This window comes from Rhizobium rhizogenes NBRC 13257 (assembly GCF_000696095.1).
Taxonomy (GTDB): Bacteria; Pseudomonadota; Alphaproteobacteria; order Rhizobiales; family Rhizobiaceae; genus Rhizobium; species Rhizobium rhizogenes.
In genome coordinates this window covers 1-115,343 of sequence record NZ_BAYX01000013.1, presented here as the reverse complement: position 1 = coordinate 115,343, position 115,343 = coordinate 1, and the positions used below count along the sequence as shown (strand labels likewise).

At 60.8% G+C, this 115,343-nt stretch carries 100 protein-coding genes (1 of these 100 running past the window's edge); 50 read left to right on the top strand and 50 right to left on the bottom strand.

Going from position 1 to position 115,343, the window contains the following annotated elements; genetic code table 11:
- The 3 genes in view from RRH01S_RS25985 to RRH01S_RS34915 are tightly spaced (at most 40 nt apart) and all read right to left on the bottom strand, a layout consistent with a single transcriptional unit that may run on beyond the window.
- Positions 1-3,050: the 5' portion of an error-prone DNA polymerase gene (locus RRH01S_RS25985; RefSeq protein ID WP_042475240.1), read on the bottom strand. The gene continues 349 nt to the left of window position 1, outside the view; 3,050 of the gene's 3,399 nt are visible here — the first part of the coding sequence; the start codon lies at positions 3,048-3,050; its stop codon lies beyond the left edge, outside the window.
- The gene (locus tag RRH01S_RS25980; RefSeq protein ID WP_042475428.1) at positions 3,047-4,474 is read right to left on the bottom strand and encodes a Y-family DNA polymerase; all 1,428 of its coding nucleotides are present in this window, start codon (positions 4,472-4,474) and stop codon (positions 3,047-3,049) included. The genes RRH01S_RS25985 and RRH01S_RS25980 overlap by 4 nt, the downstream gene beginning before the upstream one ends.
- Before the next feature lie 40 nt (positions 4,475-4,514).
- Positions 4,515-5,465 (bottom strand): ImuA family protein, encoded by a 951-nt coding sequence (locus RRH01S_RS34915; RefSeq protein ID WP_042475236.1) that lies wholly within the window; start codon positions 5,463-5,465, stop codon positions 4,515-4,517.
- A gap of 163 nt (positions 5,466-5,628) precedes the next feature.
- Between RRH01S_RS34915 and RRH01S_RS25970 the strand changes: the two genes are divergently transcribed.
- Positions 5,629-6,066, top strand: coding sequence for a metallopeptidase family protein (locus tag RRH01S_RS25970; RefSeq protein WP_007698770.1), 438 nt, complete (start codon positions 5,629-5,631; stop codon positions 6,064-6,066).
- Between the two features lie 24 nt (positions 6,067-6,090).
- Here the strand turns inward: RRH01S_RS25970 and RRH01S_RS25965 are convergent, their stop codons facing one another.
- Together RRH01S_RS25965 and RRH01S_RS25960 are read right to left on the bottom strand one after the other, a co-directional pair.
- Entirely contained in the window at positions 6,091-6,297 is a 207-nt protein-coding gene (locus RRH01S_RS25965) for a DUF1737 domain-containing protein (protein WP_012652987.1), read from the bottom strand.
- Positions 6,298-6,330: 33 nt separating this feature from the next.
- Positions 6,331-7,245 (bottom strand): HpcH/HpaI aldolase/citrate lyase family protein, encoded by a 915-nt coding sequence (locus RRH01S_RS25960; RefSeq protein WP_037219336.1) that lies wholly within the window; start codon positions 7,243-7,245, stop codon positions 6,331-6,333.
- A gap of 125 nt (positions 7,246-7,370) precedes the next feature.
- Between RRH01S_RS25960 and RRH01S_RS25955 the strand changes: the two genes are divergently transcribed.
- From RRH01S_RS25955 to RRH01S_RS25910, 10 genes are all read left to right on the top strand, one after another.
- Entirely contained in the window at positions 7,371-7,604 is a 234-nt protein-coding gene (locus RRH01S_RS25955; RefSeq protein WP_037219472.1) for a hypothetical protein, read from the top strand.
- 179 nt (positions 7,605-7,783) lie between these two features.
- Positions 7,784-8,392 carry a 3-isopropylmalate dehydratase small subunit gene (leuD, locus tag RRH01S_RS25950; protein WP_007698764.1) on the top strand — a complete coding sequence of 203 codons (609 nt, stop codon included), beginning with the start codon at positions 7,784-7,786 and terminating at the stop codon, positions 8,390-8,392.
- A gap of 191 nt (positions 8,393-8,583) precedes the next feature.
- Positions 8,584-9,402, top strand: coding sequence for a sugar phosphate isomerase/epimerase family protein (locus RRH01S_RS25945; RefSeq protein WP_012652989.1), 819 nt, complete (start codon positions 8,584-8,586; stop codon positions 9,400-9,402).
- A 252-nt stretch (positions 9,403-9,654) separates the two neighbouring features.
- On the top strand, positions 9,655-10,767 hold the full coding sequence (gene leuB / locus RRH01S_RS25940) for a 3-isopropylmalate dehydrogenase (RefSeq protein ID WP_042475232.1): 1,113 nt from the start codon (positions 9,655-9,657) through the stop codon (positions 10,765-10,767).
- Between the two features lie 202 nt (positions 10,768-10,969).
- A complete protein-coding gene (gene lpxE, locus RRH01S_RS25935; RefSeq protein WP_007698755.1) occupies positions 10,970-11,713 on the top strand; it encodes a lipid A 1-phosphatase LpxE in 744 nt (247 codons plus the stop codon).
- Between the two features lie 227 nt (positions 11,714-11,940).
- The gene (locus RRH01S_RS25930) at positions 11,941-12,234 is read left to right on the top strand and encodes a winged helix-turn-helix domain-containing protein (protein ID WP_012652991.1); all 294 of its coding nucleotides are present in this window, start codon (positions 11,941-11,943) and stop codon (positions 12,232-12,234) included.
- Between the two features lie 156 nt (positions 12,235-12,390).
- Positions 12,391-13,140: a glucose 1-dehydrogenase gene (locus RRH01S_RS25925; protein WP_007698743.1), complete on the top strand. Its 750-nt coding sequence runs from the start codon at positions 12,391-12,393 to the stop codon at positions 13,138-13,140.
- Between the two features lie 287 nt (positions 13,141-13,427).
- Entirely contained in the window at positions 13,428-13,937 is a 510-nt protein-coding gene (locus tag RRH01S_RS25920) for a Dps family protein (RefSeq protein ID WP_007698742.1), read from the top strand.
- A 328-nt stretch (positions 13,938-14,265) separates the two neighbouring features.
- A complete protein-coding gene (locus RRH01S_RS25915; RefSeq protein WP_007698740.1) occupies positions 14,266-15,300 on the top strand; it encodes an aspartate-semialdehyde dehydrogenase in 1,035 nt (344 codons plus the stop codon).
- A 293-nt stretch (positions 15,301-15,593) separates the two neighbouring features.
- Positions 15,594-16,415 carry a lytic murein transglycosylase gene (locus RRH01S_RS25910; RefSeq protein WP_042475229.1) on the top strand — a complete coding sequence of 274 codons (822 nt, stop codon included), beginning with the start codon at positions 15,594-15,596 and terminating at the stop codon, positions 16,413-16,415.
- 137 nt (positions 16,416-16,552) lie between these two features.
- On the opposite strand, the gene RRH01S_RS25905 is transcribed toward RRH01S_RS25910, so the two are convergent.
- Both RRH01S_RS25905 and pdxY read right to left on the bottom strand, forming a co-directional pair.
- Positions 16,553-17,194, bottom strand: coding sequence for a carbonic anhydrase (locus tag RRH01S_RS25905; protein WP_042475226.1), 642 nt, complete (start codon positions 17,192-17,194; stop codon positions 16,553-16,555).
- 73 nt (positions 17,195-17,267) lie between these two features.
- A complete protein-coding gene (gene pdxY, locus RRH01S_RS25900; RefSeq protein WP_007698737.1) occupies positions 17,268-18,140 on the bottom strand; it encodes a pyridoxal kinase PdxY in 873 nt (290 codons plus the stop codon).
- Positions 18,141-18,432: 292 nt separating this feature from the next.
- Here pdxY and RRH01S_RS25895 point away from each other — a divergent pair, with 292 nt between their 5' ends.
- A complete protein-coding gene (locus RRH01S_RS25895; RefSeq protein WP_042475223.1) occupies positions 18,433-23,223 on the top strand; it encodes an NAD-glutamate dehydrogenase in 4,791 nt (1,596 codons plus the stop codon).
- 49 nt (positions 23,224-23,272) lie between these two features.
- Entirely contained in the window at positions 23,273-24,661 is a 1,389-nt protein-coding gene (locus RRH01S_RS25890) for an MFS transporter (RefSeq protein ID WP_042475220.1), read from the top strand.
- Positions 24,662-24,728: 67 nt separating this feature from the next.
- Here the strand turns inward: RRH01S_RS25890 and purH are convergent, their stop codons facing one another.
- From purH to htpX, 4 genes are all read right to left on the bottom strand, one after another.
- Positions 24,729-26,345, bottom strand: a complete 1,617-nt coding sequence (gene purH, locus RRH01S_RS25885; RefSeq protein WP_042475217.1) for a bifunctional phosphoribosylaminoimidazolecarboxamide formyltransferase/IMP cyclohydrolase — start codon at positions 26,343-26,345, stop codon at positions 24,729-24,731.
- 95 nt (positions 26,346-26,440) lie between these two features.
- Complete coding sequence (locus RRH01S_RS25880) at positions 26,441-28,087, bottom strand: heparinase II/III family protein (RefSeq protein ID WP_037219348.1); 1,647 nt, start codon at positions 28,085-28,087, stop codon at positions 26,441-26,443.
- 151 nt (positions 28,088-28,238) lie between these two features.
- Entirely contained in the window at positions 28,239-29,654 is a 1,416-nt protein-coding gene (locus RRH01S_RS25875) for an RsmB/NOP family class I SAM-dependent RNA methyltransferase (RefSeq protein WP_374188769.1), read from the bottom strand.
- A complete protein-coding gene (htpX, locus tag RRH01S_RS25870; RefSeq protein WP_042475213.1) occupies positions 29,645-30,631 on the bottom strand; it encodes a zinc metalloprotease HtpX in 987 nt (328 codons plus the stop codon). Before htpX ends, RRH01S_RS25875 begins: the two co-directional genes overlap by 10 nt.
- Before the next feature lie 108 nt (positions 30,632-30,739).
- Between htpX and RRH01S_RS25865 the strand changes: the two genes are divergently transcribed.
- Complete coding sequence (locus RRH01S_RS25865) at positions 30,740-30,958, top strand: DUF1674 domain-containing protein (protein WP_042475211.1); 219 nt, start codon at positions 30,740-30,742, stop codon at positions 30,956-30,958.
- A gap of 96 nt (positions 30,959-31,054) precedes the next feature.
- Here RRH01S_RS25865 and acs read toward each other — a convergent pair whose 3' ends face one another.
- Entirely contained in the window at positions 31,055-33,013 is a 1,959-nt protein-coding gene (gene acs, locus RRH01S_RS25860; RefSeq protein ID WP_042475206.1) for an acetate--CoA ligase, read from the bottom strand.
- 222 nt (positions 33,014-33,235) lie between these two features.
- On the opposite strand from acs, the gene RRH01S_RS25855 reads away from it, so the two are divergent.
- Entirely contained in the window at positions 33,236-33,940 is a 705-nt protein-coding gene (locus RRH01S_RS25855; RefSeq protein ID WP_007698715.1) for a DUF1013 domain-containing protein, read from the top strand.
- A gap of 72 nt (positions 33,941-34,012) precedes the next feature.
- Here the strand turns inward: RRH01S_RS25855 and RRH01S_RS25850 are convergent, their stop codons facing one another.
- Positions 34,013-34,672, bottom strand: coding sequence for a YggS family pyridoxal phosphate-dependent enzyme (locus tag RRH01S_RS25850; RefSeq protein WP_042475203.1), 660 nt, complete (start codon positions 34,670-34,672; stop codon positions 34,013-34,015).
- Positions 34,673-34,872: 200 nt separating this feature from the next.
- Between RRH01S_RS25850 and leuS the strand changes: the two genes are divergently transcribed.
- Genes leuS through holA form a run of 3 tightly spaced genes read left to right on the top strand, consistent with a single transcriptional unit; the run spans position 34,873 to position 39,066 of the window.
- Positions 34,873-37,503 carry a leucine--tRNA ligase gene (gene leuS, locus RRH01S_RS25845; RefSeq protein ID WP_042475201.1) on the top strand — a complete coding sequence of 877 codons (2,631 nt, stop codon included), beginning with the start codon at positions 34,873-34,875 and terminating at the stop codon, positions 37,501-37,503.
- Positions 37,493-38,014 carry an LPS assembly lipoprotein LptE gene (lptE, locus tag RRH01S_RS25840; protein ID WP_007698707.1) on the top strand — a complete coding sequence of 174 codons (522 nt, stop codon included), beginning with the start codon at positions 37,493-37,495 and terminating at the stop codon, positions 38,012-38,014. Before leuS ends, lptE begins: the two co-directional genes overlap by 11 nt.
- Before the next feature lie 14 nt (positions 38,015-38,028).
- A complete protein-coding gene (holA, locus tag RRH01S_RS25835; RefSeq protein WP_007698705.1) occupies positions 38,029-39,066 on the top strand; it encodes a DNA polymerase III subunit delta in 1,038 nt (345 codons plus the stop codon).
- A gap of 122 nt (positions 39,067-39,188) precedes the next feature.
- On the opposite strand, the gene RRH01S_RS25830 is transcribed toward holA, so the two are convergent.
- The 8 genes from RRH01S_RS25830 to hemE form a co-directional block, all read right to left on the bottom strand.
- Complete coding sequence (locus RRH01S_RS25830) at positions 39,189-40,073, bottom strand: ParB/RepB/Spo0J family partition protein (protein ID WP_007698704.1); 885 nt, start codon at positions 40,071-40,073, stop codon at positions 39,189-39,191.
- Positions 40,074-40,103: 30 nt separating this feature from the next.
- Entirely contained in the window at positions 40,104-40,901 is a 798-nt protein-coding gene (locus RRH01S_RS25825) for a ParA family protein (protein ID WP_007698702.1), read from the bottom strand.
- A 20-nt stretch (positions 40,902-40,921) separates the two neighbouring features.
- Positions 40,922-41,539, bottom strand: coding sequence for a 16S rRNA (guanine(527)-N(7))-methyltransferase RsmG (gene rsmG, locus RRH01S_RS25820; protein WP_007698700.1), 618 nt, complete (start codon positions 41,537-41,539; stop codon positions 40,922-40,924).
- A gap of 33 nt (positions 41,540-41,572) precedes the next feature.
- Complete coding sequence (gene mnmG / locus RRH01S_RS25815; protein WP_042475198.1) at positions 41,573-43,453, bottom strand: tRNA uridine-5-carboxymethylaminomethyl(34) synthesis enzyme MnmG; 1,881 nt, start codon at positions 43,451-43,453, stop codon at positions 41,573-41,575.
- A gap of 110 nt (positions 43,454-43,563) precedes the next feature.
- Positions 43,564-44,898 (bottom strand): tRNA uridine-5-carboxymethylaminomethyl(34) synthesis GTPase MnmE, encoded by a 1,335-nt coding sequence (gene mnmE / locus RRH01S_RS25810; RefSeq protein ID WP_042475194.1) that lies wholly within the window; start codon positions 44,896-44,898, stop codon positions 43,564-43,566.
- 291 nt (positions 44,899-45,189) lie between these two features.
- Positions 45,190-46,455, bottom strand: coding sequence for a transcription termination factor Rho (gene rho, locus RRH01S_RS25805; protein WP_007698693.1), 1,266 nt, complete (start codon positions 46,453-46,455; stop codon positions 45,190-45,192).
- 197 nt (positions 46,456-46,652) lie between these two features.
- Positions 46,653-47,207, bottom strand: coding sequence for a protoporphyrinogen oxidase HemJ (hemJ, locus tag RRH01S_RS25800; protein WP_042475188.1), 555 nt, complete (start codon positions 47,205-47,207; stop codon positions 46,653-46,655).
- Between the two features lie 4 nt (positions 47,208-47,211).
- The gene (gene hemE, locus RRH01S_RS25795) at positions 47,212-48,252 is read right to left on the bottom strand and encodes a uroporphyrinogen decarboxylase (protein ID WP_178128528.1); all 1,041 of its coding nucleotides are present in this window, start codon (positions 48,250-48,252) and stop codon (positions 47,212-47,214) included.
- Between the two features lie 394 nt (positions 48,253-48,646).
- Between hemE and RRH01S_RS25790 the strand changes: the two genes are divergently transcribed.
- From RRH01S_RS25790 to dnaQ, 5 genes are read left to right on the top strand one after another with little or no spacing between them, the layout of a single operon-like run.
- The gene (locus RRH01S_RS25790) at positions 48,647-49,468 is read left to right on the top strand and encodes a pyruvate, water dikinase regulatory protein (RefSeq protein WP_007698683.1); all 822 of its coding nucleotides are present in this window, start codon (positions 48,647-48,649) and stop codon (positions 49,466-49,468) included.
- A 38-nt stretch (positions 49,469-49,506) separates the two neighbouring features.
- Positions 49,507-50,106, top strand: a complete 600-nt coding sequence (locus RRH01S_RS25785) for a Maf-like protein (protein WP_012650644.1) — start codon at positions 49,507-49,509, stop codon at positions 50,104-50,106.
- The gene (locus tag RRH01S_RS25780) at positions 50,099-50,959 is read left to right on the top strand and encodes a shikimate dehydrogenase (RefSeq protein WP_042475180.1); all 861 of its coding nucleotides are present in this window, start codon (positions 50,099-50,101) and stop codon (positions 50,957-50,959) included. Before RRH01S_RS25785 ends, RRH01S_RS25780 begins: the two co-directional genes overlap by 8 nt.
- The gene (coaE, locus tag RRH01S_RS25775) at positions 50,956-51,573 is read left to right on the top strand and encodes a dephospho-CoA kinase (RefSeq protein ID WP_042475178.1); all 618 of its coding nucleotides are present in this window, start codon (positions 50,956-50,958) and stop codon (positions 51,571-51,573) included. The genes RRH01S_RS25780 and coaE overlap by 4 nt, the downstream gene beginning before the upstream one ends.
- 1 nt (position 51,574) lies before the next feature.
- Positions 51,575-52,285: a DNA polymerase III subunit epsilon gene (dnaQ, locus tag RRH01S_RS25770; protein ID WP_034520653.1), complete on the top strand. Its 711-nt coding sequence runs from the start codon at positions 51,575-51,577 to the stop codon at positions 52,283-52,285.
- Positions 52,286-52,311: 26 nt separating this feature from the next.
- On the opposite strand, the gene RRH01S_RS25765 is transcribed toward dnaQ, so the two are convergent.
- The 3 genes from RRH01S_RS25765 to RRH01S_RS25755 all read right to left on the bottom strand — a co-directional run bounded on the left by RRH01S_RS25765 (position 52,312) and on the right by RRH01S_RS25755 (position 54,201).
- Positions 52,312-52,944, bottom strand: a complete 633-nt coding sequence (locus RRH01S_RS25765) for a LysE family translocator (protein ID WP_042475174.1) — start codon at positions 52,942-52,944, stop codon at positions 52,312-52,314.
- Between the two features lie 145 nt (positions 52,945-53,089).
- Positions 53,090-53,569 (bottom strand): protein-export chaperone SecB, encoded by a 480-nt coding sequence (gene secB, locus RRH01S_RS25760; RefSeq protein ID WP_007698663.1) that lies wholly within the window; start codon positions 53,567-53,569, stop codon positions 53,090-53,092.
- 95 nt (positions 53,570-53,664) lie between these two features.
- Complete coding sequence (locus tag RRH01S_RS25755; protein ID WP_034520646.1) at positions 53,665-54,201, bottom strand: FxsA family protein; 537 nt, start codon at positions 54,199-54,201, stop codon at positions 53,665-53,667.
- A 196-nt stretch (positions 54,202-54,397) separates the two neighbouring features.
- Here RRH01S_RS25755 and RRH01S_RS25750 point away from each other — a divergent pair, with 196 nt between their 5' ends.
- The 5 genes from RRH01S_RS25750 (at position 54,398) to gyrB (ending at position 59,759) form a co-directional block, all read left to right on the top strand.
- Positions 54,398-55,099, top strand: a complete 702-nt coding sequence (locus RRH01S_RS25750) for a Tim44/TimA family putative adaptor protein (protein WP_007698656.1) — start codon at positions 54,398-54,400, stop codon at positions 55,097-55,099.
- Positions 55,096-56,214 (top strand): murein transglycosylase A, encoded by a 1,119-nt coding sequence (gene mltA / locus RRH01S_RS25745; protein ID WP_042475169.1) that lies wholly within the window; start codon positions 55,096-55,098, stop codon positions 56,212-56,214. Before RRH01S_RS25750 ends, mltA begins: the two co-directional genes overlap by 4 nt.
- Positions 56,214-56,813, top strand: a complete 600-nt coding sequence (locus RRH01S_RS25740; RefSeq protein ID WP_034520644.1) for a Smr/MutS family protein — start codon at positions 56,214-56,216, stop codon at positions 56,811-56,813. Before mltA ends, RRH01S_RS25740 begins: the two co-directional genes overlap by 1 nt.
- Positions 56,810-57,175 carry a helix-turn-helix domain-containing protein gene (locus tag RRH01S_RS25735; protein WP_012650650.1) on the top strand — a complete coding sequence of 122 codons (366 nt, stop codon included), beginning with the start codon at positions 56,810-56,812 and terminating at the stop codon, positions 57,173-57,175. The genes RRH01S_RS25740 and RRH01S_RS25735 overlap by 4 nt, the downstream gene beginning before the upstream one ends.
- A gap of 148 nt (positions 57,176-57,323) precedes the next feature.
- Positions 57,324-59,759, top strand: coding sequence for a DNA topoisomerase (ATP-hydrolyzing) subunit B (gene gyrB, locus RRH01S_RS25730; protein ID WP_042475166.1), 2,436 nt, complete (start codon positions 57,324-57,326; stop codon positions 59,757-59,759).
- A gap of 71 nt (positions 59,760-59,830) precedes the next feature.
- On the opposite strand, the gene RRH01S_RS25725 is transcribed toward gyrB, so the two are convergent.
- Both RRH01S_RS25725 and RRH01S_RS25720 read right to left on the bottom strand, forming a co-directional pair.
- The gene (locus RRH01S_RS25725) at positions 59,831-60,430 is read right to left on the bottom strand and encodes a nitroreductase family protein (RefSeq protein WP_007698643.1); all 600 of its coding nucleotides are present in this window, start codon (positions 60,428-60,430) and stop codon (positions 59,831-59,833) included.
- Between the two features lie 81 nt (positions 60,431-60,511).
- The gene (locus RRH01S_RS25720; RefSeq protein ID WP_007698639.1) at positions 60,512-60,811 is read right to left on the bottom strand and encodes a DUF2218 domain-containing protein; all 300 of its coding nucleotides are present in this window, start codon (positions 60,809-60,811) and stop codon (positions 60,512-60,514) included.
- A gap of 205 nt (positions 60,812-61,016) precedes the next feature.
- Between RRH01S_RS25720 and RRH01S_RS25715 the strand changes: the two genes are divergently transcribed.
- The 10 genes from RRH01S_RS25715 (at position 61,017) to RRH01S_RS25670 (ending at position 71,663) form a co-directional block, all read left to right on the top strand.
- On the top strand, positions 61,017-62,435 hold the full coding sequence (locus tag RRH01S_RS25715; protein WP_007698636.1) for a pyridoxal phosphate-dependent decarboxylase family protein: 1,419 nt from the start codon (positions 61,017-61,019) through the stop codon (positions 62,433-62,435).
- 130 nt (positions 62,436-62,565) lie between these two features.
- Positions 62,566-63,408: a fumarylacetoacetate hydrolase family protein gene (locus RRH01S_RS25710; protein ID WP_007698632.1), complete on the top strand. Its 843-nt coding sequence runs from the start codon at positions 62,566-62,568 to the stop codon at positions 63,406-63,408.
- A 287-nt stretch (positions 63,409-63,695) separates the two neighbouring features.
- Positions 63,696-64,973 (top strand): polyhydroxyalkanoate depolymerase, encoded by a 1,278-nt coding sequence (locus RRH01S_RS25705; protein ID WP_037219377.1) that lies wholly within the window; start codon positions 63,696-63,698, stop codon positions 64,971-64,973.
- Positions 64,974-65,131: 158 nt separating this feature from the next.
- Positions 65,132-65,578: a DUF2852 domain-containing protein gene (locus tag RRH01S_RS25700; protein ID WP_007698624.1), complete on the top strand. Its 447-nt coding sequence runs from the start codon at positions 65,132-65,134 to the stop codon at positions 65,576-65,578.
- A 90-nt stretch (positions 65,579-65,668) separates the two neighbouring features.
- Positions 65,669-66,430 (top strand): M48 family metallopeptidase, encoded by a 762-nt coding sequence (locus RRH01S_RS25695; protein ID WP_042475160.1) that lies wholly within the window; start codon positions 65,669-65,671, stop codon positions 66,428-66,430.
- Between the two features lie 90 nt (positions 66,431-66,520).
- Positions 66,521-67,189 carry a phosphoribosylanthranilate isomerase gene (locus RRH01S_RS25690; protein WP_007698619.1) on the top strand — a complete coding sequence of 223 codons (669 nt, stop codon included), beginning with the start codon at positions 66,521-66,523 and terminating at the stop codon, positions 67,187-67,189.
- Positions 67,190-67,191: 2 nt separating this feature from the next.
- The gene (gene trpB / locus RRH01S_RS25685) at positions 67,192-68,406 is read left to right on the top strand and encodes a tryptophan synthase subunit beta (RefSeq protein WP_042475158.1); all 1,215 of its coding nucleotides are present in this window, start codon (positions 67,192-67,194) and stop codon (positions 68,404-68,406) included.
- A gap of 10 nt (positions 68,407-68,416) precedes the next feature.
- Entirely contained in the window at positions 68,417-69,256 is an 840-nt protein-coding gene (trpA, locus tag RRH01S_RS25680) for a tryptophan synthase subunit alpha (protein ID WP_007698614.1), read from the top strand.
- Positions 69,257-69,365: 109 nt separating this feature from the next.
- On the top strand, positions 69,366-70,277 hold the full coding sequence (gene accD, locus RRH01S_RS25675) for an acetyl-CoA carboxylase, carboxyltransferase subunit beta (protein ID WP_007698612.1): 912 nt from the start codon (positions 69,366-69,368) through the stop codon (positions 70,275-70,277).
- A 36-nt stretch (positions 70,278-70,313) separates the two neighbouring features.
- Entirely contained in the window at positions 70,314-71,663 is a 1,350-nt protein-coding gene (locus tag RRH01S_RS25670) for a bifunctional folylpolyglutamate synthase/dihydrofolate synthase (protein ID WP_007698610.1), read from the top strand.
- Between the two features lie 63 nt (positions 71,664-71,726).
- Here the strand turns inward: RRH01S_RS25670 and trxA are convergent, their stop codons facing one another.
- From trxA to RRH01S_RS25610, 12 genes are all read right to left on the bottom strand, one after another.
- Positions 71,727-72,053, bottom strand: a complete 327-nt coding sequence (gene trxA / locus RRH01S_RS25665) for a thioredoxin (protein WP_007698608.1) — start codon at positions 72,051-72,053, stop codon at positions 71,727-71,729.
- A 75-nt stretch (positions 72,054-72,128) separates the two neighbouring features.
- A complete protein-coding gene (gene addA, locus RRH01S_RS25660; RefSeq protein WP_037219379.1) occupies positions 72,129-75,695 on the bottom strand; it encodes a double-strand break repair helicase AddA in 3,567 nt (1,188 codons plus the stop codon).
- Positions 75,688-78,879 carry a double-strand break repair protein AddB gene (gene addB, locus RRH01S_RS25655; RefSeq protein ID WP_042475156.1) on the bottom strand — a complete coding sequence of 1,064 codons (3,192 nt, stop codon included), beginning with the start codon at positions 78,877-78,879 and terminating at the stop codon, positions 75,688-75,690. The genes addA and addB overlap by 8 nt, the downstream gene beginning before the upstream one ends.
- 4 nt (positions 78,880-78,883) lie before the next feature.
- Positions 78,884-79,615 (bottom strand): nucleotidyltransferase family protein, encoded by a 732-nt coding sequence (locus RRH01S_RS25650; protein WP_037219383.1) that lies wholly within the window; start codon positions 79,613-79,615, stop codon positions 78,884-78,886.
- A gap of 77 nt (positions 79,616-79,692) precedes the next feature.
- Positions 79,693-81,204 carry a tRNA (adenosine(37)-N6)-threonylcarbamoyltransferase complex ATPase subunit type 1 TsaE gene (gene tsaE / locus RRH01S_RS25645; RefSeq protein WP_042475153.1) on the bottom strand — a complete coding sequence of 504 codons (1,512 nt, stop codon included), beginning with the start codon at positions 81,202-81,204 and terminating at the stop codon, positions 79,693-79,695.
- Positions 81,201-83,675 carry a PAS domain-containing sensor histidine kinase gene (locus RRH01S_RS25640; RefSeq protein ID WP_012650658.1) on the bottom strand — a complete coding sequence of 825 codons (2,475 nt, stop codon included), beginning with the start codon at positions 83,673-83,675 and terminating at the stop codon, positions 81,201-81,203. Before RRH01S_RS25640 ends, tsaE begins: the two co-directional genes overlap by 4 nt.
- 319 nt (positions 83,676-83,994) lie before the next feature.
- Positions 83,995-85,395 carry an adenosylhomocysteinase gene (gene ahcY / locus RRH01S_RS25635; protein ID WP_007698591.1) on the bottom strand — a complete coding sequence of 467 codons (1,401 nt, stop codon included), beginning with the start codon at positions 85,393-85,395 and terminating at the stop codon, positions 83,995-83,997.
- Positions 85,396-85,582: 187 nt separating this feature from the next.
- Positions 85,583-85,858 carry an HPr family phosphocarrier protein gene (locus tag RRH01S_RS25630; protein WP_007698588.1) on the bottom strand — a complete coding sequence of 92 codons (276 nt, stop codon included), beginning with the start codon at positions 85,856-85,858 and terminating at the stop codon, positions 85,583-85,585.
- 19 nt (positions 85,859-85,877) lie between these two features.
- Positions 85,878-86,279 (bottom strand): PTS sugar transporter subunit IIA, encoded by a 402-nt coding sequence (locus RRH01S_RS25625; protein ID WP_042475150.1) that lies wholly within the window; start codon positions 86,277-86,279, stop codon positions 85,878-85,880.
- Between the two features lie 152 nt (positions 86,280-86,431).
- Positions 86,432-86,884: an HPr kinase/phosphorylase gene (locus RRH01S_RS25620; RefSeq protein ID WP_007698578.1), complete on the bottom strand. Its 453-nt coding sequence runs from the start codon at positions 86,882-86,884 to the stop codon at positions 86,432-86,434.
- Entirely contained in the window at positions 86,881-88,680 is a 1,800-nt protein-coding gene (locus RRH01S_RS25615; RefSeq protein WP_174006179.1) for a sensor histidine kinase, read from the bottom strand. The genes RRH01S_RS25620 and RRH01S_RS25615 overlap by 4 nt, the downstream gene beginning before the upstream one ends.
- A gap of 193 nt (positions 88,681-88,873) precedes the next feature.
- Complete coding sequence (locus RRH01S_RS25610; protein ID WP_190362264.1) at positions 88,874-89,605, bottom strand: response regulator transcription factor; 732 nt, start codon at positions 89,603-89,605, stop codon at positions 88,874-88,876.
- A 349-nt stretch (positions 89,606-89,954) separates the two neighbouring features.
- Here RRH01S_RS25610 and RRH01S_RS25605 point away from each other — a divergent pair, with 349 nt between their 5' ends.
- The 4 genes from RRH01S_RS25605 to RRH01S_RS25585 all read left to right on the top strand — a co-directional run bounded on the left by RRH01S_RS25605 (position 89,955) and on the right by RRH01S_RS25585 (position 94,594).
- Complete coding sequence (locus RRH01S_RS25605; RefSeq protein ID WP_042475145.1) at positions 89,955-91,565, top strand: phosphoenolpyruvate carboxykinase; 1,611 nt, start codon at positions 89,955-89,957, stop codon at positions 91,563-91,565.
- Positions 91,566-91,687: 122 nt separating this feature from the next.
- The gene (gene arfB / locus RRH01S_RS25600) at positions 91,688-92,122 is read left to right on the top strand and encodes an alternative ribosome rescue aminoacyl-tRNA hydrolase ArfB (protein ID WP_034520619.1); all 435 of its coding nucleotides are present in this window, start codon (positions 91,688-91,690) and stop codon (positions 92,120-92,122) included.
- Between the two features lie 610 nt (positions 92,123-92,732).
- Positions 92,733-93,341, top strand: a complete 609-nt coding sequence (locus RRH01S_RS25590) for an alpha-ketoglutarate-dependent dioxygenase AlkB family protein (protein WP_007698567.1) — start codon at positions 92,733-92,735, stop codon at positions 93,339-93,341.
- Between the two features lie 32 nt (positions 93,342-93,373).
- Positions 93,374-94,594: a glycosyltransferase family 87 protein gene (locus tag RRH01S_RS25585; RefSeq protein WP_042475425.1), complete on the top strand. Its 1,221-nt coding sequence runs from the start codon at positions 93,374-93,376 to the stop codon at positions 94,592-94,594.
- Here RRH01S_RS25585 and coaA read toward each other — a convergent pair.
- From coaA to hisB, 7 genes are read right to left on the bottom strand one after another with little or no spacing between them, the layout of a single operon-like run.
- A complete protein-coding gene (gene coaA, locus RRH01S_RS25580) occupies positions 94,581-95,576 on the bottom strand; it encodes a type I pantothenate kinase (RefSeq protein WP_007698560.1) in 996 nt (331 codons plus the stop codon). The two genes, RRH01S_RS25585 and coaA, sit on opposite strands and share 14 nt — an antisense overlap.
- A gap of 6 nt (positions 95,577-95,582) precedes the next feature.
- Positions 95,583-95,897 carry a phosphoribosyl-ATP diphosphatase gene (locus RRH01S_RS25575; protein ID WP_007698556.1) on the bottom strand — a complete coding sequence of 105 codons (315 nt, stop codon included), beginning with the start codon at positions 95,895-95,897 and terminating at the stop codon, positions 95,583-95,585.
- Between the two features lie 15 nt (positions 95,898-95,912).
- Positions 95,913-96,701 carry an imidazole glycerol phosphate synthase subunit HisF gene (gene hisF, locus RRH01S_RS25570; protein ID WP_007698552.1) on the bottom strand — a complete coding sequence of 263 codons (789 nt, stop codon included), beginning with the start codon at positions 96,699-96,701 and terminating at the stop codon, positions 95,913-95,915.
- Entirely contained in the window at positions 96,698-97,447 is a 750-nt protein-coding gene (gene hisA, locus RRH01S_RS25565) for a 1-(5-phosphoribosyl)-5-[(5-phosphoribosylamino)methylideneamino]imidazole-4-carboxamide isomerase (RefSeq protein ID WP_007698549.1), read from the bottom strand. Before hisA ends, hisF begins: the two co-directional genes overlap by 4 nt.
- 25 nt (positions 97,448-97,472) lie before the next feature.
- A complete protein-coding gene (hisH, locus tag RRH01S_RS25560) occupies positions 97,473-98,123 on the bottom strand; it encodes an imidazole glycerol phosphate synthase subunit HisH (RefSeq protein ID WP_034520607.1) in 651 nt (216 codons plus the stop codon).
- Between the two features lie 2 nt (positions 98,124-98,125).
- Entirely contained in the window at positions 98,126-98,611 is a 486-nt protein-coding gene (locus RRH01S_RS25555) for a DUF2628 domain-containing protein (protein ID WP_042475137.1), read from the bottom strand.
- Between the two features lie 25 nt (positions 98,612-98,636).
- Positions 98,637-99,245: an imidazoleglycerol-phosphate dehydratase HisB gene (gene hisB / locus RRH01S_RS25550; RefSeq protein ID WP_007698539.1), complete on the bottom strand. Its 609-nt coding sequence runs from the start codon at positions 99,243-99,245 to the stop codon at positions 98,637-98,639.
- A gap of 213 nt (positions 99,246-99,458) precedes the next feature.
- Between hisB and hslV the strand changes: the two genes are divergently transcribed.
- From hslV to RRH01S_RS25520, 6 genes are all read left to right on the top strand, one after another.
- The gene (gene hslV, locus RRH01S_RS25545) at positions 99,459-99,986 is read left to right on the top strand and encodes an ATP-dependent protease subunit HslV (RefSeq protein ID WP_007698536.1); all 528 of its coding nucleotides are present in this window, start codon (positions 99,459-99,461) and stop codon (positions 99,984-99,986) included.
- Positions 99,987-100,030: 44 nt separating this feature from the next.
- Positions 100,031-101,341 carry an ATP-dependent protease ATPase subunit HslU gene (gene hslU, locus RRH01S_RS25540; RefSeq protein ID WP_007698531.1) on the top strand — a complete coding sequence of 437 codons (1,311 nt, stop codon included), beginning with the start codon at positions 100,031-100,033 and terminating at the stop codon, positions 101,339-101,341.
- 169 nt (positions 101,342-101,510) lie between these two features.
- Positions 101,511-102,464, top strand: a complete 954-nt coding sequence (locus RRH01S_RS25535; RefSeq protein ID WP_007698529.1) for a DUF1402 family protein — start codon at positions 101,511-101,513, stop codon at positions 102,462-102,464.
- A 47-nt stretch (positions 102,465-102,511) separates the two neighbouring features.
- On the top strand, positions 102,512-103,906 hold the full coding sequence (locus RRH01S_RS25530; RefSeq protein WP_042475134.1) for a cytochrome P450: 1,395 nt from the start codon (positions 102,512-102,514) through the stop codon (positions 103,904-103,906).
- 87 nt (positions 103,907-103,993) lie between these two features.
- Positions 103,994-105,997: a hydantoinase/oxoprolinase N-terminal domain-containing protein gene (locus RRH01S_RS25525; RefSeq protein ID WP_042475129.1), complete on the top strand. Its 2,004-nt coding sequence runs from the start codon at positions 103,994-103,996 to the stop codon at positions 105,995-105,997.
- Between the two features lie 119 nt (positions 105,998-106,116).
- Positions 106,117-108,285, top strand: coding sequence for a malate synthase G (locus tag RRH01S_RS25520; RefSeq protein ID WP_042475126.1), 2,169 nt, complete (start codon positions 106,117-106,119; stop codon positions 108,283-108,285).
- Positions 108,286-108,367: 82 nt separating this feature from the next.
- Here RRH01S_RS25520 and RRH01S_RS25515 read toward each other — a convergent pair whose 3' ends face one another.
- Complete coding sequence (locus tag RRH01S_RS25515) at positions 108,368-109,042, bottom strand: L,D-transpeptidase (RefSeq protein WP_007698520.1); 675 nt, start codon at positions 109,040-109,042, stop codon at positions 108,368-108,370.
- Between the two features lie 34 nt (positions 109,043-109,076).
- Between RRH01S_RS25515 and RRH01S_RS34525 the strand changes: the two genes are divergently transcribed.
- Entirely contained in the window at positions 109,077-109,226 is a 150-nt protein-coding gene (locus RRH01S_RS34525; protein WP_153510757.1) for a hypothetical protein, read from the top strand.
- Positions 109,223-109,711: an MmcB family DNA repair protein gene (locus tag RRH01S_RS25510; protein ID WP_007698517.1), complete on the top strand. Its 489-nt coding sequence runs from the start codon at positions 109,223-109,225 to the stop codon at positions 109,709-109,711. The genes RRH01S_RS34525 and RRH01S_RS25510 overlap by 4 nt, the downstream gene beginning before the upstream one ends.
- Before the next feature lie 3 nt (positions 109,712-109,714).
- Here the strand turns inward: RRH01S_RS25510 and RRH01S_RS25505 are convergent, their stop codons facing one another.
- The 4 genes from RRH01S_RS25505 to lhpI all read right to left on the bottom strand — a co-directional run bounded on the left by RRH01S_RS25505 (position 109,715) and on the right by lhpI (position 115,142).
- The gene (locus RRH01S_RS25505; RefSeq protein ID WP_012650667.1) at positions 109,715-110,302 is read right to left on the bottom strand and encodes an ActR/PrrA/RegA family redox response regulator transcription factor; all 588 of its coding nucleotides are present in this window, start codon (positions 110,300-110,302) and stop codon (positions 109,715-109,717) included.
- Positions 110,303-110,377: 75 nt separating this feature from the next.
- Complete coding sequence (locus tag RRH01S_RS25500; RefSeq protein WP_007698495.1) at positions 110,378-111,715, bottom strand: ActS/PrrB/RegB family redox-sensitive histidine kinase; 1,338 nt, start codon at positions 111,713-111,715, stop codon at positions 110,378-110,380.
- 2 nt (positions 111,716-111,717) lie between these two features.
- Positions 111,718-114,186 (bottom strand): ATP-dependent helicase HrpB, encoded by a 2,469-nt coding sequence (gene hrpB / locus RRH01S_RS25495; protein ID WP_042475123.1) that lies wholly within the window; start codon positions 114,184-114,186, stop codon positions 111,718-111,720.
- 5 nt (positions 114,187-114,191) lie between these two features.
- Positions 114,192-115,142, bottom strand: coding sequence for a bifunctional Delta(1)-pyrroline-2-carboxylate/Delta(1)-piperideine-2-carboxylate reductase (gene lhpI, locus RRH01S_RS25490; protein WP_007698488.1), 951 nt, complete (start codon positions 115,140-115,142; stop codon positions 114,192-114,194).
- Positions 115,143-115,343 lie beyond the last annotated feature (201 nt).

Below are 115,343 nucleotides of genomic sequence, written 5' to 3'. Positions count from 1 at the left end.
GCATTGGCAACGCCGGTCTCGTCCTCGAGGGTCATGAAGATCACCCCATTCGCCGAGCCCGGCCGCTGGCGCACCAGCACCAGTCCCGCCACCGTCACCATGCGCCCATTGGCGATAGTGGGCAGATCCCGGGTCTGTACGATGCCCATGCGGGCGAAATCCGCGCGTAGGAAAGAAACCGGATGTGCCTTCAGAGACAGCGAGAGATAGCGATAATCCTCGATCACCTGCTCGCCGGGCAGCATCTCCGGCAGCGAAACATCTGCCTCGACCTGCAGGTCGGCGCGATCGGCTAGATCGAAAAGGGGAAGCTTTTCGGCGGCACTTTGCGCATCCAGCGCCCTGACGGCCCACAGCGCCTCGCGGCGCTCAAGCCCGATCGACCGGAAGGCATCGGCATCGGCAAGCCGCTCGATGGCGGACTTGGCAAGGCCGGAGCGCAGCCAGAGATCGCGCACGGAGGCATAGCCAGAGCCGCGACGGGCAACGAGTTCACCCATATCGGTTTCCGATAGCCCTTTGACCTGCCGGAAGCCGAGACGGACGGCTCGGTTCGTTCGGATCACTTCCCGCATCGACGCATGACGGGGCTCGATCGCATTCCTGTCGAAACGCGCCTCCTCCAAAAGCGAATCCCATTCCGACCGGTTGATATCCACCGGCCGCACCTCGACGCCATGTTCTCGCGCATCGCGTACGAGCTGCGCCGGCGCATAGAAGCCCATCGGCTGCGAATTCAACATCGCTGCGCAGAAGACATCGGGATAATAGGTCTTGATCCAGGAAGACGCATAAACGAGGAGGGCGAAGGAAGCCGCGTGGCTTTCCGGAAAGCCATATTCGCCGAAGCCCTTGATCTGCTCGAAGCAATTCTTGGCGAATTCACGGTCATAGTTGCGAGCAACCATGCCTTCGACCATCTTCTTCTCGAAGGTATGGATAGTACCGGTTCGCTTGAACGTCGCCATCGCTCGGCGCAGCTTGTCGGCCTCGGCAGGCGTAAAACCTGCGGCCGTAATGGCGATCTGCATGGCCTGCTCCTGAAACAAGGGGACGCCCAGCGTTCGCTTCAGAACCTCCTTCAGCTCAGGGCTCGGATAGTCGAGATCCTTTCCCGCCCGATCAGCCTCCCGTCGCTTGAGATAGGGATGCACCATATTGCCCTGGATCGGCCCAGGCCGAACGATCGCCACCTCGATGACCAGATCGTAAAATTTGCGGGGCTGGAGACGCGGCAACATGCTCATCTGCGCCCGGCTTTCGATCTGGAAGACGCCGATAGTGTCGGCGCGACAGATCATGTTATAGACGGGTATGCGGTCGGGATATTCGCCACTCCCAAGATCGGCAAGCTGCTTCTTTACATCATAATGTAGCAGAAGGAGATCGAAAGCCTTGGCAAGGCAGGTGAGCATACCCAGCGCCAGAACGTCGATTTTCAAGATATTGAGACTGTCGAGATCGTCTTTGTTCCACTCGATCATATAGCGATCTTTCATCGCCGTATGCATAATCGGCACGACTTCATCCAGCCGGTCCCGGGTGATGACGAAACCGCCGACATGCTGGGTCAGATGGCGCGGAAACCCCATCAGCGTCGAGGCATAGGAGAGCACGCGCTTCGTCGTCTTGTCCTTGAGATCGAGGCCCGCCAGCCGTGCCTCGCGCTCGGACAGCTCTTCCGTCGACCAGCCCCAGACGCCGCTCGCCAAGGCCGACTGCACATCCTCCGACAGGCCGAAGGCCTTCGCCACTTCGCGGCCGGCCGAACGCGCCCGATAGCTGGTGACCGCCGCCGTCAGTCCGGCATGCTCCTTGGAATAATGGTCATAGATGAACTGGATGACCTGATCGCGCTTCTCGTGTTCGAAATCGACGTCGATATCCGGCGGTTCCTCGCGTTCCGTCGAGATAAAGCGCTCGAACAAGAGTGTTGTGATCTCCGGATTGACCTCGGTAATCCCAAGGCAATAGCAGACTGTGGAATTGGCGGCGGACCCACGACCCTGACAGAGAATATTCCGACTACGGGCATATTCCATGATGCGATGCACCGTCAGGAAATAAGGCTCGTATTGCCGCTCGCGGATGAGCGCGAGCTCATAATCGATCTGCTTGGCGACCTTTTCGGGAATCTTATCGGGATAACGCCGTTTCGCGCCTTCCCGCGCCAGCCGCTCCAGCGTTTCCGATACGGTCTCGCCCGGAACGCTTTCGTCGGGATAATTGTGCTTCAGCTCATCCAGCGAAAAAGACAGCCGATTGAAGAATTTCTGCGTATTGGCAATGGCCTTCGGATAGTCCCTGAAAAGACGCGCCATCTCGGCCCCACCCTTCAGATAGCGCTCGGCATTGGCCGCGAGTTTGAAACCGGCTTCAGCGATCGGCACATGTTCGCGGATCGAAACGACGATATCGGCAAGCGGCTTGCGTTCGGTTGCGTGATAAAGCGGCTCGTTGCTCGCGATCAGCCGCACGCCGTTTCGAAGCGCCAGGATAGAAAGGGTCGCAAAAACCAGTCGATCCCGCCCGTCATATGCAGGCGACAAGACCATATGAAGCTTCCTGCCGAAGCGCATCCAAAGCCGCGCAAGACATTCCTCCAGCTTTGCCTGTCCTTCCGGTGTCTCCACGTTCGCCGCATCTGGAACGAGCGCCAGCATCATCTCGTCGCCCCATTCCAGCAGGTTGCTTTCGTTCAGGATGCAAACGCCTTTTTCGCCACGCAGATTGCCGGCACTCAGCAACCGGCAGAGATGCGCCCAACCCTGGCGGTTCTGTGGGAAAGCGAGAATGTCGGGTGTGCCGTCCGAAAAGACGAGGCGGGCGCCGGGCTGAAAGCGATAGCCATGCTGCTTGGCAATGACATGCGCCTTGACCACGCCGGCGACGCTGTTGCGATCGGCAAGGCCAAGGCCGGCAAGGCCGGCGATCTTCGCGCCCAGCACCATCTCTTCCGGATGCGAGGCACCTTCGAGAAAGGAGAAGTTCGACCGTGCTCCGATCTCGAAAAAAGGGGCCGACCCGGAAAAGGACGGATGGCCGCTCACGCGAAAACCCCATGCATATACCAGCCCGGCGCAGCATCCTGCCCATAGAGCCCCTTGCGAAACAGCCAGTAGCGATGACCGTCCTCGTCCTCAATGCGGAAATAATCACGCTCGGGGACGTCTTCCGCTTCCTCGATCCACCATTCCGCCGCCAGCCGCTCCGGCCCTTCGGCCCGCAAGACCCGATGCATCATCCGCCGCCAACGGAACTGCCGGGGTGGGCCATCAGGCACCTCGGCGGCAAAGGCCTCGATCGGCTCCGGCGTGCGAAACAGCCGGAGCGGTCGTTCGCCCCGGAAAAAGCCGTGACCGGCATCTTCGCTGCCCGTCCGCCTGCGAGTAGCGAGGATGTCCATAGCCGGCACCGGCCGGGCGGCTCGCTCGGGAATATGGCTTTGCCGCAACTCGAAACCCTGCAGGCAATCCGGCCCCAGCCGCGCCGCAACCCGGTCGGCGAAGGCGGCAAGCGACGTGCCCTGCCGGTCCTCCTCGACGAAATCGCCCTGCATCGCGTCGAAAGGCGCATGCTGCAGGACGTTCAGGCGGACGATCTCGAAGCCGTATCCGACATCGAGATCGTCATGAATGGCGGTAAAGCGCTCGGTGAACAGGCCGGCGATCCGCCTCGGCTCGCGCAACGGCTGCGACGCGCCGGCAGCAATGCGGAACACCGCGCCGTCGACCCTAAACAGCAAGAGTTCGAACAAGCGGCCGCCGACACCGCGCGCTTCCAGCCCCGGCTTCAGGGTTTCGGCAAGCTCGCGGGCCAATTGCAGGATATCAGCCTCGGCCTGCACCGGCTCAGCAAGCCGCCGCTCGGCTGACAATTGCGCGACCGGCCGGCGCGGCGAGATCGGTTCCTCAGTCAGGCCAATGGCCTGATCGAGCCGCAGAAGCAGCTGCGCGCCAAAACGGCGGGTGAGTGGCGCCCGCGGCGCGACAAGAAGATCGCCCACCTGCTTCAACCCCAGCTTCTGCAATGCGGCGACGGTTTCCTCGCCGAGCCTCAGCGATGCGACCGGCAACGGCGCCAGCGCCTCTTCCATGGCGTCCGGCGGGACGACGCGGCTGTCGTCAAAGCGGGCAACCGCCCAGGACAGGCCCGGCGCCGAGGAGATGGCGCCACGAACGTCGAGACCCAGCCCGGAAATGCGGATCAATATATCCTCGAGCAGTGCCTCTTCGCCGCCGAAAAGATGGGCGCAGCCAGTAATGTCGAGAAAAAGCCCGTCCTTGCCGTCGATCGCCACCAGCGGCGTATAACGATCGCACCAGTCGGCGATCGCCTCCAGCAGCTTGCGGTCTGCCGCCGGATCCTCTTCGATGACGTCGAGAGCGGGACAGATTGCCTTCGCCTCGGCAACACCCAGGCCGAGCTTCAGCCCGATGATCTCCGCCTTTTCGTTGAGCGCGGTGAGCCGCATGGCATTGCTGAGTTTGCCGGCGCAGGCGAGCGGCGGCGCTTCAAGCCGGCCATCTGTACGCCAGGACAGGCCCCAGCGCTTGCGGGCGATCCGGTCGGTCGGCAGATGCGGGAAGGTCAGCGCCAGAATGCGCTGCGTATTCGTCGGGAAAGGCAGGACGCTGAGCGTCGGGGACAGGGGAAAACTGGCGGTCATGGGCATTCCATTCCAGGGTTATGGAAAAAGGCGCCGGGTTACGGCTCTTTTCCAGGGTGAGATGAAAGGCCGGATGACCGATGCTACCGCCAAGCATCGATCCGTCCGGTAGAAGCCGCGCCAAAGCCGGCGCGGGTTCGACGCAGAGGCGGAAGAGGGCGCTGCTTGCCTCCTCCTCGCCCCCCTGCCGCAATAAGAACAAAGGCCGTCCCGCCGCCTTGGCCCGAAGCGCGAGCCGCCGGCTTTCGGTCAGACCGAAACGGGCCGGATTGCCGCGCACTTCCAGGATGACGACCGCAAAGGCAGCACTTGCGAGTGCCGTCTCCGCCAGCCACAACGCCTCTTCCAGCTTGCGCGGCGAGGCCTGCAGGAAAGCGGACGGTTCCAATCCGAAATCCCTGATGCCGATGGGGTAGGGCAGGCCCGCCTCCATCGCCGCGACCGTGTCACCGATCCATAGAACCGGCGCCACAGCCGCGGTCTTGCCGGCGGCTTGCGCCCCAAGCCGCGCGGCAAGAGCAAACGTGAAAGCGCTGGCCGCACCCGCATGACGCAAGGCCAGCGAACGGATTTCCGTCAGTGCATCGAGCGGCACACCGCCCTGCATCGCCTCATCGAGATCGACAACCCCGATGGCAAGCAGCGACTGGGCAGCATCCGCCTGACTGGCATCAGGTTCCATCGCCTGCGTCTCATGCGCAGCCGCTGACAGCGCCGGTATCGGCCTGCCTTCCAGTCGGGCGATGGTTTCACGCAGGGCAAAAAGCGTTTCCCGCGCCACGGCGGTCTCGGCCATGACGTTAGCTCCAGATCAATTATGTTCCTGTTATGTTCTTATGGATTCCAGAGGTCGAGGAAAGAGTCAACATGATTCTATGAGAAAATATTCCTCTGCCACAATCGGCTCTCGAAAAAGCCGAGCAAAGGCTCTATATGACCAGCTACGGAAGGAAGCATTCATGGCCCGCATTGACCAGAGCGAGGATTGGCGGGACCGCCACGCACCCTCAATCAGCACGTTTGAATCACTGGCCACGGAGGCTTATAGCCACCTACCGGACGAATTCCGTTCGCTCACCGGCAATCTCATCATTGTGATCGAGGATTTTCCAGACGACGACGTGTTCGAGGACATGGCGCTGGAAACGCCCTTCGATCTGCTCGGCCTGTTCGAAGGTCGCGGCATATCCGAGCGCTTCACCGCCCAGACCGGAGAAATGCCGAACAAGATCCGCCTCTATCGCCGGCCGATCATCGATTACTGGGCGGAAAACGAGGAAACCCTCGGCGACATCATCACCCATGTCCTGATCCACGAGATCGGCCATCATTTCGGCCTGAGCGACGAGGACATGGAGCGCATCGAGGAAAGCGCGGAAGAAGCGACGGATCGCTAGAAGAGCAGTCCTATTGCTGCACGCCTATTGCTCGGAAAGCTTGATCTCAGGATCATAATCCTTGCCGACAACTTCCTTGACGACCGCCTGGCCGCACTGCATCACGCCGGTCGCGGCGTTGAAGCTATAGGTCGGCGAGCCCGAGAGATCCCAGCCCTTGTTCAGCGCGGCGGTCACCTTGTGGCAGAAGGAAGCGTCATCCGGTCCGGTGAGGAAGCGATAGAGTTTCATCGAAGCGTCTTTCGTAACATCTCGGCCTCACCCTCAACTTGCCGAAGGGCGATGGCGTTTTGCAATCAGGCGAGCTTTATGAACCAGTCTCTCCGCCTGGACAAGATGCAGCCGCTCGACCATGCGGCCGCCGAGATTGACGACATTAAGGCTCGCGGCGGCGGGATCGGAAAAGGCGGCGATGATCGCCTCCGCCTCGGCAATCGCCGTCTCGTCCGGCCCGAAATGCCGATTAGCGGCCTCGATCTGGTTCGGGTGGATCAGCATCTTGCCAGCAAAGCCCATGGCGCGACCTTCGTCGCATTCGGCGTCCAGCGCCTGCATATCCTTGAAATCGTTGAAGACGCTGTCGATGGCATCGAGCCCGTAGGCACTGACGGCCAAAATCACCTGCATCAGCCAGGGCGCGAGATAGGTGCGACCCGCCTGCGGCAGCACGCCGGTCTCCTTGCGCAGGTCGTTAAGGCCGACGACGAAGCAATCGAGCCGGCTTCCCGGGGTACGCCCGGCCTCGGCAATGGCGGCCGCATTCAGAATGCCGCGCGGCGTCTCGATCATCGCCCAGATGCGCAGGCTCTCCGGCGCATCCGCCTCGGCAAGCCTGTCGCTGACGACAGTCACATCCTGCGGTCCGTCGACCTTGGGCAGAAGTACCGCATCGGGTTCGAGTGCCAGCACCAGCTCCAGGTCGTCGGCGCCAAAACCGGATGACAGCGTATTGATGCGGATGATCCGCTCCTTGCCGACAGGCGGCGGGCCGGCAAAAAAGACCTTCAAATTCTCCCGCGCCTCCGCTTTCTTCTCCGGCGCCACGGAATCCTCGAGATCGAAGATGATCGCATCGCAATCGAGGCTGACGATCTTTTCAAGCGCGCGAAGGTTGATCGCGGGTACACTCAGCACCGAACGGCGCAGGCAGACGGAACGGGGAGGGGCAGCTCTACTCATCCTCCAGTTTTGCCGCGCTTTCAATCTCTAGGCAAGATGACAATGGCGCGACAACAAAAAGCCACGCTCCTCTTGCAGATGGGAGAAGAGAGGACCACATTTCCATGAGTAGAGAGGTCTCGACCATGAAAAACATCCGTTCCTTGTTTATCGCGCTTGCCGGCATCACCGTGTTTGCGGCGATGGCGTTGTTTACCGTTTCGCTGACGCTCGCCGTCGGCGGCATCCTCACCGCGCTTATGGTGGGCCGCGCGATTTCGCTGCGGATGAAGCCGGTTCCGGTGCGCGCCAGGGCGAACAACGGTCAGCGCGAGATGCGCGTCTGGAACGACGGTCGCGGCACGATCATCGATCTCTGATATCGGGCAGGGCGGCGTCTTGCCGCGCCCGAGGCGCTTGTGCGCGCAATTCCCAAATTGCAGCACCGCGACGGATGCGCCCACCTGCGGAGCATTTCCAAGATTCCCCTTCATTTTGGGCCGGATTTGCGCTATTGGCAGGATAATTCGTGCATAGACGAAAATTGAAGGCAGGACCTATGGACAAGTTCGTGAAGTTGACCGGTGTCGCAGCACCCCTCCCGGTCGTCAATGTCGACACCGACATGATCATCCCCAAGGATTATCTGAAGACCATCAAGCGCACCGGTCTCGGAACGGGATTGTTCGCCGAAGCCCGTTACAATGAAGACGGATCGCCGAACCAGGATTTCGTGCTCAACAAGCCGGCCTATCAGAACGCCAAGATCCTCGTCGCCGGCGATAATTTCGGCTGCGGTTCCTCGCGCGAACATGCTCCCTGGGCGCTGCTCGACTTCGGTATCCGCTGCGTCATCTCGACCAGCTTCGCCGATATCTTCTACAACAACTGCTTCAAGAACGGCATCCTGCCGATCAAGGTCAGCCAGGAAGATCTCGACAAGCTGATGGACGACGCCTCGCGCGGCTCCAACGCCATCCTGACGATCGACCTGGAAAACCTCGAGATCACTGGCCCGGACGGCGGCTCGCTGAAGTTCGAACTCGACGAATTCAAGCGCCACTGCCTGCTGAACGGCCTCGACGATATCGGCCTGACGCTGGAAAAGGCATCCGCGATCGACAAGTTCGAAAAGTCGAACGCCGCCGCTCATCCCTGGGCTGCCTGATCGATTTCATCATAATATTTGCGTGTCGAAGCCGGGCTGAAAAGCCCGGCTTTTTCTTATGCCGCGGCGTATAAAGGTCATGAGATCCGGTCGGCTGTAATATGCCCGACAAGAAGCGGGTTCATACAGCCTCTGCGGAGCGCCCAGAGGCCGCTCCCGTCCCCGATTTTCTCCCCCTACTGGAGCATTCCATGACCTCCCTTCCCATTGTCGGCGCCGCCATGACGCTCACCGACGTCGAAACCCATCGCGGCTGGCTGCTCGAAAAGCCGCGCGACCTGGAACTGCAGAGTTTCGTTGACGCCGAAATCCTGAATGGCGACTGGGCGCCGCTTGCCGAGCGTGCCAGAAAACTGCTCGACGGCCATCAGGGCCGTCTCGGCATCCACGGCCCGTTCTGGGGCTTCATCATCGCCTCGCAGGATCCCGATATCCGCGCCGTGGTTTCCAAGCGCCTCCTGCAGGCGCTGGACGTCTGCGCCAATATCGGCGCGACGCAGATGGTCATCCATAGCCCCTATACGTCCTGGTCCTACAACAACCTGGACAACAACAAGGGCGAACGCGAAAAGATCATCGAACATACGCACCTGACGCTGAAGGACGCCGTCAAGCGCGCCGAAGACATCGGGCTGACCATGGTCATCGAGAACATCGAGGACAAGGATCCGCATATCCGCGTCGGCCTCGCCGACAGCTTCAATTCGCCGGCTGTTGCCGTGTCGATCGACACCGGCCATGCCCATTATGCCCATGGCTACACCGGCGCGCCGCCAGTCGACTACTACGTCCACGCCGCCGGCAACCGCCTGCAGCACATCCACCTGCAGGACGCCGACGGCTATGCCGACCGCCATTGGAGCCTCGGCGAAGGCAACATCCACTGGCGCGCCGTCTTTGCCGCCCTTGCCAAGCTCGACAGCAATCCGCGCCTGATCATCGAGATCAAGGACAAGTCGAAGATCCCGGCATCGGCCGCTTATCTGGCCTCACTGGGGCTGGCTGAGTAAGAGGCAGTGAGTCGGGGCCACCCTTGTCCTTCGAGGCTCCGCACCTCAGGATGAGGGTGGAGCGACCTTTTCAGCCAAGCACAAAAGATTAGCCCTCACCCTGAGGTGGCCCGCAGGGCCCTCGAAGGGTGAGGGCGGGTGATTGGCCGCAAAAGCCGCAAAACCGTACCGTTTCTCGCCCTTCCTCGCTTGAAAAGCCGCATTTGCAGGTCTAAGAACCCGCAACTTGTTTCTTTTGCGGAGGCTCTTCCCATGACAGTGCGCAATCTCTTCCTTCTGCCGGGTGACGGCATCGGCCCTGAAGCCATGGGCGAAGTCCGCAAGATCATCGCCTATATGAACAAGGCGAAGGGCGCCGGTTTCGTTACCGACGAGGGTCTGGTCGGCGGCAGCGCCTATGACGCGCACGGCGCGGCAATCTCCGATGCCGATATGGCCAAGGCGATGGCCGCCGATGCCGTTCTCTTCGGCGCCGTCGGTGGTCCGAAGTGGGATGATGTGCCTTACGAAGTGCGCCCCGAAGCCGGCCTGCTGCGCCTGCGCAAGGATCTTCAGCTTTTCGCCAACCTGCGCCCGGCCATCTGCTACCCGGCGCTAGCGTCGGCCTCTTCGCTGAAGCCGGAGCTGGTCGAAGGCCTCGATATCCTGATCGTCCGCGAACTCACCGGCGGCGTCTATTTCGGCGAACCGAAGGAAATCATCGACCTCGGCAACGGCCAGAAGCGCGGCATCGACACGCAGGTTTACGATACCTACGAAATCGAACGCATCTCCGGCGTCGCCTTCGAACTGGCGCGTACCCGCAACAACCGCGTCTGCTCGATGGAAAAGCGCAACGTCATGAAGTCCGGCGTGCTCTGGAACCAGGTCGTCACCGCGACACACAAGGAAAAATATGCTGACGTCCAGCTCGAACATATGCTAGCCGACGCCGGCGGCATGCAGCTCGTTCGTCAGCCGAAGCAGTTCGACGTCATCGTCACCGATAACCTCTTCGGCGACATGCTCTCCGACGTCGCCGCCATGCTGACCGGCTCGCTCGGCATGCTGCCGTCGGCCTCGCTCGGCGCCCCCGACGCCAAGACCGGCAAGCGCAAGGCGCTCTACGAGCCGGTGCACGGTTCGGCCCCCGACATCGCCGGCAAGGGCATCGCCAACCCGATTGCCATGATCGCCTCCTTCGCCATGTGCCTGCGCTACTCCTTCGGTCTCGTGACCGAGGCCGACGCGCTGGAAAAGGCGATCGCCAACGTGCTCGACAGCGGCATCCGCACCGGCGACATCATGTCTGCGGGCAGCCGCCAGGTCGGCACCACCGAAATGGGCGACGCTATCCTGGCCGAATTCAAGGCCCTTTCGGCATAAATCGCCGGCTATATTTCACGTGAAACACAAAAGCCCTCGCTCCTGCTTGCAGAGCGAGGGCTTTTTCGTTGATCCCGCCACCGGACACAAATCATGGCTTCGCGGCCTCGCCGACCGTCTCAAATCTGTAAAAAAACTGTAGCAGGAACCTGCTAGGCGTAGTCGTCGACTGGGGTGGAAATGTCGGCGACGGGCGGTGAACATGCAGGCGATCTTGACGTCTCTCGACAGGCGGTGGCGGCGAAGCAGACATGGCTTTGCGCCGTCGCATTGGAAGATCTGCCTGTTCCTGACCGCCAATATCGTCCTGCTTTCAGCCCTGCTCTTCGACTGGCCGGTGGGCGCCAATATCAGGAACATGGCGCCGCCCATTCATTTCTTCGGCAAGATGCTCACGAACTTCGGCGAATCCGGTTGGCTCATCCTGATCAGCGCCTTCCTGTTCTTCGAGGGCTGGGCCGGTAGCCGGCTGTTGCAATCGGCGCGCTGCCGTTGCCAGGCGCTGCGCATCTGCCAGATCGGTGGCTATCTGCTGACGACGATCGCACTTTCGGGCATTCTCGCCAACCTATTGAAACGCGCCATCGGCCGTGCCCGCCCCACGCATTTCCAGGATTGGGGTCCCTTCGGCTTCTCGCCCTTCAATGGCCATGCCGGCTTCGAAAGCTTCCCGTCCGGCCATGCGACCACCATCGGCGCCTTCTTCGTGGCGCTGGCCTTCCTCTTCCCGCGCTATCGCTACCTCTTCATCGCCTGCGCCCTCTGGCTCGCCGCGACGCGCGTGATGATCGGTGCGCATTATCCAAGCGACGTCATCGCCGGCCTGGCACTCGGCGGCTGGTTCTCCTTCATGATGGCGATTGTTTATTCCCGCTACGGCCTGCTCTTCCGCATCGGCGAGGCCGGCTGGCCTGTGCCGAGACTGCCGCTGCTGAAGGGGAAGTAGGGGATCCCATCCGCCCTCATGGTGAGGTGCTTTGATGCCGAAGCATCAGCGAAGGCGGCGAAGCCTCGAACCACGAGGGTCGGCCCCTAGCTCTCGAAAAAATCATTTGCGAATTGAACATCGACCTGTCCACCCACCCCGAATGGTTGCCAACCATCCCTCACATTCATATATCTGGAGCGGTGAAGCTGCGGGAAATTGTTCCCGCTTGCGATGTGGTAAAGACGATGACCGATGCCGGGCAGACACGATTGAGCGAGAGGCAGATGGGGCTGATTGCCCGGGCGCTTGCCGAGCCGCGTCGTGTGCAGATCCTGAAGGAGATCGGCGGTACTGCCGATCCCATGCCTTGCAGCGTGCTGAACCAATGTCATACCGTCAGCGCCGCCACGATGTCTCATCACCTCAAGGAACTCGAGAATGCCGGTCTCATCGAAATCCTGCGGGACGGCAAATTCGCGAGCCTGCTTCTCCGGCGCGACGTGCTCAACGCCTATATGGCCGAGCTTTCCAACATCTGACAATTCTTCGCCTGCCACGCGCGCCCGCTCTTGTATCACTTAGATGATTATCTAAATATCAAAGTGACAGGATGACGGCCGTCGCTTCAGGGCCTCGTTCGCATCAATAGTTCGATAATTATAAAACTATCTAACAATATCTCGACAGGAGATGACATGAGCAAGCTAGAAGGCAAGGTCGCGATCGTGACCGGAGCATCGAAGGGTATCGGCGCGGGTATCGCCAAGGCATTTGGCGAGGCGGGCGCAGCCGTCGTGGTCAATTATGCATCGAGCCGGGAAGGCGCCGACAGGGTCGTGGCCGAGATCAAATCCAAGGGCGGCAAGGCGATCGCGGCACATGGCGACGTTTCAAAATCCGCCGATGTGAAGCGGCTTTTCGCCGAGGCCAAGGAGGCGTTCGGCGGCGTCGACATCCTCGTCAACAATGCCGGCGTCTACAAGTTCGCGACGCTGGAAGAGATCACCGAAGAGGAATTCCATCGTGAATTCAACATCAACGTCCTTGGCACATTGCTGACGACGCAGGAAGCGGTGAAGTATTTCGGCCCAGAAGGCGGCAATGTCATCAATATCGCCTCGAATGCCGTCACCCTGAACCTGCCGACCGCCGCCGTCTATACGGCGACCAAGGCGGCCGTCACCTCGATCACCCAGATCCTCGCCAAGGAACTTGGGCCTCGCAACATCCGCGTCAACACCATCTCGCCCGGCGGCGTCGAGACTGAAGGCGTGCATGCGGCCGGCGTCATCGGCAGTGATTTCGAAAAGCATCTGGTTTCGCAAACGCCGCTCGGCCGCCTCGGCCAGCCGACGGACATCGCCCCGATCGCCGTCTTCCTCGCCTCGAAGGATTCCGCTTGGCTGACGGGCGAAACCCTCTATGCCGGCGGTGGCCTGAAGTAACCGCCCATTCACCAGACCGCTCTCCTCCTCGCGAGGGGAGCGGCATTGTTTCGCATATCGCGACGCCGCTCAGGCCTGCTACATTAGAGAGCGATTGCCAAACCCTCTACGTCTTCATACTATCATTCCGTTCGGGTTTTCCGCAGATCATCGCGGCCGGTTTTGCTACGAAATGCTCGCGGCAGGTCCCGCCTGCCATGCAATTCCACGCAACAGCGAATGTCATCGAACTCCGCTAACATCTCCCTGCGACCGCCATTGCGAACAACGAAACGGAGCACGTCATCATGAGCAGCGCCAATACCAAATCGAAACTGGGTACCCGCACCAATCTCAGCGAAGAAGCGACACGCGATATTTCCGCAGCGTTGAGGGCATTGCTGGCCGATGTTTTTGCGCTTTACCTCAAGACCAAGAATTTCCATTGGCATATGAGCGGCCCGCATTTCCGCGACTACCACCTGCTGCTGGACGAACAGGGTGAGCAGCTCTTCGCCATGACCGATCCACTTGCCGAGCGCGCGCGCAAGATCGGCGGCACGACGCTGCGTTCCATCGGCCAGATCGCCAAGCTGCAGCGTATCCCCGACAATGATGCCGACTATGTCGACGCCCAGGACATGCTCGCCGAGCTGGCGGACAACAATCTCAAGCTTTCAGCCGAAATCCGCGCCACCCACGACGTTTGCGACGAATATGGTGATATCGCCACTGCCAGCCTGCTGGAAAACTGGCTGGACGAAACAGAGCGCCGCACCTGGTTCCTGTTCGAATCCACGCGCAACACCAATCGCTGAAACTTCGCTCCGATTTCCGCGTTCCCACCAGGGTGGGAACGCAAAATCCTTGACTCCTGTGGAAAACCTCTTAGAACCGGCGACGGAAAAGGAAGACCTCCATGGTTCGCTTCGAACAGATCGATAGCTTCGCTCACCTGGCGCAATGTGCCGGGCGGGATGTCTATTTTCCGGTTTCTTCCAAAACCAAGGCCAAAACGACGACGAAAACCGTCTGACGTCTCTGGCCTGCCGCTCTCTCCCCGGCTCGGCTGGGGACAGGAACCGGTCGTTATGACCGTGGTTCCCCCCTCGCCAAAGAGGAGAGAAGAGAAAGAGAGCTTGAGAAATGGGTTTCAAAGTTGCAGTAGCGGGCGCGACCGGAAATGTAGGTCGCGAAATGCTCAATATCCTGGCTGAACGCGGTTTCCCCGCGGACGAAGTCGTGGCGCTGGCATCGGCCCGCTCGCAGGGCACCGAAGTTTCCTTCGGCGACCGGACGCTGAAGGTTTCGAACCTGGAGAACTACGATTTCTCCGACACCGACATCTGCCTGATGTCGGCCGGTGGCGATGTCTCCAAGCGGGTCTCGCCGAAGATCGGCGCCCAGGGCTGCGTCGTCATCGACAACTCGTCGGCCTGGCGCTACGACGCCGACGTGCCGCTGATCGTGCCGGAAGTAAACCCGGACGCCATCACGCAGTTCACCAAGCGCAACATCATCGCCAACCCGAATTGCTCGACCGCGCAGCTCGTCGTGGCCCTGAAGCCGCTGCATGACTTCGCCAAGATCAAGCGCGTCGTCGTCTCCACCTACCAGTCCGTTTCCGGCGCCGGCAAGGATGGCATGGACGAGCTCTTCAACCAGACCCGGGCCGTCTTCGTCGCCGACCCGATCGAGAACAAGAAGTTCACCAAGCGCATCGCCTTCAACGTCATCCCGCACATCGACAGCTTCATGGAAGATGGCTACACCAAGGAAGAGTGGAAGGTGCTGGCCGAGACCAAGAAGATGCTTGACCCGAAAATCAAGGTCACTTGCACCGCCGTACGCGTGCCGGTCTTCATCGGCCATTCGGAATCGGTCAATATCGAGTTCGAAAACGAGATCACCGCCGATCAGGCCCGCGACATCCTGCGCGAAGCGCCGGGTTGCCTTGTCATCGACAAGCATGAAAACGGCGGCTACATCACGCCCTATGAATGCGCCGGTGAAGATGCGACCTACATTTCGCGCATCCGCGAAGATGCAACGGTCGAAAATGGCCTCAACATCTGGGTCGTCTCCGATAATCTGCGCAAGGGTGCGGCATTGAACGCCATCCAGATCGCAGAACTCCTGATCAACCGCGGCCTGATCAAGCCGCGCAAGCAAGCTGCATAAGCGTCTGCAAACCAATTTACGGTTTATAAACCTTGTCCATCTAAGCAGGATTTGAGGAAAAGCCTCGCCATTTCACACCGAAAGGCGGGGCTTTTTCAAAATATTCTTGAGTGATCTTGTTTCACGCGAAGCGAAAAACATTGATCGCTAAAATGTAGTAATGACAGAACCATCCGATACTGGCATGGTCCTGTGGCGACAAGACAGCGCATGAGCCCGGAGAACGGAGAGGCTCGCGCGCCATTCAAAAACGTTCCCGCGTCTTTCGCGCGGTAAGAATTTGGGGATTCTGAATGCGCATCACTAAGTCTGGAATGGCAGCTCTCGTTGCGGTCGGGTTGCTGTTGGGCACACCGTTTGTGGCAAACGCGGCATCCTGCAGCAACACATCAGCCGGTTTTGACAACTGGGTGCGCGAATTCAAGCAGGAAGCGCAGGGCCAGGGTATCAGCCAATCCACACTCGATCGCGCCTTCGCCAACGTCCATTACAATCAGCCGACCATCCGCGCGGACCGCGGCCAGAAGAGCTTCAAGCTCTCCTTCGATGAGTTCATGAAAAAGCGCGGCGGCCAGACGATCATCAGCCGTGGCAAGAGCATGAAGCAGGCCAATGCCGCTCTGTTCTCGCGCATCGAGAAGCGTTACGGCGTTCCCCCGGGCCCGATCATCGCCATCTGGGGCATGGAAACCGGTTTCGGCAGCTTCATGGGCGACCAGAATACGCTTTCGGCCGTATCGACACTTGCCTTTGACTGCCGTCGCTCCGCCTACTTCACCGATCAGCTCTATGCCGCCCTCAAGCTCGTCGGCGAAGGCTATCTGAGCCCGTCCGCTCGTGGTGCCGCCCATGGCGAAATCGGCCAGACGCAGTTCATGCCGAAGAACGTCGTGCTGTATGGCGTCGACGGCGACGGCGACGGCAAGGTCGATCTCGTCGGCTCGCGCGCCGATGCGCTGTCCTCGACCGCGAACTTCCTGAAGGGCCATGGCTGGCAGGCTGGTGCTCCCTATCAGCCCGGCGAACCGAATTTCTCGGCGATCGGCGGCTGGAACGATGCAAGGGTCTATCAGGAAGCAATCGCCTATATCGGCAAGCAGATCGACGGCAAGTAATCAGAGCCAAACAAATCAAAAAGGCGCTTCGACCTGATGGTCCGGAGCGCCTTTTTCGTTAGACCTAGAGCAATTTCAGGAAAACTGTGCCACAGTTTTCCGTCCGGACTTGCGCAAAGCAAAGAGATAGAGCGTTCTCAGGCTTCGGGGCGGATAAAGTCGCGGGTCTTTGCGTCCATCACCCACAGCTCGCCGGTCGAAATATCGAACCAGGCCCCGTGCAGGTTCAACTTTCCTTCTTCTTCCAGCACCTTGATATCCGGAAAGCTGCGCAGATTGTCGAGCGAGTTGCGGATCGAGATGCGCTCCAGCGCCGTCTGCCGCTCGGCCTGTGTCATGATATCATTGCTCTGGATCTGCTCGGCGGCGGGCTTCAGGAGCCCCATCCAGCGACCGATGAAGTCACCTGGCGAGAGCGGCTCGGCATTGGGATCAAGTGCTGCGCGGATGCCGCCGCAGCGGCCATGGCCCATGACGACGATGTCGGAGACCTTCAGCGACTGTACCGCGAATTCAAGTGCTGCCGACGTCGCATGGAAATGCCCGTCCGGCTCATAGGGCGGCACCATATTGGCGACGTTGCGGATGACGAAAAGCTCCCCCGGGCCGGCGTCGAAGATAATCTCCGGCGCTGCGCGGGAGTCGCTACAGGCAATCACCAGGGTCGATGGGCTCTGGCCGCTCTCGGCGAGGCTGCGATAGCGCTCGCGCTCATCGACGTAACGCCCGCTCATGAAGTTGCGATAACCGCTCAGAAGGGAGGTAGGAAAGCTGTCCATGGAGATTGAATTACAGCGCGCCGCCGCCGATGGCAACTATTGCACTGCAAAAAGCTCCTGACAGGCTCGATCGCTACCTCTTGCGCTGCGCGGGATGCATTAGCCGGCGCATCTGCACCATTGCCATCGGTGTCGACAGGCTGGAGGCATCCGCCGCCAGCGTCAGCTCGTCGCTGCCGCGCTTGACCGCCCTTGCCAGGACTTCATAGACGCTCGCCGTGGTCATTTGCAGTGCCCGCTCCTCATCCATGCCGGATAGAAGCCGTGACAGGAACACGGCCGAGAGAAGATCGCCGAGCCCGTTCGGGGCATTGTCGATGCTGCGATGTTCGGCAAGCAGCGCATTTCGGCCGCTGAGATAGAGATTGCCGATACCGCCGGCCATCATCGGCACAGCCGAGGTCACCAGCATGCGCGACGGCCCGAGCGCCAGGGCAGCCTCCATGACGGCATTGTTGTCCTCCAGCGGCGCCCCCGCGAGCCAGGCAAGCTCATAGCGGTTCGGCGTCGCCAGCGACGCCAGCGGGATTAGCTGGTCGCGGATCGCTTCCGCCGTCGCCTCGGGTACGTAGAGACCACCGGCATCGCCGATGACCGGGTCGCAGGCATAAAAGAGATCGGGGTTCTTTTCTCTCAGCGCCCTTACCAGCCGGGCAACGGAGCGCGCCTGTGCGGCATTGCCGAAATAACCAGACAGCACTGCCTTCACCTCCGACAACCAAGGTGCCGCGATGAGATCGTCGATCGCATGGTCAAAGTCGGTTTCATTGAAGGTCAGCCGCGTCGAGCGGCCATGGCCTGGATGCCAGGGAAGGACGATGGTCGGTAGCGCCCAGACGGGATGACCAAGGGTTTCCAGCGCGAAGACGGCGGCACGATTGCCGACGGAGCCTCTGACGACATGACTGGAGATGACGATAACGGCGCCCGCCGAATTGTCCGACATGATGCTTGCTTCCGGTTATGATCTTCCGACTTCGATGGGGTTGTGATGATCCCTTTATCGTCACTCTGTCAACCGCGCTTCACAGAGTCATGAAAACGTCTGTTGCGGAGCTTATGGTGACAATTCCGCGCCCCTATCATGCGCTTTGCAACGGGATCACGACGTTCGGCAAGATTCTTCACGATTTGAGACAGAATCCGTCGAAAAGCGATCAAATCTGCATTCATTTTGCCAGTTTTTTCGATAAATCTTCTGATACTGTGGTCAAAATCTTGAAATTTGGAGGAAATTCATGGCGTCCAGGACCAATCCGAAACGGGAAAAACAGATTGAGGCGGCGCGAAAGATTGCTGCCGCAACCGGCGAGCCACATCTCGATCCGGAGATCCTGTTCGGCCGGGCAAGCAATGACGACATGGAGCGCTACAGCCCGGAAATGCTTGCCCTTGCTGCGGTGCACGCGGCCAAGGAGCTCGCGGCCTGGAGCGGTACCTCCCCCCGCGTTTCGATCGAGCAGGTGACCGATATCGATCCCGATGGCGTGCCCGTCTCGATCCTGTCGATCACCGACCACAACATGCCCTTCCTCTACGAATCGGTGATGGGCGAGGTGACGAGCAGCTACCGTGATCTCCACATGGCCGTGCACCCGATCCTGGTCATTGAAAAAGGCAAGCAGCCGAGCCTTTATTCCGCCGATCATCCGAGCGATCCGGCCCGTCGCGTCAGCCATATCCAGCTGCATCTGGCACCGCTGACCGCAGCGCAGGCATCGGACCTGATCAAGCGCGTCCAGACCGTGCTCGATCAGACGCATCTGACGGTTTCCGATTGGAAGTCGATGCAAACGCGGCTCGACACCGTGATATCGGAGCTTTCCATCTATGAAGCGAACGGCCGCCGCAAGGCGGAGCGCGACGAGGCACTGGCTTTCCTCTCCTGGCTGCGCGACGGCAATTTCACCTTCCTCGGCATGCGCGAGTATGTCTATTCCGGCAAGGGCGCCAAGGCCAAGGTGGAACGCGATCGCGGCACCGGCCTCGGTATCCTCTCCAATCCGGATGTCCTGGTGCTTCGCCAGGGCAAGGACGCCGTCACCACCACACCTGAAATTCTCGCCTTCCTGGATGGTCCGGACTTCCTGATCGTCACCAAGGCCAACGTCAAGTCGATCGTCCACCGCCGCGCCTATATGGATTATGTCGGCGTCAAGCGTTTCGACGCTGACGGCAACGTCACCGGCGAGCTGCGCATCGTGGGTCTCTTCACCTCGACCGCCTATACCAGCGCCGCCGCCGATGTGCCGCTGCTGCGCTCGAAGGTGCAGAAGGTCAAGGATCATTTCGGCTTCGACCCGGCCAGCCATTCCGGCCGCATGTTGGAAAACACGCTGGAATCCTATCCGCGCGACGATCTCTTCCAGATCGACACCACATTGCTCGCAAGCTTTGCCGAACAGATCAACGATCTGACCGACCGGCCGCACGTGCGCGCTCTGCCGCGCATCGACCATTTCGACCGCTTTGTCTCGGTCATCGTCTACGTTCCGCGCGAAGAATATGATTCCGTCGTCCGCGAGAAGATCGGTAATTACCTGAAAACCGTCTATGACGGCCGCGTTTCCGCCTATTACCCGGCCTTCCCGGAAGGCGGCGTGGCGCGCGTGCACTTCATCATCGGCCGCAGTGGCGGCAAGACGCCACATATTCCGCAAGGCAAGCTCGAAGAGGCGATCCGCGCCATCACCGCCCGCTGGGATGAGCGTTTCGTCATGCTGGCCGGCCCGAAAGCACCGCGCATCTCCGTCAGCCAGGCTTTCCAGGAAGCCTTCACGCCGGAAGATGCGGTCGCCGACCTGCCGGATATCACCGCCACCGCCGGTGCCGAACCGATCCGCATCGCCTTCTACACCCGCAAGGATGAAAGCGGCGATATCCTCTCGCTGAAGATTTTCCATGGGCAGGGTAACCTGGCGCTGTCGCGCCGCGTGCCGCTGCTTGAAAATCTCGGCTTCAACGTCATCAGCGAGCGGACTTTCGACATCTATGTCACGGGCAAGGACGGCGAAACCGGCCATGTGGTGCTCCATGACATGGAACTGGAAGCCCGCAGCGGTACGACAATCGATCTCGCACGCCATGGCGCGGCACTCGAGGAAGCCTTCCTCGCCGCCTTCGGTGGCACGATCGACAATGACAGCTTCAACCGGCTGATCGTCTCGGCCGATCTTTCCGCCCGCGAAACGAATGTGCTCCGCGCCTATGCCCGCTATCTCCGCCAGGCCGGTATCGCCTATTCGCAGGACTATATCGCCGCGACACTGGATAAATATCCGCGCATCGCCGCCGCGATCTTCCGACTATTCTACGACACGCTCGATCCCAAGCTCAGCGACAAGAACCGTACGAACAAGCTTTCCGAGCTGCATGCGACCATTGAAACCGAGCTTGCCGACGTTCCAAGCCTCGACGACGACCGCATTCTGCGCCGCTACGTCAACGCCATCGACGCAACGCTACGCACTAACTACTTCCAGAAAAACCCCGACGGCACCCCTAAGGCCATGCTCGCCTTCAAGCTTGATCCGAAGCTGCTGGACGGTCTGCCGGAACCGCGGCCCTTCCGCGAAATCTTCGTCTATGGCGTCGAAGTGGAAGGCGTGCACCTGCGCTTCGGCAAGGTGGCGCGCGGCGGTCTGCGCTGGTCGGACCGCGCCGAGGATTACCGCACCGAAGTGCTCGGCCTCGTCAAGGCGCAGCAGGTGAAGAACGCCGTCATCGTGCCTGTCGGCGCCAAGGGTGGTTTCTATCCGAAGAAGCTGCCGGTTGGCGGCACCCGCGACGAGATCTTCAATGCCGGGCGCGAGGCCTACAAGACCTATATCCGCACGCTATTGTCGATCACCGACAATATCTCCGGCGCCGATATCATCGCACCGACCGACACGGTACGGCTGGATGGCGACGACCCCTATTTCGTCGTTGCCGCAGACAAGGGCACGGCCACTTTCTCCGACACCGCCAATGCGCTGGCGCAGGAAGCCGGCTTCTGGCTGGATGACGCCTTCGCCTCCGGCGGCTCGGCCGGCTATGACCACAAGAAGATGGGCATCACCGCCCGCGGCGCCTGGGAAACCGTCAAGCGGCACTTCCGCGAGATGGATATCGACATCCAGACGACACCGTTTACCGTCGTCGGCGTCGGCGACATGTCCGGCGACGTCTTCGGCAACGGCATGCTGCTGTCGCCGAAAATCCGCCTCATCGCCGCCTTCGACCATCGCGACATCGTCATCGATCCCGATCCGGACATGGCAAAGACGCTGGCCGAACGGCAGCGCCTCTTCGATCTGCCGCGCTCGAGCTGGCAGGATTTCAACAAATCCGTGCTGTCGAAGGGCGCGATGATCATTTCCCGCTCAGCGAAATCGGTGACGCTGACGGCTGACGCCGCCGCCGCGATCGGCATCGACAAGACGGTGGCAACGCCGTTCGAAATCATCACGGCGATCCTGAAGGCTCCCGTCGACCTGCTCTGGTTCGGCGGCATCGGCACCTATGTGAAAGCACCGTCCGAAACGGATTCGGAAGTCGGCGACCGCGCCAACGATCCTATCCGCATCACGGCGGAAGAGGTTCGTGCCAAGGTGATCGGCGAGGGTGCCAATCTAGGCGTCACCCAGAAGGGCCGCATCGCCTATGGTCTCAAGGGCGGACGCTGCAACTCGGACGCCATCGACAACTCGGCCGGCGTCAACACCTCCGACGTCGAGGTCAATATCAAGATCGCACTCGCCTCGGCCATGTTCGACGGCCGCCTGACGCGGGCCAAACGCGACACGCTGTTGGCGTCGATGACTGATGAAGTCGCCGTCCTCGTACTGCGCAACAACTATCTGCAATCCCTCGCGATCTCGCTGACCGAGCGCAAGGGTACCGGCAACGCTCTTGAGCTCAGCCGCTTCATGAGCGTTCTGGAAGCCGCCAAGCAACTCAACCGCAAGGTCGAGACGCTGCCGGACGACCAGACTTTTGCCGAACGCTACGCCAATGGCCGGCCGCTGACGCGCGCCGAAATCGGCGTCCTGCTTTCTTACGCCAAGATCGTCCTCTTCGACGCGCTTGCGGCAAGCGACCTGCCGGACGATCCCTATTTCGCCGCGACGCTCAGCCATTATTTCCCGGCCAAGATGCAGCGCTCGCATGCCACCGACATCACCGGCCACCGGCTGAAGCGCGAAATCGTAGCAACCGTGCTGGCAAACGAGGCGATCAATCGCGGCGGGCCGGGCTTTGCCGTCAGCATGATGGACGCGACGGCGGCATCGGCCGCCGAAGTGGTCAAGGCTAGCGTGCTCGCCCGTGACGGCTTCGATCTCGACCGGCTCTGGAACGAAACCGACGCGCTTGACGGCAAGGTCGCCGGACAGATGCAGAACCGCGTCTACGGCGAGATCACCGAGGTCTACACGGCGCTCACTCGCCTGCTGCTGAAAACCGGCGCGGCGAAGGGCAATATCGAGGAAACCATCACCCGGCTTCAGGCAGCCTTGAAAAAGCTGCGCCCACTCTTCCTCAGCCATATCCCGGCAGATTTCGCCGCCGAGATCGCCGCTCGCCAGACGGAATACCAGACCGCCGGTCTACCGGAAAAACTCGCCGGCGAGATCGCCATGATCTACGCGCTCGTTCTCGTCCCAGAGATCATGCAGATCGCCGAGCGCACCGGCGATACGCTCAACCGCGCCGCCGAAAGCTACTTCACCGTGTCGCAGACCTTCCGTGTCGGACGCCTGCTGCTCGCCGGCAGCCGCATCCTCACCGGCGATCACTATGAGAGCCTGGCCTTGGCTCGCAGCCTCGACCAGATCGCCGGCGCCCGGCGCGATATCGTCATCTCGGCGCTGTCGAACCATCCGAAGGACAAACAGCCGATCCAGGCATGGCATGCGGAGGATCGCATCCGCATCAATCGCATTGCTGAGGAGCTTGCGAGCCTCAGCGAAAGCGGTGATCCGAACCTTGCCCGGATCACGGTTGCCGCCGGCCTTCTGACCGATCTTGCGCATGACCGGGCGAGGTGAGACAGTCCGCCCGACTCAATAGCCGATCGGCGGAATCAAGGACGGGAATTTGGTGGCCACCGAGATAAGCGACAATGCGCCGGCAAAAGTGCCGGCGCGGGGCATCTGGGGATGGATGTTCTTCGACTGGGCGGCGCAACCCTTCTTCACCGTCGTCACCACCTTCATCTTCGGCCCCTATTTCGTGGCACGACTGACCGCCGATCCGGTGGCCGCGCAGGCGACATGGAGCAATATGGCGACGATCTCCTCGGTGATCATCGCCGTGCTGTCGCCAGTGCTCGGCTCGATCGCGGATCAATCCGGCAGACGCAAGCCGTGGATCGCTTTCTTCGCCGTCATCAAGATCGCCAGCCTCTTCTGCCTCTGGGGTGCCGCCCCCGGCTCACCGGTGATCTATCCCGTCATCTTCATGATCCTCGCCTCGATCTCGGCGGAATTTTCAATCGTCTTCAACGATTCGATGATGCCGAGGCTTGTCGGAAAGGACGATGTCGGCCGCGTATCGAACGCCGCCTGGGGACTCGGCTATCTCGGCGGCATGATCGTGCTGATTGCCGTCGTGGCGCTTCTGGCCGGCAGCCCGCAGACCGGCAAAACCATCCTCGGCTTGACGCCGCTTTTCGGCCTCGACGCAACACTCGGCGAGGATGCCCGCATCACCGGGCCGATCGCCGCCGTCTGGTATTTCCTCTTCATCCTGCCGATGTTCTTCTTCACGCCGGATGCCGCGCGCGGCCTACCGCTGGCCACTGCTGTTCGCTCTGGCCTGCGTGAACTGAAAACGACGCTCGGCGAGCTGAAACGTCGGCGGGGCATCAGCCTCTTTTTGATCGCCCGCATGATCTATCAGGACGGCGTCAACGGCCTGCTGATCCTCGGCGGCACCTTCGCAGCGGGCATGTTCGGCTGGGCGACCATCGAGATCGGCATCTACGGCATCATCCTCAATGTCATCGCCATTTTCGGCTGCTTCATCGCTGGCTATGTCGACCGTTGGCTGGGCTCGAAGATAACGGTCGTCATCAGCCTCACCCTGCTGCTCGTCGCCACGTTCGGTATCGTCTCGACCGGGCCGGGCTTTACGCTCTTCGGCCTCGTGCCGCTTTCCACCGTCGATTCCGGCGGCCTGTTCGGGACGGCAGCCGAAAAGGCCTATATCGGCTACGGTCTGCTGATCGGTATCGCCTTCGGCCCGGTGCAGGCCTCCTCGCGCTCTTATCTCGCCCGCAGCGTCAGCATCGCCGAAGCCGGTCGCTATTTCGGTATCTACGCGCTCTCCGGCCGCGCCACCAGCTTCATGGCGACACTGTTCTTCTCGCTGATGACCTATTGGAGCGGCTCGGCCCGCCTCGGCATGGCGACACTGGTCGTCTTCCTCGCCGGCGGTCTCTTACTTCTGCTGCGGACACCCTATCCCGCCGACAAGGCGAGATAGGAAAAGAAAATCCCGGTTGAACTGGCCGACCGGGATATCCGAATTCACAATTTGGTATATCCGCCAATCAATGGCGGAAATGGCGGATGCCGGTGAAGACCATCGCAACATTGTGCTCGTTGGCGGCGTCGATGACTTCCTGGTCGCGCATCGAGCCACCCGGCTGGATGACGGCCGTGGCCCCGGCGGCAATCGCCGACAGCAGGCCGTCGGCAAACGGCAGGAAGGCTTCGGAGGCAACGGCGGAACCGCGGGTCAGCGGCTCGGCAAGCCCCATGGCCTTGGCGGCTTCTTCCGCCTTGATCGCGGCGATGCGAGCCGAATCGACGCGGCTCATCTGACCAGCACCGATGCCGGCCGTCTGGCCATCCTTGGCATAAACGACGGCATTCGACTTGACATGCTTGGCGACGCGAAAGGCGAACTTCATGTCTTCCAGCTCCTGCGCTGTCGGCGCGCGCTTGGTGACGACCTTCAACTCCATGTCTTCGACCAGCGCATTGTCGCGGTTCTGGACGAGCAGGCCGCCGGAGACGGTCTTGGCGGTCAGGCCGGATGCACGCGGATCGGGCAGGGCGCCGACCGAGAGAAGGCGGAGGTTCGGCTTGCGGGCGATGATCGCCTTGGCTTCCTCGGTGACGTCAGGCGCGATGATGACTTCAGTGAAGAGCTTGACGATCTCTTCGGCGGTTGCCGCATCGAGCAGACTGTTCAGCGCGATGATGCCGCCGAAGGCGGAAACGGAATCGCAGGCGAGCGCCCGCTTGTAGGCTTCCACCAGGCTCGGGCCTGTGGCAACGCCGCAGGGATTGGCATGCTTGATGATCGCGCAGGCAGGACCATTCTCCGGCAGGAACTCGGCAACGAGCTCATAGGCCGCATCTGTATCGTTGATATTGTTGTAGGAAAGCTGCTTGCCCTGGATCAGGGTTGCGGTCGAGACGCCGGGACGGTTCTCGCCGGTGACGTAGAAAGCCGCTTTCTGATGCGGGTTTTCGCCATAGCGCATCTCTTCACGCAGCACGCCGCCGATAACGCGGTGGCGTGGGGTGGCGATGTCGAGCGCTTCGGCAAACCAGTTGGAGATCATCGCATCATAGGCAGCGGTGCGGGCAAAAGCCTTGGCGGCCATGCGCTTGCGGAAGTCGTAGGTCGTCTGTCCCGCATCGGCGGAAAGCTGCTCGAGCAGCTCGGAGTAATCGGCCGGATCCGTAAGGGTGGTCACATAGGCATGGTTCTTGGCTGAAGCGCGGATCATTGCCGGGCCGCCAATGTCGATATTCTCCACCGTCGTCGGATAATCGCCGCCGGCCTTGCGCACGTCTTCGAAGGGATAGAGGTTGATGACGGCGAGGTCGATGCCCTCGATGCCGTGTTCCTTCATCGCCGCCTGATGCTCGACATCGTCACGGATGGCAAGCAGGCCGCCATGCACCCTCGGATGCAGCGTCTTGACGCGGCCATCCATGATCTCCGGGAACGCGGTGACTTCGGAGACGTCAGTCACCGCAAGGCCGGCCGCCGCGATTGCCTTATGGGTGCCGCCGGTCGACAACAGCCGCACGCCCTTTTCGCTGAGCGCACGAGCAAGCTCGACGATGCCGGTCTTGTCGAAGACGGACAGAAGCGCGGTTTTCACCTGGACTTTGTCGGGAGCGGGGATTTTCTTGGATACGACGGCCATGGGCTTTCTCCGATATAGCGCGAGGAGAGGAGATGTCCGGCGAAAACGGCGCGGGACGATATGCCCGCCCCGTTAGCATAGCTGACGCTGTTAGCCTATGGCCGATAGGACAAAAACCAGCGGATTTCCGGCTTTTCGCCAATTGGGAAAACAATCTCGAGCTGGTCGGAGGAGCGCATGCCGGAGGCATCGGCGAAAAAGATATCCTCGGCCACCAACACCTCGTTGCCCGGCGAGGAGAAGACCCAGGTCTCGCCATCCGGCGCGATCAGCAGGGCGCTATCCGTCTCGGTCTGCAGCAGGCTGATGGAGGGATGGATATGGAAGCGAGCCGACGCCAGGCTTTCACCCCTTGGCGTATGCTTCTTGCCCTCGGGAACGAAGAAACGGTCGCGGCCGGTAAGGATCGTGCCGGCGGCATTGAGGCTGATCTCGCGCTCATGCACATAGCCGAACGTGGAGAGATAGCCGTCATGCGCGGCTCTCACATAATCACGACCATCCTCGGTCTCAGCGCGCTCGACGATAACCTTCTTCACGCCGCCGACCATGACGGGGCCAAGGGTTTTCGACTTGGAAAATAGACAGGAGGAGGTGTCGTTGAGCGTTACGGTCGAATGCGCCGCTGTCGCGCGGGCGGCCTGTACATAGCGGTCGCCCGCAAATTCCGGCGCGCCGGAATTGACGATGAAGCGGGCCTTGCCCGATGACATTTCGAAGGACAGGCAGCCGGCATGGGCCGTGCGGCTAAGGTCGGCGGAGGCGGGACAGCCGGTATCGACGATGACCACCGCCTGACCCGCGGCCAGCCGGTGGTATTTCGCATGCGGCAGAGCCTTGAACGTCTGGCCGGCGGTTTCATCATAACGCAGCACCGACATCAGCTCATTGGCAAGCGTCGATGTCGCGCCGTTGAACAACGCCAAATCGCCATCCTGATGCCGGAAGAAGCGTAGCGCCGGATACATGCGGTCGATGCCGGGGATCAGCCGCGACGGGACATCGTGGCCGAGATTGACATAGGTCTGGCGCAGCGGCAGCAGATCGAGCAAAAGCTCGAGCGCTATGCGCGGATTGCGCGAGATATGCCCGCCATCGGGCAGAATCTGCCGGTCGATTTCCCGGTTGAGCGCCTGACCGGCGCGCTTCAGCGCCGAAGCGCCGTTCGGCATGGCGACCGAGGACATGGCAAGCGCGATCCGCACCCGGAACCGCGTCGTTCCATCCCGCGTCGTTGCCGCAACCCGGCGGAGATAGCGCACATGCAGGACGAGCATACGCATAAAACGGCGGTAGAAGCCGCTATCCGTGCCCTGCAGGAGAACCGGCGAGTGCGACAACCAGGCGATCAACCGCTCGGCGGCGGTATCGGGCGCCCAGGCGATGCCCTGCAGCCGGCGGCCATGAACCGCCATCCAGTCATTGAGAATGGAGCGCGCCAGGGCAGACGCCTGATCGCTTTTTTCCGCCCGCAAGTGCCGCAGCCAGCGGAAATTGTGCAGCCGCACGGCAAAGACCTGCGACGGAAGCTCCAGGGCGAAAGGCGATCCGCCCTCGGTTTCCAGCACGCGGCCCGCCAACAGGATGCGGCCATTCAAAAGCTCTTCGACAAAGAAAGGATCGATACTGCGCAGATCCGTCGGAGCCACGATCAGCCGTTCCGGCACACGCATCGTGTGGCGGGTGAGACGCAATCGCGCCAACGCCGCGCGGCGAGACATCCGCCGCCATGCTTCCCGCATGTGTAATTTCACTAAATCCTGCCGCAAAACTGCATATTTGCTTCTGCTTACTCTCAACACCCGGTGGTTAAGAAGAGGTTAGGAATATGCCAAATCGGGACGTTGTGCCCGATTTTTCATCAATATGAGAGCAATCGCTCAAGCTCCGCCACTAATGCGTGCGACGGAGCACCACGGCGAAGAAGCCATCGAGGCCGGAGGCAAAACCGCCGGAGAGCGGCAGCATATCGGGCGTGGTACGGAAGGCGCCGAGCGGAGAGATCGCCGCTTCGAGACCCGGCCAGTCCTCAGGCTTGATCGCCACACGCTCCGCCATGTCCGTTTCGGACAAAACGCGCGCGACCAGATCCTCGCCCTCTTCGGGATCGAGCGAGCAATTGGAAAAGACCACGAGCCCGCCGGGCTTGACCAGAGTCAGAGCATGGCGAAGCAGACGCTCCTGCAAAGCGGCAAGCTTGGCGATATCCTCCGGACCCTTGGTCCAGAGCACATCGGGATGGCGGCGTGTCGTGCCGGTGGACGAGCACGGCGCATCGAGAAGGGCTGCATCAAAGAGATCGTCGGGCTGGAACTTCGCCATGTCGGCGACGACGGTTTCCGCCTCGAGGCCGAGCCGCGCCAGATTGCCGGATAGCCGCTTCAGGCGATTGGCGGATTGATCGAGGGCGGTTACCTTGCCGCCGGCAAGAATGAGCTGCGCCGTCTTGCCGCCGGGCGCCGCACAGAGATCGACAACCCGCTGACCGGCAAGCGAGCCGAATAGCTTTGCCGGAATGCTGGCGGCAGCATCCTGCACCCACCATTCGCCATCCGCAAATCCGTCCAGCGACGGGATGGAGCCTTCAAACGCGGCAAGCCGCACGCCGCCGGTCGGCAGGACGACGCCGTTCAGGCGCTTCGCCCATCCCTCGGCGTCGGATTTTACCGTGACGTCGATGGCGGCCGGCTCCAGCTGCGTATCCGAAATCTTCAGCGCCGCTTGCCTGCCATAGGCGGCCTCAAGACGCGTCAGGAACCATTTGGGCATGGCCGGCACATCGGCGCCCTGGCTGAGAATGTCCTGCTTCTCCCGGCCGATGCGCCGGAGAATGGCATTGACCAGCTTGGCAAAACGGCGATTGCGCGGATCCTGATTGGCCTGTTCCACGGCGATATCGACGGCGGAGTGATCCGGCACGTCGAGATAGAGCATCTGCGCCGCACCGACCACCAGCACATGATGCAGGGCGCGCGCACCTTCCGGCAGCGGCGAATCCAGCAGCGAAGCGATCGCCGCCTCGATGCGCGGCAGATGCCGTAAGGCCGAGTTCAAAATAGCGCGCACCAGCGCCCGATCACTATCGCCAAGCGCCTTGTAGGCCGGATTGCCGCCTTCGGCATCCAGCATGCCGTCGAGCGGCGTCTTGCGGTCGATGACGGCCGAAAGGATCTTCGCCGCGGCGGCGCGCGCCGCAAATCCGGGCTTGGAAGAAACCGAATCACGCGGTCGGCCCTGTCCGGAGCGGTTTCCTGCTTGCTTTCCGTCTTTATTGAAATGCTTGTTTTTATTATCAGAACTCAAGACCAAGGTCCCTTCGGCGGTTGCGAACCACCGCGACCCGTATTCGGAACGGAGCGCGATTTGCGCTCCGGATTAGCAGTCATGGCCGGTCCCGTCGAGCCGGAGCGGGTCGGCGTGCCAACGGGAGGGCCTGTGCCGCCGCCATACTGCGCCATCTCATGCAGCGCGGCGATGCGGTTTTCCGTGTCCGGATGCGTGGAAAACAGATTGTCCATGCGCGCGCCGGAGAGCGGATTGATGATGAACATATGAGCCGTCGCCGGATGTCCCTCGGCCTCCTCGTTCGGGATATGCGCGGCACCACGGGCGATCTTGCCGAGCGCCGAGGCAAGCCAGAGCGGATCGCCGCAGATCTCCGCGCCACGGCGGTCGGCCGAATATTCGCGCGTTCGGCTGATCGCCATCTGCACCAGCATGGCGGCCAGAGGTGCTACGATCATCGCCGCAAGCACGCCGATGGCGCCAAGCGGATTGTTGTTATCGCGGCGGCCGCCGAAAAAAAAGGCGAAATTGCCGAGCATGGAGATGGCGCCGGCAAGCGTCGCCGTGATCGTCATGGTCAGCGTGTCGCGGTTCTGCACATGCGCCAGCTCATGCGCCATGACACCCGCCACTTCCTGCGGCGTCAGGGCATGCAGGAGGCCGGTCGAGGCGGCTACGGCGGCATTCTGCGGATTGCGGCCGGTGGCAAAGGCGTTCGGCTGCGGATTATCGTAGAGATAGACCTTCGGCATCGGCAGGCCGGCATTGCGCGCCAGATCGCGAACGATGCCATAGAATTCCGGCGCACTGCGCTCATCCACCTCCTGCGCACCATAGGTGGACAGCACCATGCGGTCGGAATTCCAGTAGGAAAAGAAGTTCATGCCAGCGGCAGCGACAAACGCGATCATCATGCCGGATTGCCCACCGATCAGATAGCCGACGCCCATAAACAGGGCGGTCATGAAGGCGAGCAGCATGGCAGTACGCATGAGATTCATTCGGGTCTCCAGCACGATCGGCAGTCCGAACCTTTCTCTTTGCGGCCGGACGCACTATGATTTGGCTATTCACCCGGCTATTTCAACAGTTCCAGGCCGCAGCAAGCCATGCAGACAGCAGATAACGACAATAAAACCGACATCGAAGCCGGCGAAGCGCCCCGCAAACCGCTCTCGCCAGCCGCCAAGCGCGCACTTGCCGAAGCCGAGGAACGCCGCAAGGCGCAGGCGCAGACCGGCCTCCCCCCCGAAATCGGCGGCCGTGGCGGCGCAGACCCCTCACGCTTCGGCGATTGGGAAATCAACGGACGGACGATCGATTTTTGATTAGTCGCTGTGCGGACCGTTTTGCTCGGCGTAGCGGATGCAGAGCCTATCTCGCCCGGGACGGGCGAGATAAAACCTCCAATATGCGTCCCAAAATCAAGCCGCATCCGCCTTGTTCTGCCTATTGGCAATCAGATCATCAACGACAGCCGGATCGGCCAGCGTCGAGGTATCGCCAAGCGCGCCGAAATCGTCTTCGGCGATCTTACGCAGGATGCGGCGCATGATCTTGCCGGAGCGGGTTTTCGGCAGGCCGGGGGTGAACTGGATCTTGTCGGGCGAAGCGATCGGGCCGATTTCGGCGCGAACATGTTTCACCAGCTCCTGCCGCAACGCGTCCGAGCCCTCCTGTCCGACCATCAGCGTCACGTAGCAATAGATGCCCTGGCCCTTGATCGAATGCGGATAGCCGACAACGGCCGCCTCTGAAACATGCTTGTGCGAGACCAGCGCCGATTCGACCTCGGCCGTGCCGAGACGGTGGCCGGAGACGTTGAGGACGTCGTCGACGCGGCCGGTGATCCAGTAATAGCCATCCTCGTCGCGGCGGCAGCCGTCGCCGGTGAAGTACTTGCCTTTGTAGGTGGAAAAATAGGTCTGGATGAAACGCTCGTGATCGCCATAGACCGTGCGCATCTGGCCGGGCCAGCTGTCGGCGATGACGAGATTGCCGTCGGCAGCACCTTCCAGCACTTTGCCTTCGCTATCGACCAGCTCCGGCTGGACACCGAAGAAGGGCAGGGTGGCGGAACCGGGCTTCAGGTCCGTCGCGCCCGGAAGCGGCGTGATCATGTGGCCGCCGGTTTCCGTCTGCCACCAGGTGTCGACGATCGGGCTGCGGCTGTCGCCGACCACCTTATAGTACCATTCCCAGGCTTCCGGATTGATCGGCTCGCCGACCGTGCCGAGGAGGCGCAGGCTGAAGCGCGACGAACGCTTGACGAAATGATCGCCCGCACCCATCAGCGAGCGGATCGCCGTCGGCGCCGTATAGAAGATATTGACCTTGTGCTTGTCGATGATGTCCCAGAAACGGCCCTGATCGGGATAATTCGGCACGCCCTCAAACATCAGCGAGGTCGCGGCATTCGCCAGCGGACCATAGACGATATAGGAATGGCCGGTGACCCAGCCGACATCGGCGGTGCACCAGTAGATATCGCCGGGGTGATAGTCGAAGGTATATTCATGCGTCATCGCCGCATAGACGAGATAGCCGCCTGTGGTGTGCAGCACACCCTTCGGCTTGCCGGTCGAACCTGACGTATAGAGGATGAAGAGGGGATCTTCCGCCTTCATCTTCGCCGGCGGACAATCCGCCTTCACCTTGGCAGTTTCCTCGTGATACCAGAGGTCGCGACCGGGCGCCCAGCCGGTTTTGCCGCCGGTGCGACGCACGACCAGAACCTTCTCGACGGTGACAAATTGCTTGGCGGCGATATGGATCGCCGTATCGGTGTTTTCCTTGAGCGGAATCGGCTTGCCGCCGCGCAAGCCCTCGTCACAAGTGATGACGAAGGTCGACTGGCAATCGACGATGCGGCCACCCAGCGCTTCCGGTGAGAAACCGCCGAAGACGACGGAATGCACAGCACCAATGCGGGCGCAGGCGAGCATCGCATAGGCGGCTTCCGGGATCATCGGCATATAGATGGTGACGCGGTCGCCCTTCTTGACGCCGTGCTTCTTCAAGACGTTCGCCAGCCGGCAAACATGCTCGTAGAGCTCGTTATAGGTGACCTTCTTGTCGATATAAGGGTTGTCGCCTTCCCAGATAAAGGCGACGCGATCGCCGTGCTTCTTCAGGTGACGGTCGATGCAATTATAGGAAACGTTGGTCAGCCCATCCTCGAACCATTTGATCGAGACCTTGCCGGTAAACGACGTATTTTTGACCTTGGTGTAGGGTTTGAACCAGTCGATGCGCTGGCCATGCTTACCCCAGAACTTGTCGGGATCCTCGACGCTCTGCCTGTACCATTTCTGATATTTCGCCTGGTCGATCAACGCTCGCGCCTTGACCGGTTTCGTCACCGGATGAATCTTTTCCGACATGGTGTCCTCCTCAAATCATGGCGCCCTCAGTCGAGATTATGGGCACTAATTTGCGCAATCAATAGCAGGTCAAGTGGCGGCGGCAATTAGACAAAGATCAAATCAGGTGCAAAGAATTGCAATTCCCCAACGCTGCGGTTATATAGGGCCATATTTCCCGGACAATAAGGTGTTACACCCCGGACCGCGACACCGGCGCGGACTGACAGAAGGACTATATCTATGGCTCAACAATTGCTCATGCCGAAGGCAACGGCCATCTGGCTTGTGGACAATACAGCCTTGTCATTCGACCAGATCGCGCAATTCTGCAAGCTGCATCCGCTCGAAGTTAAGGCCATTGCCGATGGCGAAGCCGCCCAGGGCATCAAGGGCCTCGACCCGATCGCCACCGGCCAGCTGTCGCGTGACGAAATCGCCCGTGCCGAAGGCAATCCGAACCATAAGCTGAAGATTTCCGAGCCGAAGGTCCGCGTGCCGGAATCCAAGCGTCGTGGCCCGCGCTACACGCCGGTTTCCAAGCGCCAGGATCGCCCGAACGCCATTCTCTGGCTGGTACGCAACCATCCGGAACTGAAGGACGCGCAGATTTCCCGTCTGGTCGGCACCACCAAGTCGACCATCGAGCAGATCCGTGACCGCACCCACTGGAACTCGACGAATCTGGCACCGATGGACCCGGTAACGCTCGGCCTCTGCAGCCAGATCGATCTCGATATGGAAGTCGAAAAGGCCGCCAAGGGCCGTCCGCTGCCGACCGCTGCCGAACTTGGCGCAACGTTGCAGCCGGCGCAGGAAACCGAGAAGCTCGGCTTCAGCTATGAGCGCGACGAGCCCAAGGAAAAGGAAATCGACGCCGATGCCGTCTTCGCCAAGCTGAAGTCGCTGAAGTCCACCACGCCTGATGATGATGACGATCAGTACTGAGACGCGATCGATCGCCTGTTTTCAAAGCCCTGGTCTCCCGACCGGGGCTTTATTTTTTGAGGTGTCACGAAACTATCGCGCCCCGAAAATCGCCGAACCGACACGGACACTCGTAGCGCCGAAGGCAACCGCGATCTCATAATCACTCGACATGCCCATCGAGAGCTTGTCTACGCCGGCCTTTCTCGCCAGTTTGGCCAGGAGCGCGAAATGCGGCCCCGGATTCTCGTCCGCTGGCGGAATGCACATCAAGCCCTCAATCGAAAGCCAAAGCTCGTTACGGCAGAGATCGACAAAGGCGACGGTATCGTCGGGTGCAATCCCGGCCTTCTGCGGCTCCAGGCCGGTATTGACCTGCACGTAAAGCCTGATCGCCTTGCCCTGCCGCTTGATTTCATCGGCGAGCGCACGCGCGATCTTTTCCCGGTCGACCGTCTCGATGACGTCGAACAGCGCCACGGCGTCAGCCGCCTTGTTCGATTGCAGCGGCCCGATCAGATGCAGCTCGATGTCGGGCGTCTCGGCTTTCAGATCCGGCCATTTGCCCTGGCTTTCCTGCACGCGGTTTTCGCCGAACACGCGCTGGCCAGCCGAGATCGCCGGGCGGATCGCGTCGGCATCGAAGGTCTTGGAGACGGCAACGAGCTGCACGGCGCCACCGGGCCGGCCGGCCTGACGTTCCGCCACCGCGATATGGGAACGAACCTCGTTCAACCGCTCTTGAAGTTCCATCTTTTCGCCTCGATATATCTGCCTATTCCCGAGACTTTGCAGTAATGAGGCAAGCGGCCTTTGCCAAGGGTGAATGCCGCAGAATCGGGCTTTGCATTGCAAGATAAAGCACTTGCCGTGCCTGCTAAACTTGACGCTTGGTTGGTTTCGTGATGAAGGTCACGGCCAACTCCCCATGATTTTCCGGAATACAAGAACAGATGGCTACCGAACGTTATAACCCGCGCGATGCCGAACCCCGCTGGCAGCAGAAATGGAACGATGAGAACGTCTTTCTCACCGACAACGCCGATCCGCGCGAGAAATATTACGTCCTAGAGATGTTCCCCTATCCATCGGGCCGCATCCATATGGGCCATGTGCGCAACTACGCCATGGGCGATGTCGTCGCCCGCTACAAGCGCGCCCGCGGCTACAATGTCCTGCACCCGATGGGCTGGGACGCCTTCGGCATGCCGGCGGAAAACGCCGCGCGCGACAACAAGGTGCATCCGAAGGAGTGGACCTACCAGAACATCGCCTCGATGAAGGCGCAGCTGAAGGCCATGGGCCTGTCGCTGGACTGGAGCCGCGAATTCGCCACATGCGACGTCGAATATTATCATCGACAGCAGATGCTCTTCATCGACATGATGCAGAAGGGCCTGATCTATCGCAAGAAGTCCAAGGTCAACTGGGATCCGGTCGACAACACCGTGCTTGCCAACGAGCAGGTCATCGACGGCCGCGGCTGGCGCTCCGGTGCATTGGTCGAGCAGCGCGAGTTGACGCAGTGGTTCTTCAAGATCACCGATTTCAGCCAGGAACTGCTGGACGCGCTGGATACGCTCGACCATTGGCCCGAAAAAGTGCGGCTGATGCAGAAGAACTGGATCGGCCGCTCCGAGGGGCTGACGATCCGCTGGGAGATCGTGCCCGAGACCTCGCCAAATGCCGACCGCGAGATTGCCGTCTATACGACGCGCCCGGACACGCTGTTCGGCGCCTCCTTCCTGGCGATTTCGGCGGACCATCCGCTGGCCAGGGAAGCCTCGGCGCTCAATCCTGAGATCGACGCCTTCTGCGAGGAATGCCGCCGCGCAGGCACCTCGCTCGCCGCATTGGAGACCGCCGAGAAGAAGGGCATGGACACGGGTATCCGCGTCCGCCATCCGCTCGACCCGTCCTGGGAACTGCCGGTCTATGTCGCCAACTTCGTACTGATGGACTACGGCACGGGCGCCATCTTCGGCTGCCCTTCCGGCGACCAGCGCGACCTGGATTTCGCCCGCAAATATGACCTGCCGGTCATTCCCGTCGTTATGCCCAGAGACGGCGACGCCGCAAGCTTTGCCATCGGCGATGTCGCCTATGACGGCGACGGCGTGATGATCAATTCGCGCTTCCTCGACGGCATGAGCCCGGAAGAAGCATTTGAGACGGTGGCAACGAAACTGTCGGCGGTAAGCCTCGGCAATGTGCCGCAGGCCGAACGCAAGGTGAATTTCCGCCTGCGCGACTGGGGCATTTCTCGCCAGCGCTATTGGGGCTGCCCGATCCCGGTCATCCATTGCGACGATTGCGGCGTCTTGCCGGTGCCGAAAGAGGATCTGCCGGTCAAGCTGCCGGATGATGTCACCTTCGACCTGCCGGGCAATCCGCTCGACCGCCATCCGACCTGGCGACATGTCGCCTGCCCGCAATGCGGCAAGGATGCGCGCCGCGAAACCGACACCATGGACACCTTCGTCGATTCGAGCTGGTACTACACCCGCTTCACGGCCCCCTGGGCCGACGAGCCGACCGACAAGGCCGCCGCCGATCATTGGCTACCGGTCGATCAGTACATCGGCGGTATCGAGCATGCGATCCTGCATCTGCTCTATTCGCGTTTCTTTACCCGCGCCATGCGCGAGACAGGCCATGTCGACGCCAGGGAGCCCTTCAAGGGCCTGTTTACGCAGGGCATGGTGGTTCACGAGACCTATAGCCGCGGCAATGGCCTGACGCGCGAATGGGTGTCGCCGGCCGATATTCGCATCGAGGAAACCGACGGCCAGCGCCGCGCGACCCTGCTGTCGACTGGCGAGGACATTGCCATCGGCGCCATCGAGAAGATGTCGAAGTCGAAGAAGAACGTCGTCGACCCGGACGATATCATCGCCTCCTACGGCGCCGATACCGCCCGCTTCTTCGTGCTCTCCGATTCGCCACCCGACCGTGACGTAATCTGGTCGGAGGCGGGCGTCGAGGGCGCGCATCGCTTCACGCAGCGTATGTGGCGCCTGGTGTCCGAAGCCGCCGACGAGCTGAAAGCCGTTACTTCCGTTCCGGCTAAGGAAGGCGAGGCGCTGGCAATTTCCCAGATCGCCCACCGCACCCTGAAGGCCGTTCAGGCCGATTACGACAAGCTCGCCTTCAACAAGGCGGTCGCGCGCATCTACGAATTCGTCAACGCGCTGGCCGCACCGTTGGCAAAGGTTGCCGCCGGCGGAACCGATAGCAGCTATCGTTCCGCCGCTCGCGAGGCGGTCGAAATCCTGATCGCGCTGGTCGCGCCGATCACGCCGCATCTGGCGGAAGAATGCTCGACAGCGCTTGGCAACACGCATCTCGTCGCCATGAGCGCCTGGCCTGAATATGACGACGTACTCGTCGTCGAGAACGAGATCGTCTATCCGGTGCAGATCAATGGCAAGAAGCGCGCCGAATTGACAATTGCGCGCGATGCGGATCAGAATACCGTGCAGCAGGCCGTACTCGCCTTGGATGCCGTAGCAAGCGCATTGAATGGTCAGGCGCCAAAGAAGATCATCGTCGTTCCACAGAGGATCGTAAACATTGTCGTCTGATAAGCTCTTCAAACTCGCCCGCCTTGCGGGCGTTGCGTCTGTGATTGCCGTTGCGGGTCTCTTGTCATCCTGCCAGGTGCGGCCGCTTTATGCTCTGAGCACAGGGGTTACGCAGAAGCTTGCCGATGTCTCCTTTTCCGACGCCAATTCGCGCGTCGGCCAGGAAGTCCGCAATCAGCTGATCTTCATCGCCGGTCGCGGCGCAGGCGAGACAAAGACGCCGAAATATACGGTCGATCTGAGCGTCAGCTCCGGCACCGCCGGCGTTCTCTATCTGCCGTCCTCGGCGACATCGGGCGCCGGCCGCACCACCGTCACGGCATCCTTCACGCTGAAGAATGCCAGCGATGGTAAGGTGCTCAAATCTGGAAGCCGCGCGGTTATCTCGCTATTGGACTACCCGACCCAGGAATTCGCCAAGCAGCGCGCCATTCGTGATTCGGAAGACCGCGCCGCCCGTGAAGTTGCCGAGATGGTCGCCGCCGATATCGCCGCCGCACTTAGCCGCTGATCTGAGCGCGCGGTATGTCGGAGATCAAATCCCACGAGTTTGACGGATTCCTTCAAAACGCCGCGCGCAATTATCGTCTTTTCGTCATCTATGGCCCGGATCGCGGCCTTGTCTCCGAAAGAGCAGGGCAGGTGGCCGGCAAGACCGGTGTTGACCTCAAGGACCCTTTTTCACTGATCAAGCTCGATGTCGGCGATCTCCAGAACGATGCCGGCCGATTGCTCGACGAGGTCAACGCCATCGGCCTGTTCGGCGGTGAAAAACTGGTCTGGATTCGCGGCGCGGCCAACGAAAAAGCGCTGATCGATTCGCTGCAGATCATCGCCGACAATCCTCCCGACGCCAGTTTTGTCATCATCGAAGCCGGCGACCTCAAGAAGGGCTCCGGCCTGCGCAAGGTAGCCGAAGCATCCCGCAAGATCGCGACCGTCCCTTGTTACGCCGATGACGGCCGCGCGCTGAACAGTCTGATCGACACCGAGCTTGCGAGCGAAAATCTGCGTATCTCGCCCGCCGCGCGGCAGATGCTGCTCGAGCTGTTGGGCGGCGACCGGATCGCATCGCGCAACGAGGTGCGCAAGCTGGCGCTCTATTGTCGCGGGGAGGGGACGATCGAAGAGGGTCATGTCGCCGACATTATCGGTGACGCCAGCGCCATTTCCGCGGATGACGCCGTCGATGCCATCCTGAAGGGCGATTCGGATGCCTTTCTGCATGCCATGCAGAAGATCGCCGCCTCCAAGACGTCGATGTTTCTGGTGCTACAGGGCTGCCTGAGGCAGTTTCAGCTTTTGGACGTCATGCGTACGGAGATGGACGAGAAACGTGTGCCGCCGGCGCAAGTCATGCAGACACTCGGCCGTCATCTGCATTTCCGCCGCAAGCCGATCATCGAGCAGGCACTCCGGAGCTGGACGGCGCCGGCCATTGCCCGCGAAATGAACCGCCTGCAGTCGGCCATCCTGCAGACCAGACAGCGCGCTAGTCTCGAAGATACGATCGCCACACAGACATTGCTGGCGACCACGCTACAATCGGCCCGCAAGAGCTAGAGCGCCGTCTTCATTTGAAGGTGGGACGATCTCTTTAACATATTGATTTTAAATAATAATATTATCTGCTTTCGAATGACACCATCCGAAAGCAGATGTCCTAGTGTTTCACGGGAAACAGCTCAGCGCCGCTCAAGCAATCGGCAAATTTCTTCCAGCTGTTCCAAGGTCTTATAGGAAATCTTCACCTGACCGCCATTGCCGCGATGGTTGATCGCGACATCAAGCCCGAGCGTATCGGAGAGGGTGCGCTCCAGTGCCAGCGTATCGGAATCCTTATCATCCTTGCGGGCGCTAGCCGGCCGAGGATCATTCTGTGCCTTGATATCGTTCTGCGCCAGCCGCTCGGCGTCGCGAACCGACATCCCCTTGGAGACGATCGTGCGAGCAAGCGTTGCCGGGTCGGAGGTCGACACCAGCGCGCGAGCATGGCCAGCCGAAAGGCTACCGCCGGCGAGCATGTCGCGAACCGGCTCCGGCAGCTTCAGCAGGCGCAGCGAATTGGCGACATGGCTGCGGCTTTTGCCGATGATTTCACCGAGATCGTTCTGCGTATAGCCATGTTCGGCAATCAGCTGCTCATAGCCCAGCGCTTCTTCGAGCGGGTTGAGATCGGCTCGCTGAACGTTTTCGACGATAGCAATTTCCAACGCCGTCTTATCATCAACGTCGCGGACAATGACCGGAATCTCAATCAAACCAGCGAGTTGCGCCGCACGCCAGCGTCTTTCGCCCGCGATAATCTCGTAGCGATCGGCAGAAACCGTACGCACGACGACGGGCTGCACGATGCCGTGCTGGCGGATCGAACTGGCAAGGTCGTGCAGTTCGGTTTCATCGAAATAGCGGCGCGGATTCTTCGGATTGCGGCTGATGAATTCGATCGGCACCATGCGATCCGGATTTACGCCCGGTCTGCCGGCCTCCACGGGCGTCGGCTGATCCATCTCTCCGATAAGAGCCGCCAGACCGCGCCCGAGGCGCCGTTTCGAAAGATCATCATTCATCGCAATACTCACTCCAGAACAAATACACTATCAGGCAGCCGCCTTCCGCTGCCGCTCCCGCTGGATAACTTCCGACGCCAGTTGCAGATAGGCCTGGCTGCCGGCGCATTTCAGATCGTAAAGGATCGCTGGCTTGCCATAAGAAGGCGCCTCGGACACGCGGACGTTGCGTGGAATCAACGTATGGTAGACTTTTTCACCAAGATGGGTCCGCACATCATTGACGACCTGCTGCGCGAGATTGTTGCGGGAATCGAACATCGTCAACACAATCCCCTGAATATCCAGGGATGGATTGACGGTGCGACGCACCTGATCGACCGTTTCCAGCAATTGGCTGAGGCCTTCCAGCGCGAAGAATTCGCACTGCAGCGGCACCAGGACTGAATGCGCTGCCGCCATGGCGTTCATCGTCAGCAAATTGAACGAGGGTGGGCAATCCACCAAAATATAGGAGAAAGCCGTTGCACCAGCGCCGTTCAGAGCCCGGCGCAGCCGGAAAACGCGGTCAGGCTGCTGCGCGATCTCCATTTCGACGCCGAGCAGGTCCATTGTCGAGGGGACGATGTAAAGATTCGGTACAGCCGTCTCCTGAACCGTATCCAGGATCGTATGCGTACCAACAAGAAGATCGTAGGAGGACACTTTTCGGTCGCGACGGTCGATACCGAGGCCGGTGCTGGCATTTCCTTGCGGATCGAGATCGACGATCAGGACGCGCTCGCCAATAGCGGCCAGGGCCGTGGCCAGGTTGATCGCGGTGGTTGTCTTGCCAACACCACCCTTTTGGTTTGCGATAGTAATAATCCGGTTTCGCTCGCCGATCATTTGCCGCATATCCATCATGGTTAAATTCGACGACGAGGGCGCGTTAACTCCAAGATCACGGAATCGCTCTCGACAACACTATTGTGTTTTACCAGATCGAACTCCCAACGACCACGGGCTTTGTGGACCTCGCGTTCGTAATCCCGGCCTTTATGCAGCAGCAGGCGTAGGTTTTCATTGCGCTCGGCCCATGGCGCCACGTAATCCAGCAGCATATCCAGCTCGGCAAGCGCCCGCGCCGAGATCACGTCACAATCGGCAATGATCTTCGGCGCTTCCTCGATACGCACTGCATGAACGGCGCCGCGAGCCTCGCATTCCCGAAGGCAAACCCGCAGAAACGCTGCTTTTTTCTGGTTGCTTTCCACCAGATCGACATGTCCATCCTTCTGCTCAGCCAAGAGAATCGCGGTTATGATCCCTGGAAAGCCGCCGCCGCTTCCGAGGTCTACCCAGCGCGCCGGCTTCGGATGAAGCTGAAAGATCTGAGCGCTATCAGCAATATGCCGGCGCCAGAGATCATCGACGGTAGACGGCGCCACCAGATTGATGGTCTTCGCCCACTTCTGGAAGAGCTCGGCAAAGTGCTGCAGCCGTCCCTGTGTTTCACGTGAAACACGCACACCGTTTAATTCCATGGCAGGACTCTCACACCTTGCAATGCCTTGATACTACGAAACAAGCTTCCGCTCGTCCACCACCGTCAGCTTGCGCAGATGCACAAGCAGCAGCGAGATCGCCGCCGGTGTCATCCCATCTATCCGCGACGCCTGGGCGATATTCTTTGGCTGCGCCTTCGCCAGCTTCTGCTTCAGCTCGTTCGACAGGCCTGACAGAATCGAAAAATCGAAATCCTGGGGGATAAGCCGCTCTTCCTCGCGCCGAACCTGGACGATATCCGAGGTCTGCCGATCCATATAAACCGCATAGGCAGCCTCAATTTCGACCGCTTCAACGACACGCCGATCGATCGCCCGCAGTTTCGGCCATAGACCGGACAGTGAATCGATCGAATGCTCCGGATAGGACAGAAGATCATAAGCCGTCCGGCGCTGACCATCCTTGTTGAGATGCAGCCCAGCCTTCTCCGCCTCACTCGGCGTAACGCTCAACGCCTTCAGCTGAGCGCGCGCCCATTCGAGCTTTTCCATATAATTACCAAACCGGTCAGCACGGGCGCTGCCAACACAGCCGATAGTCAAACCAAGCGGTGTCAGACGGACATCGGCATTATCAGCGCGTAGCGACAGCCGATATTCGGCGCGCGAGGTGAACATGCGATAGGGTTCGGCAACGCCGCGCGAGGTGAGATCGTCGATCATCACGCCGATATAGGATTCGGTTCGGCTAAGCTGGATCGCGTCACCGCCCGCAGCCAATCGCGCCGCGTTGAGGCCGGCGATCAGCCCCTGCGCTCCTGCTTCCTCATAGCCGGTGGTGCCATTGATCTGTCCGGCCAGGAAAAGACCCGGGATCTTCATCACCTCAAGCGACGGCTTCAATTCGCGCGGATCGACGTGGTCATACTCGATGGCATAACCGCATTGCAGGATCCGGACTCGTTCCAGACCCGGAATGGTCCTGATGAACGCATCCTGGACCTCCTCGGGGAGGGAGGTTGAAATACCGTTTGGATAGACCGTCGTATCGTCAAGCCCTTCTGGCTCCAGAAAGATCTGATGGCCGTCACGCTCGCCGAACTTGACGATCTTGTCCTCGATCGACGGACAATAGCGCGGTCCAACACCCTCGATCTGCCCGGAATACATCGCCGAACGCATGAGATTATCGGCGATGATCTTATGCGTCCCCGGCGTCGTTCGCGTCACACCGCATTCGATCTGCGGATTCACGATACGATCGGTCATGAAGGAGAAGGGCACCGGTTCATCGTCGGCGCCCTGGCGCCCAACCGCATTCCAGTCGATTGTCGAACCATCGAGACGCGCGGGCGTTCCTGTCTTCAAGCGCGCAAGCGCAAGCCCATAGCGCTCCAGCGTCCCCGACAGACCAACCGATGGTTCTTCACCGACACGGCCCGCAGGAATTTTCCTGTCGCCGATATGGATCAGGCCGCGCAAAAAAGTACCGGTCGTCAGAACAACGGCGCCGCAGCGGATGGTCCGGCCATCCTTCAGAACCACCGCGGAGACGCGGCCGTCGCTGATGGTCAAATCAAAGGCATCGCCCTCAATAATGTCGAGATTTTCGATCGCGGCGATCTCGGCCTGCATGGCGAGACGATAAAGCTTGCGGTCAGCCTGCGTGCGCGGACCACGAACCGCCGGGCCCTTTTTCCGGTTCAGCATCCGGAACTGAATGCCACCGGCGTCAGCCACGCGGCCCATCAAGCCATCGAGTGCGTCGATCTCCCGAACAAGGTGACCCTTGCCGAGGCCACCGATCGCCGGATTACAGGACATTACGCCGATCGTATCGCGTTTGTGGGTGACCAGCGCCGTCTTCGCACCCAGCCGCGCGGCTGCGGCCGCAGCTTCGCTGCCCGCATGTCCGCCGCCAACGACGATCACATCATATATAGTCTCGAGCATTGCCAGGCCCTCAGTGTTGCCGTCTGTTTGGCACACCAATTTCAGGAGTCAAGAAGGTTTCACGTGAAACGTTTTGAACGACCCATCTCAAAGGCCGTGTTTCACGTGAATCATTTGCCGATACAGAATTCCGAGAAGATCACATCGAGAAGATCCTCGACATCGACCCTTCCGGTGATCCGACCGAGGCTATGTCCAGCTTGGCGAAGATATTCCGCGCGGATATCCAACCCCACAGAGGTGGCGCTGACCGCCTGAGTCAACGCCTCCAGGCTCTCGGCCAGCAAAGTCCGATGTCTCAACCGGCTCGGCAGGGCCAATGACAAAGAAGCAGTACGCTCTTGCAGGTCTTCGACCAATAACTGATGCAATTCCGCCAGACCAGCGCCGGTGCTCGAGGAAATGCAGAGATCATACCCAGTTTCGTCCGCCGGATGAATATCCGCTTTGGTGCCGACACGGAAAACCCGGCCGCCAAAACCCGGAAAGTCGATCTGCGCGCCAGTTCCAATCTCGGCGAGCGAAAGGATGACATCGGCTTCCGCCGCTGTTCTCAGGGCACGCTTGATCCCTTCGCGTTCGATGACTTCCTCGGTTTCCCGCAATCCGGCGGTATCGTAGAGCCGAACCGCATATCCCTCAATATTGAGATCGACATGCAGGACATCGCGCGTCGTGCCGGCGATATCAGTGACGATCGCCACCTCGCGACGCGCCAGCGCATTCATTAGGCTGGATTTGCCGGCGTTGGGTGCGCCGGCGATAACAACTTTCAATCCGTCTCGCACGATCTCGCCGTAGCCGGCGCCAGCGAGATGCGCTGAGAGCTCAGCTCGCAGCTTCGCCATATCGTCCCAGACCATATCGGATACAGAACCTGGGACGTCGTCCTCGTCAGCGAAGTCCAGCTCCGCTTCGATCAGGGCGCGGGCGCGCGTTAGACGATCGGCCCATCCTTCATAAAGCTTGGAAAGACCACCAGCTGCGTGCTCTACCGCCAAACGGCGCTGCATTTCCGTCTCGGCGGCGATGAGATCGGCGAGACCTTCAACCTCGACAAGATCCATTTTGCCGTTTTCCAAGGCCCGGCGCGAGAATTCGCCATGCTCGGCCAGGCGACATCCTTTAAAGCCGGCAAGCTCATCGAGAAGTGCGGCAACAACAGCCTTACCGCCGTGAACCTGGATTTCCACGCAGTCCTCGCCTGTAAAGGAAGCCGGCGCCGGGAAAACCAAAACCAGTCCCCGGTCGATCGTTAAACCGTTACGAGTCCGAATCGTTTTCAAAGCCGCCTGTCGCGGCTTCGGCAAAGTACCGGCCAGCGCTGCTGCTGCGACAAGCGCTTCCGGACCGCTAATCCGCACCACCGCGACACCGGCTGGAAGAGCACCGCTGGAAAGCGCAAAGATCGTATCGCCGATTACATTCATCCAATTGATCCGCATCCGAATCGATTCCCGGCCTTATCAGCAATGGGTCGATTTCAAACTGTCATCCAATCTGATCGGGCTTCCGTCGGGCTAACTCAAAGCCGTTTGATGTTCCACGATATATGGATCACGAAGGCGAAGAATATCCCGTAATCGAAGCATTCGTTGCACGAGCAAAACTACCAACACCAGCTCGATCTCAGTACGTGCTCTGAAGATTATAAACGAAATCGGGCCGCAAGCGCGACCCGATCCGTACTATCTCAGCCTCCGCCACCCATGAGTGACGGTCAATCCGGTTCAGGATTAGGTGTTCATCGAGTCGAAGAAATCCGGATTGTTCTTCGTCTGCTTCAGCTTGTCGATCAGGAATTCGATCGCGTCGGTCGTGCCCATCGGAGCAAGGATACGGCGCAGGACAAAGATCTTCTGCAGATCCTGGCGCGGCACCAGCAGGTCTTCCTTACGCGTGCCGGACTTGAGGATATCCATCGCCGGGAAGATGCGCTTGTCGGCGACCTTGCGGTCGAGGACGATTTCCGAGTTACCGGTGCCCTTGAATTCTTCGAAGATGACTTCGTCCATACGGCTGCCGGTATCGATCAGCGCGGTGGCAATGATCGTCAGCGAACCGCCTTCTTCGATATTACGTGCCGCGCCAAAGAAGCGCTTCGGGCGCTGCAGGGCGTTAGCATCGACACCGCCCGTCAGGACCTTACCAGACGAGGGAACGACCGTGTTGTAGGCGCGACCAAGGCGCGTGATCGAATCGAGCAGGATGACAACGTCGCGGCCGTGTTCAACAAGGCGCTTTGCCTTCTCGATGACCATCTCGGCGACCTGGACGTGACGCACGGCCGGTTCGTCAAAGGTCGAGGAAACGACTTCGCCGCGCACCGAGCGCTGCATATCAGTCACTTCTTCAGGACGTTCGTCGATCAAAAGAACGATCAGATAGCAATCGGGATGGTTTGCCGTGATCGAATGGGCGATGTTCTGCAGCAGGACGGTCTTACCGGTACGCGGCGGCGCCACGATCAATCCGCGCTGACCCTTGCCGAGCGGCGCCACGAGATCGATGACGCGAGACGACAGATCCTTGTTGGTAGGAACGTCAAGCTCCATACGGAAACGCTCGTTCGGATAGAGCGGCGTCAGATTGTCGAAGTGGACCTTGTGACGGATCTTTTCCGGATCGTCGAAGTTGATGGTGTTGACCTTCAACAGCGCGAAATAGCGCTCGCCTTCCTTCGGTCCACGGATCGGGCCTTCGACGGTATCGCCGGTCTTCAGCGAGAAACGGCGGATCTGCGACGGCGAAATATAGATATCGTCCGGACCCGGCAGGTAATTGGCATTGGCGGAACGCAGGAAACCGAAACCGTCCTGCAAAACCTCGACAACGCCTTCCCCAATAATTTCAACATCCTGGCTGGCAAGCTCCTTCAGGATGGCAAACATCAGTTCCTGTTTGCGCATCGTGCTGGCGTTTTCGACCTCGAGCGATTCAGCAAAAGCCAGGAGTTCGGTCGGGGATTTGTTCTTAAGTTCTTGAAGCTTCATTTCAGCCATGAAGGGAATTACTCTATTTTAGAAGGGGAAAGGCAATGTTGGTCGTATTCAGAGCCGCGATGGGGGAGCTCGCGGGCGATAGAACTGATACATGCCACGAAGAAGAGATGGCGGGAAAATAGCGATTCAGTTAGCGCCCCGCAAGGGGGGCCGGCGAAATGAAGAAAATTTAACTTCAATGCCCGATTCCGCCGGCTTCACGCGAAGGGCTTCACCACCGCCAAAATGACGATCACAATCATCAGCAGCGTCGGTCCCTCGTTGATAAGCCGCCAATGCCGGGCCGAATAGCGGTTGTCATCACGGGCAAAGGCCCGCACCGCGCGGCTGAAGAACATGTGAACGCCCGTCAGCACCACCACAAGCCCAATCTTGGCATGCAGCCAGCCGCCATGGAAACCATAGACCGACCAGGCGAGATAGAGCCCGAAGATCCAGGTCAGCATCATCGCCGGGGTCATGATCCCCTTCAAAAGCCGGCGCTCCATCACCTTAAAGGTCTCGGATTGCTGCGAACCGGGCTCGGCATCGGTGTGATAGACGAACAGCCGCGGCAGATAGAGCAGGCCTGCCATCCACGAGATCACCGCGATGATATGCAGCGCCTTGACCCAGAGGTAGAGATCGTCCGGATGCCAAGCGAATAGCCCGATCGCCAGCGCCACGAACAGCAGGATCATGAAATAGGATCGCCGACTGGCACGGGCGCCCGCGGCTGCATCCGTCTGCTTTTCCGTGACTTCCTCGCTCATGGCCTCAGCCCTTCCATCCACGCACACGCTGCACCAGTGCCGTGACATTGGCCGGATCAGCCTGCGGCGTAATACCGTGGCCCAGATTGAAGATCAGCGGGCCGTGGCCCAGCTGCTGCAGGATTTCGTCAATACCGTCCTCCAGCGCCTTGCCGCCGGCAACCACGCGCATCGGATCGAGATTACCCTGCACCGGTCCTTCACGCTGCAACTCCCTCGCAAAGGCGAGCGGCACGGACCAGTCGAGACCGATCGCATCGGCGCCCGTCTTCTGCCGGTAGGTCTTCAGCTGATATCCAGCACCCTTGGCGAAAGCGATGATCCGCGCCTCCGGCCGCTGCGCCTTCACCGAAGCGATGATCCTTGCCACCGGCTTAACGGCAAAAGCCTCAAATTCCTTTTCGCCGAGCACACCTGCCCAGGAATCGAAGATCTGAACCGCATCGGCGCCGGCATCGATCTGGGCCACGAGATAGGCGGCCGAGATATCGGCAAGCAGCATCAGCAGATGTTCGAAGGCCTTGGGATGTCGATAGCCGAAAAGCCGGGCAGGGGCCTGGTCCGGCGTGCCGTGGCCAGCGATCATGTAGGTCGCGACCGTCCAGGGCGCACCGCAGAAACCGAGAAGCGTCGTCTCCTCCGGCAGCTCCGCGCGCAGCCGCCGCAGGGTTTCCATGACCGGAGCGAGATATTCAACCACACCTTCCGCTTTCAATGCGAAAATGCCCGCCTCATCGATCGGATCCATTTGGGGGCCATGCCCCTCGGTGTAGCGGACATTGCGGTTCAGCCCGTCAGGGATCACCAGGATATCCGAAAACATAATAGCTGCATCAAAACCATAACGCCGGATCGGCTGCATCGTCACTTCGACCGCATGCTCTGGGCTGTAACAGAGATCGAGAAAGCTTCCAGCCTTCGCTCTGGTTTCACGGTATTCCGGGAGATAGCGTCCTGCCTGGCGCATAAGCCAGATAGGGGGAGGGGTCAGCGTTTCTCCGCTGAGTACCCTTAAGATCTTCCGGCTCGCACTATTCACAGTCATCATCCCATATAAAAACAAAGATATATCTTAAGTTTCTATTTCTTAGAGTCTGTGACTATCAAGGATTAAAATTCATCCACGCCTGATCCAATTTGTCGCGCATCCATCCGCGATTTCGCTAAAAGTTCGCTGCTGTTCGGGGATATGTGGAAAAGAAAACCGTTAGATCAATCTTTCTAAGTGCTTGGCGTAGATTCCGTTTCGACCCGATCTGGGGATAAACTGGGGAGCCTCGCTGCTAAAAATAGCTTATCCACATTACCCACAAGCCCCGATGAGCGCCTTCCCGAAAAACCGAAATGTGGAAAAGTCGGAGGTTTTCCACTTGCCCCCGACCGGGCGGTTCCCGTACCTCTCTTCTCTCCCATGATATCAACAGGTGATGGAAAGTAGCGTGGAAAACCGGACAAGCTTCTTTCATCTTCATCTGATTTCTGACTCAACCGGCGAGACTCTGATCTCCGCCGGACGTGCTGCATCCGTTCAATTCCATGCCAGCCAGCCGATTGAGCATGTCTACCCACTGATTCGGAATCGCAAGCAGCTGCTGCCGGTCCTCGAAGCGATCGACCACAGCCCCGGCATTGTCCTCTATACGATCGTCGATCGCGAGCTTGCCGATTTCATCGACGAGCGTTGCCGGGAGATGGGCGTACCCTGTGTCAATGTGCTTGAACCGGTGATGAACGTCTTCCAGACTTATCTCGGCACCGCTTCGCGCCGACGTGTTGGCGCCCAGCATGTGATGAATGCCGACTACTTCGCCCGCATCGAAGCCTTGAACTTCACCATGGATCACGATGACGGGCAGATGCAGGATGATTATAATGACGCCGATGTCGTCATCATCGGCATCAGTCGAACATCGAAGACGCCAACCAGCATCTACCTGGCGAACCGGGGCATCAAGACCGCCAATATCCCGATCATCGCTGGCGTTCCCTTGCCAGAAAGCCTGATCCAGGCAACCAGGCCGCTGATCGTCGGGCTGGTGGCAACCACGGACCGAATATCGCAGGTGCGCGAAAACCGCATTCTCGGAGCGACCACTGGCTTCGATCGTGGTGGCTACACCGACCGCGCCACCATCTCCGAAGAGTTGAAATATGCCCGGTCGCTCTGTGCCCGGCATAATTGGCCGATCATCGATGTCACCCGCCGCTCGATCGAGGAGACGGCGGCCGCCATTGTTGCCCTGCGCCCGAAGCTGCGCTAAGCGCTGCATAGCATTCTATTTCCAAGGTTCGTCCGATCATGACAATGCCGCTCATCCTTGCCTCTTCCAGCCCGTTCCGGCGAATGCTGATGGAAAATGCCGGCATGCATTTCCAGGCGATTGCGGCTGATATCGACGAGCGCGCGATCGAAGCGCCGCTGGAGCGGGATGGCGCCGGACCCGACGCCGTGGCGCTGGTGCTGGCCAAGGCCAAGGCGAAAGAGGTGAGCGACCGTTTTCCGGGATCGCTTGTCATCGGCTCGGATCAGACCATGTCGCTCGGCAGCCAAGTCTTCCACAAGCCAAAGACAATGGGAGAGGCGGAGAGCCATCTGCAAAGTCTGTCTGCCAAGACCCATCGCCTGAACAGCGGTATCGCGCTGGCGCTGAACGGCGATATCGTCTGGGAGCATGTGTCCCACGCAGAACTGACGATGCGCGATCTCTCTGCCGACTTCATCCATCGTCATCTGACCCGCGTCGGCGAGAAGGCATTGTCGAGCGTCGGCGCCTATCAGCTCGAGGGCGAAGGGATCCAGCTCTTCTCGAAAATTGACGGTGATTATTTCACCATTCTGGGATTGCCGATGCTGCCGCTCCTGCAAAAACTTCGCGAATTGGGAGCCATCGATGGGTGATTCACGTGAAACACACGGCTTGAATGCCTTCGTCACCGGCTATCCCGTCAAGCATTCGCGCTCCCCATTGATTCATGGCTACTGGCTGCGCACGCTCAATCTTGCGGGCAGCTATCGTGCTGTCGAAGTGACGCCGGATGATTTTCCGGCCTTCATCGCAGCCTTGAAAGATCGATCGAGTGGCTTCGTCGGCGGCAATGTGACGATCCCGCACAAGGAGATCGCCTTCAAGCTGGCGGATCGGCCGGATGAATTGTCCGAAGAACTCGGCGCGTCGAACACGCTCTGGCTTGAGGGCGGGCTGCTGCACGCGACCAACACCGATGGCCGCGGTTTCACGGCCAATCTCGACGAGCGTCATCCGGGCTGGGATCGGACTGACCGGGCGGTGATCCTCGGTGCCGGCGGTGCCAGCCGTGCCGTCATCCAGGCGGTACGCGACCGTGGGGTCAACGAAATCCATGTGGTCAACCGCACCGTCGAGCGGGCACAAGAACTGTCCGATCGTTTTGGCGCGCATGTCCATGCCCATCCCATGGCGGCGCTGGGCGAGGTGATGCGCAGCGCCGGTCTCTTCGTCAACACGACCTCGCTTGGCATGGAAAACGAAGTTGCCCCGACAATCGATTTTTCGCCGCTCGCTGAAAATGCCGTCGTCACCGACATCGTCTATGTGCCGTTGAAAACCCCGTTGCTGGCCCAGGCCGAAGAACAGGGCTTTGCCACTATCGACGGCCTCGGCATGCTGCTGCATCAGGCGGTGCCGGGTTTTGAAACATGGTTCGGCAAGCGCCCCGTGGTCGACGAGGCGCTGCGGGCTCTGATTATCGCCGATATGGATAAGCACCGATGATACGCGTTGGCCTCACCGGTTCGATCGGTATGGGAAAATCGACCTCGGGCAAGCTGTTCGCCGAGGTGGGTATTCCCATCAACGATGCTGACGCCGTGGTGCATGAGCTTTATCGCGGTGAAGCGGTTCCTTTGATCGAGGCCGCTTTTCCGGGGACGACGAAGAACGGAACCGTCGACCGGCAGGAGCTTGGCCGGCAGCTGGGGCTCGATCCCTCCGGTTTCAAGCGCTTGGAGGCCATCGTTCATCCGCTGGTGCGGCAGCGCGAACGGATATTTCTGGATCATCAGCGCACCGCCGGCGCCGATATCGTCGTGCTGGATATTCCGCTGCTGTTTGAGACCGGCGCGGACAAAAGGGTCGACAGGATCGTCGTCGTCAGCTGCGATCCACAGCTTCAAAGAGAAAGAGTGCTTGCCCGGCCGGGCATGACGGAGGAAAGATTCAATATGATTCTCTCTCGCCAGACGCCGGATGCGGAGAAGCGGGCTCGGGCCGATTACATCATCGATACCAGCCACAGCATCGACACGACGCGGGAGCAGATAAGAGACATCATAGCGGACCTCCGGCGCCAATCGGCGGACGGCGGACCCACAGGCGGAGAGCCCTGACATGCGCGAGATCATCTTCGATACGGAAACCACCGGGCTCGACAACAAGGCCGACCGCATCATCGAAATCGGCGGCATCGAACTCTTCAATCACTTTCCGACCGGCAAGACCCTGCATCTCTTCATCAATCCCGGCGATCGCAAGGTTCATCCGGACGCGCTGGCCGTGCACGGCATCACCGATGAGTCCCTAAAGGACAAGCCGCCCTTTGCCGACGTCGCCGACGAGATCCTTGCCTTTTTCGAGGGAGCGAAGTGGATTGCCCACAATGCCACCTTCGACATGGGTTTCGTCAACGCTGAATTTAACCGGCTTGGCCGACCGCCGATCTTGCCCGACATGGTGATCGATACGTTGGCCATGGCGCGGCGCAAGCATCCGATGGGGCCGAACTCGCTCGATGCGCTCTGCCGTCGCTACGGTATCGACAATTCCCACCGTACCCGCCACGGCGCGCTTCTCGACTCCGAACTTCTGGCCGAAGTCTATATCGAGATGATCGGCGGCCGGCAGACGGCGCTTGGCCTCGGCAGCAGCAACGGTTCGTCCGCCCGGTCCCGCCAGAATAATGGCGTGGAAGAGGTCGTCGTCGAAATCCTGGCGCGGCCTCAGCCCTTGCCGGGCAGGGTGAGCGAGACCGAAGAGGCCGCTCACGCCGCCCTGGTCGCCAAGCTTGGCGAAAAAGGCATCTGGTCGAAATACCGCGCGTAGATATCTCAAGCGACCGGGAGGTCTGGCTAGGTTCGTGCTCCCAGTGCAAGCCGGCAGGCCAGCCCCGCGAACACAGTCGCGAGAAGATATTGCGGCAGTTTCGGCAAGCGGGAAAAACCGGCAAGGCGGGCGCGGATATGGCTGCCAACCAGGATCACCGCTCCATTCACCAAGAAACCGATCCCGTTCAAGATCGTCGCGAGCAAAAGCATTTGCCCGATCATCGACCCGCCCTGGGGGCTGACGAACTGGGGGAACAGGGCAAGGACGAACAGCACCATTTTCGGGTTCAGAAGGTTGGTCGCAAGGCCTTCCGCGAAAATCCGCTTGTTCGAAAGCTGCTTCAGCATTGATGTCGGAGAAAAGCTCGACCCTTCCGAGCGGATCGTTTTATACGCCAAATAGAGAAGATAGGCACAGCCCGCCCAACGCACGATCTCATAGGCGATCGGCACAGTCATGAAGAGCTGCGAGAGGCCAAGTGCTGCGGCCAGAGCATGGCAGTATGTGCCAAGCGCAATACCCGCATAGGTGAGGAACCCCGCGGCTCGTCCCTGGCTGACGCTGCGCGACGCGATGAGCAGCATATCGGGGCCTGGCGTGGCGGTGAGAACCACGGCGGCGGCGGCAAAAAGTGCAAGTATGGAGAGATCCGGCATAAGTCTTCCCTTCGGATGGAGCCGGAATTCCCGTCTAGCAAATTTCACCGGAATGGCAAGTCATGCCTGGTATAGTCTCCAAACGAAAAATGCCCGGACATTGATCCGGGCATTTTCAGTTCCATCGATGGAATTGACCGAAAGCTTAGTTCGGAACCGACGACACCTGGGCGCGGGCCTGTTCTTCGGCCATGCGCTGCGTGAACATCTGCGCGAAATCGATCGGATCGATCATCAGCGGTGGGAAACCGCCATTGCGGGTGATGTCGGCAATGATCTGACGGGCGAAGGGGAACAGCAGGCGCGGGCACTCGATGAAGAGCAGCGGCAGCATATGTTCCTGCGGGAAGCCGGTGACGCGGAAGACGCCGCCATAGACCAGCTCGGTATGGAAGAGAACCCGGTCGCCGTCCTTGGCGTCGGCATTCAGCGTCAGCACGACGTCGAAATCGGAATCCGACAGCGGATTGGCGTTGACGTTGACATTGATGTTGATATCGGGAGCGTTTTCCCGGGCCTGCAGCGAGCGCGGAGCACCTGGATTTTCGAAGGAAAGATCCTTGGTGTATTGAGCAAGAATAGTAAGGCTCGGGCTGGCTGCGCCGTTGCTGGTTTCGTTGGCCATGGGGTTTCCTCTGACGTCAATAGGTGTCGCCATCTAGCATTTCGAATAAGGGCTTACAACCCTCGAGGCCTTGGGCGATCCCTAGGTCCTTTGCCCTATTCTTCCAGGCGTTTGCGGTCCGACCAGGGCGAATTGCGATCGGGTTCGCGATGGAAATCGGTCTCGTCGAGATCGACGACCCGTCCTGATCCGGACGGGCGGGGCTGCGGGCCAGGCGCTGTATTCGGGCTGGAGCCTTGCCCAGGTCCACGCCTGAAGGCGCGGGTGCTGCCCAGAACGACGATGCGTTTGCGCAGAACCTTCCAGGCGAGTTCGCGCACGGCTGGAATGAAGAGCAGCAGGCCGATAATGTCGGAAATGAAGCCGGGCAGCATCAGGAAGAAGGCAGCAATGACGATCATTGCGCCATGCACCATTTCGCGGCCGGGATCGCCGCCATTGCGGCTTTCGGCCGAAATGCGCTGCAGAATGCCGATGCCCTGGATTCTGAGAAGCGCCGCACCGAGAACGGCGCTGAGGATGACCAGCGCCAATGTTGCCCATACCCCAAGCATTTTGCCGACGACGATGAATCCTGCGATTTCGGCAAGCGGCATCAGAAAGACGAAGATAGGAACAAGGGATAGGCGCATGTTACGGTGTCCTGAAAGCGGGCGTATCTCTGCTTAGCATGATTTGGCTCGAAAACCGCGTCATACTTTAGGCGATGATGCCAAAGCGTTAGTTCATCGCATATAATAAAGATACCGGTCCGCTATTTGAATGATAGGTGGATGCAGACTATATGGGGATTGAAACTCTTAATTTTAATGGTGGTTCCGACACGAGATGGGTGCAAACGACTTTGTGACGATCTTTTTCCTGGTGGCGGCGGTGCTGATTTTCTTTCAGCTGCGCAGCGTCCTTGGCCGCCGCACGGGGAATGAGAAGCCGCCGCGCGATCTCTATGGTTCGCCCGATCAGGCCACTGGCCCGAATGCGCCGGATGCCGGCAAGGTGGTAACCTTGCCGCGCCGTGATGCGACCGAGGATGAGGACCGCTTCGCCGCCATCGATGCCTTCACGCCGGCCGGCACGCAGCTCAATGATTCGCTGCGCGAATTGAACAAGGCGGATCCGAGCTTCAGCCCGAAGGAATTCGTCAACGGCGCCCGCATGGCCTACGAGATGATCGTCATGGCTTTTGCTGATGGTGACCGCAACGCGTTGAAGGGTCTGTTGTCGCGCGAGGTCTATGAAGGCTTCGATGCCGCCATCACCGATCGCGAGACCAAGGGCGAAAAGGTGAAGTCCACCTTCGTCGGCATCGACAAGGCCGATATCGTCAGCGCCGAGATGAAGGATACGGAAGCCACGGTGACGATGCGTATCGTCAGCCAGATGATTTCGGCGACCTACGATAAGGCCGGCACACTGATCGATGGCGATGCCGAGACGGTAGCCGAAATCAGTGATGTCTGGACCTTTGCCCGCGACAGCCGTTCGCGCGACCCCAACTGGAAACTCGTGGCGACCGAATCCGAACAATGACGACCGCATCGAAGGATTTCAGGCTGGAGCCGGCAACCTTCGCCGATCTGAAGGGCTGGGGGGATGATGATCCCTCCAGCCTTTTTCGTGCCATGCGGGACTGTCGGACCCATGTCAGGGACGTAAAGCCCTATCGCACCGGCGCCGCTGGCTTGACTGCCGATGATCTCCTGACCCTGCTCGACGATGCCGAAGGTTACGAGCCGCGCGACGCGGCTGAGGCCCGCGCCTTCTTCGAGGAGCGCTGTCAGCCCTTTTTCATCCGACGTGGCGATGGCGGCAGGGGGTTCGTCACCGCCTTTTTCGAGCCGGAAATCACCGTTTCCGCGACGCCGGACGAGATCTATCGCTATCCCTTCTATCGCCGGCCGGATGATCTGGTCGATCTCGATGACGCCAACAGGCCATCCGGGCTCGATCCATCCTACATGTTCGGCAAGCTAAAGGATGGGGCGATTTCCGCCTATCCGGACCGGGGCGAGATCGATCGCGGTTATCTGGAGGGCAGGGGTCTGGAGATCGCCTGGGCGAAGTCCAAGGTCGATGTCTTCTTCGTACATGTGCAGGGCGCTGCACGGCTGCGCTATCCCGATGGGCGCATGGGCCGTATCACCTATGCCGCCAAGGCCGGTCACCCTTTCTCGGCCGTTGGCCGTCTGCTCATCGAGCGTGGCCTGCTCGACCGTGCCACAATCTCCATGCAGACGATCCGCGACTGGCTCTACGCCCATCCGCAGGAAGTCGACGAGGTCCTGTGGCATAACCGGTCCTATATATTTTTCCGTGAGGCCGATGTCAGCGATCCCGCGCTCGGGCCGATTGCGGCAGCGAAGGTGCCGCTGGTTGCCGGCCGTTCGCTGGCGGTCGACCGGTTGATCCACACTTTCGGTTTTCCCTTCTTCATCCAGTCGGAAAGCCTGACCCATCTTGATGCCGGCCAGCCCTTCGCGCGGCTGATGCTGGCGCTCGATACCGGTTCGGCGATCGTCGGCCCGGCGCGTGGCGATATCTTCACCGGTTCCGGCTACGATGCCGGGGAACTTGCCGGTACCGTGCGCAATGACGCGGATTTTTATATACTGGTTCCGAAGGCGGCAGCTCAGAGGTTTGGCTGATGGCCCCAGAACGCAGAAACCCAGAAGGCAAAAGTAAAGAACGGAAGCTCAGCACGGATGAGCGTGTCCTCTGGGGCAAGGTGGCGAAAAGCACCCGGCCCATGCCCGGGCGACAGGCCGACATGGAATCTTTCGACGAGGTTCTGGCGGCAGAGGCCAAGGCGGAAGAGACCGCGCGCGCCGAAAAGGCGAGGGTCGCTCCGGCACCCGCCGATCCGCAAATTTCGCCGGCGCCGGCAAAACAGCCTTCCGGCACGCATCATCCGCTGGAGCGCCCGGTCAAGCGCAAGATCGCCAAGGGGCGGCTGGCGCTGGAGGCGCGCATCGACCTTCATGGGCTGATCCAGAGCGAGGCGCATGTGATGCTTCTGGATTTCCTGTTCCGGGCGCATGAGCGTGGTCTTCGCCATGTGCTTGTCATCACCGGCAAGGGCAGCTCCATGGGCAGCGACGGCGCCTTGAAGCGTGCCGTGCCGCTGTGGTTCTCCAAGCCGGAATTCCGCTTCCTGATTTCCTCCTATGAGACCGCGGCGCAGCACCATGGCGGCGACGGCGCCCTCTATATCCGTCTGTCGCGGCCGAAGGGGGACAGGCCGTGACCCCTTTCGGCGAAGCGGTCAGGAAACTCAGGGCGCGCAAGGGCGTCTCCCAGAAGGAAATGGCGGCGGCACTGAATGTGACGCCGGCCTATCTATCCGCCCTGGAGCATGGAAAGCGCGGCACGCCGACCTTCGATCTGCTGCAGCGCATCGCTGGATATTTCAACATTATCTGGGACGAGGCCGAGGAATTGTTCCTTCTGGCGCGCTTCTCCGACCCGCGCGTCGTGGTCGATACCTCGGGTCTGGCACCTGAATATACGGCCTTTGTCAACCGCTTGGCGGACCGGATTCGCAATCTCGACACGACCACCATCAAGGAACTGTCCCTGGTTCTGGAAAATGCCGGAAAAAGGGGCTGAAAACCGCCTTAATCCCCTGTTTTATACCCCATATAGGGGCCTTCCGTTTGGAAGTTACGGGCGAAACATCCTATATTCAGGGAAAGAAAAACTGCTGATTCGTTAACGATCGGCGGTGTTCTCTAAAACACTGGAAAGACTTCAATAAATGACCGACATATCCGTAACCGAAAACGACGGCAATGCCGAGTATGGCGCAGACAGCATCAAGGTCCTGAAAGGTCTTGATGCGGTGCGCAAGCGTCCCGGCATGTACATCGGCGACACGGATGATGGTTCCGGTCTGCATCACATGGTTTACGAAGTCGTCGACAACGCCATCGACGAAGCGCTCGGCGGCTATGCCGATCTCGTCACCGTCACGCTCAATCCGGATGGTTCGGTGACGGTCACCGACAATGGTCGCGGCATCCCGACGGATATCCATACCGGTGAAGGCATCTCGGCGGCTGAAGTCATCATGACCCAGCTGCATGCCGGCGGTAAGTTCGACCAGAATTCCTACAAGGTCTCCGGCGGTCTGCACGGCGTCGGCGTCTCGGTCGTCAACGCGCTGTCCGTCTGGCTGAAGCTGAAGATTCGCCGTCAGGGCAAGATCAATGAAATGAGCTTTACGCACGGCGTCGCCGACGCGCCGTTGAAGGTGACCGGCGATGCCGGCACCGAGACTGGTACCGAAGTCAGCTTCATGCCAAGCTCGGAAACCTTCACCATGACGGAGTTCGATTATAGCACGCTGGAGCATCGCCTGCGCGAGCTCGCGTTCTTGAACTCCGGCGTCCGCATCCTGCTCACGGACAAGCGTCATTCCGACGTCAGGCAGGAAGAAATGCTCTACGACGGCGGTCTTGAGGCTTTCGTCAAGTATCTTGACCGCGCCAAGAAGCCGCTGGTCGACAAACCGGTCTCCATCCGCAGTGAAAAGGACGGCATCACCGTCGAAGTGGCGATGTGGTGGAATGAGAGCTACCACGAAAATGTGCTCTGCTTCACCAACAACATCCCACAGCGCGATGGCGGCACGCATATGGCCGGCTTCCGTGGCGCTCTGACGCGCCAGATCACCTCCTACGGCGAGTCATCGGGCATCACCAAAAGGGAAAAGGTGACGCTGACGGGTGACGATTGCCGCGAAGGTCTGACGGCGGTGCTGTCGGTGAAGGTGCCGGATCCGAAATTCTCGTCGCAGACCAAAGACAAGCTGGTTTCCTCCGAAGTCCGCCCTGTGGTCGAAAGCCTCGTCAACGAGGCGCTCGGCACCTGGCTAGAAGAACATCCGGCCGATGCCAAGGTGCTGGTCGGCAAGGTTGTCGAAGCTGCGGCTGCCCGCGAAGCCGCCCGCAAGGCGCGTGAACTGACGCGGCGCAAGGGTGCCCTCGACATTGCCTCGCTGCCCGGCAAGCTCGCCGATTGCTCCGAGCGCGATCCGGCCAAGTCCGAGGTCTTCCTCGTCGAGGGCGACTCGGCAGGCGGTTCGGCCAAGCAGGGCCGCTCGCGCGAAAACCAGGCGATCCTGCCGCTGCGCGGCAAGATCCTCAATGTCGAGCGTGCCCGTTTCGACAAGATGCTGTCGAGCCAGGAAATCGGCACACTGATCACAGCACTCGGCACCGGCATCGGCAAGGACGAGTTCAACGCCGACAAGCTGCGCTATCACAAGATCATCATCATGACGGACGCCGACGTCGACGGCGCCCATATTCGCACGCTGCTGCTCACCTTCTTCTTCCGCCAGATGCCTGATCTCATCGAGCGCGGCCATCTCTACATCGCCCAGCCGCCGCTCTATAAGGTGACGCGCGGCAAGTCGGTGCAGTACGTGAAGGATGAGAAGGCATTCGAGGAATATCTGATCGGCCAGGGTCTGGACGATGCTAGCCTGAAGCTCGGCACCGGTGAAGTCCGCGCCGGCGAGGATCTGCGCGAACTCATCTTCGATGCCCTGCGCCTGCGCACGCTGCTCGGCAATCTGCATTCGCGCTACAATCGCGCTGTCGTCGAACAGGCGGCAATCGCCGGCGCTCTCAACGCCGAACTCGTCAGCGACCCGGCGCGTGCCGAAGGTCTGGTGAACGATGTTGCGAGAAGGCTCGATATCATTGCCGAGGAAACCGAACGTGGCTGGACCGGTGCCGTGACCAGCGAAGGCGGCCTGCGTTTCGAGCGCATGGTGCGCGGTGTCAAGGAAGTCGTCGTTCTCGACATGGCACTGATCGGTTCCCAGGATGCGCGTCTGATCGATCAGGTCGGCTCGCGCCTCAAGGACGTCTACGACCAGCCGCCGAAGCTCGCGCGCCGGGATGGCGAGACCGAGATTTCCGGCCCGGGCATGCTGTTGGAAACGGTCTTTGCCGCCGGCCGCAAGGGTCTCACCATGCAGCGCTACAAGGGTCTCGGCGAGATGAATGCCGAACAGCTCTGGGAAACGACGCTCGATCCGAACGCACGCTCGCTGCTGCAGGTGAGGGTTCCCGACGCGACCGATGCCGATGGCCTGTTTGCCCGGCTCATGGGCGACGAGGTCGAGCCACGGCGCGAATTCATCCAGGACAATGCGCTGAACGTCGCAAACCTCGATATCTGATTGTCGGATATGCCGACGAACGAAAAAGGCCCGCCTGGTTTTCAGGCGGGCCTTTTTCATTTTGTGATCAATTACTTGGCTATGAAGGTACCGTTGAAGGCAACTTCGGAAAGCGGCTTGCGGTCGTTCGGCGTCTCACGCTCCCTCAGCTTTTCCGGAAGCTGGTTCTTGTCGCCGATCTTGCCGATGGCAACGGCGGCCTCGACGCGGAAGCCTTCGGGAATACCGAGAACCTCATAGGATTTTTCGACATGGAAACCGCCCATGCCGTGAGCTTCATAGCCTGCCAGGTGCGCCTGGATCGCCAGGAAGCCCCAGGCAGTGCCGGCATCGAAGGTGTGGCTGTAGTTGGGCTTCTGTTCGGCCGAGCCAAGCTCGCCGCCATGCGTGCGCGAGACGACGAAAAGCAGGGCGGAGGCGGACTTCGCCCAACCCTGGTTGAATTCGATCAGCAAGCTCAGAAACTTGTCCCAGTTCTCCGAGCCGCGCAGCGCGTAGACGAAGCGCCAGGGCTGTAGGTTCGACGCGGACGGCGCCCAATGGGCAGCCTCCAGAATGGTCAGCAGGTCGGCTTCCGGCATGGTTTCGTTGGAATAGGCGCGCGGCGACCAACGGTCGAGGAAGAGCTTGTCGATCGGATATTGCGATTCGCGGTTGTTGCTTGATGTCATGAGGGATCTTTCATCTAAAGGAGGCCGTCGTGGAGCTGTGGGGGAGGGTCGACGACAAGCCCTGGGGGATACGCGTGAAACCTATACCTTGCTCGTATCCGCCGTCCAGACCACGTCGAGCTCTTCGCGGAAGGCGAAGCGCTTGAGGTGATCGGCCACGACGTTCTGCATGCGGTCGAGGTCTTGCGGATTTTCGACATGCAGGGTCATCAGCAGCGAGGAGGCATCGGCCGCCAATTCAAGCGAGGTCTCGGGGTTAAAGGGCACTTTGCCGGCGGTCTCGTTGAATTCGATGGTGAATTTGTGGCTCCAATGCTTGCAGAGCTGCTGCAGGTAGCGGCTGGCATGATCGGTTTTCACGGATGAAACGGAGGTGGGCATGCGGCACTCCAATAACTGGAATTTGAACGACAGGTTTTCCTACATAGTCGCATCCGGCTCTGCCAAGTAGACAGTCTGCTTCAACATTCCGTTATTTTAAAGAGAGCCGATCTCGGCGGTGGCTAGCGATCGAGCTTTTCTGATACTCGACCATCTCCCAAAACCGGTCTAAGGTCCGCCTCGTTTCGGTGGAACGGAGGCCGTCATGGACTGGGAGGAGTTTCGGCGCTGGTCGGAAAAGGCGGCGGATTGGGGCGCGGATTATCGCGCATCGCTTCGTGAGCGGCCGGTCAGGGCACAGACGGCGCCTGGCGAGATTGCGGCGCATATTGCTGATTCTCCACCTGAATCCGGCGAATCCATGGAGGATATCTTCAAGGATTTTGAGGATATCCTCGTCCCCGGCATGACCCATTGGCAGCATCCGCGCTTCTTCGCCTATTTCCCCGCCAATGCGGCTCCGGTCTCGGTTGTCGCCGAATATCTGGTCAGCGCCATCGCCGCCCAATGTATGCTCTGGCAGACCTCGCCCTCCGCGACCGAACTGGAAACCAAGGTCGTCGACTGGCTGCGACAGGCCCTTGGCCTGCCTGACAGTTTTACCGGCGTCATCCAGGATTCCGCCTCGACGGCGACGCTTGCGGCTGTTCTGGTGATGCGTGAAAAGGCACTTGATTGGCAGGGCAACAGACAAGGTCTCACGGCCAACAAGACGGTGCGGATCTATTCCACCGATCAGGTCCACACCTCGATCGATCGCGCCATCTGGATATCCGGCATCGGTGCGGACAACCTCGTCCGTATCCCCTCCAGCGGTCCGAATAGTGCTATGGATCCGCAGGCGCTGGCGGCGGCGATCGAGCGGGATCGTGCCGCGGGCCTGCTGCCGGCCGGTGTGATCGCCTGTGTCGGCGGCACCAGCATCGGTGCCTGCGACGATATTGCCGCGGTTGTCGAGGTGGCCCACGCTCATGGTCTCTATGTGCATGTCGACGCGGCCTGGGCTGGTTCGGCGATGATCTGCCCGGAATTCCGGACACTGTGGCAAGGCGTCGAGCAGGCCGATTCCATCGTCTTCAATCCGCATAAATGGCTCGGCGCGCAGTTCGATTGCTCGGTGCAGTTCATTCGCGAGCCGGAATCGCTGGTGCGGACGCTGGCGATCCATCCAGAATTCCTGCGCACCCACGGTCATGACGGCATTACCAATTATTCCGAATGGTCGGTGCCGCTTGGGCGCCGTTTTCGTGCGTTGAAACTTTGGTTCCTGCTGCGTTATCATGGGCTTGAAGGCTTGCGGACGATGATCCGCAATCATGTCGCCTGGTCGCAAAATCTGGCTCAGCGCCTGTCGGCGGAGCCGGATTTCGAGATCGTCAGCCAGCCGTTCCTGTCGCTCTTTTCCTTCGATCACAAGGCGCCAGGCGGCGTCGATCAGGAGAGCCATACCCAGCGCCTGATCGCCGCCATCAACAATGACGGCCGCATCTATCTGACGCAGACGCGGGTTGCCGGACGGCTGGTCATCCGTTTTCAGGCTGGTCAGTTCGAGACGACGGCGGACGATATCGATGTGGCCTTCGCGACGATTGTTGAGATTGCACGATCTTTGTCGTCCACATAGGAAAGGCTGTTGTTCCGACGCGGACAAACAGGACGTGTTATGTTCGAAATCGATTGATGACACTGGTGAATAAGTCGTTCATATATGGTGAAATCAATCTCGTCTTTTAAAATGCAGGGAAGGAAGACCTATGAAATTGTTGCGTGTTGGCCCGGCTGGCAAGGAAAAGCCGGCGCTTCTGGATAGCGACGGCAAGATCCGTGATCTCTCCGCGCATGTCGCCGATATCGGCGGTGAGGCGATTTCGCCGGCCGGACTCGCGAAAATTGCGGCGCTCGATCCCAAGAGCCTGCCGGAATTGGCTGAAGGCCGCCTCGGCGCCTGCGTTGCCGGCACCGGCAAGTTCATCTGCATCGGCCTGAATTTCTCCGACCACGCCGCCGAAACCGGCGCCACGGTGCCGCCGGAGCCGATTATCTTCATGAAGGCGACCTCGGCCATCGTCGGCCCGAACGACAATGTGCTGATCCCGCGCGGCTCGCAAAAGACCGACTGGGAAGTCGAACTCGGCGTCGTCATCGGCAAGACCGCCAAATATGTCAGCGAAGCCGACGCGCTGGACTATGTCGCCGGCTATTGCGTCTCGCATGACGTTTCCGAACGCGCCTTCCAGACCGAGCGTTCCGGACAGTGGACCAAGGGCAAGTCCTGCGACACCTTCGGCCCGATCGGCCCCTGGCTGGTCACCAAGGACGAAGTCGCCGACCCGCAGAATCTCGGCATGTGGCTGAAGGTCAACGGCAAGACGATGCAGGACGGCTCGACCAAGACCATGGTCTATGGCGTCGCCTATCTCGTCTCCTACCTCAGCCAGTTCATGTCGCTGCATCCGGGCGACGTCATCTCCACCGGCACGCCTCCCGGCGTCGGCATGGGCATGAAGCCGCCGCAGTTCCTGAAGGCTGGCGATGTCGTAGAACTCGGCATGGAAGGCCTCGGTTCGCAGCGCCAGACGTTCCTGGCCGACGCCTGATAGTCGGTGCGTTAAGGTTTTGAGACCATTCTGGATGTCGGGGAGCAAGTTCCCCGGCATTTTTGCTGGTTGGTGCGATGCAAAATTGATGTTGCCTTGCAGCAAAAGGTGCTATTCTGGCTTGAAGGATGAAGACCACGCGTGGGGAGCGGTCGTTATCTGATTGTGCAGCGTGTCCGGGAGCACGTTGCGGAGGACGCAGTAACGCTTAAAGGCGCATTTAAGCTTTCTGGAAATCGCTGATTTTCGAGGCTTGGCACCAGCTTCTCGAGAGGAGACGCTTTCCGATGTTTTATCAGTTTTATGAACTCAATCATGCCGCTCTTGCGCCTTTCCGCGCCGCCGCCGACATGATGCGCCTGGCCTATGCCAATCCGCTCAATCCACTCTCCCATACGGTGCTTGGCCGCACGATGACGGCAAGTCTCGAGATGTTCGAGCGCACCACGCGGCGCTATGGCAAGCCGGAATTCGGGCTCCCTGAAACCCAGATCGACGGCAAGCCGGTTTCGGTCCATGAAAAGGTCGTCTGGAAGAAGCCCTTCTGCAATCTGATCCATTTCGAGCGCAGCCTGCCTGCTGGCCATGGCAGCGATCCGCGCATCCTGATCGTCGCGCCGATGTCCGGCCACTATGCGACGCTGCTGCGCGGCACCGTCGAAGCGCTGCTGCCGAGCGCCGATATCTACATTACCGACTGGATCGACGCCCGCATGGTGCCGATGACCGAGGGCACCTTCGATCTGGAAGATTACATCGATTACGTCATCGAGATGCTGCACCATCTCGGTCCCGACACCCATGTCGTCGCCGTCTGTCAGCCTTCAGTCCCGGTTCTGGCCGCAGCTGCGGTGATGGAGGCGGCTGGTGATCCGCTGTCGCCTGCGTCGATGACGCTGATGGGCGGACCGATCGACACGCGCATCAATCCGACGGCCGTCAACCAACTCGCCAAGGACAAGCCGCTGGAATGGTTCGCCGACAATGTCGTCATGAACGTGCCCTGGCCGCAGCCGGGCTTCATGCGGCCGGTCTATCCCGGCTTCCTGCAGCTCTCCGGCTTCATGTCGATGAACCTCGATCGGCACATGATCGCCCACAAGGACTTCTTCATGCACCTCGTCAAGAACGACGGCGAGCCGGCGGAGAAGCACCGCGATTTCTATGATGAATATCTGGCGGTCATGGACCTGACGGCGGAATTCTATCTGCAGACCGTCGATGAGGTTTTCATCAAGCATGCGCTGCCGAAGGGTGAGTTGATGCATCGCGGCCAGCGCGTCGATCCCGCAGCCATCCGCAATGTCGCGCTGCTGACGGTCGAGGGCGAGAACGACGATATCTCCGGCGTCGGCCAGACCGGGGCGGCGCAGACCATCTGCACGAATATTCCCGACGACATGCGGATGCATTACCTGCAGCCCGATGTCGGCCACTACGGCGTCTTCAACGGTTCGCGCTTCCGCCGCGAGATCGCACCGCGCATTATCGCCTTTGCCCGCGAGCATGCACGCAGCGGCAAGCCGGTCGTCAAGCGTGTGATCAAGGGCGGCAAAACCGCCTGAGATCGCAAAGAATTAGCTTTTGCTGAATTATTGAGCTTGAATCAAAGGCTTGCTCGATTTCCCCGGCAAATACCATTGAAGGCTCGCGAAGAGGTAACCATCTCGATTCCAGCGGTTCGGCATGTGGTCGGACCGACTTACTGCGAGGATACCTCACGATGAACCAGTCAGCATTGCTTCGTCCGGATTGGACTCCGGCCACCATTGCTCTGATGGTGCTTGGCTTCGTGGTCTTCTGGCCGCTCGGCCTCGCCATGCTTGCCTATATTCTCTTCGGCGAACGCCTGAGGGATTTCAAACGGGATGTGAACGAGAAGGCCGACGGCGTGTTTAGCGGCTTCTCCGGCTGCGGTCGCCACCGTGGTCGTCACCGCGCCCATTTCACCACCGGCAACGTCGCATTCGACGATTGGCGCCGGGCAGAGCTGGAGCGTCTTGAAGAAGAACGCCGCAAGCTCGATGAAATGCGTGCCGACTTCGATACCTATGTCCGCGAGCTTCGCCGCGCCAAGGATCAGGACGAATTCGATCGCTTCATGCGCGACCGCAACAACGTCAAGCGCAATGATGATAACGGTCCGGCTCCGGAATTCCAGACGCCGTAATCGATAATCAACCTCCCCATAAAACCGGCATCATCGGATGCCGGTTTTTCTTTGCCAGAAACCCGAGCGAATCGTATAAAACTGCCTCTCATGTTTCCGCTTCTGTCCAGATCCCGCCGATCCGCTCCCCAGCCGCCTGCGCCGGAAACGCGCACGCTGGAGGTGGCCGGCCGCTTGATGCCGCTGACGATCCGCCAGAATGAGCGGGCGACACGGATCACGCTTCGCATCGAACCCGGCGGACGGGCGCTGAAGATGACCATTCCGCGTGGCCTGGCAGCGCGCGAGGTCAACGCCTTCCTCGACCGCCACCAGGGCTGGCTTTTGACCAAGCTTGCGAAATTCTCCACCGAAAGCAGCTTGAGAAGCGGCGGCGAAATCCTCCTGCGCGGCATCCGCCATCGCATCGAGCACACCGGCACGCTGCGCGGCCTGACCGAGGCGATCGTCATCGATGGCGTGCCGGTCCTGCGCGTCAGCGGCATGCCGGAACATGCCGGCCGGCGCATCGCCACCTTCCTCAAGAAGGAGGCTCGCGCCGATCTGGAAAGGTTGGTAAAGCTGCATGCGGGATCGATCCGCGCGCCCGTCTCCTCGATCAGCATGAAGGATACCCGTAGCCGCTGGGGCTCCTGCTCGTCCGAGGGAAATCTGAGCTTCTCCTGGCGGATCGTCATGGCGCCGCCGCTGGTCATCGACTATCTCGCCGCCCACGAGGTCGCGCACTTGCGCGAAATGAACCACGGCCCGCGCTTCTGGGCGCTGTGCCGCAAGCTTTGCCCGGAGATGGACGAGGCCAAGGCCTGGTTGAAACGCCATGGCAGCCACCTGCATGCAATTGACTTCGATTGAGCCATATTCGGCTTCATCAGAGACGCGTAAAATTCCCAGTTTGTCGCCTTTAGGCTCGACTCTTTCTAATTTTCATGTCACTCCGCTGCCATGAACCCCGATATCAAAATTTGCGGTCTGAAAACGCCGGAAGCTATGGATCGTGCGCTTGAGCGCGGCGCCACGCATGTCGGTTTTATCTTCTTTGAAAAAAGCCCCCGCTATATAGAGCCCGATCTTGCCGGCAAGCTTGCCGAGCGCGCTCGCGGCAAGGCGAAGATCGTCGCGGTAACTGTCAATCCGACCAATGACGATCTCGATGAGATCATCTCGCTGGTGCGTCCGGATATTCTCCAGCTCCATGGCAATGAAAGCCCGGAGCGTGTGCTGACGATAAAAGCGGTCTATAATCTGCCGGTCATGAAGGCCATGTCGGTGCGTGACGCCGACGATCTGAAGCGGGTCGAAGCCTATATCGGTATTGCCGACCGCTTCCTGTTCGACGCCAAGCCGCCGGCTGGTTCGGAGTTGCCGGGCGGAAACGGCGTGTCCTTCGACTGGAGCCTGATGAGCTGGCTCGACGATCGCGTCGACTACATGCTGTCCGGCGGCGTGAACAAGGACAATTTCGCCCAGGCGCTGGCATCCACCAGGGCCACGGGCATCGATCTCTCCTCTGGCGTCGAAAGCGCGCCGGGTGTGAAGGATCCGAAGAAGATCGACGAATTTTTCGACGCTGTTGCAGAAGCATGCCTGCCGGAACCGGCAGCAGGGAGTTAAGAGTGAACCAGACGCCAAAGCTGAATTCCTTCCGCGCCGGTCCCGATGAGGATGGCCGTTTCGGTATTTATGGTGGCCGCTTCGTCGCTGAGACGTTGATGCCGCTGATCCTGGACCTGCAGGAAGAATGGGAAAAGGCGAAGAACGATCCAGCCTTCCAGGCGGAGCTGAAGTCGCTCGGTACCCATTATATCGGCCGCCCGAGCCCGCTTTATTTCGCCGAGCGCCTGACGGCCGAGCTTGGCGGCGCCAAGATCTATTTCAAGCGCGAAGAGCTGAACCATACCGGCTCGCACAAGATCAACAATTGCATCGGCCAGATCCTGCTTGCCAAGCGCATGGGCAAGAGCCGCATCATCGCCGAGACCGGCGCCGGCCAGCATGGTGTTGCCTCGGCGACCGTTGCCGCACGCTTCGGCCTGCCCTGCGTCGTCTACATGGGCGCGACCGATGTCGAGCGTCAGGCTCCGAACGTTTTCCGCATGAAGCTTCTGGGCGCCGAGGTCATTCCGGTGACGGCCGGCAGCGGCACGCTGAAGGACGCCATGAACGAGGCTCTTCGCGATTGGGTCACCAATGTCGACGACACCTATTACCTGATCGGCACGGCCGCCGGCCCGCATCCCTATCCGGAAATGGTCCGCGATTTCCAGGCCGTGATCGGCACGGAGGCCAAGCAGCAGATGCTGGAAGCTGAAGGCCGCCTGCCGGATCTCGTTATCGCTGCTGTCGGCGGCGGTTCGAACGCGATCGGCATCTTTCATCCGTTCCTCGATGACGAAAGCGTCAAGATCGTTGGCGTCGAAGCCGGTGGCAAGGGCCTGCAGGGCGACGAGCATTGCGCCTCGATCACCGCCGGTTCGCCCGGCGTGCTGCACGGCAACCGCACCTACCTGCTGCAGGACGGCGACGGCCAGATCAAGGAAGGACATTCGATTTCGGCTGGCCTCGACTATCCCGGCATTGGCCCGGAACACTCCTGGCTGAACGATATCGGCCGCGCCGAATATGTGCCGATCATGGACCATGAAGCGCTGGAAGCGTTCCAGACGCTGACGCGCCTTGAAGGCATCATTCCGGCGCTGGAGCCGAGCCACGCGCTCGCCGAGGTTATCAAGCGCGCGCCGAAGATGGGCAAGGACGAGATCATCCTGATGAATCTCTCCGGTCGCGGCGACAAGGACATCTTCACCGTGGCCAAGATTTTGGGAATGTGAGTTAGACATCATGACCGCACGTATGGACAAACGCTTCGCCGCTCTGAAGGCTGAAGGCCGCCCGGCGCTCGTCACTTATTTCATGGGCGGCGATCCCGATTACGACACCTCGCTCGGCATCATGAAGGCGCTGCCGGAAGCCGGCGCCGACGTCATCGAGCTCGGCATGCCCTTTTCTGATCCCATGGCGGACGGCCCGGCGATTCAGCTCGCCGGCCAGCGCGCGCTGAAGGCTGGCCAGACGCTGAAGAAGACGCTGCAGCTCGCCGCCGATTTCCGCAAGACGGACGGCGATACGCCGATCGTGCTGATGGGTTACTACAATCCCATCTATATCTATGGCGTCGAGACCTTCCTCGATGACGCGATCGCCGCCGGTATCGACGGCCTGATCGTTGTCGATCTGCCGCCGGAAATGGATGACGAGCTTTGCATCCCGGCGATCCGCAAGGGCATCAACTTCATCCGCCTGGCAACGCCGACCACCGATGAAAAGCGCCTGCCGGCCGTGCTGAAAAATACATCCGGCTTCGTCTATTATGTCTCGATGAACGGCATCACCGGTTCGGCCCTGCCGGATCCGTCGCTGGTCTCCGGTGCCGTCAAGCGCATCAAGCAGCATACCGATCTGCCGGTCTGCGTCGGCTTCGGCGTCAAGACGGCCGAGCATGCGAAGCTTATCGGCGCCTCCGCGGATGGCGTCGTCGTCGGTACGGCGATCGTCAATCAGATCGCCACCAGCCTGACCAAGGACGGCAAGGCCGGCGCCGATACCATCCAGGCCGTTGCGACACTGGTGCGCGGCCTGTCGACGGGAACGCGCTCCGCGCGCCTTGTTGCCGCCGAATAATTTTCCCACAAAGGCTGGCCCCTCAATCCGAAGAGGTTGAAGAAAAGGCCCGTGGGCATTAGTTGACGACTACGATATCGATTAATTCAGTCGATCAGGAGTTTGCGAATTGAACTGGATCACCAACTACGTCCGCCCGCGGATCAATTCCATGCTGGGCCGCCGCGAAGTGCCGGAAAATCTCTGGATCAAGTGCCCGGAGACCGGCGAGATGGTCTTCCACAAGGATCTGGAAGACAATAAGTGGGTTATTCCGGCCTCCGGCTTCCATATGAAGATGCCGGCCAAGGCTCGTCTTGCCGATCTTTTCGACAAGGGCGAATATGAAGCCCTGCAGCAGCCGAAGGTCGCGCAGGACCCGCTGAAGTTCCGCGACTCGAAGAAATACACCGACCGCCTGAAGGACAGCCGCGTCAAGACCGATCAGGAAGACACGATCGTCGCCGGCGTCGGCAAGGTTCGCGGCTTGAAGCTCGTGGCCGTCGTCCATGAGTTCAATTTCATGGGCGGCTCGCTCGGCATTGCCGCAGGTGAAGCGATCGTCAAGGCGTTTGAGCGCGCCATTGCCGAGAAGTGCCCGCTAGTAATGTTCCCGGCTTCGGGCGGCGCCCGCATGCAGGAAGGCATTCTGTCGCTGATGCAGCTGCCGCGCACGACGGTTGCCGTCGACATGCTGAAGGAAGCCGGCCAGCCCTATATCGTCGTCCTGACCAACCCGACAACGGGGGGCGTCACCGCCTCTTACGCCATGCTCGGCGATGTCCATCTGGCGGAGCCGGGCGCGGAAATCTGCTTTGCCGGCAAGCGCGTCATCGAACAGACGATCCGCGAAAAGCTGCCGGAAGGCTTCCAGACCTCGGAATACCTGCTCGAGCACGGCATGGTCGACATGGTCGTCAAGCGCCACGATATCCCCGATACCCTGGCGACGCTTCTGAAGATCCTGACCAAGGCTCCGGCAAATGACGTGTCTGCGAAGAGCCTGAACGGTGCGGCCGCGCCGCTGGTGGCGAACGGCTGACCTGAAACGGATGGCCGAAAGGCGGAGGTGCGGGTGATGGCGATGGATCAATCCGCAGTGAGCGAGGCAGCGCAGGAGATCGACAAGCTGATGGGGCTGCACCCCAAGGGCTACGATCTCTCGCTGGACAGGATCACTCGCCTTCTCGACATCCTCGGCAATCCGCAGAACAAGCTGCCGCCGGTGATCCATGTCGCCGGTACCAATGGCAAGGGCTCGGTGACGGCCTTCTGCCGCGCGCTTCTCGAAGCAGGCGGCTACAGCGTGCATGTCCATACCTCGCCGCATCTCGTCAACTGGCATGAGCGCTACCGCATCGGCGTCAAGGGCGGCCGTGGCGAGCTGGTGGCCGACGCAGTATTTGCCGAAGTGCTGCGGCGCATCGCCGATGCCAATGGCGGCGAGAAGATCACGGTTTTCGAAATCCTGACGGCGGCCACCTTCACTCTGTTTGCCGAGCATCCGGCCGATGCCGCCGTCATTGAAGTCGGCCTCGGCGGCCGTTTCGACGCTACCAATGTCATTTCCGAACCGGCCGTTTCGGTGATCATGCCGATCTCGCTCGATCACCAGCCCTATCTCGGTGACCGAGTCGAGCTGATCGCCGCCGAAAAGGCGGGGATCATGAAGGCCGGTCGGCCCGTTGTGATTGGTCATCAGGACTATGATGCGGCGCTCGACGTGCTGATATCGACGGCCGAGCGGCTGCGCTGCCCAACCGCCGTCTTCGGCCAGGATTTTTCCGCCCACGAGGAATATGGCCGGCTCGTCTATCAGGACGAATTCGGTCTTGGCGACCTGCCGCTGCCGCGCCTGCCGGGCCGGCATCAATATGCCAACGCCGCCGCCGCTATCCGCGCCGTCAAGGCCGCCGGCTTTACCGTCACCGAGGCGATGATGGAAAAGGCGATGATATCGGTCGAATGGCCGGGCCGCCTCCAACGCCTGACGGAGGGCGAGTTGTTGCCGCACGCCCCGGAAGGTGCGGAAATCTGGGTCGATGGAGGTCACAATCCCGGTGCCGGCGAGGTCATTGCCGAAGCCATGGCCAGTTTCGAGGAGCGTCAGCCACGCCCGCTGTTCCTGATCATCGGCATGATCAACACCAAGGATCCCGTCGGCTATTTCAAGGCTTTCACCGGGCTGGCGGAAAAGGTCTATTGCGTGCCGATCCGTGGCAGCGAGGCGATGATCGATCCGGTCATCCTGGCCAATTCGGCCTATGATGCCGGTCTGGTGGCCGAGCCGATGTCGACGGTTCGCCAGGCACTGGACGAAATCAGGGAACTCGCCGTGCCCAATATGCCGGCGCCACGCATCCTGATCGGCGGCTCGCTCTATCTCGTCGGCGATGTCCTTGCCGACAACGGCACGCCGCCGAAGTAACACGTCCAGTCAATAAAAAGCCCGGACGAGCCGGGCTTTTTGATTCATTCAGTCGATACCTGATCAGGCAGCGGCAGCGCCTTTGATCCAGCTTTCCAGAGCCGATTTTGGCGCGGCGCCAACCTTGATGTCGGCGACTTCGCCGGCCTTGAACATGGCAAGCGTCGGGATCGAGCGAACGCCGAACTGGGCAGCCAGTTCCGGGTTCTCATCGATGTTGAGCTTGGCGACCTTTACCTTGCCTTCGAATTGCTCGGAGAGCTCTTCGAGAGACGGGGCGATCATCTTGCACGGGCCACACCATTCGGCCCAGAAATCAACGATGACGGGCTCTGCGGATTGAAGAACTTCGGAGGCGAAGTTAGCGTTATCGACTTTTACGGTAGCCATAGGCTGCTCCTTTACCGGGATTCGCGGTTGGAATGTATGTGAGGGCGCGGTGCCTCATTTTCAATGATCGGTATTTCACTTTGTCTTGAGCTCCGCAAGCGTCAATGCGAGCGCCTCGCCGGACAGCGTGTGGATCGAGGCATTCTCGGTATAAACGAGCACGCAATCGATGCGCTTGCCTGGATAGAGTGGCGAGAGGATCTCACGATAGATGGCAAGCTGCGCTCGGTGGGCAAAAGGAATCTGCTCGGCTGAGCGCGGCGGCACGCGGTTGGTCTTGTAGTCGAGGATGACGACGCGGTCGTCGAGTACGGTCAGCCGGTCGATGCGGCCGGAGACGGCATAGGCCTGGTCATCGAGCGTCAGCGTGCCCATGATCGAGACTTCGGCCTGGGCATGGGCACTGAAAACGCCCTGTAGTTCCGGGTGTGACAGCAGCGCCATGACGGAGCCGATCAGCGCATCACGCTCCGCTTGCGGCCAGAAGCGTGCGGCCCGTTCGGCATAGCGCCGCGCTGCCTCGGCGCGATCCGCCGACGCGATCTCGGGCAATGTCTGCAACATGCGGTGGATGAAGCGGCCCTTTTCCAGCGAGCGGTCCGATTTCGCCTTCTCGGTGAACAGCGGCGAGGTGACCAGCAGATTGTCGGCCTCGTCGTCGATGACGGTGCCGGCGCCGGAAGGGCTGAGCGGCCGGGGCAGGTTTCGCTGCGGTGGCAGCGGCCGGCTGAGCCCGGCAGGCAGCGCTCCGCGATCGACGGTCGTTTCCGCCTGTTCCATGCGCTCGAAACTGCGCTCGACCTGGGAAACGCGCCAGCTCAACCCCTGCCACTCGCCATCCGGCCCCGAGAAGCTGACGGGTGTGCAGCGTTCGCCGTCCTGCCGCAGCGCCGCGGAAATCATGGCGTGCCATGTATCGGCATTCTCACGGATGCCACGATAGCCGCAGATGATCAACCGGTCGGCGGCGCGGGTCATGCCGACATAGAGCAGGCGGCGATATTCCTCTTCCGTCAGCGATTGCAGCCTGGCGGTATCGGTCTGCGTCAACGAATTGGCCAGTGCCGAGACCGGCACCCAGACCGGCAGCGGGATGTCTTGTTTGCCGGTCTCGATCAGCCGCATCTTCGGCAGATGCGTATGGGTAAAGGCCTTGCCGCCGCCGTCGACGAGGAAGACGATTGGCGCCTCCAGGCCCTTGGAGGCGTGCACGGTCATGATCCGCACCTCGTTGCGGCCCTTGTCCTGCTCGCGCTTAACCGTCGGCGCTTCCAGCTCCAGCGTCGAGACGAAGGATTGCAGGCCCGGCAGGCCGGAGGTCTCGTGGTCGAGCGTGAAAGTCAGGAATTCGTCGAGAATATCGCTGACCTCGGTCCCGAGCCGCGCCAGAAACTGCCGTCGGCCACCGAAACTGCCAAGCACGCGGGCATAGAAATCATGCACGGACAGGCTTTTCGAAAAGGCGAGGAACGTTTTCAGCCGGTCGACCGCATATCGGAACCGCTCATTGCCGTCATCGGCGAATTTCTGCAGGTGGCTCCATACGCTTTCATTGCTGTCGCGAAGGGCCGCGACAGCAAAGACGTCGTCTTCGCCGAGATCGAACAGCGGGCTTTTCAAAAGAGCCGACAGCGACAGGTCGTCTTCCGGCAGCAGCAGAAAGCGGCCGAGCGCCAGAAGATCCTGAATGGCGATATGGCTGGTCAGCACCAGCCGGTCGGCGCCGGCAACGGGGATATTGTTGCGCCGTTTCAGCGCCCGGGTCAACGCATTGACGAAGCTGTCGCGCTTGCGCACCAGCACGAGAATGTCGCCAGCCTCGATGAAACGGGCCTTGCCCTTGTCGATGATCGTCTCGCGGCCGATGAGATTGCCGATCGTCTGCGCCATGCGCCGCGCCAAGATTGCCGCCGGCGCACTTTCAGGCGTCGAATCGAACGGTGCCGTCCAATCCTCTTCCTTCGCTGCAGGCTCCGGCGCGATCATCTCCCAGAGATCGACTGCCCCGGGATGGCCGATGCGGCTGGAGCGATGCACCACAGGTTCGTCGACAGCGCTCAGCCCCCGGGCATTTTCCGGTGCGGTGAAGACATGGTCGACGGCGGCGAGCACATCGGCGGTCGAGCGGAAGGAGAGCGGCAGGCGGATCGAGGAAAACTGCTGGCCGCTGGTCGCCACCCGCCGTCGCGTCCGGTCGCTTTCCTCGGAAAAACGTTCGGGTCGCGCACCCTGGAAGGAATAGATCGACTGCTTCTCGTCGCCGACCGCGAAGATGGTCCTCAGCGTCTGCCGCGCGCTTTCGCCAGAGAAGAAATCCTCCGCCAGCGACTGGATGACGCTCCATTGGATCGGGCTGGTATCCTGCGCCTCGTCGACGAGAATATGGTCGATGCCCTGATCCAGTTTGTAGTGGATCCAGGGGCCGACATCCTTCTTGGTCAGAAGATCGGCGGTGCGGGTAATCAGGTCTTCGAAGTCGAGCTGGCTGCGGCGCTTCTTCAGCTCTTCATAGTCGCGGTTCAGCCGGTCGGCCAGAACGAGTGCCGCGCGGGTGGCGCGGTACATCCGCATAAGCTTCAGCCGGTCGCGGCAGGTGACGACATGGGCGCGGGCAGCAGCCACTCCCTCGGCAAGCGCGGGGGCATCAGCCAGCATCGCCTTGACGAAAAACTGGCTGTCGGATTTCGGCTCGCCCTTGCCGGTCAGCATCACCTTTTCGAGGATCTCCGCGCGGGCGACCGGGTGCGTCTCACGCTTGGCGAGACGCAGTGCATAGGCAACCTCTTGCGCCTTCGCGCCGCCCTTCTGGTCGGCAAGCGTGAGATAAAGCTCGAGCGTTGCGCCGGAAAGGCCGGGCAGCGGCCAATATTGCTCTGCGATGCCGGCTTCCGTGTCTCCGGCGGAAAGGCCGAGCCGGGCGAGTAGCGCGGCGTCAATCCCGCCTTTCCGCTCTGCGTCAGTGGTGAAGCGGCGGATGGCGTTACGCTTGGCGACGATATCGCCCAGCAGCGTCTCCAGGCCGGATTCGTCGCCGAGATCCAGCACATAGGAAAAGGCTTCCGCAAGCTCGGCATCCCGCTGCGGCGTTGTCGCCGTCAGCAACGACCGGCGGGCGTCATCGAGTAGGGTTGCGGCGGCGCGGTCATCGAGAACGGAAAAATGCCCTGCGACATTGGCCTCCAGCGGAAATTGATGCAGCAGCGCCTCACAGAAGGCGTGGATCGTCTGGATCTTCAGCCCGCCCGGTGTCTCCAGCGCCTTGGCGAAGAGACGCCGAGCCTCGGCGAGCTTAAACAGATCCGGCTCCGCACCCTCGATCTCGGCAATCCGCGCCTTCAACTCCTCGTCCGACAAGGTTGCCCAGGCGGCCAGTCGGTCGAAGACGCGGTTCGACATTTCGGAGGCAGCGGCCTTGGTATAGGTCAGGCAGAGAATGGCCGAGGGACGTGCGCCAGCGAGCAGCAGGCGAATGACGCGCTGCGTCAGCACATGCGTCTTGCCCGAACCGGCATTGGCCGAGACCCAGGCGGAGCGCTCGGGGTCGGAGGCGATGGATTGCTGCACTGTCGTCCAGCCGATCCAGGCGCCGGCATCGTCGCTCTCGGGCAGGGCGGCCAGTTCGTTAGCGGGAAGGTCACTCATCGCCGCCCCCCTCCTGTTCGGTCTCCGCCGTCGACCATTCCGAGACGCGGGCGAGGTGATCGTAATCGCCGCCATATTCGAATTGTTGCGCCGGGATCAGCCGTGATGAGAAGCCCTTTTCGCCGGATTGCAGCAGGGAGACGAACTTGACGAGCTGGTCCATCGACTCCTGCGCCAGGTCCAGAGCCGATTTTGTTTCCGTCTTCCCGCCACGACTGGAAAGCTCGTTGTTGACCTGATCGACCTTGAAGCGGTCGCCGGGCCTCAGCCGGACATAAAGCAGATTTTCCGGGACGAGCGCGTCGATATCGCGGAAGGCGCCGGCCTTGAGCGCATAGGCTTCCAGGGCCAATTGCGGATCGAGCAGCGTGCGGGCCTGCGCCGGCGAGGGATTGTAGCCGGTCTTGTAGTCGATAATATCGGCGGCCTTGCCACCCTTGAAGTCGATGCGGTCGGCGACGCCGGTGAGCCGGATGCCGATCGGCTCGATCTGAACGCCGGCCGGGACTTCCGTTGCCGTCTTGCGGATCTCCGGCCGCCGCTCCGCTTCCCAGATAAGAAACGCACGCGCCACTTCGCGGAAACGCGGCCGCCAGACGCTGTCGATGTGAACAGGCAATTGCTCTGCGTCGAACAATTCGGTGAGGATGTGATCCATAGCCAGCGATGCATCCGGCGTGCCGGCAATATGGCCTTCGCGGATAAAGCGGTCGATGATCTTGTGATAGAGCGTGCCGCGCTCGGCCGGACCGGGATCGCGGTTGAACGGGTCGATCGGGTCGAGCCGCAGCACGCGCCGGGCATAGATCGCGTAGGGGTCACGGCGCAGACGGCCGACCTCGCTGAAGGAGTAGCTTTTCGGCTGCAGTTCGGCGGGCGGTCTCGGCGCCGGCCTCTGCGCCGGGGCTTGGTTCTCGCCCTGATCGATCATCCCGGCCCAATGGCGATATTGATCGCCGCGCGCCTTCAATTCGCTTGTAAAAGCCTTGCCGCCCAGCGCTATCAGTCGCTGCAGCCAGCGTGACGCCACGGTCGGAGTCGAGCCTTGTCGCAATGCGCGCGAATAGATCAGGTCGCACGTGCCGTTTGCCATTTCGAAATCGTGGGCAAGCTGGCCGATGCGCCGCTCCGGCGGCTCCAGGCCGATCTCGGTCTTCATGGTGCGGGAAATGAAGGGATTGTTGGCGGTCTGTCCCGGCCAGGAGCCTTCGTTCAAGCCGCCGAGGATCAGCGTATCGACGCTTTGCAGGCGTGCTTCCAGCGTGCCGAAGATGAACAGGCGCGGATGGCTCAAGGCGCGTGGCTTGACCGCTTGGCCCGCACAAAGCGCTGCCATGATATCGATCCATTGCGGTCCGTCCGCTTCGAGCTGCCCGTCAGTATCGATGATTTCCTTCAGCAGGCTGGCGAGCGTATCGCCTGCCTCGCCGGACCAGAGTGCAGCCAGACTGCCGCGCTCATCTATGGCGACGGCTTCCAGCGCCCGGCCCGTGCGTTCGGCCCATTCGGAAAGGGTGGGGAGGCCGTCAGACGATTGCTGCGAAAGCGCGGATGCTAGCGGCTCGCATGCTCCGCTGACTTGGCGTGCCAGTTCGCGCGCCCGGTCCACCGCTTCGGGGGCCAGGGATTTGCGCCATTGCGGCGTATGGCGGTTCTTCGCCTGTTCGGCAAGCTGCCGGTCGAGCAGCGGTTCCAGCGCGCCGATGTCGACATCGGCGATGCCGCCCCTCAACGCCAGGATTTCCAGCGCGTCGACGCCGAGCTGCAATGCGTCCTGCGGAAGGCCGAAGCGGGCGAGGGGATGCTTGAGCAGCGAAACGATAGCAACGGGATCGCCGGGCCGAAGCGTGGCTTCGAGCAGCAATTGCAAGAGCGCGCCCTGCGGCGTCGCGGTCAGCGGCGTGCCGGCCGAATCGTCGGCGGTGATGCCGAAGCGTGCCAGCTCCGCCGTCACCCGCCGCGCCAGATTGCGGTCCGGCGTGATCAACGCCGCCTGGCTTTCGCCGCCATCCTGCCCCGGCTTTTCCAGCGCCAGACGCAAGGCGATGGCAATCGCCGTTGCCTCCTCGCGCTCGTTGGCCGCCTCGATCAGGGCAACATCGGCAAAGGCGTTGCTGATCGCGTCGGGCGCAAGTGTTTGCTGCCATGCCCCCCAGCCGCTCGTCGCTTTCGCGGGCGCCAAGGCACGCGACAGGACCTCAGCGCGCATCTGCATGTCTTCGGTCGCCTCGGCAACGGTTTCGACCTCGCTTCGGGGCGTGTGCAGCCGCTTCAACAGCAGCGACAGGCCATATTGCGAGTGGCTGCGCGTCGTCGGATCGACCCTTTCGCCGATGCCGGTTTCCGGCGCAACAAGCTGCCAGTCCTCTTCCGGCATGGACAGATCGAGCCCTGGCAGGACGATGACCCCCTGCGGTAGTGAGGCGACGGCCGCGATCAGCTCCGCCGTTGCCGGCACCGAACCGGTCGAGCCGGCGATGATGATCGGGCCAGCATGCTGCATGATGGCGATCCGCTGCGCCTCGGCGCGCAGAATGGCGTTGCGGTGCCGGGCGGGCGAGGATTTGCCAAGCTCCTCCAGCCGGGCCGGCCAGAAGGCACTGGCGATCTGCAGGAATTCGGCGGTCAGCTGCCACCAGAGTGCATGATCCTCGGTGCTGAGATCGCCAAGGGCTGCCCAGTCGCGATCCTCGGTCTCAATGGAATCGATGACTTCGGCGAGATTGCGGGCAAGCCAGATGGCATCGGCTGGGCTTGCGGGCGCAACCAGCGGCGAGTCCGAATGGATGTCGCGGACGATCTGCGGCAGCTTGTTGCGCCAGGCAAGGATCAGCCGCGCCAGTTCCAGCAGCCGTGCGGTATTGGCAAGCGGCTGTACCAGATCGGCGGTCGCCGGCAGCGCTTCCTCGAAATAACCACTGTCGTCGTCGGTCTCGCCGAGCGGACGGATCACCGGCAGGATGGCGGAACGGCCGCCGAGCAGGTCGACGAATTCCGAGCGTAATACGCGCGCCGCGCGCCGTGTCGGCAGGAAGATCGTGACCTTGGCGAGCGATAGCGGATCGCTCGGATCATGACGGAAATGCTCGGTCAGCCGGCCGTCGCAAAGAGCGCTGGCAAGGGTCTTCAGGAAAGGCAGGCCCGCCGGGATTGTCAGGATGCGTTTCCGGTGGCCGCCCGTCATCGTCTCACGCAAACGCCCGGAAAGTCCGGATCGTTTCCTCCGCCTCGCCGACCGCTTCCGGCGTGCCGACCGTCAGCCAATGTCCGTCGAGCATGGTGCCGTAAAGCCGGCGACGGGCGATTGCCTTGTCGAAATAGATGTTGATGTTGAACGCGTCATCCGGTGCATCGTCGAGGAGGGACGGTTCCATGGCGAAGGCACCGGCATAGACGACGCCGTTATACTCCGCGTCTCGATAGCGCCGGAGCCCACCATCTTCCGCTATGCTGAAATCATTCTTGCCGTTATGGCCGGTGGTTCTTTCTAGCTCGACGCAGAGCATCGCCATGTCCATTTGCGAGGCGTCATAGAATCCGGCTAATCGCTGCAGGTTCGTAGGGTCGCCCGGCTTTTCTCCGACCCAAAAGAGATCAGCATTCATGACGAAGACTGAATCGCGGCTGAGGAGCTTCAGGCCTTTGACGATCCCGCCACCATTGTTCATCAGTGCATCGCGCTCGTCCGAGATCAGGATTTCGAGCTTGCGGTAGTTGCGCAGATGCGCTTCCATCTGGTCGGCATGATGATGCACGTTCACGACCGCCCGCTCAACGCCGGCTTCCGCCAGCGCGTCCAGCGTATAATCGATCATCGGCTTGCCGGCGATCTTTACCAGCGGTTTCGGGATGGTGTCGGTGATCGGGCGCATGCGGGTTCCGAGCCCCGCGGCCAGCACCATGGCTTGTCTGATGGTCATCTCGTCTCGAACTCGTGATTCGGCTGCTGTCTTCCTTTAGCATAACGCCGGAAAACCGTCGCCCGGTCTCGGGCCGTTTATGCCTCGCCTATTCCGGCCTTCGCGCACCAGTCGCGCAAGGGGGCAAGGGTTTCATGCTCGAAAGCGATGGCGAGATAGGCGAGCGTGCGCGGCATGTGCTTCAGGTAACCGGGCTTGCCGTCGCGCTGCAGCAGCCGCACCCAGAGGCCGGCGAGCTTGCAATTGCGCTGCGCCGACATGATAGCCCAGCTCTTCAGGAACCCGGCTTCATCGAAATTGCCCTGGGCACGCCGGAGCGACAGGTAATCGTCCATCAGCCGGTCGTGCAAAGGCCGTTCGATGGTGACGCGCGCATCCTGGACGATTGAGGCGAGGTCATAGGCCGTTGGCCCGATCATCGCGTCCTGGAAATCGATAAGGCCGACGCGCTGGATGCCTTTTTCCTTCGCCCGCCAGATTATGTTCGGCGAGTGGAAGTCGCGCAGCAGCAGGCTCTTTTCAGCGCCGTCCAGTTGATCGATCAGAGCGTCCCAGATTGCCAGATAGTCGGCGCGCGCTTCGTCGCTGGCCGGCGTGCCGCGTTTCCAGGGCAGGTGCCAGTCGATCAGCAACCGTGCTTCCATCTTCATGGCCGTGCGGTCGAAATCGGGGACATGATGGATATGGCCAGGTGTAACGGGAATATCTCGTGGAATGGCCAAGCCGTGCAAATGAGCAAGACAGGCGACACCGGCACGATAGCGCTCGGCAATCGGCCTGCCTTCTTCGTCGAGCACGCCCTCGCTGCCGAGATCCTCGATCAGCAGGATACCTTGGTCGTAGTCGACCGCGAAGATCTCTGGCGCGGCAAAGCCGTTCTTACGCAGCTCATTGGCGATCGCGACGAAAGGATAGGCATCTTCGGCCAGATGCGCGACCTTGGGATAGGGTTTGCCGTCGAGCACCGCCGGTCCCTCCGGCAGGCGCGGCCAGTCCATCAGGATCACTTGGTTGCCGCCGCCCTGCGGATAGATCGATTCATAGGTGCGCAGTGACGCATCGCCCGTCAGAAACCGGCGCTCGGCTCCGGCATAGCCGTTGGCATCGAGAAAAGCGCGGATCGCCAGGACGCGCTGGATGCGAGCCGACTGCTTGGCAGGCGCCACGATCGTTGCCCGGCGTCCTTCGGCTTCATGTTCCAGCTTGAGGTCGATGCGCTCTTTCGGCAGCTCGCTTTCGGCCATCTCAGGCCATTCCACCAGGCAGATGCCGGTCTGCAGCGCCTCGTCGAAGCCGAGTTCGGCGAGTTCGCTGGGGTCGCCCAAACGATAGAGATCGAAATGCGAAACCGGGATGCGCAGCTCGTAGGATTGTACCAGCGTGAAGGTCGGGCTTGGAACGTCGAGATCGGCATCGTCGGCCAGGGCGCGTAACAGGGCGCGGGCAAGCGACGATTTCCCTGCGCCGAGATCGCCCGACAGCGCCACGCAATCGCCGACCTTCAATGCCAGCGCCAGATCCTCGCCGAGCCGTGTGGTCGCCGCGTCGTCTGCCAGGAAAAGGGAGATGCTGGTGTTTGCTGCTGTCATTCTGCTGCGACGGAGTGCGGCGATTCGGCGGAAGGGATCCGGCAGTTGACCGTAGTTCCCTTGCCCGGCTGACTTTCGATCGAGACCTGGCCGTCATGCAGGCTGACGAAGCTTTCGACGATGGAGAGGCCGAGGCCCGCACCGCTGCGTTTGCCGCCCTTGCCGCTCGAGGCGAAGCGGTTGAACACCGTTCGCATGATCTCTTCCGAAATGCCCGGACCCTTGTCGGCAACCGAGAAGACGAAATCCGTGCCGTCGCGGCCACATTTGAGCGCGATGGTCGATCCCTCGGGCGCGAAATTGGCAGCATTGGTCAAAAGCTTGAGCAGGATCTGCTTCAGCCGCTGCTGGTCGGCGACGACGGAGCCGAGATGGGCGGGCACGGTGATTTCCAGCGTCACGCCGCTTTCCTGCAGCCGGTCGGCGATCTGCATCGACACTTCATCGAGAAGGTCGTCGAGTGCAATCTCGGAATAGTTCAGCCGCATGATGCCGGCGTCGACGGTCGCCAGATCGAGAATGTCGTTGACCAGCGTCAGGAGGACCGCGGACGAGGTGGAGATATGGTCGATATATTCCGCCTGCCGGTCGTTCAGCGAGCCAATGCCGGGCGTTTTCAGGAGATCGGTGAAGCCGATGATGTTGGTCAGCGGCGAACGCAGTTCGTAGGACACATGCTGGACGAAATCGTTCTTCAGCTCGTCGGCCTTCAGCAGCGCTTCGTTCTTTTCGGTAAGAGCCCGCTCGGCCCGCACGCTGTCGGTCTTGTTGACGAAGGTCAGCATGGTCTGCGCGTTCGGCAGCGGAATGACGGCATAGTCGAGGACGAGGTTGGAATAGAGCTCGAGCGTACCCTGTGACGACGGACGTTCATCGTCGAAACTGGTGATCTGCTCGGCAAACCGCTTCCAGCCATCCGGCCGATCATAGGAGGGCGCGCAGGCTTCGGCCAGCGTCTGGATATGCGTGCCAGGCTTTGCCTGGATTTCGGTGATGTTCCAGAGGATGCGAAACGCCGGGTTGGAGAGGCGAATGCGGCCATCCGGGCCGAAGACGGCCACACCTTCGGAAAGGTGGTCGATGGTCTCGCCCTGCACCACGACCAGCGTGTTGTAGCGCGTTTCGAGATCGACCTGTTCGGTCAGGTTTTCGAACACCCAGGTGGCGCCACCCTGCGGATGGGCGGTGGCGAAGACGCGCAGGATCTGGCCGTTCGGCAGGTGCCAGAGGTCGGATTGTGTGTCGAGCGCGCGGTAGACGGAGAGAACGCCGTCTTTCCAGGTCTTCCAGTTCAGCTGTTCCGGCAGCTTCTTGGCGCTGCGCAGCCGATCCAATAGCTCGCTATTATCCGGCTTCTTCTCGAGGAAGGCGATGTCGAGTTCCCAGAGCTGAACGAAGGCCTGATTGTAGAATTGCAGCCGCCGGTCGCCGTCGAAGATCGCGACAGGTGTCGCCAGGTGATCGAGCGTTTCGGCATGGCTCTTCAGCGTGCGTTCCAGCTCGGCGCGCACCGTCTCGGTCTCGGAAACGTCGATAGCCATGCCGGCCGAACCGTTCGGCAATTTAACGTCGATGACATCGAAGAAGGTGCGGTTGCCGTGAACGACGGTGGAAATCTTGTCGTGGAAGGGGGATTCCGGCGTGGCGGAAGCGCGAATGCGCTCGCGGGCGACGGTGGTCAGGAATTCGCGGCCTTCGCGAAGAGCCTCATCCGGCGACACGGCCTCGACCGCTTCGCCATAGGCATGGTTGACCCAGGTGAGCTGGCCGTCGGCGTCGCGTTGCCAGACCGGCAGGTCGATGGCATCAAGCAGGTTCTGGAAGGCGGAGATCGAGGTCATAAGCCGTTCGCGCTCGATCTTCAGCTCGGCCAGTTCTGCGCGCAGATTGTTGAGCGCGATGAAGCGGACGAAGGCGCGGCCGCCGGAGATGCGGCCCTGGGCTTCCAGGATCTCTTCGCGGTTCGTTTCGACCACGATGTCGAAGCTCTGGCCGCTGCCACGCAGCTTGTCGATCGCCTTTTCCAGCTCGCCTGCCGACCAAGATTTCATCCAGCGGCCGAAAGCGAGAAATTCGTTGTCCTGCGGTGCGCCGGTCTCGACGGGCAGCTGGCCCAGCAGCTCCGGCCGTGCGTTCTGGCCGTCCCAGATAATAATGCGGCGGTTCTTGTCAGCGATCAGTGCCTGGTATTGCGAGATGCGCTGGTTGGCATCGGAAAGGGCTGTGCGGATTTCGCGGCTCTCGCTTTCCAGGTTGCCGCGCTGACGAACCATCCAGACGGTCGACAGCAGCGCTGCAGAAATTACGCCGATGATGACGGAGAAGACTGCCATTTCGGAGGAGGTGAAGAGGCGAACCACCGCCGGCGAGGCTGCGCTGGTCTGCGCCAGAACAGGACCCGCCAGGCCAGTTGCAATGCCACCAAAAACGCTGAGGCGCAGCAGGCGCGCCAACGAGGCCAATGGGCGCATATCCCCGCGCCACTTCATCCAGGGTAAAAGCATATATGCGCCGCCCTGCCGCCGCCGCACAGATGCCTTTTCGGGCATCGCCGACTCAAGCAGGTTGTCTTTCGCTTCAGACATAAGCGGTCTGTCTCCGTCCTATAATGTGCCGCATCTCGACAAGACATCCCATTTTCATGGCTCCGAGGAAGCCCCGGTTCGTCACGAATCAAGTCTAAAAACAATACTGCCTAAGGGAATCGCCGGGAAGGGAGCCGGCCAAAAAATAAGCCCCGGCATTTGTCAATGCCGGGGCCACAAGATGTTGTGGATATAGATCGCTAGATCAGTATCTGTAGTGGTCAGACTTGAACGGACCCTGCGGCGTCACGCCGATATACGCAGCCTGCTCGCCAGAAAGCTCAGTCAATTTCACGCCGAGCTTGCCGAGATGCAGACGCGCAACCTTCTCGTCGAGGTGCTTGGGCAGCACGTAGACCTGGTTCTGGTACTGGCCGGGCTTGGTGAAGAGCTCGATCTGCGCCAGCGTCTGGTTGGTGAAGGAGGCCGACATCACGAAGGACGGATGGCCGGTGGCGTTGCCGAGGTTCAAGAGGCGGCCTTCCGACAGAAGGATGATGCGGTTGCCCTTGGCGAACTCGATCAGGTCGACCTGCGGCTTGACGTTTGTCCACTTGAGGTTACGCAGCGCTGCAACCTGGATCTCGTTGTCGAAGTGGCCGATGTTGCCGACGATCGCCATGTCCTTCATCGCACGCATATGGTCGATGCGGATGACGTCCTTGTTACCGGTGGTGGAGATGAAGATGTCGGCACTGGAGACGACGTCTTCGAGCAGGACTACTTCATAGCCGTCCATGGCAGCCTGGAGCGCGCAGATCGGATCGACTTCCGTGACCTTGACGCGGGCGCCGGCGCCGGAGAGCGAGGCAGCCGAACCCTTGCCGACGTCGCCATAACCGCAGACGACGGCGACCTTGCCGGCCATCATCACGTCGGTGGCGCGGCGGATGCCGTCAACCAGCGATTCCTTGCAGCCGTACTTGTTGTCGAACTTCGACTTGGTGACGGAATCGTTGACGTTGATCGCAGGGAAGGGCAACAGGCCCTTCTGGCTGAGCTGGTACAGGCGATTGACGCCCGTGGTGGTTTCTTCGGTAACGCCCTTAATGGCGTCGCGCTGCTTGGTGAACCAGCCCGGCGATGCCTTCAGACGCTTCTTGATCTGTGCAAAGAGGATTTCTTCTTCTTCCGAATGCGGATCGGAGAGAACATCCTCACCGGCTTCGGCGCGAGCGCCGAGCAGGATGTACATGGTGGCATCGCCGCCATCGTCGAGGATCATGTTGGAGAAGCCGCCATCAGCCCACTGGAAGATCTTGTCGGTATAGATCCAGTAATCTTCGAGGCTTTCACCCTTGATGGCATAGACGGGAACGCCGGAAGCGGCGATTGCGGCAGCGGCATGGTCCTGGGTGGAGAAGATGTTGCACGAGGCCCAGCGAACCTCGGCGCCAAGCGCGACCAGCGTCTCGATGAGAACGGCGGTCTGGATCGTCATGTGCAGCGAGCCGGTGATGCGCGCGCCCTTGAGAGGCTTCGTTTCGCCGAATTCGGCGCGGCAAGCCATCAGGCCTGGCATTTCCGTTTCAGCGATCGTGATTTCCTTGCGGCCGAAGTCGGCAAGGCCGATATCCGCGACGATGTAGTCGTTTTCAGTGCTCATCAAAGGGTCTCCAGCCTGAACGATGCAATCGCGCCTGGGCTAACGCCTCGGCCGAATGCAACAAAATTGCACGCTGACAGCGTGGTAGGATGATGCCGTGTAGCAGGCTTCAGGCTGGAAATCAATAATGATATAAAGAAGTCTTTATGTCTTTATATCCCAATTTGAGGAGCGGAGCGGCGAGCGCTCACATCTCTTCGCCGAACTTGTCGGCGACAAGCTTGTCCAGCGCCTCTAGCGCTTCCGTGGCCTGCTTGCCGCTGGCGGTCACCAGCACGCTGCAGCCGGGGCTGGCCGCGAGCATCATCAGGCCCATGATCGAGTTGCCGCCCACCGTGGTTCCGTCCTTCGAGACGGTGATGGTGGCGTCATAGGCTTCGACGGTCTGGACGAATTTTGCGGAGGCGCGGGCATGAAGGCCGCGCTTGTTGATGATCAGAAGTTCCCGGGAGAGCGCGGTCATAGGCAGGATGTTTGTCTCGTCATTTGCCGCTGAGCACGCGGCTGGCCACGTTGATGTATTTGCGCCCGGCTTCGGAAGCTTCGACCAAGGCCCGCTCCATGTTGTTGTCGCCGCGCACGCCTGCGAGCTTGATCAGCATCGGCAGGTTGACGCCGGCAATGACCTCGGTGTGGCCGCTATTCATGACGGAGATGGCGAGATTGGAGGGAGTACCGCCGAACATGTCGGTCAGGATGATGACCCCGTGTCCGTCATCAGCGCTGGTCACGGCCTGCAGTATATCCTGCCGCCGCTTGTCCATGTCGTCTTCGGGACCAATCGATACCGTCTCTATGAACTTCTGCGGACCAACGACATGCTCGACCGCATGCCGAAACTCTTCAGCCAGCTTGCCATGAGTGACAAGCACAAGTCCGATCATGATATTACTGCTCCCATCGCACACGCAAACAGGTGGGCCATATCGCAATGCAGCAATGTCGTCCACCAGTGGGGGGACATCTTGGCGATGAAAAGATGAAGTGCAAGCTTAAAATACGATAATTGCGTGGCTGTAGCGGCGAGAATGGCCGATTAATCTAAATCCACAGCGATTTTTGCCATAATTGCGGCGAGCGGATTAACCGATGTTACCGAGAGCCGGATCAGTGGCAGACGGATGGATCCGGTAACATCGATCTGCTCGTCCTCGGGCGGAAGCCGCTCTGCCGTTGCCGGATCGACCGGGCATATGGCGAAATGCATTTCGGCCTTAGAAACATGTGGAAGTCGGACAATACCAGTATAGCGGATCTCCATCAGGCCGGCGATCGAAGGCGGACATTCAGCGATGACGGCGCCGTCACGACGGGTGATGAAGACCTGATCGTCGGCGACCAGAGCCGCGGCAAGGCCGAGCGGCTTGGCGGCGGCAAGGCAGGAAAAGGCAAGTGAAGACTTGCCGCTGCCGGAGGCCCCAAGAAACAGAAGGCCGGTCTTGCCGACGACGATCGCCGTTGCGTGGACGTTGGTCGCCTCGGTGCTCATGCCGGTGTTTCGGCGGGCAGCGAGAGGATGAAGCGGGCGCCGAGCAGCGTCGTGCCGTCGCTGTCGACGATGTTTTCGGCGCGTAGCGATCCGCCATGCGCCTCGGCGATCTGCCGGCTGATCGACAGGCCCAGGCCGGAATTCTGGCCGAAATCTTCCACTTCCGGCCGGTCGGTATAGAAGCGCTCGAAGATGCGGTCGATATTTTCCGCCTGAATGCCGGGGCCGTTATCCTCGATATAGATGACGCAGCGCGTTCTCGTGCGCGTCAGCCGAACTGTGATCTTTCCGGTGTCCTTCGCAACGAAGGAACGGGCATTTTCAACGAGATTGGTGATAATCTGGCCGATGCGCAGGTCGTGGCCGTTGGCGGTGAATTTGGTTTTCGTGCCGGGCTTGCGGTCGACGATATACTCTATCTCAACCGCCTTCTTGCTGTGCCCGACCTGTCGGGAAATGTCGATCATGTCGCGCAAGAGCACTTCGAGATCGAGGGATTTCTCGTCCGAGCGCGCGAGTTCGGCATCGAGGCGCGATGCATCGGAGATGTCGCTGATCAGCCGGTCCAGACGGCGCACGTCATGCTGGATCACGTCCATCAGCCGCTTCTTGGAATCGTCGCTCTTGGCAAGCGGCAGCGTCTCGACGGCGCTGCGCAGCGATGTCAGCGGGTTCTTCAATTCATGGCTGACATCGGCAGCGAAACTCTCGATCGCATCGATGCGGTCGTAGAGCGCCGACGTCATGTCGCGCAGCGCAATCGACAGGTTGCCGATTTCGTCCTGACGGGCGGAGAAATCCGGGATTTCCTCACGCTCCTTGGCGCCGCCGCGGCGCACGCGGATGGCGGCGGCCGAAAGCCGGCGCAGCGGATTGGCGATCGTCGAGGATAGAAGCAGCGACAGGACAACGTTGACCAGCGTCGCGACGCCAAAGACGCGCATGATCGCCAGCCGCTCGGCATGGACAATCTTGTCGATATCGCCGGCCTGGGTCGAGAGCAGCAGCACGCCAAGCACGGCGCGGAAACGCTGGATGGGGACTGCGACCGAGACGATCAGTTCGCCCTTTTCCGTGGTACGCACGACCGCACCGCGCACGCCGGTCAGCGCATTCATCACTTCCGGATAGATCGAGCCGTCGCCGCCGGGAGCTTCCTTATAAACGGGCAGGTTGCCCGGCTGTAGCATCTTGTTGAGCAACCCGCTGAACCAGTCCGACCAGCTCTGCTTTTCGTCGTCGACCGGCGGCAGGTCGTAGCGCAGCACCTGACCGCGCGAATAGAGGTGACGGCTGTCGAGCAGCAGGTTGGCATCGGCATCGAAGATGCGAGCGCGGGTGCGCGTCGGCGAAATCAGCCGCGTCAGCACCGGTGCTACCTTTTCCGGATCGATCGGGAATTCCAGGTCTTCGTCGTTCGGGACGGGCGTGATGCTCTGGCCGGCCTGCAGTTCCAGCAGCTTCTGCGGATCGATGGTGATGGAGTTGGTATCGACCGAGGCGGAGGCCGAGACGGCGCCCGCGATGATCTCGCCCTGGGTCAGCAGGCTTTCGACGCGGGCGTCGATCAGGCCTTCGCGGAACTGGTTGAGATAGAGGATACCGCCGACGAGAACGACGAGGGCGGCGAGGTTGAAGAACAGGATGCGCCGCGTCAGGCTTGAAAAGACGGCATTGCCGAAGATGCGGCGGATCAGTGTGAAAGGGTGAGTCCAGCGCCGACGGGCGATCCTGGCACCGCTCGGCGTTTCCGCGTCGTCGATATCTCTATCTCTGTGCTGCACCAGCTGCGCCAAGCCAACGGCCCTTTCGAAGAACGGGATCGTCGATCCCGTCCGCATGCTCTTATTCCATTGTCCGCCGCATGGTCCAGTTAACTATTCGAGCATGATGCCGAAAAGTGTAAGCGGTTTTCGGACGACATCATGCTCTATTTTTTTCTAGAGCGGATTCAGATTTTAGGTCGAATCGACCTAAAATCATCCGGCTCTAGGCAGCTTCGCGGAAGCGATAACCGACGCCATACAGCGTTTCGATCATATCAAAATCGAGATCGACCATCTTGAATTTCTTGCGCAGCCGCTTGATGTGGCTATCGATGGTGCGGTCGTCGACATAGACCTGCTCGTCATAGGCGGCGTCCATCAGGGCATCGCGGCTTTTCACGACGCCGGGGCGCTGCGCCAGCGAATGCAGGATCAGGAATTCCGTGACAGTCAGCGTCACCGGCTCGCCCTTCCAGGTGCAGGTATGGCGTTCCTGGTCCATGACAAGCTGGCCGCGCTCCAGCGAGCGGGCCTGCTGGGTGGCGCCCGGCTTGGGTGCTGCGTTGCCGCCGGCATTGTTTGCCGCTTCGCGCGCGGAGGCGCGGCGAAGCACGGCCTTGACGCGCTCGACCAGCAAGCGCTGCGAGAAGGGCTTGGTGATGAAGTCGTCGGCGCCCATCTTCAGGCCGAAGAGTTCGTCGATCTCTTCATCCTTCGAGGTCAAGAAGATCACCGGTATATCGGACTTCTGCCGCAGGCGGCGCAGAAGCTCCATGCCGTCCATGCGCGGCATCTTGATGTCGAAGATCGCCAGTTGCGGCGGCCGGGCAAGCAGGCCATCAAGCGCGGAAGCGCCGTCGGTGTAGGTTTCCACCTTATATCCCTCGGCTTCCAGGGCAATCGACACGGAAGTCAGGATATTGCGGTCGTCATCTACGAGCGCGATTGTCAACATGGTGTTCGTCTCCGTCATTAGTGCGCGTCTCCCGGATTTGGAAACCAGCCCAGGTGGGTTGCCAGCTCGGTTGGCGATAACCTGGCGCGCTTATGGGGATAAAGGTGGAACAAATTGTGGCAAAGATAAAGGGGTGGATTGTTGAACGGGAAAAACCCTGACCTGGAGTTGTGCGACCAAACGTCTCGATGTCGCTCATTCAAACGATTTAAAATTATTGATATTTATCTAAATCGATTAAATACCTGATATCATTCGATATTTCTCGTTATTTGCTCTTGTGCTTTTAAAAGGACCCCACTAGGTTTCATTTAGTTTAACGGCCACGGCCCTGTAGAGGAATGAAGCGATGGAGCAATTCGGCGTCCGTAATCCCGCAATCGAACTCGACTCGATCGGTCTGGGAGCCGCTGCCAGCGTGCGCTATAACCTCCTGGAGTCCCATCTTTATGAGGAAGCGATTCGTCGGCGTGAAGCCGATCTGACCGCTCATGGCGCACTGCGGGCATTGACCGGGCAACATACCGGCCGTTCGCCGAAGGATAAGTTCGTCGTCCGCAATGCCGTGACCGAAGACCAGATCTGGTGGGACAACAACAAGCCGATGTCGCCGGAGCATTTCGCGCTGCTGCATAAGGACATGCTGGCGCATGTGCACGGCAAGGATCTGTTCGTTCAGGACCTGATCGGCGGCGCCGATCGTGACTACGCCCTGCCGACGCGCGTCGTCACCGAGTTCGCCTGGCATTCGCTGTTCATCCGCAACCTTCTGATCCGCCCGGAGCGCTCGGCGCTGGAAAGCTTCGCACCGAAGCTGACCATCATCGACCTGCCGAGTTTCCGCGCCGATCCCGAGCGTCATGGCTGCCGCACGGAAACGGTGATCGCCTGTGATCTCGTCAACGGCATCGTCCTGATCGGCGGCACGTCCTATGCCGGCGAGATGAAGAAGTCGGTCTTCACAGTGCTGAACTACCTTCTGCCGGAACGCGGCGTCATGCCGATGCACTGCTCGGCCAATGTCGGGCCGGAAGGGGACGCGGCGATCTTCTTCGGTCTGTCGGGCACCGGCAAGACGACGCTGTCGGCCGATCCGACGCGCACGCTTATCGGTGACGACGAACATGGCTGGGGCGAAAACGGCATCTTCAACTTCGAAGGCGGCTGCTACGCCAAGACAATCCGCCTGTCGGCTGAAGCCGAGCCGGAAATCTATGAGACCACCCGTCGCTTCGGCACGGTGCTGGAAAATGTCGTGCTCGACGAGCATGGCGTACCGGATCTCGACGACGGCTCGCTGACGGAAAATACCCGCAGCGCCTATCCGCTGGATTTCATCCCGAACGCCTCGGAATCCGGCATGACCGGTCACCCCGAGACGATCATCATGCTGACGGCCGACGCTTTCGGCGTCATGCCGCCGATCGCCAGGCTGACGCCGGAACAGGCCATGTACCACTTCCTCTCCGGCTACACCGCCAAGGTCGCCGGCACGGAAAAGGGTGTCGTCGAGCCGGAAGCCACCTTCTCGACCTGCTTCGGCGCTCCCTTCATGCCGCGCCATCCGACCGAATACGGCAATCTGCTCAAGGAGCTGATCGCCCGCCACGGCGCCGGCTGCTGGCTGGTCAACACCGGCTGGACCGGCGGCGCCTACGGCACGGGCCGGCGCATGCCGATCAAGGCGACGCGCGCCCTGCTGGCCGCCGCTCTGAAGGGTGACCTCGACAAGGCCGAGTTCCGTATCGATCCGAATTTCGGCTTCGCCGTACCGGTCGCCGTTGAGGGTGTCGACAGCGCCATTCTCGACCCGCGCTCCACCTGGGCCGATGGTCAGGCCTATGACGCGCAGGCGGCCAAGCTGGTGCAGATGTTCGTGTCCAACTTCGCCAAGTTCGAGGACCATGTCGACGGCAACGTCCGAGACGCAGCCCCGGGATTGCGCGCCGCAGCGGAATAATCGGTCGCATCATATTGATGACTCACGTGAAACCCCGGCAGCCGGTCTGCCGGGGTTTCATTTTGCCGCCGTGCTGTTTTCAACCGCTGAACAATATGGGATAGACAGGCGCGGAGAAAATCATGGCCAGCGACGCGCTTTACATCAACGACCGGATCACCATTGCCGGCTGGGAGCTGACGGAACAATTCGTTCTGGCGGGCGGTCCCGGTGGGCAGAATGTCAACAAGGTCGCAACCGCCGTCCAGCTCTTCTTCGGTCTCGTGAGTTCGCCGTCGCTCAACGATCGCGTCAAGGCCAATGCCGTGAGGCTTGCCGGCCGGCGCGTCTCCAAGGACGGCGTGCTGATGATCGAGGCCAGCCGTTTCCGCAGCCAGGACCGCAATCGCGAGGATGCGCGCGAGCGCCTGAAAGAACTGATCCTCGAAGCCGCCGCCCCACCGCCGCCGCCACGCAAGAAGACCAAGCCGACCAAAGGCTCGATCGAACGGCGCCTGAAGGAGAAATCCGGCCGCTCGGAAGTCAAGAAGATGCGCGGCAAGCCGGGCGGCGACTAGGCTTTCAGGCTGCTTAATTTCTTGCTGTCAAAGCTTCACTTCTGAGCCATGCCGTCCGGTACGGGGCAAGCGCTGATCTAATGGATTTCTGCGAGAGGTAGGTCCCTTCGTGTCACCGCAACTCCCGGAGCGCCCTGATGCAATTCTACATAGGAGCCAGTCGGGATTGAGTTTCGAGACAAGAGAGTTGCCATCTTCGCAATCAACGCCTCTGGACTAGTGCCGTAAACGTATATCACAAAGAAACCCGCGCCGATTTCGTGGCCATCCAAGTGACCAAGATTTTCGACAGCCTTCTCCAATTCATCCTCAAGAGCGTACAAGCCAAACGTCTCTCCGGGTGCACCGAATGCGTTGTCAGATAGTCGAATATGAATGACTACCGAGTTCCTTTCGGATGGCTGCGCTTGCGTCTTGTCAGCAAGAAGCGATATGCAAAGAGCCAGTCCCAGCAGAAAATTCATGACGGTTCGAAACAAATTTCGTAAATCCTGTTTAATAAAACTACTTTAGTGACGATGTGCCCTATCGGCAATAATCTCAGAAATCTCCGATACTATCGAATAGCTGCAACGGCTTTCAGTAGAGCAATCTTGGAGCACATTGATCGATGCTTCTTCCCAACGGAATTCGTCATCTCCCCGGTTATCTCGACCGGCCCCAACAGGAAGCCCTGGTCGAAGCCATCCGCAACGTCGTCGCTGAAGCACCACTCTACACGCCCGCCATGCCTGGCACGGGCAAGGAGATGTCGGTCCGGATGACCAATTGCGGCTCGCTTGGCTGGGTGACGGACAAGCAACATGGCTATCGTTATCAGCCGACCCATCCGGTGACGGGTAGGCCGTGGCCGGCGATCCCACCACAACTGTTGGAGCTTTGGGCTAATATAGCCGGCTATGAAAAGCCGCCGGAAGCTTGTCTCGTCAATTTCTACAATGACGATGCCCGCATGGGCCTGCATCAGGATCGCGACGAGCAGGATCTGGCGGCGCCCGTGCTGTCGATCTCGCTCGGCAACACCTGCCTCTTCCGCGTCGGCGGGCTCAATCGTAATGATCGCACGCTATCCTTCAAGCTTTCCAGCGGCGACATCGTCGTCCTTGGCGGCGAGGGCAGGCTCTGCTTCCACGGCGTCGACCGCATCCATCCTGCAACTTCGACGTTACTAAAGAGCGGTGGGCGTATAAACCTGACGTTAAGGCGTGTGACCTCATAAGCGTATTGAAGACAAAGCGATTGAGGGCGGTCGTGATAAGGTTGAGAACGAGATCGGAGCTGATTTTTGCGGCACTGATCGTTATCTTGGGATTGGCGCGCGGTCTCCATTTCGAAATATCCCTATGGACCCTGAGGCCAGACGGATTCTCCATCATCTCCGACCGTCTGCCCTATTGGGATTTCACCAATCTCTGGGCTGGTACGCTGATGGCGCTGAAGGGCAATGTGGCTCATCTCTTCGATGTTGAGGCCTATCGACAGGAGCTTCGCGTGCTCCTGTCGCCTCTGCTGCCGAATCAGGAGTGGAGCTACCCGCCCTCCATGCTGTTGATCGGTATTCCCTTCGCCGGATTGCCAATTTTCGCCGCCTATCTCTTCTGGACTTTGGGAACGCTGTTCCTGCTCTTCTTGGCAACGAAATCGCTCGATCTGACCTGGTGGGCGCGGATGCTCATTATTATTTCGCCAGCGGCCGTCATGGACGCGATCTTCGGGCAAAATGGCGCGCTGACGACGGCGCTCCTGCTATCTGGGCTGCTTCTCGCTCCGGGCCGGCCAATCATCGCTGGTATTCTGTTTGGCCTGCTGACCGTCAAGCCGCAATTGGGCATCCTTGTGCCTTTCTGCCTGCTTGCCAGCGGGAATTACCGCGCCATTCTTTCGGCTGGCGTGACAACGCTTTTGCTGGTGATCGCGACGGGTCTGCTCTTCGGCTTCGATGTCTGGCGGCTGTTTTTGACCGAGACGCGCCCGCTGATGACGGCGATCCTGGAGGCGCCTTATCCGCAGGGTTATCAAGTCAACGCCATGACATTCTTCATGTTGGCGCGGTCCCTGGGGCTCGGCCTTGCCGCCTCCTATTCATTTCAAGCGGTCTTTTCCGTTGCCGCCATCGCTGCAACCCTGTGGCTATGGCGCGGCAGAACCACCGTCGATCATCCGACCAAGGTCTGCCTCACCGTTGTCTTGACGCTTGTCGCGATGCCTTACGGCTATTCCTACGACACGATCCCCATAAGTGTCGCCATCGCATATTTTTTCTTCAACTACCGAAGCTCGTTGGTCTTTCTCGGCATCGCCTGGCTTTACCCGCTCTTCAATCATCAGGTTGCCGGGCAACTGGTTTCGCTTGGTGTTCTGATCCCGGCGGGGCTAGCGGCGTGGATGCTCACGCATATCCTGCGCGACGGACGGTCGCGAGGCATGGAAACGACGTTTGCGGCAGAAGAGCCGCGACTTACAGCTTCCTGAGCGCCACCTGCTCGATCAGATGGTTCTTGCCCTTACGCAGGATCAGGTCGGCCCGCGGGCGGGTCGGCAGGATATTCTGGCGCAGGTTTTTAAGGTTGATGTTCTTCCACAGTCCCTCGGCGATCCCAAGCGCCTCTTCCTCGGTGATCGAGGCATAGCGGTGGAAGAAGGAGTGCGGGTCGCGGAAGGCGGTTTCGCGCAGCCGCATGAAGCGGGTGACATACCAATTATGGATGAGATCTTCATCGGCATCGATATAGATCGAGAAGTCGAAGAAGTCCGAGACCATCGGTACAATCTTGCCGTCGGCCGGCAGGTGTCGCGATTGCAGCACGTTGATGCCTTCGAAGATCAGGATATCCGGCCGGTCGACGGTCTTGTATTCGCTCGGCAGTACGTCATAGACGAGGTGCGAATAGCAGGGCGCCTTGACATCCGGCTGCCCGGCCTTGATCGCCGAAAGGAAGCGCAGCAAGGCGGCGGTATCGTAGCTCTCCGGAAAACCCTTGCGCTGCATCAGGTTGCGGCGCTGCAATTCGGCATTGGGATAGAGAAAGCCGTCGGTGGTGATCAGGTCGACCTTCGGGCTCGACGGCCAGCGGCGCAGCAGTTCCTTCAGGATACGAGCCGTGGTGGACTTGCCGACGGCGACGGAGCCGGCGATGCCGATGACGAAGGGCGTCTTGGCGACACCGTTGAGGCTGAGGAAGCGGTTGCGCTGCTCGAACAGGATCTGCGAGGATTCGACATGCGACGACAAAAGCCGCGATAGCGAAAGATAGATGCGCCGGACTTCGTCGAGGTCGATCGGGTCGCCCATGGAGCGCAGCCGCGTCACTTCGTCGGCGGTCAGGGTTAGCGGCGTATCGGCCCGGAATTTCGCCCATTCCTCGGTGGAGAAGAAATAATAGGGCGAATAGGCCTTCGCCTGAAAAATATCGAGCGTCTCGGGTGTGGTTGGGGTTTTGGTCGCTATTGTCATCGCGTTCTACCGGCTTGCCTTCTCCTGAAGGCCGGATTGAGCGGTGCGCCTTTCGAGCTCACCCATGACATTCTGCAACGGAATGCCTGCAATCTTCAATACGACCATAAGATGATAAAGCAAATCGGCTGCCTCATAGGTGAGGTTGTCGCGATCGCCGGTCACGGCGGCCATCACGGCCTCGATCGCTTCTTCGCCCAGCTTCTTTGCCGCCTTCGGCTGGCCGGCGGCGCAAAGCTTTGCCGTCCAGGATTCCTCCGGCGGTGCCTTGGAGCGCTCGTCGACGATCCTTTCGAGGTCGGAAAGGGTAAATCCGCTCATCCGTCGTGGTCCTCCCTAGTCGAGCCGCATGGCGATGCCATGTTCCGACATATACCGTTTTGCTTCGCCGACCGAATAGGTGCCGAAGTGGAAAATCGAGGCTGCGAGCACGGCGGTCGCATGGCCTTCCTTGATGCCGGCGACGAGATCATCGAGATCGCCGACGCCGCCCGAGGCGATGACGGGCACGCGCACCGCATCCGCGATCGCCCGCGTCAGCTCCAGATCGTAGCCGACCTTGGTGCCGTCGCGGTCCATCGAGGTGACGAGCAGTTCGCCGGCGCCGCGCTCGACCATTCGGCGCGCGAAATCGACGGCGTCGATGCCGGTCGCGTTGCGGCCGCCATGGGTATAGATCTCCCAGGCGCTCTGATTGTCGCCGCCCAGCGCCTCGGTGCGCCGGCGCTTGGCGTCGATCGAGACGACGATGCATTGATTGCCAAACTTGTCGGCGGCTTCAGCGACGAAATCCGGATTGTTTACCGCTGCCGAATTGATCGACACCTTGTCGGCGCCGCAAAGCAGCAGCTTGCGGATATCGGCGATGGCGCGAACGCCGCCGCCGACCGTAACCGGCATGAAACATTGTTCGGCGGTGCGGGCAACGACATCGAAGATCGTCTCCCTGTTGTCGGAAGAGGCGGTGATATCGAGGAAGCAAAGCTCGTCAGCGCCAGCGGCATCATAGGCCTTGGCGGCCTCCACCGGATCACCCGCATCGACGAGATTGAGGAAATTGACACCCTTGACGACGCGGCCGTCCTTGACGTCGAGGCAGGGGATGACGCGGGCTTTTAGGGTCATTGCGCGATCTCCTTCGCCTTGGCCGCCTTGATCAGCGCCAGGGCCTCCTGCGGATCGATGCGGCCATCATAAAGCGCCCGGCCGGAAATCGCACCCTCCAGTTTGCGGGCGTCCGGCTCGACCATGCGGCGGATATCGTCCATTGAAGCCAGCCCGCCGGAGGCGATGACGGGAATGGAAACGGCGTCGGCCAGTTCCAGTGTCGAAGCCCAGTTGATGCCGGTCAGAATCCCGTCGCGGTCGATATCGGTATAGATGATCGCGGCAACGCCGGCGCCTTCGAATTTCTTCGCCAGCTCGATGATGCCGAGTTCGGAGGCTTCCGCCCAGCCCTCGACCGCCACCTTGCCGCCCTTGGCGTCGATGCCGACGGCGACATGGCCCGGAAATCTCTTGCAAGCCTCGATCACCAGCGCCGGGTCGCGCACGGCAACCGTGCCGAGGATGACGCGGGTGAGCCCGCGCGCAAGCCAGTTTTCGATATGGTCGAGCGTGCGAATACCGCCGCCGAGCTGCACCGGGTTCTTCGTCGCCTTGAGGATGGCATCGACGGCAGCGCCGTTGACGGTTTCGCCGGCAAAGGCGCCGTTGAGATCGACCACATGCAGCCATTCGAAGCCCTGGTCCTCGAAGGCCTTGGCCTGGGCGCCGGGGTCGGGATTATAGACCGTCGCCTGGTTCATATCGCCGAGCTTCAGGCGCACGCACTGGCCGTCTTTCAGATCGATGGCGGGGAAAAGAATCATGGTTTCTGTCCTTGAAGCGCGAGCCTTACGGCTTCCAGCGCAGGAAATTGGCAATCAGGGCGAGGCCGAGCTTCTGGCTCTTTTCCGGATGGAACTGCGAGCCGGCCATGTTGTCACAGCCGACGAAAGCGGTCATCGCCCCGCCATAGCCGGTCGTAGCGATGACGTCGTCGGCGTGGTCGGCGGCCAGATGATAGGAATGCACGAAATAAGCGTGCAGACCGTCCGGTCCGGTCGGAATGCCGTCGAAGAGCGCGTGCGGATGCCTCAGATCCAGTGTGTTCCAGCCGATCTGCGGGATTTTCAGGCTCGGATCGCTCGGCGTCATCTCCTTGACGTCGCCTTTGATCCAGCCGAAGCCTTGCGTGATCGTCTTTTCCAGCCCGCGCGACGACATCAGCTGCATGCCGACGCAGATCCCGAGGAAGGGGCGGGCCTTGTGTTCCACGACATCGATGACGGCTTCCGCCATGCCGGAAACGGCGTCGAGCCCGCGGCGGCAATCGGCATAGGCGCCAACGCCCGGAAGCACGATGCGGTCGGCACTGGCGACGCGCTCGGCATCGTCGGTCAGATCAATCTCGGCGTCGATGCCGGCTTCGCGGGCAGCGCGCTCGAAGGCTTTGGTGGCCGAGCGCAAATTGCCCGAGCCGTAGTCGATAATCGCGACGCGCATACTCAGCGTCCTCCATCATAACCGGGCAGACCGAATGTCGATCCGCCATGGCCGGAATTATTATTGTTTGGATAGGAAGGGATATCCCAGTTGTTCGCGCGGATATTCTCCTGCACCTTCGGCTCGATGCCCGAGAAATGGATCTCTTCCGCCATCGCCAGATTCTGCGCCGAAACCAGCCCTTCCGTCCTCCATCCACCATCGGCAAGACGACGGTAGACAACATTCGGGCCTTCGAGCGCCGCAAGGATACGGACGCCGATGAGGATTGCGATGCCGGCGGCGAAAAATCCCGGCCGGCGGATCAGCTCCAGCGCGATGCCCTGCAGCAGAAAGGCGGCAGCGGCATGCAGCCACAGCCGGTGGTAAATCATCCACAGCGTCGGAAACAGAAAAGCCCACCAGGAAAAGCCGTCGCGGATGAAGCGCGTCTTGTCCAGGTTGCCGTCCGGCCCGCCGGGTGGCGTCAAAATCAGATAGCTTGCCATCTCTTCACTTCCCCCATGATGGGGCTCAGGCGAGGGTGCCCTTTGTCGAGGGCACGCGGCCTGCCTGCCGCGGGTCGATCTCGGTTGCCGTGCGCAGCACGCGGGCAACGGCCTTGAAGCATGTCTCGGCTATATGGTGATTGTTGGCGCCATAATGGTTGAGGATATGCAGCGTGATGCCGGCATTCTGCGCCAAGGCCTGGAAGAACTCGCGCACCAGTTCGGTGTCGAAGGTGCCGATCTTAGGCGCGCTGAAGGCGACGTTCCACACGAGGAAAGGCCGGCCCGAGAGGTCGACGGCCGCTTTCGTCATCGTCTCGTCCATGGCGAGGTCGATTGAGGCATAGCGCGTGATGCCGCGCCGGTCGCCGAGCGCCTTGGCAATGGCCTGGCCGATGGCAATGCCGGTATCTTCAACGGCATGGTGATCGTCGACATGCAGGTCGCCCTTGGTGTCGATCTCCATGTCGATCAGCGAATGTCGCGACAGCTGCTCCAGCATATGGTCGAAGAAACCGACGCCCGTCGAAATGGTCGACTTGCCGCTGCCGTCGATATTGACGGATACGGAGACCGAGGTCTCGTTGGTCTTGCGGGAAACGCTTGCCGTGCGGCTCGCTACAGTCTCTGCCATGGGCTGCTCCATCGGGATGACGGCCGTTCCTTATCAGGCACATCGGCAAATATCCAGAAGTTAAGTCTCCAATGACTTATCTAGCCGGCTTCCAAGCATCATTCCAAAATGGAAGGCATTTGCAATCGCAAAAAGCCCTCTTACATAGATCTCGACGGGGCCGAAACGCGGCCCGGCAGAAAGCCCGCCAGAATGGGGGCAAACAGGTGTTACATGACGACAATTGTGACTATTCGCAAAGGTGGCAAGGTTGTGATGGCCGGTGACGGCCAGGTCAGTCTTGGCCAGACCGTAATGAAGGGCAATGCCCGCAAGGTTCGCCGCATCGGCAAGGGCGATGTGATCGCCGGTTTCGCCGGCGCGACCGCCGATGCCTTCACGCTGCTGGAGCGGCTTGAAAAGAAGCTCGAACAATATCCCGGCCAGTTGATGCGCGCGGCCGTCGAGCTCGCCAAGGACTGGCGCACGGACAAGTATCTGCGCAATCTCGAGGCCATGATGCTGGTTGCCGACAAGAGCGTGACGCTCGCCATCACCGGTAACGGTGATGTGCTCGAGCCGGAACACGGTGCGCTGGCGATCGGCTCCGGCGGCAATTACGCGCTCGCTGCGGCGCGTGCGCTGATGGATACTGACAAATCCGCCGAGGACGTCGCCCGCCGCGCCCTCGATATCGCCGCCGACATCTGCGTCTACACCAACCATAATGTGGTGATCGAGACGCTCGATGCCGAAGCCTGAATTCCTATCTTGATCGTATCCAGCCCTGACGGGAAACACACGAAATGACCACTTTTTCCCCCCGCGAGATCGTTTCCGAACTCGACCGCTACATTGTCGGCCAGCATGAGGCCAAACGCGCCGTGGCGATTGCGCTGCGCAACCGCTGGCGCCGCCAGCAGCTCGAGCCCGATCTGCGCGACGAAGTCATGCCCAAGAACATCCTGATGATCGGCCCGACCGGCGTCGGCAAGACGGAAATCTCCCGTCGCCTCGCCAAGCTCGCCGGTGCGCCCTTCATCAAGGTGGAAGCCACCAAGTTCACCGAGGTCGGCTATGTCGGCCGCGACGTCGAACAGATCATCCGCGATCTCGTCGAAGTCGGCATCGGCCTGGTGCGTGAAAAGAAGCGCGCCGAGGTACAGGCCAAGGCGCATATGAGCGCCGAGGAACGTGTGCTCGATGCCCTGGTCGGCGCGACCGCCTCGCCGGCAACGCGCGACAGCTTCCGCAAGAAGCTGCGCGACGGCCAGCTCGACGACAAGGAAATCGATATCGAAGTGGCCGACACCGGCTCCGGCATGCCCGGCGGTTTCGAGATCCCCGGCATGCCCGGTGCCAATATCGGCGTGCTCAACCTCTCCGAAATGTTCGGCAAGGCCATGGGCGGCCGCACCAAGAAGGTCCGCACCACGGTCAAGGATTCCTATAAGGAACTGGTGCGCGACGAATCCGACAAGCTGATCGACAATGAGGCGATCCAGCGCGAAGCCGTGCGCTCCGCCGAGGATGACGGCATCGTCTTCCTCGACGAAATCGACAAGATCGCGGCCCGCGACGGTGGCATGGGTGCCGGCGTTTCGCGCGAAGGCGTGCAGCGCGACCTGCTGCCGCTGGTCGAAGGCACGACGGTTTCGACCAAGTATGGCCCGGTCAAGACCGACCATATTCTCTTCATCGCCTCCGGCGCGTTCCATGTGTCGAAGCCTTCGGATCTTCTGCCGGAATTGCAGGGCCGCCTGCCGATCCGCGTCGAGCTCCGGCCGCTGACCAAGGAGGACTTCCGCCGCATCCTGACCGAGCCGGAAGCCAGCCTCATCCGCCAGTACAAGGCGCTGATGGAGACGGAAGACCTGAAGCTCGATTTCACCGACGACGCCATCGATGCGCTCGCTGATGTCGCCGTGCATCTCAACTCCACCGTCGAGAACATCGGCGCCCGCCGTCTGCAGACGGTGATGGAGCGGGTATTGGATGAAATTTCCTACAATGCCTCGGACCGCGCCGGCGTATCGGTGACCATCGATGCCGCCTATGTCCGCGAGCATGTCGGCGACCTCGCCAACAATACCGACCTGTCGCGCTTCATTCTTTAGCGCGACCGATGCCGGCTGCGGCATCTTGAAATATTAATCACTCGACAGCGGGCCGTTAACTTTTTAGTTAGGGGCCCGTTTCTTTGTGTGACTTGGCTTTATTCGGCCAAGATTGTCCGTCAGGCAGCCGCATGGAAGCATCGGATGAAACTTCGATAGGGCAGCCATCGTGCGACGCATACTGATCCCCCTTCTTCTGGCGCTCGTCAGCCTTTCCTGGATACCGGCCTATGCCGATGCGGCGACCATGGTGCCGCCGGGCAACCGCAATGCCGAGCAGCCGGCGATCCCCGGCGCCTCCGTGCGTCGCACGAGGGGCACGAACTCGACCTTCGACCGGAAATACCAGAAGGTCCGCGAACTGCTGGCGACCGACAGCCGGCTGATGTCGAAAATCAAGTCGACGGCGCGCGCCTATGGCATCGATCCGATCCACATCATCGGCGCGCTGGTCGGCGAGCATACCTATAATGTCGATGCCTATGACGGCCTGCAGTCGTACTACGTCAAGGCCGCCTCCTATGCCGGCCAGAGTTTCCGCTTTGCCTATAGCGGCGAAAATATCGACGATTTCGTCGCCCGGCCGCAATTCGACGTCTGCAAGAGCAAAAGGGATTCCTACAGCCTCTGGACCTGCCGCGAAGATGTCTGGGACAGTGCTTTCCGAGGCAAGAAGGTCGACGGCAAATCCTTCCCCGACAATCGTTTCAGCGCGGTGTTCTTCCAGCCCTTCTATGCCGGCCAGACCTTCGGCCTCGGCCAGATCAATCCCCTGACTGCTCTGGAGCTTTCCGATCTCGTCAGCTCCACCTCGGGCATTGCGAAGCTGGACGAGAAGGATGCTAGCGGCGTCTACAAGGCGATCATGGATCCGGACCTTTCGCTCGCCTTCGTCGCCGGCTCGATCCGCAAGTCGATCGACGATTACCGCTCGATCGCCGGCATGGATATCTCCGGCAATCCCGGCCTCACGGCGACGCTCTATAATGTCGGCAATTCTCGCCAGCGCGCCGCAGCACTCGCCGCCAGGAACCGGGGCGCGAGCCAGCCGGTCTGGCCGGAAGAAAATTACTATGGATGGCTTATCAATGATAAGCTGGACGACCTGAAGTCGCTGCTCTAGACTTCGAAACTGTCGAGAAAATAAGGTTTTCGAGGAGATTTGATCTCATGGATATGATCTCGGAAGCCTTTTCTCCGCCGGCCCCGATCCCGCGCACCGTGCCGCCGTCGCGGCTGACGATCATCCGCACCATCCTGCGCAATCCGCTCGAATTATGGGGCGAACCCTCCTATACGCTGCCCTGGATCATGACGCGCTTCATTCGCGAGCGTACGTTGATTGTCAACGATCCCGGCCTGATCAAGCATGTGCTGGTCGACAATGCCGCCAATTACCGCATGTCCGATATCCGCCAGCTCATACTCCGGCCGATCCTGCGCGATGGCCTGCTGACGGCGGAAGGGCCGGTCTGGAAGCGCTCGCGCAAGGCCGTCGCCCCGGTCTTCACGCCGCGCCACGCCCAGGGCTTTGCCGGTCAGATGCTGAGCCAGAGCGAAGATTACGTCCGCAAATACGAGGATGTCGGCAGCGAGGGTGAGGTCTTCGATATCGCTGTCGATATGACCGAGCTTACCTTTGCCATTCTCGCCGAGACGCTGTTTTCCGGTGAGATCGTCACGGAAGGCGCCAGTTTCGCCGATGACGTCAACCAGCTGCTGCATCGTATGGGTCGCGTCGATCCGATGGACCTCCTGCGGGCGCCCTCCTGGGTGCCGCGCGTCACCCGCATCGGCGGCCAGAAGGTGCTCGACAAGTTTCGCGGTATCGTCCGCGATACGATGAACCTCCGCCTCGACAAGATGCGGAAGGATCGTGCGTCTGCACCCGACGACTTCCTGACGCTGCTCCTGGAAAAGACCGGCCCCGACGGCCTGACCATGGAGGAGATCGAGGACAATATCCTCACCTTCATCGGCGCCGGTCATGAGACGACGGCCCGCGCGCTCGCCTGGACGCTCTACTGCGTCGCCAATTGCCCGCATATTCGTGAGGCCATGGAGACGGAAATCGACCGGGTGCTTGCCACCGGCGCCGAGCCCGTCGCCTGGCTTGACCTGATGCCGAATGTCCGCGCCTCCTTCGAGGAGGCGATGCGCCTCTATCCGCCGGCCCCCTCTATCAACCGCGCCTCCATCGCCGATGATGAATGGACAAGCCCCAGTGGCGAGCGTGTCGAGATCCCGGCCGGGGTCACGGTGCTGATCATGCCCTGGACGCTCCATCGTCACGCGCTTTATTGGGATAAGCCGCGCGCCTTCATGCCCGAACGCTTCCTTCCGGAGAATCGCGGCAAGATCAACCGCTTCCAGTACCTGCCCTTCGGTGCCGGCCCGCGCGTCTGCATCGGCGCCACCTTCGCCCTGCAGGAGGCCGTCATCGCCCTTGCCGTGATGATGCACCGCTTCCGCTTCGATCTCACTGACGAGACCAATCCATGGCCGGTGCAGAAACTGACGACACAGCCGCAAGGCGGACTGCCGATGCGGGTAACGAGACGGTAGGATTGTTTTTGCCGCTTCGCAGCTAGCGGGCCAGGCGGGAAGGGTGCAATAACAGGTCACCTTCCGTTCAAAAGGTTAGATATTAGCGTGACATCTCACTTCCTGCTCGGCATCGACACGGGTGGAACCTATACCGATGCCGTTCTCTTTCATGAAATCGATGGCATCGTCGCCAAGGCGAAGTCGCTGACTACGCGGCATGATCTGGCCGTCGGCATTGCCGGCGCCGTCGATACGGTCATCGCCAAGGCCGGTGTTCCGGTTTCCGCCATCGGCCTGGTATCGCTGTCAACGACGCTTGCCACCAATGCGCTGGTCGAAGGACAGGGTGGCCGCGCCGGGCTGGTGATGATCGGCTTCGGGCCTGATGATCTGAAGCGCGATGGCCTGGTCGATGCGTTAGGATCCGATCCCGTGCTGTTCCTGCCCGGCGGGCACAATGTCCACGGCAATGAGAGCCCGCTCGATCTGACGGCCTTGGAAGAGGCTCTACCGGAGCTTTCGAAGAATGTTTCGTCCTTCGCTATCGCCGGCTATTTCGCTGTGCGGAATCCGGCGCATGAAATCCGTGTGCGCGATGCCATTCGCGAGCTGTCGCATCTGCCGGTTACCTGCAGCCACGAACTCTCCTCCAAGCTCGGCGGTCCGCGCCGGGCGCTGACGACGTTGCTCAATGCGCGCCTTGTCTCGATGATCGACCGGCTGGTCGGCGCCTGTGAAGGGTTTCTCGCCGCGCGCGGCATCTCGGCGCCAATGATGGTGGTGCGCGGCGACGGTGCGCTGATCTCGGCCGCTGAAGCCAAGCTCCGCCCGATCGAAACCATCCTCTCCGGTCCGGCGGCAAGCCTTGTCGGCGCGCGCTACTTGACCGGTCTCGACAATGCCGTGGTGTCCGATATCGGCGGCACCACCACCGATGTCGCCGTCATGGAGGCCGGCCGGCCGCGGCTCGATGCCGATGGCGCCGTGGTTGGCGGTTATCGCACCATGGTCGAAGCGGTTGCCATGCGTACCTATGGGCTCGGCGGCGATTCCGAGGTGAAGATCAACGATCGCGGCCTTGTCGCCGGCTTCGAGCTTGGGCCGCGCCGCCTGCTGCCGCTCAGCCTTGTCGCCCATACGCACAGCGAGAGCATCATTGCCGTGCTGGAACAGCAGCTGCGCGCGCCGCATCTCGGCCGCAACGCCGGCCGCTTTGCCGTGCGTACCGGTGTGCCGGATCATCTGGCAAGCGGGCTCACACCGCTGGAACAGGCGCTGTTCGACAAGATCGGTGCCGCGCCCCTGGCCCTCGACCAACTTCTGACCTCGACCTCGCAGAAGGCGACGCTGGATCGGCTGGTGGCGCGCGGTCTCGTGCACCTTAGCGGCCTGACGCCATCGGATGCCATGCATGTGCTCGGCCGGCAGAGCCAGTGGAACGGGGAAGCCGCGCGGCTCGGCCTCGCGCTGGCAATGCGGATGAAGGACGGTTCCGGTCGCCCGATCGCGGCATCCGTGGAGGAACTGGCACAAAAGATCGTCGATCGGCTGACCCGCCAGTCCGCCGATGTCATTCTGGCCGCCTGCCTTGCCGAGGATGGCGTTGCCGATCTCGATCCGGCCAAGTCGATCTCGATCGATCGCGCTCTTCGTCGTGCCCCGGGCATCGCCCGTTTTGCCGTTTCGCTCGATCGTCCCCTGGTCGGCCTCGGCGCTTCCGCTCCGGTCTATTATCCCGCCATCGCCGCGATGCTGGCGAGCGAGAGCGCCATCCCTGCTGATTCAGATGTCGCCAACGCCATCGGCGCTGTTGTCGGCCAGGTCCGCACCAGCGCCACCGTCTTCGTCACCATGCCGGAGGACGGCATCTATGTGCTGAACGGCGCTGGCGAGACCTTGCGGTTTACCGACGAAGAGAAGAGTTTCTCCATGGCGCGGGAACGGTCGATCGCGGTCGCGATGGCGCAGGCACGGCTGAACGGTGCCGTCGATCCGGTCATTGCCGTGGATGAGCAGGTCGATGCGCCGGAGGTCGAGGGCAATCGCAAGCTGATCGAAGCTCGCTTTATCGCGACGGCCAGCGGCAGGCCGCGAATCGCCGTGGATTGATTGTTTCCAAAATTGCATAAATCTTTCGAACTATTGCCAAATTGACGGAAGGCGAAACCGCCCGCAAAGTGGCACCATGTCAGAATTGAGCCGTTGAACGGCCGTGAGGAGTTGAGTGTATGAGCCGCATCGAGAAAAACGGGCTTCAGATCGAACCGGTCCTGTATGATTTCCTCGTCAAGGAGGCCCTGCCGGGCTCCGGCGTCGACGCGGATACCTTCTTTGCCGGTTTCTCGGCGATCGTCCATGACCTTGCTCCGAAGAACCGCGAGCTGCTTGCCAAGCGCGACCGGATGCAGGCGGCGATAGACGATTGGTATCGCAAGAACGGCGCACCGGCGGATCTCGCCGCCTACGAAGCCTTCCTGCGCGAGATCGGCTACATCATTCCCGAAGGCCCGGCCTTCACGGTTTCGACCGCCAATGTCGACACCGAAATCGCCTCCATCGCCGGCCCGCAGCTCGTCGTTCCCGTCATGAACGCCCGCTATGCACTGAACGCCGCCAATGCGCGCTGGGGTTCGCTCTATGATGCGCTCTACGGCACCGACGCCATCCCCGAAACTGATGGCGCCGAGAAGGGCAAAGGCTACAATCCGAAGCGCGGCGAGAAGGTCATCGCCTGGGTGCGCGATTTCCTCGACGCTGCTGTGCCGCTTAGCGATGCCAGCTGGAAGGACGTCACGGGCTTTGCCGTTAAGGGTGGAGTTCTGGCGATTGCGACGAAGAGCGGCACTGTCGCTCTTACCGACGAAAGGCATTTCGCCGGTTATCTCGGCGATGTCGCTGCACCCTCACATATTCTCCTGAAGAACAATGGCATCCATATCGAGATCGTCCTCGATCCAAGTACTGATATCGGCAAGGTCGATCCGGCGCATATTTCCGATGTCCGGTTGGAATCAGCGATCACCACGATCATGGACTGCGAAGATTCCATCGCCGCCGTCGATGCCGAGGACAAGGCGGAGGTCTATCGCAACTGGCTCGGCCTGATGAAGGGCGACCTGACGGAGGAAGTCGCCAAGGGCGGCAAGACCTTCACGCGCCGCCTCAATCCCGATGTGACCTATACGGCACCCGATGGTGCCAGCTTCGAGCTGCATTGCCGCTCGCTGATGCTGATACGCAATGTCGGTCACCTGATGACCAATCCGGCGATCCTCGACCGTGACGGCAACGAAGTGCCGGAAGGCATCATGGATGCCATGATCACCGGTCTGATCGCGCTTTATGACGTCGGCCCCAAAGGCCGCCGCAAGAATTCCCGCGCCGGCTCGATGTATGTCGTCAAGCCGAAGATGCATGGGCCGGAAGAAGTCGCCTTCGCCGTCGAGATCTTCTCGCGGGTCGAAGACGTGCTCGGCATGCCGCGCAACACCATCAAGATGGGCATCATGGACGAGGAGCGCCGCACCACGGTCAACCTCAAGGAAGCCATCCGCGCCGCCAGCGAGCGCGTCGTCTTCATCAATACCGGCTTCCTTGATCGCACCGGCGACGAGATCCATACCTCGATGGAAGCCGGCCCGATGATCCGCAAGGGCGACATGAAGCAGGCCGCCTGGATCGCGGCCTACGAGAACTGGAACGTCGATATCGGCCTGGAATGCGGCCTTTCCGGCCATGCGCAGATCGGCAAGGGCATGTGGGCCATGCCGGACCTGATGGCGGCGATGCTGGAACAGAAGATCGCCCATCCAAAAGCCGGCGCCAACACCGCCTGGGTGCCGTCGCCGACGGCCGCGACACTGCATGCCATGCATTATCACAAGGTCAATGTTGCCAATGTCCAGCAGACCCTGAAGAGCCGCGTCCGCGCCAAGCTTTCCGATATCCTCTCCGTGCCGGTCGCCTCGCGCCCGAACTGGACGCCGGAAGAGATCCAGCACGAGATCGACAATAATTGCCAGGGCATCCTCGGCTATGTCGTCCGTTGGGTCGATCAGGGCGTCGGCTGCTCGAAGGTGCCGGATATCAACAATATCGGCCTGATGGAGGATCGTGCCACGCTGCGCATCTCGGCGCAGCACATGGCCAACTGGCTGCACCACAAGGTCATCACCGAGGCGCAGATTGTTGAGACGATGAAGCGCATGGCCACCGTGGTCGACCAGCAGAATGCCGGTGACCCGCTCTACATCGCCATGGCCGGCAATTTCGATGGCTCGGTTGCCTTCCAGGCCGCGCTCGAGCTCGTGCTCAAAGGCCGCGAACAGCCGAACGGCTATACCGAGCCGGTCCTGCACCGCCGCCGCATCGAACTGAAGGCGAAGCAGGCCGTATAGGCCTGCGTCCACCATTCGGGTACAAACAAAAAGGCCGCCGGATCGATATCCGGCGGCCTTTTCAAATTCCGATTGCCAGCAATTACTGGATCACGACGACCTTGGTGCTGTGACCCGGCAGAACGCGGCTGTAGAGATCGATGACGTCCTGGTTGATCAGACGGATGCAGCCCGAGGAAGCAGCGGTTCCGATCGAGGCCCATTCCGGCGTGCCGTGCAGGCGGAACAGCGTGTCCTGGCCCTTTTCATTGTAGAGATACATGGCGCGGGCACCGAGCGGGTTCGAGAGACCCGGGTTCATGCCGCCGTCGACATATTTCGCGATTTCCGGACGGCGCACTGCCATTTCTTTCGGCGGATGCCAAGTCGGCCATTCCTGCTTCCAGGCGACATAGGCGGTGCCGGACCAGGAGAAACCCTGCTTGCCGACGCCGATGCCGTAGCGCATCGCTTCGCCGTTGCCGAGGATATAATAGAGATGGCGCTCGCGCGTGTTGACGATGATCGTGCCTTCAGCCTCATTGGACTGGTAGGCCACGATCTGGCGGCGGAACTGCGGCTTCACCTTCTGGATCGGGATCGCCGGCAGCTGGTAGCCGTTGTCACTGATCACGCCGTAATCACCATCGAAGGACTTTACGGTCTCGGTTGCGGAATTGGCTGTGGCGGTCGGCGTGGCTGCGGCCGTGGTGGCATAGCCAGCCATAGCGAGCGTCGCGACGAGGCCCAGTGCGGTGATAGCATTGCGGGTGAGCATGGAAGTCTCTTGGTGCGTTGTGGCAGGGAATGGGATGGTATTCACCATCTTTGAATATGGTTTATTTTCCATTAAACTTTGCTTTGCAAGCGGCAGCGCTCCTAGTTCAATGGCGCTGCTGCGCAAATTAAAGGGACATGGCTTTTTTGCAACGTTTCTTGCCGGTTCCCGAGGCAATTCATGACGATTTTGAATGTTTACAATAATAATCCGTTAATAGATGGCCGCCAGTCGGAACGGGCGATGCTTGTACGTCGGGGCGTGCAACTATTACTGCATGAGATGCGTCACGCCATCTTGCCGGAGTTGCCGCTCGCAAGCGGCCGCCGGGCCGATCTCATCACCCTGTCGGAAAAGGGCGAGATCTGGATCATCGAGATCAAGACCTCGATCGAGGACTTCCGCGTCGATCGCAAATGGCCGGATTATCGTCAGCATTGCGACCGCCTGTTCTTCGCGACCCATAAGGACGTGCCGCTCGATATCTTCCCCGAAGATTGCGGGCTGTTCCTGTCGGACGGCTATGGCGCGCATATGATCCGCGAGGCGCCCGAGCATCGCTTGGCTCCGGCGACGCGCAAGTCGGTGACGCTGAACTTCTCCCGCGCCGCCGCCCAGCGGCTGTTATTGGCCGAATGGGCGACGGGCAAGGATTTTTCACCTGAATGATGGTTATTTCGGCGCGCGCTTGGCGAGGATGCGTTGCAGTGTGCGGCGATGCATGTTGAGGCGGCGGGCCGTTTCGGAAACGTTGCGCTCGCACATTTCGTAGACGCGCTGAATATGCTCCCAGCGAACCCGATCCGCCGACATCGGATTTTCCGGCACTTCGGCCTTTTCGCCCGGCCGCTGCGTCAGCGCCGCATAGACATCGTCCGCGTCAGCCGGCTTGGCGAGATAATCGAGCGCGCCGAGCTTCACAGCGGTAACCGCCGTTGCTATATTGCCGTAGCCGGTCAGGACGACGATATGTGTGTCGTCGCGCCGCTGCCGGATCGCCTCGATGACCTCGAGGCCGGTGCCGTCGCCGAGGCGAAGGTCGACGACGGCATATTTTGGTGGAGTGACCTTGGATTTGGCGACGCCTTCCGCCACTGATTCCGCCGTCTCGACCGTGAAGCCGCGCGTCTCCATGGCGCGCGCCAGACGGCGCAGAAAGGGTCCGTCGTCATCGACGATCAGCAATGTCGCATCCGGGCCGATATGGTCCGCAATATCCTTGGCCCCAGCGTGGGGATCGGCAAGCTCTTTATCCGTCATCATCTTCAATCCCGGCGGCATCCCGCCTGCACAAGTCCTACTGATTTTAACGACCGGTGTTTTAAGCCGTGAAACTCATTTTGTCGAATTACTGTCGATCAAAACGCGCGGCCATTCGACGCGGATACGGGCGCCCGGCGTCTCCGGATCGCGATTGCCGAAGGAAATGGCCGCGCCCGAGCGTTCCAGCAGGGTCTTGGCAATGAACAGTCCAAGCCCGAGGCCGCCGGCCGTGTCGTCGCGCTGCCGCGTCGTGACGTAGGGCTCGCCGATCCGCGTCAGGATGTCGGGTGCATAGCCGTTGCCGTCGTCCTCGATGATGATGATGAGCAAGGCCGGGTCGTACTCCACCGTGACGGTCACGGTCTTGCGCGCATAATCGACGGCATTTTCAATGAGATTGCCGAGCCCGTACATGATGCCGGCATTGCGGTTGAGCACCGGTTCGCCGGCCCTCGGGCTCTTTTCGATCAGCTCCAGTTTTATACCGAATTCCCGATGCGGCGCGATGACCTCTTCCATCATCGACGACAGCGTCAGTCGTCGCATATGCGCCTCGTCTTCGGCCGACAGCGTCGTCAGCCGCCGCAGGATATCCCGGCAGCGTTCGCTCTGGCTGCGCAGCAGCGCCACGTCCTCGCGGAAGCGGTCGTCCTCTTTGAGTTCGCGCTCCATCTCCTTGGCAACGACGCTGATGGTCGCAAGCGGCGTGCCGAGCTCATGGGCAGCGGCCGCCGCCAGCCCGTCTAGCTGCGACAGATGCTTTTCCCGCTGCAATACCAGTTCCGTCGCCGCCAGCGCATCGGCGAGCTGCGATGCCTCCATGGAGACGCGATAGGCATAGAAGGCGGCAAAGGCCATGGTCGAGGCAATCGAGCACCACACGCCGAGCTGCATGACGCTATGGACGTTCACTTCGACGCCGCCATACCAGGGCAGGGGAAAGGGCGAAAAGGCAAGACCGGTGATGCAGATCATCGCCAGCACGATCAGCACCATGCTGTAGCGGATCGGCTGCGAGGCAAACGAGATAATGACCGGCACGCAGACCAGCGCCGAGAACGGATTGGCAAGTCCGCCGGTAATCAACAGCAGCCCACAGAGTTGCAGAAGGTCAAGGCCGAGCAGTGCAAAGGCGGCCGGCGGCTCCAGCCGGTGCGTCGGCGGGTAACGCAGGGTCAGGAAGAAGTTGATCCAGGCAAGGCAGGCGATCAGCACGCAGCAGGCCAATAGCGGCATCGGAAATTTCAGCCAGAAGGCGACGATCATCACCGTTGCCGTCTGGCCGCCGACCGCGAGCCAGCGCAGGCGCACCAATGTCTGCAATCTCAGCCGCCGGCTGGTGTGATAATCGTCCTGCAGCTTGGCGTCCGCGATCGCGATCTTGTCCAATCCTCTGAAGAAACTGGCCATGTTCAGGTTCCCCTCGGCTTGGTTCGTGTCGTCGGCGAGGCCTCCGCCGGATCTTCCGGCCAGGGGTGCCTCGGATAGCGCCCGCGCATGTCGGCGCGCACGTCTTTCCACGATCCCGCCCAGAAACCCGGCAGGTCGCGCGTCGTCTGGATGGGCCGGTGTGCCGGCGACGTCAGCTCCAGCACCAGCGGCAAGCGACCGCCGCCGATCGTCGGATGCTGCTTCAGCCCGAAGAGTTCCTGTACGCGAATCGTCAACAGCGGCTCCTCTCCTTCATATTGGATCGGGTGACGCTGACCGGTCGGTGCCTCGAAATGCGTCGGCGCCATCCGGCCAAGGTCGCGTTGCAGCTCGTGCGGCACCAGCGACATCAATCCATTGGAGAGCCCACCGAGGGAAATATCGGAAAGGCCGCGCGCATCCGTCTGGAAGGGCGTGAACCAGTCTTCGAGCCGCAAGAGCAGGGCGTCATCGCTGACATCGGGCCAGGGCTCGCCGATCGTACGGTGTAGGAAGTCGATCCGGTCCCGCAATTGATTTGCGTCCTTGGAAAACGGCAGCACGCCGATCCCGAGCTCGCGAATGCCCTCGGCCAAGGCTCTTGCTGCCTTTTCCCCCGATGGGCGCGGCAAGGGTGTCTCTTCAAAGATGATGGCGCCGAGCCGGGTGACGCGGCGCGCGCGCACCTGCCGGCTCGCCTTGTCGAAGACGCTTTGGTCTTCCGTGCGGATTTCGCCCGGCAGATGCTCTTCGACATCCCCCCGCGAAATCTCGGACGCGGCCAGGATACGGGCTTGCGCGGCCCGGCCGGTCAGATCGGCGATCACCAGCATCTGCGAGCCGGCCAGCCGCTCCGTCTCCGGCAGTTCGGCGCCTCGCCCGTTCGCCATGACGAAGCGCCCACGGCCGCCGCGCTGCAGGGCAATGCGATCCGGGAAAGCATGCAGCAACAGGGAGCCGGCCAATATCGGCGCACCCGCAGTCGTGGTCTTGCCGCCGCCTGCCGCCATCGCCAGCCTTCCGGCCAGTCGGCGCGCCGCCTCGGCCCGCTCGCCCTTTTCCGTCTTGAACCGCCTGAGTCGTTCTTCCAGATCGACGCTCGCCCCCCCTAGTCCCTGTTCCGTCAGCAACACGGCGAGCATTGCAGCCTCTCGCGCCTGGCCGAATTCCGCTGCCGAGATCACCATGGCCGACAGCCGGGGCGGCAAGGCCAGATCGCGCATCAGCTTCCCGCGCGTCGTTAAGCCGTTCTCGGCGTCCAGCGCCCCCAGCTGCCGCAGCAGCACGCGCGCCTCATTGAGTGTGGTTGCCGGCGGCTGATCGACAAAGGCAAGCGTGGCGGGGTCCTGCACGCCCCAATGGGCAAGATCGAGCGCTAGCCCTGAGAGATCGCTGGAGAGGATCTGCGGCGGCGTGAAGGCCGGCAGCGCTGCCGTCTGGCCGGGATGCCACAGCCGGATCGCAGTGCCGGGCTCGGTTCGTCCGGCACGGCCGGCCCGCTGGTCTGCGGAGGCTCGCGATACGCGTACCGTCTCCAGCCGGGTGATGCCGGTCGAGGCCTCGAAGACGGGTAACCGCTGCAGGCCGCTGTCGATGATGATCCTGACGCCGTCGATGGTGATGGAGGTCTCGGCGATTGAGGTCGCCAGCACCACCTTGCGCGTGCCCTTGGGCGCCGGGCGGATCGCCGCGTCCTGCTCCTTCTGACCGAGATTGCCATAAAGCGGCGCAATGACCGTCTCCGATGGCAATCGGTTTTCAAGCCTTTCGACCGTACGGGTGATTTCCGCCTGTCCCGGCAGAAAGGCGAGGATCGAGCCCTGTTCCGTCGCATGCGCGTCGAGGATCGCCCGTGTCACCGTATCCTCGATCCGCTCTCCGGCCGGCCGGTCCTGATGGCGGATGTCGATCGGAAAACCGCGGCCCATGCTTTCGATCACAGGTGGATGGTTAAGCAGCACTGCTACCCGTTCGACATCAAGCGTCGCCGACATCACCAGGATACGCAGATCCTCGCATAGGGCCGATTGCACGTCGAGCGCCAGCGCCAGGCCGAAATCCGCATCCAGTGATCGCTCGTGGAATTCATCGAAGATGACGGTGGAGACGCCGGCAAGTTCGGGATCGTCGAGAATCATCCGCGCGAACACGCCCTCGGTCACCACTTCGATGCGCGTCTTTGCCGAAATGCGATTGTCGAGCCGCATCCGGTAGCCGACGGTACCACCAACCTCTTCGCCGAGCAGTGAGGCCATGCGCGCCGCCGCCGCCCTTGCCGCCAGCCGTCGTGGTTCCAGCAGGATGATCTTGCCGTCGCCGCGCCAGCTCTGGCCCAACAGGTAAAGCGGCACCAGCGTCGTCTTGCCAGCGCCGGGCGGTGCGGACAGCACCGCGCGCCGCTCTCGGCCAAGGGCCGTGCCGATATCGGCCAGCACATGCGAGACCGGCAGCTCGGGCAGCGGAGGCGTCATGGATGTCACGCCTGCCTGCCCCGCGCATATTCATAGGCCAGAATTGCGCCGGCGAGATCCTCGAGTGCCGCGCCCACCGATTTGAACAGGGTGATGTCGGCGTCGTTCGCGCGTCCCGACTTTGTTTCGCGAACGAGCTCGCTGAGTTCGGCGCGGATGGCATCCTCCGTCAGCACGCCGCTCTTCAACGGCTGCACGATATCGCCGGCTTCCTTCATAGCGCCGGCGCGCGTATCGACGAAAACCTCTGCGCGTCGGATCGCGGCGTCGTCGGTCTCGCGCATGTCCGGCTTGAAACCGCCGACGAGATCGAGATGCGCGCCGGGCTTCAGCCATTCGCCCTTGATCAGGGGCGTGCTCGACAATGTCCCGCAGGAAATGATGTCGGCGCTGCGGGCGGCGGACTCGAGATCGGTGACGGCGATGACATCCAGACCAAGAGCCCGCGCTTGGCCGGCGATGTCTGCCGCCTTGTCGTGATCGCGGCCCCATATGCCGATCCGCTTCAGGCTCCGTCCTTCGGCATGCGCCTGGATCAGATTGAGCGACAGCCGCCCCGACCCACAGACCAGCAGCTTCTCGGCATCCGTGCGCGCAAGATAGCGCGCCGCCAGCGCCGAAGTGGCCGCTGTGCGTCGTGCCGTCAGCTCGCCGCCGTCGATTACCGCCAGCATCTCACCGGTCTTGCCGGAGGACAGCAGATAGGTGCCGAAGATCGCCGGCAGGGCGCGGGTGGCATTATCGGGAAAGACCGAGACCATCTTTACGCCCATATATTGTCCCGGCAGCCAGGCTGGCATCAAAAGCAGGGTCGCTTCGCTTTCGCCCGGCACCTCCATATCATGGTGATGCCTGACCGGCATGACGCAGTCGCCGGTAAACATGGAGGCGATCGCCTCGATCAGTGCCGGCCAGGCCAGCGCCGTACGTGTCTGCTCTTCATTAAGGACCAGCATTGTCCGCTCCTCTATTGCTTGGGACTTTCTATTAGGTCTTAGCTGAGAAACTGGCAATTGGCGGCGCTGACCGGCGGTGTATTCGGTAGGGAAACCCGATTCCGCAATCTTCGTCCTTTATAGGAAGGTGGATTCCCCGATGACTCGTAAAATGAATCCGAAAAAGCCCGCTTAAGAGGACGATTTTCACTGCCATTCAAT

What these genes read in the sequence shown, in the direction of transcription:
- RRH01S_RS25980 (WP_042475428.1), bottom strand. Translation starts at nt 4,474, where the DNA reads ATGCGGCTCACCGCGCTCAACGAAAAGGCGGAGATCATCGGGCTGAAG.
- RRH01S_RS34915 (WP_042475236.1), bottom strand. Translation starts at nt 5,465, where the DNA reads ATGGCCGAGACCGCCGTGGCGCGGGAAACGCTTTTTGCCCTGCGTGAA.
- RRH01S_RS25970 (WP_007698770.1), top strand. Translation starts at nt 5,629, where the DNA reads ATGGCCCGCATTGACCAGAGCGAGGATTGGCGGGACCGCCACGCACCC.
- RRH01S_RS25965 (WP_012652987.1), bottom strand. Translation starts at nt 6,297, where the DNA reads ATGAAACTCTATCGCTTCCTCACCGGACCGGATGACGCTTCCTTCTGC.
- RRH01S_RS25960 (WP_037219336.1), bottom strand. Translation starts at nt 7,245, where the DNA reads ATGAGTAGAGCTGCCCCTCCCCGTTCCGTCTGCCTGCGCCGTTCGGTG.
- RRH01S_RS25955 (WP_037219472.1), top strand. Translation starts at nt 7,371, where the DNA reads ATGAAAAACATCCGTTCCTTGTTTATCGCGCTTGCCGGCATCACCGTG.
- leuD (WP_007698764.1), top strand. Translation starts at nt 7,784, where the DNA reads ATGGACAAGTTCGTGAAGTTGACCGGTGTCGCAGCACCCCTCCCGGTC.
- RRH01S_RS25945 (WP_012652989.1), top strand. Translation starts at nt 8,584, where the DNA reads ATGACCTCCCTTCCCATTGTCGGCGCCGCCATGACGCTCACCGACGTC.
- leuB (WP_042475232.1), top strand. Translation starts at nt 9,655, where the DNA reads ATGACAGTGCGCAATCTCTTCCTTCTGCCGGGTGACGGCATCGGCCCT.
- lpxE (WP_007698755.1), top strand. Translation starts at nt 10,970, where the DNA reads ATGCAGGCGATCTTGACGTCTCTCGACAGGCGGTGGCGGCGAAGCAGA.
- RRH01S_RS25930 (WP_012652991.1), top strand. Translation starts at nt 11,941, where the DNA reads ATGACCGATGCCGGGCAGACACGATTGAGCGAGAGGCAGATGGGGCTG.
- RRH01S_RS25925 (WP_007698743.1), top strand. Translation starts at nt 12,391, where the DNA reads ATGAGCAAGCTAGAAGGCAAGGTCGCGATCGTGACCGGAGCATCGAAG.
- RRH01S_RS25920 (WP_007698742.1), top strand. Translation starts at nt 13,428, where the DNA reads ATGAGCAGCGCCAATACCAAATCGAAACTGGGTACCCGCACCAATCTC.
- RRH01S_RS25915 (WP_007698740.1), top strand. Translation starts at nt 14,266, where the DNA reads ATGGGTTTCAAAGTTGCAGTAGCGGGCGCGACCGGAAATGTAGGTCGC.
- RRH01S_RS25910 (WP_042475229.1), top strand. Translation starts at nt 15,594, where the DNA reads ATGCGCATCACTAAGTCTGGAATGGCAGCTCTCGTTGCGGTCGGGTTG.
- RRH01S_RS25905 (WP_042475226.1), bottom strand. Translation starts at nt 17,194, where the DNA reads ATGGACAGCTTTCCTACCTCCCTTCTGAGCGGTTATCGCAACTTCATG.
- pdxY (WP_007698737.1), bottom strand. Translation starts at nt 18,140, where the DNA reads ATGTCGGACAATTCGGCGGGCGCCGTTATCGTCATCTCCAGTCATGTC.
- RRH01S_RS25895 (WP_042475223.1), top strand. Translation starts at nt 18,433, where the DNA reads ATGGCGTCCAGGACCAATCCGAAACGGGAAAAACAGATTGAGGCGGCG.
- purH (WP_042475217.1), bottom strand. Translation starts at nt 26,345, where the DNA reads ATGGCCGTCGTATCCAAGAAAATCCCCGCTCCCGACAAAGTCCAGGTG.
- RRH01S_RS25880 (WP_037219348.1), bottom strand. Translation starts at nt 28,087, where the DNA reads ATGCGGGAAGCATGGCGGCGGATGTCTCGCCGCGCGGCGTTGGCGCGA.
- htpX (WP_042475213.1), bottom strand. Translation starts at nt 30,631, where the DNA reads ATGAATCTCATGCGTACTGCCATGCTGCTCGCCTTCATGACCGCCCTG.
- RRH01S_RS25865 (WP_042475211.1), top strand. Translation starts at nt 30,740, where the DNA reads ATGCAGACAGCAGATAACGACAATAAAACCGACATCGAAGCCGGCGAA.
- acs (WP_042475206.1), bottom strand. Translation starts at nt 33,013, where the DNA reads ATGTCGGAAAAGATTCATCCGGTGACGAAACCGGTCAAGGCGCGAGCG.
- RRH01S_RS25855 (WP_007698715.1), top strand. Translation starts at nt 33,236, where the DNA reads ATGGCTCAACAATTGCTCATGCCGAAGGCAACGGCCATCTGGCTTGTG.
- RRH01S_RS25850 (WP_042475203.1), bottom strand. Translation starts at nt 34,672, where the DNA reads ATGGAACTTCAAGAGCGGTTGAACGAGGTTCGTTCCCATATCGCGGTG.
- leuS (WP_042475201.1), top strand. Translation starts at nt 34,873, where the DNA reads ATGGCTACCGAACGTTATAACCCGCGCGATGCCGAACCCCGCTGGCAG.
- holA (WP_007698705.1), top strand. Translation starts at nt 38,029, where the DNA reads ATGTCGGAGATCAAATCCCACGAGTTTGACGGATTCCTTCAAAACGCC.
- RRH01S_RS25830 (WP_007698704.1), bottom strand. Translation starts at nt 40,073, where the DNA reads ATGAATGATGATCTTTCGAAACGGCGCCTCGGGCGCGGTCTGGCGGCT.
- RRH01S_RS25825 (WP_007698702.1), bottom strand. Translation starts at nt 40,901, where the DNA reads ATGATCGGCGAGCGAAACCGGATTATTACTATCGCAAACCAAAAGGGT.
- rsmG (WP_007698700.1), bottom strand. Translation starts at nt 41,539, where the DNA reads ATGGAATTAAACGGTGTGCGTGTTTCACGTGAAACACAGGGACGGCTG.
- mnmG (WP_042475198.1), bottom strand. Translation starts at nt 43,453, where the DNA reads ATGCTCGAGACTATATATGATGTGATCGTCGTTGGCGGCGGACATGCG.
- mnmE (WP_042475194.1), bottom strand. Translation starts at nt 44,898, where the DNA reads ATGCGGATCAATTGGATGAATGTAATCGGCGATACGATCTTTGCGCTT.
- rho (WP_007698693.1), bottom strand. Translation starts at nt 46,455, where the DNA reads ATGGCTGAAATGAAGCTTCAAGAACTTAAGAACAAATCCCCGACCGAA.
- hemJ (WP_042475188.1), bottom strand. Translation starts at nt 47,207, where the DNA reads ATGAGCGAGGAAGTCACGGAAAAGCAGACGGATGCAGCCGCGGGCGCC.
- hemE (WP_178128528.1), bottom strand. Translation starts at nt 48,252, where the DNA reads ATGACTGTGAATAGTGCGAGCCGGAAGATCTTAAGGGTACTCAGCGGA.
- RRH01S_RS25785 (WP_012650644.1), top strand. Translation starts at nt 49,507, where the DNA reads ATGACAATGCCGCTCATCCTTGCCTCTTCCAGCCCGTTCCGGCGAATG.
- RRH01S_RS25780 (WP_042475180.1), top strand. Translation starts at nt 50,099, where the DNA reads ATGGGTGATTCACGTGAAACACACGGCTTGAATGCCTTCGTCACCGGC.
- coaE (WP_042475178.1), top strand. Translation starts at nt 50,956, where the DNA reads ATGATACGCGTTGGCCTCACCGGTTCGATCGGTATGGGAAAATCGACC.
- dnaQ (WP_034520653.1), top strand. Translation starts at nt 51,575, where the DNA reads ATGCGCGAGATCATCTTCGATACGGAAACCACCGGGCTCGACAACAAG.
- RRH01S_RS25765 (WP_042475174.1), bottom strand. Translation starts at nt 52,944, where the DNA reads ATGCCGGATCTCTCCATACTTGCACTTTTTGCCGCCGCCGCCGTGGTT.
- secB (WP_007698663.1), bottom strand. Translation starts at nt 53,569, where the DNA reads ATGGCCAACGAAACCAGCAACGGCGCAGCCAGCCCGAGCCTTACTATT.
- RRH01S_RS25755 (WP_034520646.1), bottom strand. Translation starts at nt 54,201, where the DNA reads ATGCGCCTATCCCTTGTTCCTATCTTCGTCTTTCTGATGCCGCTTGCC.
- RRH01S_RS25750 (WP_007698656.1), top strand. Translation starts at nt 54,398, where the DNA reads ATGGGTGCAAACGACTTTGTGACGATCTTTTTCCTGGTGGCGGCGGTG.
- mltA (WP_042475169.1), top strand. Translation starts at nt 55,096, where the DNA reads ATGACGACCGCATCGAAGGATTTCAGGCTGGAGCCGGCAACCTTCGCC.
- RRH01S_RS25740 (WP_034520644.1), top strand. Translation starts at nt 56,214, where the DNA reads ATGGCCCCAGAACGCAGAAACCCAGAAGGCAAAAGTAAAGAACGGAAG.
- gyrB (WP_042475166.1), top strand. Translation starts at nt 57,324, where the DNA reads ATGACCGACATATCCGTAACCGAAAACGACGGCAATGCCGAGTATGGC.
- RRH01S_RS25725 (WP_007698643.1), bottom strand. Translation starts at nt 60,430, where the DNA reads ATGACATCAAGCAACAACCGCGAATCGCAATATCCGATCGACAAGCTC.
- RRH01S_RS25720 (WP_007698639.1), bottom strand. Translation starts at nt 60,811, where the DNA reads ATGCCCACCTCCGTTTCATCCGTGAAAACCGATCATGCCAGCCGCTAC.
- RRH01S_RS25715 (WP_007698636.1), top strand. Translation starts at nt 61,017, where the DNA reads ATGGACTGGGAGGAGTTTCGGCGCTGGTCGGAAAAGGCGGCGGATTGG.
- RRH01S_RS25710 (WP_007698632.1), top strand. Translation starts at nt 62,566, where the DNA reads ATGAAATTGTTGCGTGTTGGCCCGGCTGGCAAGGAAAAGCCGGCGCTT.
- RRH01S_RS25705 (WP_037219377.1), top strand. Translation starts at nt 63,696, where the DNA reads ATGTTTTATCAGTTTTATGAACTCAATCATGCCGCTCTTGCGCCTTTC.
- RRH01S_RS25700 (WP_007698624.1), top strand. Translation starts at nt 65,132, where the DNA reads ATGAACCAGTCAGCATTGCTTCGTCCGGATTGGACTCCGGCCACCATT.
- RRH01S_RS25695 (WP_042475160.1), top strand. Translation starts at nt 65,669, where the DNA reads ATGTTTCCGCTTCTGTCCAGATCCCGCCGATCCGCTCCCCAGCCGCCT.
- RRH01S_RS25690 (WP_007698619.1), top strand. Translation starts at nt 66,521, where the DNA reads ATGAACCCCGATATCAAAATTTGCGGTCTGAAAACGCCGGAAGCTATG.
- trpA (WP_007698614.1), top strand. Translation starts at nt 68,417, where the DNA reads ATGACCGCACGTATGGACAAACGCTTCGCCGCTCTGAAGGCTGAAGGC.
- RRH01S_RS25670 (WP_007698610.1), top strand. Translation starts at nt 70,314, where the DNA reads ATGGCGATGGATCAATCCGCAGTGAGCGAGGCAGCGCAGGAGATCGAC.
- trxA (WP_007698608.1), bottom strand. Translation starts at nt 72,053, where the DNA reads ATGGCTACCGTAAAAGTCGATAACGCTAACTTCGCCTCCGAAGTTCTT.
- addA (WP_037219379.1), bottom strand. Translation starts at nt 75,695, where the DNA reads ATGAGTGACCTTCCCGCTAACGAACTGGCCGCCCTGCCCGAGAGCGAC.
- addB (WP_042475156.1), bottom strand. Translation starts at nt 78,879, where the DNA reads ATGACGGGCGGCCACCGGAAACGCATCCTGACAATCCCGGCGGGCCTG.
- RRH01S_RS25650 (WP_037219383.1), bottom strand. Translation starts at nt 79,615, where the DNA reads ATGACCATCAGACAAGCCATGGTGCTGGCCGCGGGGCTCGGAACCCGC.
- tsaE (WP_042475153.1), bottom strand. Translation starts at nt 81,204, where the DNA reads ATGACAGCAGCAAACACCAGCATCTCCCTTTTCCTGGCAGACGACGCG.
- RRH01S_RS25640 (WP_012650658.1), bottom strand. Translation starts at nt 83,675, where the DNA reads ATGCGCCCATTGGCCTCGTTGGCGCGCCTGCTGCGCCTCAGCGTTTTT.
- ahcY (WP_007698591.1), bottom strand. Translation starts at nt 85,395, where the DNA reads ATGAGCACTGAAAACGACTACATCGTCGCGGATATCGGCCTTGCCGAC.
- RRH01S_RS25630 (WP_007698588.1), bottom strand. Translation starts at nt 85,858, where the DNA reads ATGACCGCGCTCTCCCGGGAACTTCTGATCATCAACAAGCGCGGCCTT.
- RRH01S_RS25625 (WP_042475150.1), bottom strand. Translation starts at nt 86,279, where the DNA reads ATGATCGGACTTGTGCTTGTCACTCATGGCAAGCTGGCTGAAGAGTTT.
- RRH01S_RS25620 (WP_007698578.1), bottom strand. Translation starts at nt 86,884, where the DNA reads ATGAGCACCGAGGCGACCAACGTCCACGCAACGGCGATCGTCGTCGGC.
- RRH01S_RS25610 (WP_190362264.1), bottom strand. Translation starts at nt 89,605, where the DNA reads ATGTTGACAATCGCGCTCGTAGATGACGACCGCAATATCCTGACTTCC.
- RRH01S_RS25605 (WP_042475145.1), top strand. Translation starts at nt 89,955, where the DNA reads ATGGAGCAATTCGGCGTCCGTAATCCCGCAATCGAACTCGACTCGATC.
- arfB (WP_034520619.1), top strand. Translation starts at nt 91,688, where the DNA reads ATGGCCAGCGACGCGCTTTACATCAACGACCGGATCACCATTGCCGGC.
- RRH01S_RS25590 (WP_007698567.1), top strand. Translation starts at nt 92,733, where the DNA reads ATGCTTCTTCCCAACGGAATTCGTCATCTCCCCGGTTATCTCGACCGG.
- coaA (WP_007698560.1), bottom strand. Translation starts at nt 95,576, where the DNA reads ATGACAATAGCGACCAAAACCCCAACCACACCCGAGACGCTCGATATT.
- RRH01S_RS25575 (WP_007698556.1), bottom strand. Translation starts at nt 95,897, where the DNA reads ATGAGCGGATTTACCCTTTCCGACCTCGAAAGGATCGTCGACGAGCGC.
- hisF (WP_007698552.1), bottom strand. Translation starts at nt 96,701, where the DNA reads ATGACCCTAAAAGCCCGCGTCATCCCCTGCCTCGACGTCAAGGACGGC.
- hisA (WP_007698549.1), bottom strand. Translation starts at nt 97,447, where the DNA reads ATGATTCTTTTCCCCGCCATCGATCTGAAAGACGGCCAGTGCGTGCGC.
- hisH (WP_034520607.1), bottom strand. Translation starts at nt 98,123, where the DNA reads ATGCGCGTCGCGATTATCGACTACGGCTCGGGCAATTTGCGCTCGGCC.
- RRH01S_RS25555 (WP_042475137.1), bottom strand. Translation starts at nt 98,611, where the DNA reads ATGGCAAGCTATCTGATTTTGACGCCACCCGGCGGGCCGGACGGCAAC.
- hisB (WP_007698539.1), bottom strand. Translation starts at nt 99,245, where the DNA reads ATGGCAGAGACTGTAGCGAGCCGCACGGCAAGCGTTTCCCGCAAGACC.
- hslV (WP_007698536.1), top strand. Translation starts at nt 99,459, where the DNA reads ATGACGACAATTGTGACTATTCGCAAAGGTGGCAAGGTTGTGATGGCC.
- hslU (WP_007698531.1), top strand. Translation starts at nt 100,031, where the DNA reads ATGACCACTTTTTCCCCCCGCGAGATCGTTTCCGAACTCGACCGCTAC.
- RRH01S_RS25530 (WP_042475134.1), top strand. Translation starts at nt 102,512, where the DNA reads ATGGATATGATCTCGGAAGCCTTTTCTCCGCCGGCCCCGATCCCGCGC.
- RRH01S_RS25520 (WP_042475126.1), top strand. Translation starts at nt 106,117, where the DNA reads ATGAGCCGCATCGAGAAAAACGGGCTTCAGATCGAACCGGTCCTGTAT.
- RRH01S_RS25515 (WP_007698520.1), bottom strand. Translation starts at nt 109,042, where the DNA reads ATGCTCACCCGCAATGCTATCACCGCACTGGGCCTCGTCGCGACGCTC.
- RRH01S_RS34525 (WP_153510757.1), top strand. Translation starts at nt 109,077, where the DNA reads ATGGTATTCACCATCTTTGAATATGGTTTATTTTCCATTAAACTTTGC.
- RRH01S_RS25510 (WP_007698517.1), top strand. Translation starts at nt 109,223, where the DNA reads ATGACGATTTTGAATGTTTACAATAATAATCCGTTAATAGATGGCCGC.
- RRH01S_RS25505 (WP_012650667.1), bottom strand. Translation starts at nt 110,302, where the DNA reads ATGACGGATAAAGAGCTTGCCGATCCCCACGCTGGGGCCAAGGATATT.
- RRH01S_RS25500 (WP_007698495.1), bottom strand. Translation starts at nt 111,715, where the DNA reads ATGGCCAGTTTCTTCAGAGGATTGGACAAGATCGCGATCGCGGACGCC.
- hrpB (WP_042475123.1), bottom strand. Translation starts at nt 114,186, where the DNA reads ATGACGCCTCCGCTGCCCGAGCTGCCGGTCTCGCATGTGCTGGCCGAT.
- lhpI (WP_007698488.1), bottom strand. Translation starts at nt 115,142, where the DNA reads ATGCTGGTCCTTAATGAAGAGCAGACACGTACGGCGCTGGCCTGGCCG.